This is a genomic window from Saliphagus infecundisoli, from assembly GCF_020177375.1.
In the GTDB taxonomy this organism is placed as follows: domain Archaea; phylum Halobacteriota; class Halobacteria; order Halobacteriales; family Natrialbaceae; genus Saliphagus; species Saliphagus infecundisoli.
Genome location: NZ_JAIWHV010000011.1, coordinates 1 through 98,976, shown reverse-complemented (window position 1 = coordinate 98,976; position 98,976 = coordinate 1). Strand labels below are relative to the sequence as shown.

The 98,976-nt window shown below is 67.9% G+C and carries 99 protein-coding genes, 1 tRNA gene and 1 pseudogene; 49 read left to right on the top strand and 52 right to left on the bottom strand.

Annotated features, from left to right (window positions below; all coding sequences use genetic code 11):
• Nucleotides 1-173: 173 nt before the first annotated feature.
• A pseudogene (locus LCF40_RS13860) lies at nucleotides 174-314 on the top strand (transposase); the annotation flags it as partial.
• Nucleotides 311-1,546 carry an RNA-guided endonuclease InsQ/TnpB family protein gene (locus LCF40_RS13855; RefSeq protein WP_224828881.1) on the top strand — a complete coding sequence of 412 codons (1,236 nt, stop codon included), beginning with the start codon at nucleotides 311-313 and terminating at the stop codon, nucleotides 1,544-1,546. The pseudogene LCF40_RS13860 and the gene LCF40_RS13855, both read left to right, overlap by 4 nt.
• A gap of 126 nt (nucleotides 1,547-1,672) precedes the next feature.
• Here the strand turns inward: LCF40_RS13855 and LCF40_RS13850 are convergent, their stop codons facing one another.
• Entirely contained in the window at nucleotides 1,673-2,104 is a 432-nt protein-coding gene (locus LCF40_RS13850) for a universal stress protein (protein ID WP_224828880.1), read from the bottom strand.
• A 550-nt stretch (nucleotides 2,105-2,654) separates the two neighbouring features.
• The gene (locus tag LCF40_RS13845) at nucleotides 2,655-3,719 is read right to left on the bottom strand and encodes a lamin tail domain-containing protein (protein ID WP_224828879.1); all 1,065 of its coding nucleotides are present in this window, start codon (nucleotides 3,717-3,719) and stop codon (nucleotides 2,655-2,657) included.
• 512 nt (nucleotides 3,720-4,231) lie between these two features.
• Between LCF40_RS13845 and LCF40_RS13840 the strand changes: the two genes are divergently transcribed.
• The 15 genes from LCF40_RS13840 (at nucleotide 4,232) to LCF40_RS13770 (ending at nucleotide 17,118) form a co-directional block, all read left to right on the top strand.
• Nucleotides 4,232-5,332: a pyridoxal phosphate-dependent aminotransferase gene (locus LCF40_RS13840; protein ID WP_224828878.1), complete on the top strand. Its 1,101-nt coding sequence runs from the start codon at nucleotides 4,232-4,234 to the stop codon at nucleotides 5,330-5,332.
• A 72-nt stretch (nucleotides 5,333-5,404) separates the two neighbouring features.
• Nucleotides 5,405-6,790, top strand: coding sequence for a tRNA pseudouridine(13) synthase TruD (truD, locus tag LCF40_RS13835; RefSeq protein ID WP_224828877.1), 1,386 nt, complete (start codon nucleotides 5,405-5,407; stop codon nucleotides 6,788-6,790).
• Nucleotides 6,791-6,833: 43 nt separating this feature from the next.
• Complete coding sequence (locus LCF40_RS13830; protein ID WP_224828876.1) at nucleotides 6,834-7,550, top strand: DUF2103 domain-containing protein; 717 nt, start codon at nucleotides 6,834-6,836, stop codon at nucleotides 7,548-7,550.
• 49 nt (nucleotides 7,551-7,599) lie between these two features.
• The gene (locus LCF40_RS13825) at nucleotides 7,600-7,863 is read left to right on the top strand and encodes a 50S ribosomal protein L37ae (protein WP_114577499.1); all 264 of its coding nucleotides are present in this window, start codon (nucleotides 7,600-7,602) and stop codon (nucleotides 7,861-7,863) included.
• On the top strand, nucleotides 7,863-7,997 hold the full coding sequence (locus tag LCF40_RS13820) for a DNA-directed RNA polymerase subunit P (RefSeq protein WP_114577500.1): 135 nt from the start codon (nucleotides 7,863-7,865) through the stop codon (nucleotides 7,995-7,997). Before LCF40_RS13825 ends, LCF40_RS13820 begins: the two co-directional genes overlap by 1 nt.
• A gap of 3 nt (nucleotides 7,998-8,000) precedes the next feature.
• Nucleotides 8,001-8,297: a KEOPS complex subunit Pcc1 gene (locus LCF40_RS13815; protein WP_224828875.1), complete on the top strand. Its 297-nt coding sequence runs from the start codon at nucleotides 8,001-8,003 to the stop codon at nucleotides 8,295-8,297.
• Nucleotides 8,298-8,372: 75 nt separating this feature from the next.
• Nucleotides 8,373-8,759 (top strand): prefoldin subunit beta, encoded by a 387-nt coding sequence (locus LCF40_RS13810; protein WP_224828874.1) that lies wholly within the window; start codon nucleotides 8,373-8,375, stop codon nucleotides 8,757-8,759.
• A gap of 1 nt (nucleotide 8,760) precedes the next feature.
• Nucleotides 8,761-9,018 carry a DUF3194 domain-containing protein gene (locus LCF40_RS13805; RefSeq protein ID WP_114577503.1) on the top strand — a complete coding sequence of 86 codons (258 nt, stop codon included), beginning with the start codon at nucleotides 8,761-8,763 and terminating at the stop codon, nucleotides 9,016-9,018.
• A gap of 567 nt (nucleotides 9,019-9,585) precedes the next feature.
• The gene (locus LCF40_RS13800; RefSeq protein WP_224828873.1) at nucleotides 9,586-9,834 is read left to right on the top strand and encodes a hypothetical protein; all 249 of its coding nucleotides are present in this window, start codon (nucleotides 9,586-9,588) and stop codon (nucleotides 9,832-9,834) included.
• A 46-nt stretch (nucleotides 9,835-9,880) separates the two neighbouring features.
• Complete coding sequence (locus LCF40_RS13795; protein WP_224828872.1) at nucleotides 9,881-10,789, top strand: HEAT repeat domain-containing protein; 909 nt, start codon at nucleotides 9,881-9,883, stop codon at nucleotides 10,787-10,789.
• Between the two features lie 126 nt (nucleotides 10,790-10,915).
• The gene (locus tag LCF40_RS13790) at nucleotides 10,916-12,838 is read left to right on the top strand and encodes an ABC transporter substrate-binding protein (protein ID WP_224828871.1); all 1,923 of its coding nucleotides are present in this window, start codon (nucleotides 10,916-10,918) and stop codon (nucleotides 12,836-12,838) included.
• 24 nt (nucleotides 12,839-12,862) lie between these two features.
• A complete protein-coding gene (locus tag LCF40_RS13785; RefSeq protein WP_114577507.1) occupies nucleotides 12,863-13,870 on the top strand; it encodes an ABC transporter permease in 1,008 nt (335 codons plus the stop codon).
• The gene (locus LCF40_RS13780) at nucleotides 13,857-14,954 is read left to right on the top strand and encodes an ABC transporter permease (protein WP_114577508.1); all 1,098 of its coding nucleotides are present in this window, start codon (nucleotides 13,857-13,859) and stop codon (nucleotides 14,952-14,954) included. The genes LCF40_RS13785 and LCF40_RS13780 overlap by 14 nt, the downstream gene beginning before the upstream one ends.
• The gene (locus tag LCF40_RS13775; protein WP_224828870.1) at nucleotides 14,955-16,028 is read left to right on the top strand and encodes an ABC transporter ATP-binding protein; all 1,074 of its coding nucleotides are present in this window, start codon (nucleotides 14,955-14,957) and stop codon (nucleotides 16,026-16,028) included.
• Nucleotides 16,021-17,118, top strand: coding sequence for an ABC transporter ATP-binding protein (locus LCF40_RS13770; protein WP_224828869.1), 1,098 nt, complete (start codon nucleotides 16,021-16,023; stop codon nucleotides 17,116-17,118). The genes LCF40_RS13775 and LCF40_RS13770 overlap by 8 nt, the downstream gene beginning before the upstream one ends.
• A 773-nt stretch (nucleotides 17,119-17,891) precedes the next feature.
• Here LCF40_RS13770 and LCF40_RS13765 read toward each other — a convergent pair.
• Both LCF40_RS13765 and gfo6 read right to left on the bottom strand, forming a co-directional pair.
• Nucleotides 17,892-18,986 (bottom strand): Gfo/Idh/MocA family protein, encoded by a 1,095-nt coding sequence (locus tag LCF40_RS13765; RefSeq protein WP_224828868.1) that lies wholly within the window; start codon nucleotides 18,984-18,986, stop codon nucleotides 17,892-17,894.
• Nucleotides 18,987-19,041: 55 nt separating this feature from the next.
• The gene (gene gfo6 / locus LCF40_RS13760; protein WP_224828867.1) at nucleotides 19,042-20,109 is read right to left on the bottom strand and encodes a D-xylose 1-dehydrogenase Gfo6; all 1,068 of its coding nucleotides are present in this window, start codon (nucleotides 20,107-20,109) and stop codon (nucleotides 19,042-19,044) included.
• Between the two features lie 197 nt (nucleotides 20,110-20,306).
• On the opposite strand from gfo6, the gene nadA reads away from it, so the two are divergent.
• Genes nadA through LCF40_RS13740 form a run of 4 tightly spaced genes read left to right on the top strand, consistent with a single transcriptional unit; the run spans nucleotide 20,307 to nucleotide 24,805 of the window.
• Nucleotides 20,307-21,440, top strand: a complete 1,134-nt coding sequence (gene nadA, locus LCF40_RS13755) for a quinolinate synthase NadA (protein WP_224828866.1) — start codon at nucleotides 20,307-20,309, stop codon at nucleotides 21,438-21,440.
• A gap of 1 nt (nucleotide 21,441) precedes the next feature.
• Nucleotides 21,442-22,974: an L-aspartate oxidase gene (locus LCF40_RS13750; RefSeq protein WP_224828865.1), complete on the top strand. Its 1,533-nt coding sequence runs from the start codon at nucleotides 21,442-21,444 to the stop codon at nucleotides 22,972-22,974.
• Complete coding sequence (gene nadC / locus LCF40_RS13745) at nucleotides 22,971-23,816, top strand: carboxylating nicotinate-nucleotide diphosphorylase (RefSeq protein WP_224828864.1); 846 nt, start codon at nucleotides 22,971-22,973, stop codon at nucleotides 23,814-23,816. The genes LCF40_RS13750 and nadC overlap by 4 nt, the downstream gene beginning before the upstream one ends.
• Nucleotides 23,817-23,845: 29 nt before the next feature.
• Complete coding sequence (locus LCF40_RS13740) at nucleotides 23,846-24,805, top strand: hypothetical protein (protein ID WP_224828863.1); 960 nt, start codon at nucleotides 23,846-23,848, stop codon at nucleotides 24,803-24,805.
• Here LCF40_RS13740 and LCF40_RS13735 read toward each other — a convergent pair.
• Both LCF40_RS13735 and LCF40_RS13730 read right to left on the bottom strand, forming a co-directional pair.
• Nucleotides 24,799-26,463 (bottom strand): gamma-glutamyltransferase family protein, encoded by a 1,665-nt coding sequence (locus LCF40_RS13735; RefSeq protein WP_224828862.1) that lies wholly within the window; start codon nucleotides 26,461-26,463, stop codon nucleotides 24,799-24,801. The genes LCF40_RS13740 and LCF40_RS13735 overlap by 7 nt on opposite strands.
• A 51-nt stretch (nucleotides 26,464-26,514) precedes the next feature.
• Nucleotides 26,515-27,879 (bottom strand): DUF8130 domain-containing protein, encoded by a 1,365-nt coding sequence (locus LCF40_RS13730; RefSeq protein ID WP_224828861.1) that lies wholly within the window; start codon nucleotides 27,877-27,879, stop codon nucleotides 26,515-26,517.
• Nucleotides 27,880-27,990: 111 nt separating this feature from the next.
• On the opposite strand from LCF40_RS13730, the gene dinB reads away from it, so the two are divergent.
• Nucleotides 27,991-29,286, top strand: a complete 1,296-nt coding sequence (gene dinB, locus LCF40_RS13725) for a DNA polymerase IV (protein ID WP_224828860.1) — start codon at nucleotides 27,991-27,993, stop codon at nucleotides 29,284-29,286.
• On the opposite strand, the gene LCF40_RS13720 is transcribed toward dinB, so the two are convergent.
• Together LCF40_RS13720 and LCF40_RS13715 are read right to left on the bottom strand one after the other, a co-directional pair.
• On the bottom strand, nucleotides 29,283-29,894 hold the full coding sequence (locus tag LCF40_RS13720; protein ID WP_114577519.1) for a uracil-DNA glycosylase family protein: 612 nt from the start codon (nucleotides 29,892-29,894) through the stop codon (nucleotides 29,283-29,285). The two genes, dinB and LCF40_RS13720, sit on opposite strands and share 4 nt — an antisense overlap.
• A gap of 63 nt (nucleotides 29,895-29,957) precedes the next feature.
• Nucleotides 29,958-30,383, bottom strand: coding sequence for a CopG family ribbon-helix-helix protein (locus LCF40_RS13715; protein ID WP_224828859.1), 426 nt, complete (start codon nucleotides 30,381-30,383; stop codon nucleotides 29,958-29,960).
• A gap of 124 nt (nucleotides 30,384-30,507) precedes the next feature.
• Here LCF40_RS13715 and LCF40_RS13710 point away from each other — a divergent pair, with 124 nt between their 5' ends.
• Together LCF40_RS13710 and LCF40_RS13705 are read left to right on the top strand one after the other, a co-directional pair.
• A complete protein-coding gene (locus tag LCF40_RS13710; RefSeq protein ID WP_114577521.1) occupies nucleotides 30,508-30,804 on the top strand; it encodes a PadR family transcriptional regulator in 297 nt (98 codons plus the stop codon).
• 54 nt (nucleotides 30,805-30,858) lie between these two features.
• On the top strand, nucleotides 30,859-31,347 hold the full coding sequence (locus LCF40_RS13705) for a metal-dependent hydrolase (RefSeq protein WP_224828858.1): 489 nt from the start codon (nucleotides 30,859-30,861) through the stop codon (nucleotides 31,345-31,347).
• Here LCF40_RS13705 and LCF40_RS13700 read toward each other — a convergent pair.
• Nucleotides 31,344-32,183 (bottom strand): COX15/CtaA family protein, encoded by an 840-nt coding sequence (locus LCF40_RS13700; RefSeq protein WP_224828857.1) that lies wholly within the window; start codon nucleotides 32,181-32,183, stop codon nucleotides 31,344-31,346. The genes LCF40_RS13705 and LCF40_RS13700 overlap by 4 nt on opposite strands.
• 97 nt (nucleotides 32,184-32,280) lie before the next feature.
• Between LCF40_RS13700 and LCF40_RS13695 the strand changes: the two genes are divergently transcribed.
• Nucleotides 32,281-33,381, top strand: a complete 1,101-nt coding sequence (locus LCF40_RS13695) for a M24 family metallopeptidase (protein WP_224828856.1) — start codon at nucleotides 32,281-32,283, stop codon at nucleotides 33,379-33,381.
• Here LCF40_RS13695 and LCF40_RS13690 read toward each other — a convergent pair.
• The 5 genes from LCF40_RS13690 to LCF40_RS13670 form a co-directional block, all read right to left on the bottom strand.
• Nucleotides 33,378-33,884: a winged helix-turn-helix transcriptional regulator gene (locus tag LCF40_RS13690; RefSeq protein WP_114577524.1), complete on the bottom strand. Its 507-nt coding sequence runs from the start codon at nucleotides 33,882-33,884 to the stop codon at nucleotides 33,378-33,380. The genes LCF40_RS13695 and LCF40_RS13690 overlap by 4 nt on opposite strands.
• A 653-nt stretch (nucleotides 33,885-34,537) precedes the next feature.
• Nucleotides 34,538-34,687, bottom strand: coding sequence for a PQQ-binding-like beta-propeller repeat protein (locus LCF40_RS23950; RefSeq protein ID WP_224828855.1), 150 nt, complete (start codon nucleotides 34,685-34,687; stop codon nucleotides 34,538-34,540).
• Nucleotides 34,688-34,840: 153 nt separating this feature from the next.
• The gene (locus tag LCF40_RS13680; protein WP_224828854.1) at nucleotides 34,841-36,073 is read right to left on the bottom strand and encodes a Tm-1-like ATP-binding domain-containing protein; all 1,233 of its coding nucleotides are present in this window, start codon (nucleotides 36,071-36,073) and stop codon (nucleotides 34,841-34,843) included.
• Nucleotides 36,073-36,906, bottom strand: a complete 834-nt coding sequence (locus LCF40_RS13675; RefSeq protein ID WP_114577532.1) for a phosphoenolpyruvate hydrolase family protein — start codon at nucleotides 36,904-36,906, stop codon at nucleotides 36,073-36,075. The genes LCF40_RS13680 and LCF40_RS13675 overlap by 1 nt, the downstream gene beginning before the upstream one ends.
• Nucleotides 36,907-36,956: 50 nt before the next feature.
• Nucleotides 36,957-37,358 carry a cupin domain-containing protein gene (locus LCF40_RS13670; RefSeq protein ID WP_224828853.1) on the bottom strand — a complete coding sequence of 134 codons (402 nt, stop codon included), beginning with the start codon at nucleotides 37,356-37,358 and terminating at the stop codon, nucleotides 36,957-36,959.
• Nucleotides 37,359-37,547: 189 nt separating this feature from the next.
• Here LCF40_RS13670 and LCF40_RS13665 point away from each other — a divergent pair, with 189 nt between their 5' ends.
• Nucleotides 37,548-38,312, top strand: a complete 765-nt coding sequence (locus tag LCF40_RS13665; protein WP_224828852.1) for an IclR family transcriptional regulator — start codon at nucleotides 37,548-37,550, stop codon at nucleotides 38,310-38,312.
• A gap of 58 nt (nucleotides 38,313-38,370) precedes the next feature.
• Here LCF40_RS13665 and LCF40_RS13660 read toward each other — a convergent pair whose 3' ends face one another.
• The 9 genes from LCF40_RS13660 to LCF40_RS13620 form a co-directional block, all read right to left on the bottom strand.
• On the bottom strand, nucleotides 38,371-41,343 hold the full coding sequence (locus LCF40_RS13660; protein ID WP_224828851.1) for an FAD-binding and (Fe-S)-binding domain-containing protein: 2,973 nt from the start codon (nucleotides 41,341-41,343) through the stop codon (nucleotides 38,371-38,373).
• A gap of 113 nt (nucleotides 41,344-41,456) precedes the next feature.
• On the bottom strand, nucleotides 41,457-42,761 hold the full coding sequence (gene aceB / locus LCF40_RS13655) for a malate synthase AceB (protein ID WP_224828850.1): 1,305 nt from the start codon (nucleotides 42,759-42,761) through the stop codon (nucleotides 41,457-41,459).
• A gap of 1,475 nt (nucleotides 42,762-44,236) precedes the next feature.
• The gene (locus tag LCF40_RS13650) at nucleotides 44,237-45,319 is read right to left on the bottom strand and encodes a glutamate--cysteine ligase (protein ID WP_224828849.1); all 1,083 of its coding nucleotides are present in this window, start codon (nucleotides 45,317-45,319) and stop codon (nucleotides 44,237-44,239) included.
• Between the two features lie 46 nt (nucleotides 45,320-45,365).
• Nucleotides 45,366-46,001 carry a fibrillarin-like rRNA/tRNA 2'-O-methyltransferase gene (locus tag LCF40_RS13645; protein WP_224828848.1) on the bottom strand — a complete coding sequence of 212 codons (636 nt, stop codon included), beginning with the start codon at nucleotides 45,999-46,001 and terminating at the stop codon, nucleotides 45,366-45,368.
• Nucleotides 45,994-46,848, bottom strand: a complete 855-nt coding sequence (locus LCF40_RS13640; RefSeq protein WP_224828847.1) for an NOP5/NOP56 family protein — start codon at nucleotides 46,846-46,848, stop codon at nucleotides 45,994-45,996. The genes LCF40_RS13645 and LCF40_RS13640 overlap by 8 nt, the downstream gene beginning before the upstream one ends.
• Nucleotides 46,849-46,887: 39 nt before the next feature.
• Nucleotides 46,888-48,009, bottom strand: coding sequence for a DUF63 family protein (locus LCF40_RS13635; RefSeq protein ID WP_224828846.1), 1,122 nt, complete (start codon nucleotides 48,007-48,009; stop codon nucleotides 46,888-46,890).
• 72 nt (nucleotides 48,010-48,081) lie between these two features.
• Nucleotides 48,082-48,891: an inositol monophosphatase family protein gene (locus LCF40_RS13630; RefSeq protein WP_114577540.1), complete on the bottom strand. Its 810-nt coding sequence runs from the start codon at nucleotides 48,889-48,891 to the stop codon at nucleotides 48,082-48,084.
• Nucleotides 48,892-49,056: 165 nt separating this feature from the next.
• Nucleotides 49,057-49,139, bottom strand: a tRNA-Leu gene (locus LCF40_RS13625).
• 67 nt (nucleotides 49,140-49,206) lie between these two features.
• Nucleotides 49,207-49,701: a DUF309 domain-containing protein gene (locus LCF40_RS13620; RefSeq protein ID WP_114577541.1), complete on the bottom strand. Its 495-nt coding sequence runs from the start codon at nucleotides 49,699-49,701 to the stop codon at nucleotides 49,207-49,209.
• 107 nt (nucleotides 49,702-49,808) lie between these two features.
• On the opposite strand from LCF40_RS13620, the gene LCF40_RS13615 reads away from it, so the two are divergent.
• The 5 genes from LCF40_RS13615 (at nucleotide 49,809) to LCF40_RS13595 (ending at nucleotide 53,419) form a co-directional block, all read left to right on the top strand.
• Entirely contained in the window at nucleotides 49,809-50,624 is an 816-nt protein-coding gene (locus tag LCF40_RS13615; protein WP_224828845.1) for a M14 family metallopeptidase, read from the top strand.
• Between the two features lie 56 nt (nucleotides 50,625-50,680).
• Nucleotides 50,681-50,812, top strand: a complete 132-nt coding sequence (locus LCF40_RS13610) for a transporter (RefSeq protein ID WP_224828844.1) — start codon at nucleotides 50,681-50,683, stop codon at nucleotides 50,810-50,812.
• A gap of 71 nt (nucleotides 50,813-50,883) precedes the next feature.
• Nucleotides 50,884-51,900 carry a tyrosine--tRNA ligase gene (locus LCF40_RS13605; protein ID WP_224828843.1) on the top strand — a complete coding sequence of 339 codons (1,017 nt, stop codon included), beginning with the start codon at nucleotides 50,884-50,886 and terminating at the stop codon, nucleotides 51,898-51,900.
• Nucleotides 51,901-52,455, top strand: coding sequence for a DUF6663 family protein (locus tag LCF40_RS13600; RefSeq protein WP_114577545.1), 555 nt, complete (start codon nucleotides 51,901-51,903; stop codon nucleotides 52,453-52,455).
• 25 nt (nucleotides 52,456-52,480) lie between these two features.
• On the top strand, nucleotides 52,481-53,419 hold the full coding sequence (locus tag LCF40_RS13595) for a biotin--[acetyl-CoA-carboxylase] ligase (RefSeq protein WP_224828842.1): 939 nt from the start codon (nucleotides 52,481-52,483) through the stop codon (nucleotides 53,417-53,419).
• Here the strand turns inward: LCF40_RS13595 and LCF40_RS13590 are convergent, their stop codons facing one another.
• The 4 genes from LCF40_RS13590 to LCF40_RS13575 all read right to left on the bottom strand — a co-directional run bounded on the left by LCF40_RS13590 (nucleotide 53,420) and on the right by LCF40_RS13575 (nucleotide 56,458).
• Complete coding sequence (locus LCF40_RS13590) at nucleotides 53,420-53,899, bottom strand: universal stress protein (RefSeq protein ID WP_114577547.1); 480 nt, start codon at nucleotides 53,897-53,899, stop codon at nucleotides 53,420-53,422. It lies immediately after the preceding gene.
• Nucleotides 53,900-53,978: 79 nt separating this feature from the next.
• Nucleotides 53,979-55,001, bottom strand: a complete 1,023-nt coding sequence (locus LCF40_RS13585) for an amidohydrolase family protein (RefSeq protein WP_224828841.1) — start codon at nucleotides 54,999-55,001, stop codon at nucleotides 53,979-53,981.
• A 46-nt stretch (nucleotides 55,002-55,047) separates the two neighbouring features.
• Nucleotides 55,048-56,274: an HD domain-containing protein gene (locus LCF40_RS13580; protein ID WP_224828840.1), complete on the bottom strand. Its 1,227-nt coding sequence runs from the start codon at nucleotides 56,272-56,274 to the stop codon at nucleotides 55,048-55,050.
• Nucleotides 56,275-56,296: 22 nt separating this feature from the next.
• Nucleotides 56,297-56,458: a hypothetical protein gene (locus LCF40_RS13575; RefSeq protein WP_224828839.1), complete on the bottom strand. Its 162-nt coding sequence runs from the start codon at nucleotides 56,456-56,458 to the stop codon at nucleotides 56,297-56,299.
• Nucleotides 56,459-56,639: 181 nt separating this feature from the next.
• Between LCF40_RS13575 and LCF40_RS13570 the strand changes: the two genes are divergently transcribed.
• Together LCF40_RS13570 and LCF40_RS13565 are read left to right on the top strand one after the other, a co-directional pair.
• Nucleotides 56,640-57,800: a glycosyltransferase family 2 protein gene (locus LCF40_RS13570; RefSeq protein ID WP_263623705.1), complete on the top strand. Its 1,161-nt coding sequence runs from the start codon at nucleotides 56,640-56,642 to the stop codon at nucleotides 57,798-57,800.
• A complete protein-coding gene (locus LCF40_RS13565) occupies nucleotides 57,793-58,926 on the top strand; it encodes a glycosyltransferase family 4 protein (protein WP_224828837.1) in 1,134 nt (377 codons plus the stop codon). Before LCF40_RS13570 ends, LCF40_RS13565 begins: the two co-directional genes overlap by 8 nt.
• 40 nt (nucleotides 58,927-58,966) lie before the next feature.
• On the opposite strand, the gene LCF40_RS13560 is transcribed toward LCF40_RS13565, so the two are convergent.
• The 3 genes from LCF40_RS13560 to LCF40_RS13550 form a co-directional block, all read right to left on the bottom strand.
• Nucleotides 58,967-59,314, bottom strand: coding sequence for a winged helix-turn-helix transcriptional regulator (locus LCF40_RS13560; protein ID WP_224828836.1), 348 nt, complete (start codon nucleotides 59,312-59,314; stop codon nucleotides 58,967-58,969).
• 238 nt (nucleotides 59,315-59,552) lie between these two features.
• Complete coding sequence (gene otsB / locus LCF40_RS13555; protein ID WP_114577552.1) at nucleotides 59,553-60,374, bottom strand: trehalose-phosphatase; 822 nt, start codon at nucleotides 60,372-60,374, stop codon at nucleotides 59,553-59,555.
• On the bottom strand, nucleotides 60,374-61,972 hold the full coding sequence (locus LCF40_RS13550; protein WP_224828835.1) for an alpha,alpha-trehalose-phosphate synthase (UDP-forming): 1,599 nt from the start codon (nucleotides 61,970-61,972) through the stop codon (nucleotides 60,374-60,376). The genes otsB and LCF40_RS13550 overlap by 1 nt, the downstream gene beginning before the upstream one ends.
• A gap of 145 nt (nucleotides 61,973-62,117) precedes the next feature.
• Between LCF40_RS13550 and LCF40_RS13545 the strand changes: the two genes are divergently transcribed.
• From LCF40_RS13545 to LCF40_RS13535, 3 genes are all read left to right on the top strand, one after another.
• Complete coding sequence (locus LCF40_RS13545) at nucleotides 62,118-63,236, top strand: M24 family metallopeptidase (RefSeq protein ID WP_224828834.1); 1,119 nt, start codon at nucleotides 62,118-62,120, stop codon at nucleotides 63,234-63,236.
• A 91-nt stretch (nucleotides 63,237-63,327) separates the two neighbouring features.
• Nucleotides 63,328-63,972 carry a proteasome subunit alpha gene (locus LCF40_RS13540; protein WP_224828833.1) on the top strand — a complete coding sequence of 215 codons (645 nt, stop codon included), beginning with the start codon at nucleotides 63,328-63,330 and terminating at the stop codon, nucleotides 63,970-63,972.
• 1 nt (nucleotide 63,973) lies between these two features.
• Nucleotides 63,974-64,678: an archaeal proteasome endopeptidase complex subunit alpha gene (locus LCF40_RS13535; protein ID WP_224828832.1), complete on the top strand. Its 705-nt coding sequence runs from the start codon at nucleotides 63,974-63,976 to the stop codon at nucleotides 64,676-64,678.
• Here LCF40_RS13535 and LCF40_RS13530 read toward each other — a convergent pair.
• The 5 genes from LCF40_RS13530 to LCF40_RS13510 form a co-directional block, all read right to left on the bottom strand.
• Entirely contained in the window at nucleotides 64,675-65,628 is a 954-nt protein-coding gene (locus tag LCF40_RS13530; RefSeq protein ID WP_224828831.1) for a DUF7351 domain-containing protein, read from the bottom strand. The genes LCF40_RS13535 and LCF40_RS13530 overlap by 4 nt on opposite strands.
• 88 nt (nucleotides 65,629-65,716) lie before the next feature.
• Complete coding sequence (locus LCF40_RS13525; RefSeq protein ID WP_224828830.1) at nucleotides 65,717-66,673, bottom strand: DUF3267 domain-containing protein; 957 nt, start codon at nucleotides 66,671-66,673, stop codon at nucleotides 65,717-65,719.
• Nucleotides 66,670-66,993 carry a hypothetical protein gene (locus tag LCF40_RS13520; RefSeq protein ID WP_224828829.1) on the bottom strand — a complete coding sequence of 108 codons (324 nt, stop codon included), beginning with the start codon at nucleotides 66,991-66,993 and terminating at the stop codon, nucleotides 66,670-66,672. Before LCF40_RS13520 ends, LCF40_RS13525 begins: the two co-directional genes overlap by 4 nt.
• A gap of 82 nt (nucleotides 66,994-67,075) precedes the next feature.
• Entirely contained in the window at nucleotides 67,076-67,255 is a 180-nt protein-coding gene (locus LCF40_RS13515; protein WP_114577560.1) for a hypothetical protein, read from the bottom strand.
• A gap of 83 nt (nucleotides 67,256-67,338) precedes the next feature.
• Entirely contained in the window at nucleotides 67,339-68,475 is a 1,137-nt protein-coding gene (locus tag LCF40_RS13510; RefSeq protein WP_224828828.1) for a DUF7350 domain-containing protein, read from the bottom strand.
• An 88-nt stretch (nucleotides 68,476-68,563) separates the two neighbouring features.
• On the opposite strand from LCF40_RS13510, the gene LCF40_RS13505 reads away from it, so the two are divergent.
• The 4 genes from LCF40_RS13505 (at nucleotide 68,564) to glmS (ending at nucleotide 72,686) form a co-directional block, all read left to right on the top strand.
• Entirely contained in the window at nucleotides 68,564-69,280 is a 717-nt protein-coding gene (locus LCF40_RS13505) for an SCO family protein (RefSeq protein WP_224828827.1), read from the top strand.
• Between the two features lie 5 nt (nucleotides 69,281-69,285).
• Nucleotides 69,286-69,816 (top strand): TlpA family protein disulfide reductase, encoded by a 531-nt coding sequence (locus LCF40_RS13500; RefSeq protein WP_224828826.1) that lies wholly within the window; start codon nucleotides 69,286-69,288, stop codon nucleotides 69,814-69,816.
• Nucleotides 69,817-69,819: 3 nt separating this feature from the next.
• A complete protein-coding gene (locus LCF40_RS13495; protein WP_224828825.1) occupies nucleotides 69,820-70,497 on the top strand; it encodes a cytochrome c biogenesis CcdA family protein in 678 nt (225 codons plus the stop codon).
• Between the two features lie 380 nt (nucleotides 70,498-70,877).
• Complete coding sequence (gene glmS / locus LCF40_RS13490) at nucleotides 70,878-72,686, top strand: glutamine--fructose-6-phosphate transaminase (isomerizing) (RefSeq protein WP_224828824.1); 1,809 nt, start codon at nucleotides 70,878-70,880, stop codon at nucleotides 72,684-72,686.
• Nucleotides 72,687-72,723: 37 nt separating this feature from the next.
• Here the strand turns inward: glmS and glmU are convergent, their stop codons facing one another.
• A complete protein-coding gene (gene glmU, locus LCF40_RS13485; RefSeq protein WP_224828823.1) occupies nucleotides 72,724-73,908 on the bottom strand; it encodes a bifunctional sugar-1-phosphate nucleotidylyltransferase/acetyltransferase in 1,185 nt (394 codons plus the stop codon).
• A gap of 289 nt (nucleotides 73,909-74,197) precedes the next feature.
• Between glmU and LCF40_RS13480 the strand changes: the two genes are divergently transcribed.
• Nucleotides 74,198-74,407, top strand: a complete 210-nt coding sequence (locus tag LCF40_RS13480; RefSeq protein ID WP_114577566.1) for a DUF7563 family protein — start codon at nucleotides 74,198-74,200, stop codon at nucleotides 74,405-74,407.
• Nucleotides 74,408-74,414: 7 nt separating this feature from the next.
• Here the strand turns inward: LCF40_RS13480 and glmM are convergent, their stop codons facing one another.
• Entirely contained in the window at nucleotides 74,415-75,749 is a 1,335-nt protein-coding gene (glmM, locus tag LCF40_RS13475) for a phosphoglucosamine mutase (protein WP_114577567.1), read from the bottom strand.
• Nucleotides 75,750-75,897: 148 nt separating this feature from the next.
• On the opposite strand from glmM, the gene LCF40_RS13470 reads away from it, so the two are divergent.
• Together LCF40_RS13470 and LCF40_RS13465 are read left to right on the top strand one after the other, a co-directional pair.
• Nucleotides 75,898-76,197 carry a PadR family transcriptional regulator gene (locus LCF40_RS13470; RefSeq protein ID WP_114577568.1) on the top strand — a complete coding sequence of 100 codons (300 nt, stop codon included), beginning with the start codon at nucleotides 75,898-75,900 and terminating at the stop codon, nucleotides 76,195-76,197.
• A gap of 252 nt (nucleotides 76,198-76,449) precedes the next feature.
• A complete protein-coding gene (locus LCF40_RS13465; RefSeq protein ID WP_224828822.1) occupies nucleotides 76,450-77,322 on the top strand; it encodes a hypothetical protein in 873 nt (290 codons plus the stop codon).
• A 48-nt stretch (nucleotides 77,323-77,370) separates the two neighbouring features.
• Here the strand turns inward: LCF40_RS13465 and LCF40_RS13460 are convergent, their stop codons facing one another.
• The 6 genes from LCF40_RS13460 to LCF40_RS13435 all read right to left on the bottom strand — a co-directional run bounded on the left by LCF40_RS13460 (nucleotide 77,371) and on the right by LCF40_RS13435 (nucleotide 85,183).
• Nucleotides 77,371-78,378 carry a lipid II:glycine glycyltransferase FemX gene (locus LCF40_RS13460; protein ID WP_224828821.1) on the bottom strand — a complete coding sequence of 336 codons (1,008 nt, stop codon included), beginning with the start codon at nucleotides 78,376-78,378 and terminating at the stop codon, nucleotides 77,371-77,373.
• A complete protein-coding gene (locus tag LCF40_RS13455; RefSeq protein ID WP_224828820.1) occupies nucleotides 78,378-79,991 on the bottom strand; it encodes an alkaline phosphatase family protein in 1,614 nt (537 codons plus the stop codon). The genes LCF40_RS13460 and LCF40_RS13455 overlap by 1 nt, the downstream gene beginning before the upstream one ends.
• A gap of 242 nt (nucleotides 79,992-80,233) precedes the next feature.
• Nucleotides 80,234-81,718 (bottom strand): polysaccharide deacetylase family protein, encoded by a 1,485-nt coding sequence (locus tag LCF40_RS13450; protein ID WP_224828819.1) that lies wholly within the window; start codon nucleotides 81,716-81,718, stop codon nucleotides 80,234-80,236.
• A gap of 429 nt (nucleotides 81,719-82,147) precedes the next feature.
• Nucleotides 82,148-83,851 (bottom strand): helicase HerA domain-containing protein, encoded by a 1,704-nt coding sequence (locus LCF40_RS13445; RefSeq protein ID WP_114577572.1) that lies wholly within the window; start codon nucleotides 83,849-83,851, stop codon nucleotides 82,148-82,150.
• A 73-nt stretch (nucleotides 83,852-83,924) separates the two neighbouring features.
• Complete coding sequence (locus LCF40_RS13440; RefSeq protein ID WP_224828818.1) at nucleotides 83,925-84,671, bottom strand: HNH endonuclease; 747 nt, start codon at nucleotides 84,669-84,671, stop codon at nucleotides 83,925-83,927.
• 302 nt (nucleotides 84,672-84,973) lie between these two features.
• A complete protein-coding gene (locus LCF40_RS13435) occupies nucleotides 84,974-85,183 on the bottom strand; it encodes a hypothetical protein (protein ID WP_224828817.1) in 210 nt (69 codons plus the stop codon).
• Between the two features lie 108 nt (nucleotides 85,184-85,291).
• On the opposite strand from LCF40_RS13435, the gene LCF40_RS13430 reads away from it, so the two are divergent.
• A complete protein-coding gene (locus LCF40_RS13430) occupies nucleotides 85,292-85,615 on the top strand; it encodes a hypothetical protein (RefSeq protein ID WP_224828816.1) in 324 nt (107 codons plus the stop codon).
• Here the strand turns inward: LCF40_RS13430 and LCF40_RS13425 are convergent.
• The 3 genes from LCF40_RS13425 to LCF40_RS13415 all read right to left on the bottom strand — a co-directional run bounded on the left by LCF40_RS13425 (nucleotide 85,612) and on the right by LCF40_RS13415 (nucleotide 89,251).
• A complete protein-coding gene (locus LCF40_RS13425) occupies nucleotides 85,612-87,498 on the bottom strand; it encodes a DEAD/DEAH box helicase (protein WP_224828815.1) in 1,887 nt (628 codons plus the stop codon). The two genes, LCF40_RS13430 and LCF40_RS13425, sit on opposite strands and share 4 nt — an antisense overlap.
• Nucleotides 87,499-87,546: 48 nt before the next feature.
• Nucleotides 87,547-88,002 carry a hypothetical protein gene (locus LCF40_RS13420; protein WP_224828814.1) on the bottom strand — a complete coding sequence of 152 codons (456 nt, stop codon included), beginning with the start codon at nucleotides 88,000-88,002 and terminating at the stop codon, nucleotides 87,547-87,549.
• Nucleotides 88,003-88,105: 103 nt separating this feature from the next.
• Nucleotides 88,106-89,251, bottom strand: a complete 1,146-nt coding sequence (locus LCF40_RS13415) for a zinc-dependent alcohol dehydrogenase (protein ID WP_224828813.1) — start codon at nucleotides 89,249-89,251, stop codon at nucleotides 88,106-88,108.
• A 272-nt stretch (nucleotides 89,252-89,523) separates the two neighbouring features.
• On the opposite strand from LCF40_RS13415, the gene LCF40_RS13410 reads away from it, so the two are divergent.
• Both LCF40_RS13410 and deoC read left to right on the top strand, forming a co-directional pair.
• The gene (locus LCF40_RS13410) at nucleotides 89,524-89,694 is read left to right on the top strand and encodes a hypothetical protein (RefSeq protein ID WP_198667913.1); all 171 of its coding nucleotides are present in this window, start codon (nucleotides 89,524-89,526) and stop codon (nucleotides 89,692-89,694) included.
• A gap of 45 nt (nucleotides 89,695-89,739) precedes the next feature.
• The gene (deoC, locus tag LCF40_RS13405) at nucleotides 89,740-90,375 is read left to right on the top strand and encodes a deoxyribose-phosphate aldolase (RefSeq protein ID WP_224828812.1); all 636 of its coding nucleotides are present in this window, start codon (nucleotides 89,740-89,742) and stop codon (nucleotides 90,373-90,375) included.
• Between the two features lie 4 nt (nucleotides 90,376-90,379).
• Here the strand turns inward: deoC and LCF40_RS13400 are convergent, their stop codons facing one another.
• A complete protein-coding gene (locus LCF40_RS13400; RefSeq protein ID WP_224828811.1) occupies nucleotides 90,380-91,558 on the bottom strand; it encodes an NAD-binding protein in 1,179 nt (392 codons plus the stop codon).
• Nucleotides 91,559-91,659: 101 nt separating this feature from the next.
• Between LCF40_RS13400 and LCF40_RS13395 the strand changes: the two genes are divergently transcribed.
• From LCF40_RS13395 to LCF40_RS13390, 3 genes are all read left to right on the top strand, one after another.
• Entirely contained in the window at nucleotides 91,660-91,932 is a 273-nt protein-coding gene (locus LCF40_RS13395) for a ubiquitin-like small modifier protein 1 (RefSeq protein WP_224828810.1), read from the top strand.
• Between the two features lie 64 nt (nucleotides 91,933-91,996).
• Entirely contained in the window at nucleotides 91,997-92,125 is a 129-nt protein-coding gene (locus tag LCF40_RS23245) for a hypothetical protein (protein WP_255565241.1), read from the top strand.
• A 49-nt stretch (nucleotides 92,126-92,174) separates the two neighbouring features.
• A complete protein-coding gene (locus LCF40_RS13390) occupies nucleotides 92,175-92,867 on the top strand; it encodes a competence/damage-inducible protein A (RefSeq protein WP_224828809.1) in 693 nt (230 codons plus the stop codon).
• 3 nt (nucleotides 92,868-92,870) lie between these two features.
• On the opposite strand, the gene LCF40_RS13385 is transcribed toward LCF40_RS13390, so the two are convergent.
• The 5 genes from LCF40_RS13385 to LCF40_RS13365 form a co-directional block, all read right to left on the bottom strand.
• Complete coding sequence (locus LCF40_RS13385; protein ID WP_114577697.1) at nucleotides 92,871-93,815, bottom strand: mannonate dehydratase; 945 nt, start codon at nucleotides 93,813-93,815, stop codon at nucleotides 92,871-92,873.
• Between the two features lie 39 nt (nucleotides 93,816-93,854).
• Entirely contained in the window at nucleotides 93,855-94,634 is a 780-nt protein-coding gene (locus tag LCF40_RS13380; RefSeq protein ID WP_224828807.1) for a cohesin domain-containing protein, read from the bottom strand.
• The gene (locus LCF40_RS13375; protein WP_224828806.1) at nucleotides 94,634-95,809 is read right to left on the bottom strand and encodes a DUF7350 domain-containing protein; all 1,176 of its coding nucleotides are present in this window, start codon (nucleotides 95,807-95,809) and stop codon (nucleotides 94,634-94,636) included. Before LCF40_RS13375 ends, LCF40_RS13380 begins: the two co-directional genes overlap by 1 nt.
• A gap of 92 nt (nucleotides 95,810-95,901) precedes the next feature.
• Nucleotides 95,902-96,306 carry a hypothetical protein gene (locus LCF40_RS13370; RefSeq protein ID WP_224828805.1) on the bottom strand — a complete coding sequence of 135 codons (405 nt, stop codon included), beginning with the start codon at nucleotides 96,304-96,306 and terminating at the stop codon, nucleotides 95,902-95,904.
• Complete coding sequence (locus LCF40_RS13365) at nucleotides 96,303-98,690, bottom strand: penicillin acylase family protein (RefSeq protein WP_224828804.1); 2,388 nt, start codon at nucleotides 98,688-98,690, stop codon at nucleotides 96,303-96,305. The genes LCF40_RS13370 and LCF40_RS13365 overlap by 4 nt, the downstream gene beginning before the upstream one ends.
• Between the last annotated feature and the right edge of the window lie 286 nt (nucleotides 98,691-98,976).

The window sequence follows — 98,976 nt, the reverse complement described above, 5'->3', positions numbered from 1 at the left end:
GCGAGCACGCTCGCGCAACTTATCGGAGGGAAACGCTCTTTGAATCCGGTCAACAACTACGGAATCCGGTGGGGTGTAAGTCATACTCTCCACCGGGTTCCTCAAACTGGTAGCACCAGCGATATGTAATCATCAGATGGCGGTGGTTCGGGTCGTTAAACTAGAAGGGATGGCGGAAGTACAATCACCGATACGCCGAGCACGACGGCGAGAAAATCAAGTGGGAGCGCGGCTACTACGCCGGAACAGCAGGACACGTCTCAAGCGAAACGGTTCAAGACTACATCCAACGACACGAGGAGGGCAAACAGTGACCGAACTTACCGAGACGTTGGAACTCAAGCTTGTGGAGCCGAACGCTCACAAGCACCGGAAGCTCTGCGAGACAAAGCGGGCGTACCAAGACGCTCTCGAAACCGCGTTCAACGCGAATTGTACCACCCAGACCGAAGCGAATGACGTGGTGGTCAACTACGACCTGAGCGGATACGCGAAGAACGCGCTCAAGAAGTACGTCCCGCAACTCTGTGGCGGAAGCTACGACGCGAACGAGCTTCACGACGACCACCCTGTTCGGTTCACGAACGAAGGTCCGAAGCTCAACCACAAACCACAGAACGCCATCGAGTGGTACGTCAAAATCCCGCACCACGACGACTACAACCTGTGGCTCCCCGCCCAACCGAACCCCGAACAGCGAGAGTGGCTGGAAGCATTGCACGTGGAGGACGCGACGATGGGCGAGTGTCGGCTGTTCGACCGTGGTGGCGAGTGGTACTTGCACATCGTCGCAACTCGGGACGTGGAGGAACGATCCAGTTCGGCGGACGAAACGCCGATTGGGGTAGACATCGGGGAAGCCTCTTTGGTAACGGTGTGTCACCGTGACGAGCGCGGCTCCCCGGCTACACCCAACCTCTGGAACGACGAGGGCAAGCAAGTGCGACAACTCCGTGAGACGTACTTCACGGCGACTCGACGCCTTGAGAAACGCGGAAGCGAACGTATCGCTGAATCCTACGGCGACGAGTTGTGGCGACACGTCGAACACATCCTTCACACGGTCACGTCGGAGGTCGTCGCCTACGCCGGCCAATTCGAGAATCCCGTGCTGGTTCTGGAAGACTTGACTCACATCCGCGAGAACATGGACTACGGCGCGTTCATGAACCGGCGGCTTCACGGATGGGGCTTCGCAAAGATGCACGCCCAGATTCGGTACAAGGCCACCGAGAAAGGGATTCGCGTGGAGACAGTGAATCCTGCATACACCTCAAAGACGTGCCACTGTTGCGGAGAGCAGGGCTACCGACCCGACCAAGCGACGTTCAAGTGTTCCAACTCGGAGTGTTGGGTTTCGGAGTACCACGCGGACATCAACGCCGCGCTCAATATTGCAGACCGCTACCTCGGCGGAGAGAGCCATTCAAGAGAACACACGGATGGCGATGACTCGGCTGAGGAAGGGGGCCGTTTGACCGGCCCGCAAGACAGCCAAGCCGATGCTGAAGCCCAGCAATTGACGCTTGGAGCGTATGCGTCTTGAAACCTTAGGGCCGCGCTCGGCCTGAAATCCCATGGTGGGATTCCCGCGACTTTAGGCGCGGGAGGTGGTCAAAACGTTCTGAACGGGAGATGGTTTTCAATACGGTGGGGTTGGATCGGCGGAGACTCATTCACGAGCGACTAGTACTGAGGTCGTTACCGAGTCGAGAACGTCTTCCGTGGTACTCCCGAAGAGTTGTTCCGAGAGGGTTGATCCCTCGCTTTCTCCGATCACGATGAGGTCGATCCCGTTATCGGCGCTATACTGGTGTATTGCGTCGTCCGGAAATCCTTCGAGAACGGCACGCTCGGAGGTGACACCGGCCTCGTCGGCCCTCTCCTCGGCTTGGGTGAGCGCCGATTCGGCGTCCTCATCGAGCGTGTCAGTGAGGTCGTCCGCGATGTTACCGAGACCTGAGGCGGACATTTCCGTCCCGAGATCTACGACGTGTAGGAGATGCACCGTCGCACCCGTACTCGATGCGATCTCCATGCCGTGGTCCAGCGCCGTGGCGCTCGCATCGGATCCATCCGTCGGGATCAATAGGTCGTGGTACACGTCGGCTTGCTACTGGACGGACGACAAAAAGCGTGGCGCGGATAGGACGTGACTGATCAGCATCGGCAGAGTAGCGGATTCGGAATGCCTGCCGAGAGAAATCGTTCGTGCTGGCTTCGTGCTCTATCTCGCATTGCTCTACCGAGATCACGGAATGTGGAATAACTGATAGCGGTAGATACCACGCTCGGAGTAACGCAGTCGATACGACGGAGATGAGGAGCGGAGGGCCGTGTCAGTCGGACCTCGCCCGCGAGCCGGTCGTGGCGACCGACCCGTTCGGGGGATGGGACCGACGGGAAAAGTAGCTGCCCCAAGCTGAAAGGACGGTTGTAGCTTGGGAGGGCGACGGGCGCCGATCGCTCGTGGTACAACCCGCCGCGGCGCTCGATCGGTCGTGCGTAACGGAGTACGCCGTCGGTGTCGAGTTCCAGGTGACCGACTGACGACCGGCGGAAGGAACTGCTCGATCGCGTCGTGAACTTCCTCGCGACGGATCTCCCGTGTCCTCCGGGGGACGGACTCCCCTCCCGTACGGGTCGGATGCTCGCTACCGCAAGCACGCTTCGTCGTCGGTGTCGTCGTGCTCGTAGTCGTCGATTGCGTCCCCGTTCCGGTCTCGAAGCACCACGAGTCCAGTGCCGTCCATGACCGAGGTCTCGTCTCCGTCCCCGAAGCCAGCGTGATGGATGTAGACACGTGGATCCGTATCGAGCCACGTGTCCTCTCCCGCTCGGCTCCTGAGCTCGAGTATCTCTCCCTCCTCTAGCTCGAGTTTGGGGATCGTGTACTGTCTCGTTGCCTCTTCGTTCACGTACTCTACGGTGAAGTCAGTCACGTCGATGGCACACTCTCCCGTGTTCTCGATCCGGAGGTATTCGTAGCTGATGTACTTTCGTTCGACCTCCTCCGGGCACGTGTACTTGATCTCGAGGGCGCCCTCGGTCCTGCAGGCGTCCTGGTCATAGCGCTTCTCGTCGATGACGTCTCCGTCGTCGTTCCGAAGCGTCACGACCCCGGAGCCGTCCATCACGGAGGTATCCGTCGAGTTGCCGAAGCCCGCAGAACGGAGGTAGATGGGTGGAGACGACTCCAGTACGGAGTCCGGGCGGCCGTAGCTCCGAAGCACTATCCGCGCACCGGGCTCTACTTCGAGGTCGGAGAGTTCGTACTCGTTTCCGTTCCCGTAATCGATCGTGAATCCGCCGACTTCGATGGCACACTCGCCGTCGTTTACCAGTCGGACGTATTCGTGGCTGATGTAGTCCCGTTCGACCTCGTCGGGATAGATCTCGGAGATTATCAGGTCGCCTTCGCAGTCCTCGTTCCGGCCCGTCCCGTTTGAGCCGTCGTCTTTGTCCGACCCGTTCGATCCCTCGTCCTCATCCGTTCCGTTCGCCTCGTCGGTTCCGCTCGTTCCGTTCGAGCCCCCGTCCTGCTCGGTTCCGTTCGACTCGTCGTCATCGCTCATCCCGTTCGATTCGTCGTCCCGGTCCGTTCCGTTTGCTTCGTCGTCATCGCTCGTCCCGGTCGAGCCCGGCGAACCGTCCATGCCCGTCTCCAGACACCCGCCGAGAACACCAACGCCCGCTACCAGGAGTGTGCGTCGTTTCATGATACGTCGTTCGGATTCTCGGTTGATACGTCTTGGCGACGGTGAAGCTCATCTATGACCTACCCGAAGGGTTATACGAATTAGGCGAGAAAACCCACGACTTCAGTCGTGGGAGGAATCGCCGCACACTGTCCAACTGCCGAAACCGGAAGGGTTGAGTGCCCCACGCCCGTATATTTGTCCGTCGATGCGACGGTCCCTCGTCGCGTCTCGACAGTCCACAAACTGGCAGTTGACTCGGTGGTTGCCTCATCAAACAAGTAAGCCCGTGGAACGCAGACCGACGCAAAACAACCACGTAACTCCGAGTCCCGTGCGCGATAGGAGTAACGGGGGCGTGGCACTCCCACCGGTTCGTCGGACCGGAAAGCCGAAGAGACCAACGAACCGCCCGTTGGCGGGCGTGGGAAGCTCACGATTTCAGTCGTGGGAGCATGTCACCCGATGGAAGTCCCCTCGGACGGGTCGCTTCCGACGAAAGACCCACGGACCCTCCGGACCCACTCCACCGCATGGAGTACGAGACCCCGCTTTTCTTCCACGTCATGCGCTACGCGGTCCGGGCCGACCGGGACGTGATCGACATGGTCAGCGGCAACCCCGACTGGGAGCCCCCCGAGGCGCTCCGGGAGGGCCTGCGGGAGTACGCCGACCTCGAGAGCAGCGAGTTCCAGTATCCTCCGAGCGACGGCCTCCTCGAGCTCCGCGAGGAGATCGCCGCTCGACGGGGCGTCGACCGCGACCAGGTGGTCGTCACCAACGGCGCCGGCGAGGCGAACTACCTCGCGATGGCTCGAGCCCTCGAGCGCGATCGGGGCTCGGAGGTGCTCCTGACGGACCCGGTCTACCCCTACTATCCGGGGAAGACGACGCTGCTCGGCGGGAGCCAGCGATTCGTCGCCGCAGGGGAGGACGGGCAACTCGACCCGGAGAGGGTTCGGGAGGCCGCAAGCACCGACACCAGCTGTCTCGTCGTCAACACGCCGAACAACCCCACTGGAGCGGTCTACCCCGAGGAGACGATGCGGGAACTCGTCGCCGTCGCCGAGGAGTACGACGCGATCCTCCTCAGCGACGAGGTCTACGACCACTACGACCTCTCGGGGACGTTTGCGAGCGCGCTCGGCGTCGAGTCCGAGAACCGGATCGTCACCGACTCCGTCTCGAAGACGCTCGCGATCACGGGGTTTCGCGTCGGCTACGCCGTCTTTCCTCACGACCTGGCCGAGGAGGCCAAGAGCCGCCACATGCTGATCAACGTCGCCGGCAGCCGACCGGCCCAGTACGCCGTCCTCGACGCTCTCCGCGAGACCGATCCCGCCTACCACGAGGCCAACCGGGAACTGCTCGCCGAACGTGTCGAGACCTTTACCGGGGCCCTCGAGGCGGCGGGCGCGGAGTACACCCGTCCCGACGGAGCGTTCTATGTGATGGCCCGATTCGAGGGGTATCCCGGCACCCTCGAGAACGTCGAGGCACTGATCGACGATATCGGCGTCGCGGGGATGCCAGGGGAGGCCTTTGGCGATTCCCGTTCGGACTGGCTCCGGTTCGCGCTGGTCACGCCCCGCGTCGAGGAGGCCGCAGAGCGCCTCGCCGAACGGTTCGGCTGAGGCGTGAGCGGCCGGCGTAGCGGACGGGAGCGGACCGGGAGGCCTTTGGCGCGGCTTCCCCCATCTCCCCCAATGCGTCCGGCACACCCCACCGAGGAGGCCGTCGGCATCGAGGGTTACGCCAGCGAGACCGACGGCGTCGGCGGTCGACTGCGGGGCCGCGACGACCGGTTCCGGGTCCGTGAGCTCGAGGCGTTCCCGACCGAGCCCCTGGATGCGAGCACGGACGCCTACCCCCACCTCGTCTTCCGAGCGACGCTGTCGAACTGGGACACCAACGACTTCGCCAAACGACTCTCCGATGCCCTCGAGATGAGCCGCGAACGGGTCTCGTGGGCGGGAACGAAGGACAAGTACGCCCGGACGACCCAGCTGTTCTCGATCGACGCCCCCGATCTCGCGCCCGCGGACCTCCCGGAGATCGACGGCGCGGGGATCGAGCCCGTCGGCCGGGCGGGGCGGGGACTCGAGTTCGGTGACCTCGCGGGCAACGCCTTCGGGATCGTCGTCGACGACCCCGAGCGCCCCGAGAACGCGCCGGGGATCTCCGAGGAGCTGGCGGCGTTCGCCGGCGACGGTGGACCCGATAGCCGGGACGGCGAGGACGAGGCTGCGGAGGGCGACGGGCAGGCGATCGGCATCCCCAATTTCTTCGGCCAGCAACGGTTCGGCAGCCGTCGACCGGTGACCCACGCCGTCGGCCTTGAGATCGTTCGGGGCGACTGGGAGGGCGCGGTGATGGCCTACCTCGGCGGCCCCACGGTGGACGAACCCGAGCAGACCCAGGAGGCACGGCGGTTCGTCGAGGACACCCGCGACTGGCAGAACGCCCTCGAGGAGTTCCCGCGGGGACTGGGCTACGAGCGGTCGATGCTCCACGAACTCGCCGGCCACGGCGAGGAGCCGGATCCCGACGTGTTCCGGGCCGCCATCGAGAAACTTCCCTCGAACCTCCAGCGGCTGTTCGTCCACGCCGCCCAGTCCTACGCGTTCAACCGGATCTGTAGCGAGCGGCTCCGGCGCGAGTTGCCGTTCGACCGGCCGGTCGAGGGCGATGTCGTCTGCTTTCTCGACGGCGACCTCTCGGGGGAGCTCGCGGTACCGGACCCGGACCGGAGCCAGCGGGTCACCGATCGACGTGTGGAGTCGGTCGCGCGCCACTGTGCGCGCGGGCGGGCGTTCGTCACCGCGCCGCTGGTTGGAACCGACACCGAACTCGCCGACGGCGAACAGGGCGAGATCGAACGCGAAGTCTTGGACGAACTCGACCTCGCGCCCGGCGACTTCGATCTCCCCGGCGAGTTCCACTCGACTGGAACCCGGAGGGCGATCCTCGTCCGGACCGAGATCGAAGTCGAGCACGACCCTCTCGAGTTCTCGTTTGCGCTCCCGAAGGGCGCGTACGCGACCGTGGTGGCCCGAGAGTACATGAAGGTCGACCCGGTCGACATGGGCTAGACGAGAACGCGCCCGTTTTAGGGCGCCGGCCGAAACCTCGGCCATGGAGTGTCGGCAGTGTGGCTCCCCCATAGAGAAGCCCGGCGACTTCTGTCTGGTCTGCCGGGAGGCCAACACGGGAACGGTGGTCCTCGAGGCGGGCCGCGAGCGGGCGACGATCACGATGCTCGACGGCGAGGAGGTCGTCGGCGAGACGACGGTGACGACGACGCCCGAGGAGGGAGAGTTGGAGCCGGTCGAACGTCGGAACTTCGCGGGGCTCCTCGGCGACGAGATCCGGCGCAAGCGCCCCGAGGAGGTGTACGCCGCGGGCGACCGGGAGGTGGTCCGGGCGGTGAGAGACGACGTCCACCACACGTTCCTGCGAGTCGACGACGAGGACCCCGTCGGGGCGGTCCTCGCGGGCCGGGGCGACCGGGCGCCGGACGTCGTCGAGACTCCGCCTCTGGAGAAGATCGGCGGGAGCCACTCGACGCTCATCGGGGGTCGAACCGGGATGGCGGCGATCCGGGCGGTCGCCGATCACCCCCACGTCAAGAAGGTGATCCCCGGACCGATCGACGCGGGCGGCTCGGGCTCACAGTCGGGCCTGCGCGCGAAGGTGACCCGCGCCGACGATGGCGGCAACATCCGGATGCTCCTGCGCGACGGCTCGAGCGTCCAGGAGAACCGGATCGTGACGACTGCCCGCGACCGGGACACCGGCGAGCGGATCCGGGAGGATCTCAACGGCGTCCTGGACGAGGAGGGGTTTCGGTGACGGACCGGACTCAACAGGTTTATTGGCCCGCTGACGATAGGGATAGCATATGGCTCAAGGAACCCGAATCGTCGGCAGCGCGGGCCGGTTTGGCGCACGCTACGGCCGCGTCTCCCGCCGGCGGGTCGCCGAGATCGAAGCGGACATGGAATCGGCCACCGTCGACGACGACGACGTCACCCGCGTCGGCACCGGCATCTGGAAGAACGAGGAGACGGGCGAGCTCTTTACGGGAGGCGCCTACCGGCCGGAAACCCCCGCAGGCCGGACCGTTCGCCGGTCGATCCGGGCCGCCCTCGGCGAGGACGAGTAATGGCCTACAAGTGCTCGCGCTGTAAACGCGACGTCGAACTCGACGAGTACGGCGGCGTCCGCTGTCCGTACTGTGGCCACCGCGTCCTGCTCAAGGAGCGCAGCCGCGACGTCAAGGAAGTCGCCGTCGAGTAGCCGGTGGGGTCTTCGCCCGTACACGAGGCCGTTCTCTCGTTCGACTACGACTCGCCGGGCAGCGCGCGGATCGTCGCCGAGAGCGTCGCCCGCGAGGTCGGCGAGATCGACGACGATCGGTCGTGGACCGAACTCGACCGCGAGGAGAGGCGAGTTACGATCGAGATCGGCGCCCGCGACGCGGTCGCGCTCCGAGCGGCACTCAACACCTGGTTCTCGCTGATCGACGTCGCCGAACAGGTCGAGGGGATCGCCTCGCGAGACGGTCCTTCGGTCAAGGGTGCGCGTCGCGACGAGTGACGGGCCCACCCCCAACGGGGTTTCGATCGATGGACAAAGCTTGGCTTTATCAGGCCGGATCACGACCGTCGAGATATGCAGGGTAATCTGCCGCCGGAAGCACAGGAGAAAATCGACGAACTGCAGGGCCTCCAGGAGACGGCCCAGACCGTCGCCGTCCAGAAACAGGAAGCCGAGTCGACGATGACCGACGCCGAGAACGCCCTCGACGAACTGGAGGGCATCGACGAGGACACCACGATGTACCGCCAGGTCGGCGAACTGTTCGTCGAGACCGAGTACGACGACGCCGAGGAAGAACTCTCCGAGAAAGTCGACAGCCTCGAGGTCCGCCTCGAGACCCTCGAAAAACAGGAGGAGCGCGTCCAACAGCAGTTCGAGGAGCTCCAGGGCGAACTCGAGGACCTACTGGGCGGTGGCGGCGCCATGGGCGGTCCCGGCGGTCCCGCAGGCGGCGCGTAGGATGGCCGAGGGGGGACCCACGGACGAGGAGGTCGTCCGGACCGCGGCCGAAGCCGCCGAGGGCGTCGTCTTCGCCCGCTACAAACAGTCGGCGGTCCGTGATCTGGACGTCACCGTCAGCTTCGAAAACGACGTTCTCGACGTCGACGTCTACCTGAACCCGCCCGCCGACGCCGACCCGGACCCCGACCGGGTCGCCGACGACGCCGCACTGGCCGCACGGTCGGCCGTCGACGACCTCTTCGCTTCGAGCGGGTAACCGCTCTCGCGTGACGTTTTCGCTGGCCCTTTTGCTCGCCCCCAGTCGCCCCTTTCGAGAGCGTCCCGTATCCTTCCTGAGGGGATATTATACGATATACAGTTATCTCATATCGACTATGGTTCGAAACCCCGAGATCGTGAGGCGGACCCATATAAGCGAATTAGCGGCCGTGATACCAGCTATCGGAGGGGCCGGACGATGGCTTCCTCAATCAGATTATCGGCCGTCTCGTCACTTGGATAGGATACTTCACGAGAGATACAGAACGAGCGCCGACTTCCCGGTCGACGAGGAATCGAGAAACCCGAAAATAGTAAAACAAATTATTGGATCGATATACTGTCGAACGTATGGTACTATCGGCCCGGACAGGGTCGGAACCGACCCCGTGCCGATCGGGGATCGGGTCCCGGGACCGTCACGGCGCCCGGGATGGCGGACGCCAGGTCGTCGCCGGTCGCGTTCGCTCGCGAAGCGGTCCCCGTCCCGATGGATATTAAACGGTCGGCCGGGGAATGGGGCCATGCATCGGAGTCCGGCCGCCCGCGGTCCCCGTCCCGGGCGATGAGTGCGAGCGAGCGGTTCTGGGACCTGGTCTGTGACCATCGGCCACACCTGGCCTTTCTCCTTTCGTTGCTGGTCGGGCTCGGAGCCATTACCGTCCTGGGCTTCTGGCTGGCCGACCCCGGCTCCCCGGAGTACGTCATCGCGGTCGTCAACATGGGAATCGTCCTCGTCGCCTTCGTCCCGATCGGCTACTGTATCCGGCGGTGTCTCCGGCGCGAGCAATACGCCGAGGACTCCAGCGAGTGAGCCGGCGGCCGGGAACTATTTAACGCTCACGCGGCCCATACCGAGCATGGATCAGACGCGTGAGGTGCCGACCCACCTCGTCGATACCGCCAGATCCGATCCCGACGCGATCGACGGAAAGGACGTCGAGACCCTCCTTGCGGACGACCGGGAGGAGATGCGCAACACGGGCCTGAAGGTGTTGGTCGGGCTGGCCATCGACGATCCCGACCGGGTCGTCCCGTTCGCCGACGACGTCGTCGACTGCCTCGACGAGTCCTACGGGCTCGCGCGCAGCCACGCCGCGCTCGTCTGCTGGCTCCTCGCCGAGGAACGCCCCGACCTCGTCGAGCTGGCGATCCCGAAACTCGTCGCCAACCTCCGGGACATCGCCCCGCTCTATCGGTTCCGGGCGGCACGGGCCGTCGCGGCGCTGGGCCGGCAGCGACCGGCGTCGTTCGTCGACCACGCCGACGGGCTGGTCGCGGCCATCGTCGAGGGACCGAACCTCCCCGAACCCGGCGAGCCGACACCACCGGACGCCGAGGAGACGATCGACCTCCCCGAACCCGATCTCGCGCGCTCGGCCGCGACGAAGGAGGTCGCCGCGAACGTCCTCGTGGCGGTCGCCGGCGAGGCCCCGGCGGTCGTCGCCGACCGCTTTCCCGATCTGGTCCCCGAACTCGAACACGACGACCAGGTCGAGCACGTCCGGGGCGGGATCGTGGACGCCATCGGACGCGTCGCCAGAGCCGACCCGGCAGCCGCAGAGTCCGCGATCGACCCCCTGATCGACCTGCTTGAGGACGACTCCCGGCTGGTCCGGAGCCGGGCGATCCGGGCGCTCGGCTACGCCGAGGCCGCCGGGGCGGTCGAGCCGCTCCGGGAGGTCGCCGAGAGCGATCCCGACCCGGACGTTCGGGATCTCGCGAGCGAGACGGCCGACTGGCTCGAGGAGAACGTCCTCGCGTCGTAGCCGCCACAGCGACGGAACCCGCCGGTTGGTCGGGAATCTCCGCCGTCGGAGGGCGTTTCTTGCCGAGTCCATCACGTGAAACAACTAAGTAATGTTTATGTATGTCGGGCAGAACAGGATAGGTGTATGGCTGATAAGCGTCAGCAAGACGGATACGACGGGGTAGTCTCGCGACGACGGTTCGTCGCGCTCACGGGCGCGTCGGGTGCCGCCGCGCTCGCAGGGTGTATGGGCGACGACGGCGGGAACGGCAATGGTAACGGGAACGGAAACGGGAACGGGAACGGTAATGGCAACGGCAATGGGAACGGAAACGGCAACGGCAATGGGAACGGAAACGGCAACGGCAATGGGAACGAAAGCGAGGGCAACGAGAGCGAGGGCAACGAGAGCGAGGGCGACGCTCCCGCACAGGTCGACCAGTGGTTCGTCACGGGCAACTGGAGCGACCCGACGAACGTCCAGTTCAACCCCTACAACCCGGCGAACCTGGGCGGCCAGCTCGAGAACGCGCTCTGGGAGGAGTTCGCGAACTACAACATCGCGACCGGCGAGTGGATCGCCCACGCCGCGACCGACTGGGAGATCGGCGAGGAGGAAGTCACCGTAGAGCTCCGGGACGACCTCGTCTGGAGCGACGGCGAGTCCGTCACCGCCGAGGACGTCGTCGTCGGGATGCGCCTCGCGGAGTACCAGGACGGCGAGATCTGGGACTTCGCGGAGTCGGTCGAGGCCGACGGCGAGACGACCGTCGTCATCACCCTCTCGGGGCCCGCAAACCAGGAGATCATGCAATGGGTGCTGTTGACCCAGTGGGTCAACGCCCCCTCCCAGGTGTACGGCGAGTACCTCCAGCGGATCGATGACGGGGAGGACTCGGAGGAGGTCATGGGCGAACTGGCCTCCATGGCCGACCGTCAGCCGGTCACCTGTGGCCCGTTCCAGTTCTCCGACGAGGACTCGACCGAGCAGTACATGGCCGCGCCGGCGTTCGACGACCACCCCGACGCCGACTTCATCAACTTCAACGGCTACCGGATGGAACAGCGAAGCAGCAACGACGCCTACTACCAGGCGCTCGCGGGCGGGGAGTTCGACGGCCTCCTCAGCCTGTTCGTTCCCGTCCAGGTCATCGAAGGGCAGTTCGGCGACGACTTAGACGAGATCCAGATCCCCGGCACGTTCGGCGCCGGGATCGTCTTCAACCACGACCACGAGGTCTTCGGCCAGCGCGAGGTCCGCCAGGCGATGGCGTTTGCGACCGACTGGGAGCTCGCGGCCCAGAACGCAGACCCCGAATCGAAGCAGGTCCCGGAGGTTCCCTGCGGGATCACGACCGCGGCCATCGAGGACTACCTCGGCGACGAACTCGACAGCTACGAGTCCTACGACCAGAACCAGGAGCAGGCGGCGTCGCTGCTCGAGGACGCCGGCTACGAGCAAAACGGCGACGGGATGTGGGTCGACGGCGACGGGAACACGATCTCGGCCGAGCTCAACTACCCCGCCGGCTGGAGCGACTTCGTCGCGGCCGCCGAGACGGTCGCCTCCCAGCTGAACGAGTTCGGGTTCGACCTCGAACTCGTCGGCGACGAGCGGGGGACCCTAGAGGAGAACCTGGGAGAGAGCAACTTCGAGCTCGCGAACTTCGAGTGGAACGAGGGCGCCGCCGAGTTCAACCATCCCTACTACTCGCTGCGACACAACCTGCTCAACCGCCAGCTGAGCGCCGACAGCTCGTTTTTCAACTACCCCGAGAGCACCGAGGTGCCCGCCAGAGACGGCGACGGGACGATCGAGGTCGACTTCCAACAGCGGCTGAACGACCTCGCCTCCGAGCCCGACGAGGAGGCGGCCCTGGAGATCATCCGGGAGCTGGCCTGGGTCGTCAACCAGGACCTCCCGATCATGCCGATCCAGAGCAAGTTCGAGCAGTCGTTCCTCCGGAACAGCGGCTGGGAGTACCCCGACCCCGGCTCCGACGAGGTCCAGATCCTCTGGCCGCTGTACTGGCTCCCCAAACAGGACAAGCTCCACGCGACCGAGTAACGCGGCCGTACTCTCATCACTCGTATGAACTGGTTCATAAAGCGGATCGGACAGGGACTGTTTACCGTCTTCGCCGTAGCGACGCTCACCTTCGTGTTGGTCCGGACGATGCCCGGCAGCCCCTCACAGCGCCTGGCCTCCCAGATCAGGGAACAACAGCCCAACATGAGCACCCAGGAGATCAACGCGATGGTCGCCCAGCGGATCGGCGTCGACCCCGACCGCCCGCTCCACGAGGCGTACATCGAGTACATGGTGAACCTCGCCCAGGGGAACCTGGGGGAGTCGATCAACTATCAGGAGCCGGTGTTCGACATCATCGCGCGGGCGCTGCCCTGGACGGCGTTCGTGATGACGATCAGCCTGCTTTTCGTCTTCGTCATGGGGCTCGGTCTCGGGGCCGTCATGGCCTACCGGGAGGGCTCACGGTTCGACGTGGGCTCGAGCCTGATCGCCATCTTCCTCAGCTCGGTCCCCTACTACGTCGCGGCGGTCATCCTGATCTACGTACTGGCCATCGAACTCTCGGCGTTCCCGCTTTCCGGGCGGTATCCGAGCGACGTCGAACCGGGGTTCACGCTCGCGTTCGTCGGCGGGGCGCTCTACCACGCCGTCCTGCCGGCGGCGTCGTTCGTCATCACCTCGTGGGGCGGGTTTGCCCTGGGGATGCGGGGCAACAGCATCCAGGTGTTGGGTCAGGACTACATCCGGGTTGCGAAGCTTCGGGGGCTGACCGACCGGCGGATCGCGCTGCGGTACGTCGGCCGGAACGCCGTCCTCCCGATGTGGACGAGCTTCCTCATCACGATCGGGTTCATGTTCGGCTCGTCGATCATCTTGGAGGAGATCTTCTCCTATCGGGGGATCGGCTACTACATGTTCGACTCGATCGACAACCGCGACTACCCGGTGATGATGGGGACGTTCCTCGTCATCACGATCTGTGTGATCGTCGCGGTGTTGATCGCCGACATGACCTACGGGAAGATCGACCCGCGTGTCGAGGCCGGAGGTGACAATGAAGCGTACTGACGACGACCGCGCGACCGACGGCGGGACGAAGCCGGCGGCCGACGGCGGCACCGGCGACGTCTTCGCCTTCGAGGCGACCGAGGACGTCACGACCGTCCAGCGCTACCGCGAGTTCCTCCACGAGGCGGTCTACCTGCCCGCGCGGGAGGCCTGGCGCGACTGGCGGATGAAAGTCGGGCTCTTTCTCATCGCCGGCTATCTGGCGATGGGGCTGATCGCCTGGATCTCGGGTTCGAGCTTCGGGATCTGGGAGGGCGTCACGATCATCGAACAGCCGACCTCCAACCAGTTCGGCGGCTTCGAGTACAACAATCAGCCCCCCTTCCAGAGCATGGAGTACCCGCTCGGGACCGACTCGACAGGCCGGGACATCCTGGGAGGGATCGTCCACGCGACCCCGGACATGCTGAAGATGACGTTCGCCGGCGGCGTCTACGTCGTCGTCGTCGCCACCGTCGTCGGCACCGTCGCCGGCTACAAGGGCGGACGGGTCGATTCCGTTCTCACGACGATATCGGACGTCGTCATGACGATTCCCGGCCTGCCGCTGGTGATCGTCGTCGCGACGATGATCGATCCGCGAAACCCCTGGATCATCGGCCCGCTGCTGGTCGTCGGCTGGTGGGCCGGCCTCGCCCGGACGATCCGGGCCCAGGTGCTCTCGATCCGGGAACACTCCTACGTCGAGGCCTCCCGGACGATGGGGATCACCACACCGCGGATCATCCAGAAGGACATTCTGCCGAACCTGATGCCGTACATCATGGTCAACTTCGTGATGTCGGCACGCCAGGTGATCTTCAACGGCGTCGGGCTCTACTTCCTGGGCATCCTGGCCCACGGGAGCTACTCCGACAACTGGGGCGTGATGATGCAGTTCGCCTACACCCACGCGAGCGCGCTGCTCGTCCCCGAACGAGCCTATCAGCTCCTGATCCCGATGGCGGTGATCGTGGGGCTTTCGTTCGGACTCATCCTGTTCTCCCAGGGGACCGACCGACTGTTCAACCCCCGCGTCAGACACCGGGGATCGGGCGAGACCGAAGAGGAGGGCGACGACCAAGTGACGACGACGATCACATAAATGAGCACGCACGAACCAACGCGAACGAACGACGCGAGGACCCACGAGGTCGCCGACCCGATCCTCGAGATCAGAGACGCCGAGGTCGTCTTCGAGATGGACCGGGGCGTCTCGCGGGTGCTCGACAACGTCTCGATCGACATCGAACGCGGCGAGGTACTCGGCATCGTCGGCGAGTCGGGCTCGGGGAAGTCGATGCTCGCCTCCGCGATGCTCGACGCCGTCGTCGATCCGGGCATCCTGTCGGGGGAGATCACGTTCCATCCCCCAGACGGCGAGCCCGTTGACGTCCTCGCCCAGGACCAGGAAGGAATCAGGGAGCTTCGCTGGGAGGACATCTCGATGGTGTTCCAGGGCGCGATGAGCTCCTTTAACCCGACGATGAAGGTCGGAGGCCATTTCGAGGAGACCCTGAAAGCCCACGAGTACGACGTCGAGGCGGGGATGGAGCGGGCCAGGGAGCTCCTGGCCGACCTCTACCTTGAGCCCGATCGGGTACTCGACTCCTTTGCCCACGAACTCTCGGGTGGCATGCAACAGCGCGCGCTGATCGCGCTCTCGCTGGTCCTCGAGCCCGACGTGCTCGTCATGGACGAGCCGACCGCGGCGCTCGACCTCCTGATGCAGCGCTCGATCTTGGCCCTGTTGGAGGAGCTCAAGGCGAAGTACGACCTCACGCTCGTCTTCATCACCCACGACCTGCCCCTGATCGCCGAACTCGCCGACCGGCTGGCGGTGATGTACGCCTTCGAGTTGGTCGAGGTCGCCGACAGCGATTCGATCCTCTCGCGGGCGGTCCACCCTTACACCCGCTCGCTGCTGAACGCGACGCCGAACCTCGACGCGCCGCTGTCGGAGATGCGCCCGATCGAGGGCTCGGCGCCGGACCCGGTGAACGTCCCGGAGGGCTGTTCGTACCATCCCCGGTGTCCGCTCGCCGACGAGGAGTGTGTGAGCCAGGACCCCGGATTCAGGCCAACCCATACCGAGGATCACCTGGCGGCTTGCTTCCACTGGGAGGAGGCAAGCGAGGCGATCCCGTTCAACATCGAACGCGAGGTGAACGATGAGTAGCACGGAGCCGCTGATCTCCCTGAAGGACGTCGAGGTCCACTTCAAGGAGTCGGGGGGAACCTTCGACTTCTTCAGCGAGCCCGAGACCGTCCACGCGGTCGACGGCGTCAGCCTCGACATCGAGGAAAACGACGTGGTCTGTCTCGTCGGCGAGTCGGGCTGTGGGAAGACCACGCTGGGCAAGACCGCGATCGGGCTCCAGCGCCCGACCGGCGGCAGCGTCTCCTATCGGGGCCAGGACATCTGGCAGGCCAAGGACAAGAAGGGCGACGTGGAGGTTCCCTACGGCGACATCCGCCGGGCGCTCCAGATCATCCACCAGGACCCCGGAAGCTCGCTCAACCCCAACCGCCGGGTGATGAAGACCCTTGAGGCGCCCCTGCGGCGCTGGCAGAAAGACATGAGCGCCGGCGACCGTCGTGCACAGGTGCTCCAGATGCTCGAACGGGTCGGGATGACGCCCGCCGAGGACTACGCGAGCCGATACCCACACCAGCTGTCGGGCGGCGAGAAACAGCGCGTCGCGCTCGTGCGCGCGCTGCTCATGGACCCCGACGTCATCCTCGCCGACGAGGCCATCTCGGCGCTGGACGTCTCCCTGCGCGTCGAGATGATGGACCTGATGCTCGAACTCCAGGACCAGTTCGACACCTCCTTCGTCGCCGTCAGCCACGACCTCTCGAACGCGAGATACTTCGCCGCCCACGGCGGCGGTCGGATCGGGGTGATGTACCTCGGCCGGCTGGTCGAGATCGGCCCCGCCGAGGAGATCATCAACAATCCGAAACACCCCTACACGAAGGTGCTCCGGTGGGCGACGCCGAACTTGAAAGAGGAGGCCAGCGGCGAGCCGCCGGTGCGCGCGATCGACATCCCCGATCCGAAGAACCCGCCCGCAGGCTGTCGGTTCCACACCCGGTGTCCGGAGGCCCGGGAGGCTTGTCGGGGCGAGACGCCCGAGTCCTACCAGGTGGACGCCGACCACGAGGTCGCCTGTTTCCGCGAACTCGACGACCACGAGTACTGGTCGAGCCCGGAACTGGCCGGCGAGGGCCCCGGGAACGAGGGCGAACAGTCGTCGGCGGACTGATCGCGGATCGCCGTTTTCGGGCTCACCCGTTTCTCCGCCTCACGCGGAACGTTCTCCATGTCGGTTGCCGACCAGTTCCGTGGGCGTCCTCGTACTCGAGTAGCAGCCGCCTAATTATCGACCGATGACAGTACGGGCCCGACCAGTGGCCAGCGACGGGAGTAGCGGCGTTTCGGCGCTCGGCGCCGGGCTTTCGGTAGCACAGAAGCCCCGCTAGCTCGCCGGGGCCTGCGTCGGCGACGTGAGCCGGGCGGTAGCCGACGGCCGTTTCCCTCCCTCGGTTCCGTCCCCTAGTCTCCGCTCGACCGAACCTCTTCTACAGGTTATGTCTCGATAGGTGAAAACAGATAATCAACGATAGCGGGACGTCTCCCTCTCCCTGTTCTCGATCGAAAAAGTAGAAAGATATACAGGTAATAAATAGATTACAACCGTCGATTCGGGCGTTCGGATCGTGGAACGTCGACAGTGGAGTTACGACCGTAGGGATGTAATCCGAACCACCCGGGCCGGCTCGAAACGGTCCGTCCGGAGCTATTGAAAATATAATATAATCTCTATGTATAGAAAATATTCCTAAACGCGAAAGCATAGAGAAAGTGTGGGGATCAGCGAGAGTCCTAAAGGGGCGATATTCGGTGATAGAACCCAGCAACGGCGATAATAAGGGGGAACTCAGCTGACCGCTCAATATATAAATACCGATAATAGTAAACTTCGTAGAATAATGGAGATATTATGTTATTGGAATTATATAATTCTACGGAGAGGTCTCAGTCCTGGGTCCGCGGCGAGAGTTCCCCGGATTCGACGAGCGCCTCGAGAGGGTTGTCCTCGACCTCGACGGGGAGGTCGATCCGGGCGCGCCGGCGGACGGATTCGTAGCCCCCGAAGATCACCTCGGCGGTCTGGAGCCCGATCTCGCCGCGGAGTTCGGAGGGGTCGCCGGTCTCCAGAGAGCGGACGACCGCGGCGATCGAGCGGTCCTGGAACACCGAGCCGAACCGTTCTTCCTCGGTCGGTGCGGCGTGCATCGTCTCGCCGCCGACGTTTACGGACTCGCGTTCGCCGTCGCGTTCAACCTCGAGCATCGGCCCGTCCGGGGCGTCGATCCGGATCGTTCCGCCGGTGCCCCGAAGGGCGAGGGCGGCGTCCACGAAGTCCGATCCCTCGCCGGTGGACATGACGCCGTAGACGCCGTTCTCGTAGCGCCACTGGGCCCAGATCTGGTTCTCCTGGTGGGCGCCAAAGCGGACGTCCTCGGTGCGATAGTCGAGTTGGGCGATAACCCACTCGGCGGGCCGGTCGTCGTTGAACATCCCCGCGAGATCGATCGTGTGGGCGCCGGTGTCGTAGAAGTCGCCCCAGCCGATCTCGACGCGCTCCAGGTCCCCGATCGCGCCGTCGTCGAGCAGCCGTTTGGCCTCGGTGAACGGCCGTCCGAACCGGCGCTGGCGGTTGAAGGTGAGCCCGACGCCCTCGCGGTCGCAGACCTCGACCATCCGGCGTGCGTTCTCCAAGGTGTCGGCCATCGGCTTCTCGCAGTGGATCGCCCGGACGGCGCCGCTCTCCGCACAGCCGACGACGATGTCGGCGTGGATCGCCGGCGGGACGCAGACCGAGACGATCTCCGGCTCGACGGCCGCGAGCATCGCCTCGTAGTCCTCGAAGACGTTCCCCTCGCTGATCCCGAACTCGTCGGCGAACGCCTCGGCGTTCTCGGGGACGACGTCGGCACAGGCGGCGACCCGGCAGTCCTCGTGGTTGCGGTAGGCCTCGGCGTGGCGATAACCCATGGCGAATCCCGAGACGGTTGGATTCGCGGGGTCCGGCCCGGTTCCGACGATCGCGACCGTATGCTGGCTCATGCGGCCGGCGGTTTCGGCTCCCGCGAGAAAGCGGTGTCGTTCCCGGCGGCAGGGGTTACAGCGAAACCCGTTCGCCCCGCTCGGCGGCGTCGTAGGCCGCCTTGATCGCCCGGAGGTCTGCAAGCCCGTCGCGGCCGTCGGGTTCGGGGTCGGTTCCCGTCAACACGCAGTAGCCGAAGTAGTCGAACTCCTCGCGGACTTCATCTACGGGTTCGCCCGCGTGTTCCATCCGCATCTCACCGCTTTCGACTATCATCTCGTGGGGAACTACTCCGCCGAACGCCGAGGCGATCCGGACCCTCCCATCGGTGCCGACGAGCTCGAGCTGGCTGCTGGCGTGGGCGTTGAAACTCGCCGTACAGGAGGCCGTCGTGCCGGTCGGGAACTCGAGCTGGAAGGCGACGTGTTCGTCGACGGCCTCGAAGGCGGGGTCGGTCGAGATCGTCGAGGCGTAGACGGAGTCGGGATCGCAGTCCAGCAGATACCGGACGGTGTTCAGCGGGTAGACCCCGAGGTCGACGAGTGCGCCCCCGCCAGCGAGGTCGGGATCGAGCCGCCAGGTGTCGGGCGAGGCATGATCCAGCAGGGGGTTCGAGAAACCGCCATGGACCTGGACGACGTCGCCGACGACGCCGTCCGCGAGGAGATCACGGGTGCGCCTGACCGTCGGCTCGCACTGGAGCCGGTAGGCGGTCATCAGGGTAACCCCCGCGTCGTCGCAGGCGGAGACGACCTCGCGGGCCTCGGCGACGGAGGTCTCAAGGGGCTTCTCGCAGATGACGTGTTTCCCGGCCTCGGCGGCGGCGACCGCGTACTCGCCGTGGAGGGCGTTGGGCGCGGCGACGTAGACCGCGTCGTATGCCTCGCGTTTCTCGCCTGCGAGGAAGGCATCGTAGCCGACGACGTGGTCGATTCCGTACTCCCCGGCGACCTCGGCGGTAGAGCCCGGCGAGCCGGTCACGAGGACCGTCGTCTCGCAGTACGTCCCATCCTGGATCCCGGGGAGGGCCCGCTCGCGGGCGAAGCCGCCGATCCCGACGACCGCCATCCGGACCCGACCCTCGGGCGATTCGCGCTCCCAGTCCCGGTCGGTGAAGTCGCTGAAGTACTCTTCCAGGGCCATACCCGTCGTACGGAGGGCAGTCACAAGAATCCGACCGTCGCATACGCGGGGTTCGGGAATATCATGTCTTCAGTTCGACTCTGTCGGAATATCGGACAACCAAAACACGACCACAAAATCGAATAGCTACCGATACTGGGCTTTGAAGGAAAATAGTTTTCAACCAGGGCGTGTGAGTGGTGGTCACTGATCGTAACATGGTCGAGATGGAAACCGCCGAGATCGAGACCGACCTGAGCCTGTTCAAGTACGATAACTTAGAGCAGTTGCCGCCCCGGTACCGGGGACTGGACGGGGCCCAACGCGGGCCCCGGATCGAGGCCGCCCTCTCGGAACTCGGCGACAGCGTCGTCGTGTTGGGCCACAACTACCAGCGCCGGGAGATCGTCGAACACGCCGACTTCGTGGGGGACTCGTACGGACTCTCCAAGCGGGCCGCCGAGGCGGACGCCGACTACGTGATCTTCGGCGGGGTGACGTTCATGGCCGAGAGCGCCGACATCATCACCGACGACGAACAAACGGTGATCCTGCCCTCGATGGAGGCCTCCTGCCCGATGGCGGGGATGGCCGAGGCCCTCCAGGTCGATGCCGCCTGGGCCGAGATCACCGGGGCCGCACCCGACGCCGAAATCATCCCGATAACGTACATGAACTCGTACGCGGACCTGAAGGCGTTCTGTGCGGCCCAGGGCGGGCTCGTCTGTACCTCCTCGAACGCCCACCGCGCCTTCGAGTGGGCCCTGGATCGGGGCGACAAGATCCTCTTTCTCCCGGACAAGCACCTCGGGGAGAACACCGCCCATCGGCTGGGGATGGAGGCGTCGATCGCCGAGTGGGACCCCTGGGACCCCGAGGGGAAAGACGCCGCGGAGGTCGCAAAGAGGGATATCGTCCTCTGGGAGGGCTACTGCCAGGTCCACGAACGGTTCCGCGAGAGCCACATAGAGCAGGTCCGCGAGGAGTACGAAGGGGCCAGCGTCATCGTCCACCCCGAGTGCCGCCGCGAGGTCGTCGAGGCGGCCGACCGGGCGGGTTCGACCGCCGAGATCCGCGAGACGATCGAGGAGGCCGAGCCGGGCGAGACGTGGGCGATCGGAACCGAGATCCACCTGACTAATCACTTGCGGCGGTGGTATCCCGAGGTGAACGTCGTCCCCCTCTGTGGCGACGCCTGCATGGACTGCAACGCGATGCGCCAGATCGACCCCAACTACCTCACCTGGGTCTTAGAGGAACTCGTAGCGGGCCGCGAGCGAAACGTCATCGAGGTCGCCCCCGAGGAAAAGGAGCTCGCGGGAGTCGCCCTCGAACGGATGCTGGAGGTCTGAGATGGGCGACGAACTTCGGGACGTGGTCGTCGTCGGCAGCGGGATCGCGGGCTGTGCGGCCGCGCTCGCGGCCGCCCGCGAGGGGAGGGAGGTTCTGGTGGTCACGAAAGCCGAACGGCCGGAAGGCGCGAGCACCGACTGGGCCCAGGGCGGGATCTCGACGACCCGTGGCGATCCGGACTCGCTCAAGCAAGATATTCTGGTCGCGAGCGATGGGACCGCCGACCCGGCGGCGGTCAACACGCTCGTCGAGAACGCCGACGATGCGGTCCACGAGGTCCTCGTCGAGATCCTGGGAATCGAGTTCGATTCCACTGGAACCGGGTTCGACTACGCCCGCGAGGCCGCCCACTCTGAGGAACGCATCCTCCACGTCGACGCCTCGACGGGAACCCACATCCTCCGGCCGTTTCTGAACCATCTCGACGGGATGGAGGGAGTGGAGATCCGCCAGGACACCGCGGTCCTCGAGCTCGTGACCCACGAGGGCCAGGTACAGGGTGTCCTCACCGACGAGGCGCCGACGGGTCATTCGATCTACGCGGGGGCGACGGTGCTCGCGACCGGCGGGATCGGCTCACTCTACCCCCGGTCGACCAACCCCGCGGGCGCGACAGGGGACGGAATCGCCATGGCCGCACTCGCCGGAGCGGACGTCGCGGACATGGAGTACGTCCAGTTTCACCCGACGGCCTATGATGGCGAAAACACGTTCCTGCTCTCGGAGGCGTTGCGCGGCGAGGGCGCACTGTTGCGAAACGCCGACGGCGATCGATTCATGCCTGCCTACCACGCGGACGCCGAACTCGCCCCCCGGGACGTCGTCGCCCGCGCGGTCGCCCGCGAGCGCGAGGAAACGGGGGAGGTCGTCCTCGACGTTTTGCCCGTGGAGTTCGCCGAGGAGTTCCCGGACCTCGAGACGATGTGTCGCGAACGGGGGGTCGCGGGCGAGGAGATCCCGGTCGCGCCCTGCGAGCACTTCCTGTGTGGCGGAATCGCGGTCGACGACCACGGACGGGCGAGCCTCGACGGCCTCTACGCCGTCGGCGAGTGTTCCCGGACGGGCGTCCACGGCGCCAACCGGCTCGCGAGCACGAGCCTGCTCGAGGGCCTCGTGTGGGGGCTGCGGGCTGGTGAGGACGCGGCGAGCGAGGCGGGATCGGGCTCGAAGCGAAGCGACCCCGCCCTCGAGGCGCCGGAGCTCTTGGACCGGGATCCCGACCTTCCCGAGCGCTTCGCCGAGGAGAAAGCCCGCCGGCTGCGCCGGACGATGGACGACCACCTCGGGCTTGTGCGCGAGCCAGCGGAGATCCACCGGGCGGCCGCCGTCCTGCGCAGGCTGAAAGGCGAGGTGGACGCCTACGTCCGTACGCGGACCGCCCGCGAGCTCTACGAGCTCCGCCACGCCTGCGTCACGGCGCTGCTGGTCGCGCGGGCGGCCGGCGAGAACCCCGAGTCGCGGGGCTGTCACTACCTCGCTGGGGACGAACGGGGGGTCGAGAGCCCGGGCCAGGAGGCCGGGAACCGGCCGTGATCACCGACTCGGACATCGAGAGGTGGTTGACCGAGGACGTCGGCCACCACGACGTCACGAACCAGATCCCCGGCGAGACGGTCGGAACGCTGTACGCCACGGAGCCGGCCACGGTGGCGGGCCTTGAGGCGGCGACTGCAGTCTTCGACTACCTCGACTGTGAGGTCGAGCGGGCCGTCGGCCCCGGAGACCGGATTGAGGCGGGCGACCCGCTCCTCTCGGTCTCCGGACCGGCCCGCGAGATGCTTCGAGGCGAGCGGGTCGCGGTAAACCTCGCGGGCCACGCCTCGGGGGTTGCGACGCGGACCGCGCGGGCCGTCGAAGCCGCCCGCGAGGAGAGCTGGGAGGTGCGGATCGCCGCGACCCGGAAAACGACGCCCGGTCTTCGGGGACTCGAGAAGCGAGCAGTCGTCGCCGGCGGGGGCGACACCCACCGGCTCGATCTCTCGCACATGGTGATGGTAAAGGACAACCACGTCGCCGAGATGGGTCTCGAGGGCGCCATCGACCGCTTCCGCGAGCGGGTCTCGTTCGTGACGAACGTCGAGGTCGAAGTCGAGACGGCCGCCGACGCGCCGCGTGCGGCGGCGGCCGGCGCCGATATCGTCTTGCTCGACAACATGGCGCCCGCGGAGGTCACGGAGGCGGTCTCCCGGCTGGCCGACTCCGCGGTCCTCGCGGAGGCCAGCGGGGGAATCACCGTCGAGGACGTGCCGGCGTACGCCGCAACCGGGGTCGACGTGATCTCGATGGGGAGTCTCACCCACTCGGCGCCGTCGACCGACCTCTCGTTTTCGACCGGCGAGGACGGGCATGCAGGCGACTGTCCGCACAACCGTTAATATCCCGTTCGCTGTAGATCCGGGGTACCATGTCACAGGACGACCCCGACCCGAACACGGACCGGAACGCCTCGAGGAGCGATCCCGCTCCCGGCGACTCCGTTCGATCCGAGGAGGACTTCGCCTACGACAGCTGGCCGATCGCCGACCAGGGCGAGACGACGACCGGCTCCGGCCACTACCTCGGCACCTTCGGCGCCGCTGGCGGTACGGGTGCCGGCGGGACGGGCGTGTTGGTCTACGACGAGGAACGCGAAACCGTCTTCGAGGCCGACGTCGACGAGGAAGAGCGCCGTCTCATCCCCCGCGAGGACACCGAACGCGACGTCGACGACTCGGGGGGCCTCGGCGGGGTCATCGAGGACCTCGGCGACAGCCTGGGTCTGGACTCGCTTTCGGAGTTCGCCGAGGAACGCCTCCAGGACGACGACCGCGAGGGGGGCGCCCGCGAGATCTCGACGGGGGCGGGCGAGACCGTCGTCGATCCCGAGACCGCGACCTTTACCCAAAGCAACGTCAGCGCCGAGGCCGACCACGACCTCGAGTTCTCGGGGGCCTACACTTACCGCAAGGCGGCAGGCGACGCCGAGGGCGACCGGGACGACCAGGTGTTCGACGTCGAGCGGGACTTCGTCGTGAGCTTCGACGTCCGGGACCCGCCGGAGGAGGCCGCTGTCGAGGTCGAAGAACGGGTCCTGCGGGCCCGGACACCCGAGGAGGACCGACGGGGCGGGGACGCCGAGCCGATCCAGACCGGGCGGACGAGCTTTACGATCGAGTTCGACGCCGCGAGCGATCGCCACGCCGAGAGCGTCGTCGAGGAACGCTGCCGAGAGTGGCATGACGAGCACCCCGAACCGATCGACGACGGTACCACCGCGGGCGTCGGCGCCGGAACCGATGCCAGCACTGACACGGGACGAGGAACCGATACCGGAACCGACGTGGGGACCGACGCCGACGTCGATCCCGACTCCCGCCGTCAGTAACCGACAGCCGCCCCGTCCTTGCGGGGTTCGGTCGCGCCCGCGAGCCCGTCGGGCCGACCGACGAACTGGGCACCGCCGAACATCACCGGGGGAAGCACGCGGACGTCGTGGCCCTTCCGAGCGAGCTTCGTCGCCCCCGGAAGCCGTTCTTCGATTCCCAACGTACCGTCCTCGCGGTAGCGCCACCGGGGCGCGTCGAGGGCTTCCTGGGGGGTCATCCCGTAGTCGACGAGGTTCGAGACGACCTGGACGTGGCCCTGGGGCTGCATGTAGCCGCCCATCACGCCGAAGGCGGCCCACCCCTGCTCGGGGAACTCCCCGATCGCGGGAATCAGGGTGTGGAACGGCCGCTTTCCTGGCTCTAAGCTGTTGGGGTGGTCCGGATCCAGCGAGAAGGAGGCGCCGCGGTTCTGGAGGGCGATCCCGGTGTCGCCCGCGACCAGGCCGCTGCCGAAGCCCGCAAAGCGGGAGTTGATGTACGAGACGAGGTTTCCCTCCTCGTCGGCGACCGTCAGGAGCACGGTGTCGCTATCCTCCGCGTTCGAACCCGGGACGCCGACGGCGGGATCCTGGATCGGCGAGGGACCGATCTCGCCCGCCCGCTCGTGGGCGTACGATTTCGACCCGAGCGGCGGGATCTGCTCGTACGCGGGATCCGTAATGTAGCGGTGGCCGTCGACGAAGGCGAGCTTCGTCGCCTCGGCGAAGGCGTGGACCCGCTCGGGGGAGTCGTAGTCGTGCTCGCCCGCACCGATCTCCTCGGCGATGTTCAGGGCTTCGAGTGCGATCAGTCCCTGGTTGTTCGGCGGCAGCTCGTAGATCTCACTGCCGTTGTACGTCGTCGAGACGGGATCGACGAACTCGGGTTCGAAGGAGGCGAGGTCGTCGTGCCTCATGAACCCGCCCTTTTCCCGAATCTCCGAGACGATCTCGTCGGCGATCTCTCCCTCGTAGACGGCGTCTGCGCCCTCCCGGGCGATCGTGGCGAGCGAGTCACCGAGTTCGGGGAGTCGGACCCGCTGACCGACGTCGGGTGCCTCGTCGTCGAAGAGGTAGGCCGCGCGTGCGTGGTCGTCGGTGAACAGGCGGTCGGCGCCCGCCCAGTGGGAGGCGATCACCTCTGAGACCGGATACCCCTCGGTCGCGTAGTGGATCGCCGGCTCGAGGACGTCGCCGAGCGTGAGTCGTCCCAACTCCTCGACGGTCGCCTCCCAGCCGCGGGCGGTCCCGGGGACCGTCACCGCGTGGGGGCCGAGGAACGGCATCTCGATCCCCTCGCCGTTTTCTCCCTCGTCGGTCGCGTACCCCCGGGAGGCGGGGTAGTAGGAGGACCGTACCTCGGGGTCGGCCTCCCGCAAGGCCCCTTTGACGGCCTCGATGGTGGCCTCCTCGGGCGCCCCGCCACAGGAGCGCATCGCGCCGATGTCGCCGTCGGCGGTCCGGTAGAGCGCGAAGACGTCGCCGCCGAGGCCCGTCGATGTGGGCTCGACGACGTTCAGCGCCGCGGCGGTCGCGACCGCGGCGTCGAAGGCGTTGCCGCCATCCCGGAGCGTCGAGAGACCCGCCTGGGCCGCCAGCGGCTGGCTCGTCGCGACCATCCCGCGGTCGGCGCGGACGGTCGAGCGCCGGGAGTCGAACCGGTCGAGGTCAGGGTTCATGCGGGCCCGTTCGGCGACCACCGTCTAAAGGGCGGGCTTCCCGGCAGGGGCTCACTTGGAGTCCACCGTCACGACCCCCTCCGTCGAGTCGAAGTGAACCCGCCGATCCGGGGAGACGGTGAGGCTCGCGCGGGCCAGGTCGAAATCCCCGTCCGGGCGCTCGACGACCAGCACCGACAGGCGGGGGCCGTAGTCGTCGGTCCGGATGTACGGTTGGGTGTAGTAGCCGTGGAGGTGGACACCCCCCTCGTTTTCCTCGACGCGCTTCCAGCGGTGGCGGACCGACCCGGAGCCGAAGCCCGATTCGGCCACCACGACTACCTGTTCGTCGAAATCGACGGCTTGGACCCGCTCTCGGTCCTCCGGGTCCATCGCTCCGAGGTCGAATCGCTCCTCGAATCCCTCCCTGCTCTCGATCAGGTCGAGGGCGTACTGGTCGCCCTCGTCGTCCTCGATCGAGAGCGCGAACGTCTCGAGACGGGCGCCGTCGAGGGCCTCGAACTCGAGGGTGGGCTCCGCGGGCATCTCCTCGCCCAGATAGTGCTCGTTCCAGTCGTCGTCCTCGGCGGGGTCGTCGGGGGGTTCGGGCTCCTCGATCTCATAGGACGGGTCGTCGATCCGAGGATCACTGTCGTCGCCGTTTCCCGTGTCGTCGGGGTCGTCCGTTCGGTTGTTTTCGCGATCGCCATCGCCGATCGTGAGGACGAGTTCGCTCTCGAGGCTCTCGCGGTCCTCGGAGTCGTCCCGAGGTCCGATCCCGACGGTGATCGACGTCTCGTAGGATCCCGGCTCGAGACCGGGAGTATCCTCGTGGATCTCGAAGGCTCGGGTGATCGACTCCCCGGCGCCGATTTCCTCGCCAACCCCGATGTCCTCGACATCCTCGACGCGTTTCCCGTCCGTTCCGACGTATTCGCTCTCCTCGTAGGCATCGTTCCAGAGCGTGATCGACTCGCCGCCGTCCTCGGACTCGGCCCAGAGAACTCCAAAGGGCCAGGGTGCACCCGAAGAGACTGCAAGCGTCCCCTCGGTCTCGTTCGTGAGCGTCGCCTTGAGCGCCGCCGGCGAGCCGGGTTCGACGTGGGGATCGACGAGTTCGACCCGGAGGGTGGCGAACTCGCCGACGGTCTCGACGGGGTCGTCCTCGAGCGCGACGGCGTAGCCGCTCCCGTCGGCGTCCCCGTCCGGGTCGTCGCCCTCCGTCCCGTCGCTGTCGTTTCCCTCGGGTGAGTCCTCGCTCTCCCTGGTCCGGGTTCCATCGGTTCGGTCGCCCGGATCGCCCGTTCGGTTCCCGTCGCTCCGGTTTCCATCGTCGTCCGCGGGGTCGCGCCCGGGCCCCGGACCGTTACCCAGACAGCCGGCGACCGTCGGGCCCAGTCCGCTCCCGACCGCCGCCACGAACGTTCGACGCTTCATATCCGTATATCGGTCGGCGATCACAAAGGTATTCGCGAGACTGAAAGAGCGATTTTACCCACCCGAGGACGCAACGTTGACGGGGACCTGGACCGTCGGTGAACACGGACGATGAACGACGGCTCCCGGCTCCCCGGCGTCGGCGGCGAGGGCGAGGAGGAAGAGCGGATCGTCCTCCACGTCGACGCCGACTGCTTCTATGCGGCCTGCGAGCGCCTCCGGGAGCCGGAACTCGAAGGCGAGCCCCTCGTCGTCGGAATGGGCTACGAGGAGGGAGAGACCATCGGTGCGGTCGCGACCGCGAGCTACGAGGCTCGTGAACACGGCGTCGAGAGCGCCCAGGCGATCTCGACCGCCCTGGAGCGGCTCCCGCGGCGCGACGAGTCGGACGCCGACGCGGGCGAAGGAAGCGAGGACGAGATCTCGGGCTACTACCGCCCCGTGGACATGGAACACTACGAGGAGGTCGCGGGCGAGGTCCGGGAGATCCTCCACGACTGTGCCGACGTCGTCCGGGAGGTAAGCGTCGACGAGGCCTACCTCGACGTCACCGACCGGACTGGCTGGGAGGTCGCCGAGGGCTTCGCCCGCCACGTCAAGGAGCGGGTCAGGCGGGACGTCGGCGTCACGGTCAGTGTCGGCGCGGCCCCCTCGATGAGCGCGGCGAAGATCGCCAGCGACTACGACAAACCCGACGGGCTCACGGTCGTTCCCCCCGGCGCAGTCGAGGAGTTCCTCGCGCCGCTCGAGGTCGACCTCCTCCACGGCGTCGGCCCCGTCACCGCCCGCGAACTCCGCGAGCGGGGGATCGAGACCGCGGGCGACGTCGCGAGGGCCGATCCCGACTCCCTGGTCTCGGCCTTCGGCGAGCGCGGCCGGGAACTCTACGACCGTGCCCGCGGCGAGGACGACCGCCCGGTCGAGCCTCGAGGACGACCAAAGAGCCTCTCGCGGGAGTCGGCCTTTGCCGAGGCGGTCGTCGAGGCCGCACCCAAACGCGAGCGGATCCGGACGCTCGCGGCGGCGGTCGCCGACCGCGCCAGCAGGAAGGACGCTCTGTATCGAACGATCGGCGTGAAGGCGGTGACGCCGCCGTACGACGTCCACACCCGCGAGACATCTCTGCCGGGGCCTGTGGACGATCCGCCGCTCGTCGAGCGCACCGCGCTCTCGCTGTTCTCCGAGTTCGAGGACGACCCCGTCCGGAAGGTTGGCGTCAGAGTCGCGAACCTCGAGTTCGCCGGGGGCGACCAGACGAGCCTCGAGGGGTTCGCCGGCGAAGATCCGACGGAGATCGAGACCGGGGACGGCGGGCAGCCACCGGCGGCCGACGACGCTTCGGGCGCGGATTCGACCGCACGCCGGCGACGGCGGGAGGGTCAGACCTCCTTCGGCGACTTCGATTAGCCGACGAGCGTCGCGACGCCTTTCGTCTGGCGGTAGTCCGAAGCCAGTATGGCGGCGATCGCTCCCCGGATCGCCTCGGCGTCGTCGTCGGTCCACTCGGTCGGCTCGCGGATCGGAACCACGAGAAAGCCCCGGCCCCGGAGGTCGGTCGCGTGGAGGGCGACCATATCGAGCTCCCGGCCGAACCGGTGGCGCTGGGTCGTGTACTCCCGGAGGACGTGATCGGTCGCGCGCTCTCCCACGGGAAGCAGGATGTGGGCGTTGATCGCGCGCAACTCCGCGTCGAAGTACCGTTCCAGATCGGCGTACGCCCGCTCGGTCGGCTCCCCCTTCGCGACGCACATATGGAGGTAGCTACAGAAGGCGTTCTCGAGGACCGGCTTCTCGGGAGGTCCGCTCGCGAAGCCGGTCTCGAAGAGGAGGGTGCTGATTGCTCGCCCGGCCTCGGTCTCTGTGAAAGGGATTCCGCTCGTCTCCCCGCCGTGGGGTCCGGGGTGGTCGCCGATCAGGTGGAAGTCGGCGTTGGCGTCGCCGTAGCCGAAGACCGCCTCCTCGCAGGGCGGGCGCATTCCGAAGGGGTTGCTCGTCCGGTCGGTGACGTTCTCCACACCCCGGGTAGGCTAGGGGGGAGAATAACGGCCTCGATTTCCGTTCTCGATCCCGGTCCGGGATCACGGACTGTCCTCGCTCGCCTCGCCCTCGAGTCCGCCGTCGCCCCGCAGGAGGACTACCGATACGCGGCCGACGGCGTCGAAGTCCTTCAGCCGGTAGACGAGTTTCCGGATTCGGTCGGCCGCCCCCTCACAGAAGACGGTCTCGAGACACCACTCGCCGTGGTGGACGTGGGAGGTGGTGTCGATCTCGGCCTGGAACTCGTGTTGGACGTCGTGGAGGTCCTCGATGATCCGGTCGTGGGCGTAGTCGAAGATCAGCGCCGCGACGACGGTGCCACTGGCCTGCTCTAAGCGGTGGTGGGACTCGACGTACTCCTGGATCGCCTCCCGAAGCGCCCGCGAGCGCGAGTCGAGCCCCTCGGCCTGCCAGGTGTGGTCGAACTCCGCGAGCATTTCCTCGGGGACGTTCAGGCTCGTGCGCATGCGCCCGCTTCGAGGGCGAGCGGGAAAGCTCTCGCGCCCGCTCGGCCCCTCGCGGTGGCGGTTGCCTGTGGACGGTAGGACGATCATAACCACGGCCGACCCCGGGATAGGTTCCTGCAGGGAGATGGACGACCTGACCGCGTTCCAGCGCGACCTGCTCTACGTCATCGCCGGCGCCGACCGCCCCTCGGGGCAGTCGGTCCGCGAACGGATCCAGGGCTACTACGACACCGAGATCAATCACGGCCGGCTCTACCCGAACCTCGACACCTTGGTCGAGGTCGGCCTGGTCGAGAAGGGGGAACTCGACCGACGGACGAACTACTACGCGATCACCGCCGAGGGCGAGGCGGCGATCCGGGAGCGCCGGGGCTGGGAGTCGATCTACGTCGAGGAACCGCTTTCGCCCGCGGCTCCATAGACCACATACGGCCGTGAGGGGATTTATCACGCGGGCGTCCGTCCAGCTCGGTAGATGTATCGCGCCGGCCACTACGGCGCCGCACTGCTGGTCTACGCGCCCCTCAGCGCCGCCGTCGCCCTTGCGGGCTACGAGGCGCTCGCGGTCGTCGGGGGGGCGGTCGCCGTCGCCCTCTCGACGACCCCCGACTACGACCACCGCGTCCCGCTGATCGCCCACCGGGGGCCGACCCACACTCTCCTCTTCGCGCTCGTCGTCGGCGCCGTCCTCGCCGCGGTCGCCGCCGTGGCCGCCACCGAGGAGGCCCCAGTCGAGGCCCCGATCCTTGCGACGTTCGCCTTCACGGTCGGGACGCTCTCGATCGGCTCGCACCTCCTCGCGGACTGGCTGACGCCGATGGGGATCCGCCCCTTCTGGCCGGTCTCGAGCCGGCGGTACTCGCTTTCGGTGACGACCGCCGCGAACCCGGTCTCGAACTCCCTGTTGCTCGCGGCCGGGGTCGGAACGGCGTTTCTCGCAGCCGCGAGCGTTTCGACCGTCTAATCGCGCCGGCCGAGGGCGACGCCCGCGGCGAGGGTCGCGAACAGCGCCACGCTGGCGAACAGGTAGAGGGCGTCGAGGGCGGGCGCGAACGTCATCACGGCACGGCGCCCGAGCACCAGAACGGCGACCGCGAGGGCGGGCGCGGCGAGGACCACCGCCCGCGCGGGCCGACCGTCGTACCGGCGGCGGCCGACGATCGCGCCCACGATCACCGCGGTCAGCAGGGCGAGGACGGCGGCGTACTGGGCGGTCTGGATCACGGCGGTGTACGAGCCGATGAACAGCGGGCTCAGCGCGACGTGGACGGGCACGGCCGCGGCGCCGATCGCCATCGCGGCGGTAACGTGGCCCGCCGACAGCGAGGGCGCCCAGACGAGGGCGACCGCCACGGCGAATAGCGCGAAGATGGTGACGGCGGTCCAGAAGTGAAGCGAGAGGATCGTCATCTCGTAGGTCAGGACGGTTTCGCGACCGAGGAGGACCTGGACCGGGGTCAAGAGGAGTCCGAGGGTGACCGCGTAGCGCACCCGCGGGTCGTCGACCGCGCCCCACCAGGCGGCGAGGGCGGTGCCGACGATGAAGAAGCCGGCGACCATCGCGACGACGCGGTGGATCCACTCGAAGAAACTCGGGAAGTTCGCCGGGAACAGGTTCAGCAGGCCACCGTCACACAGCGGCCAGTTCGCCTGGCAGGCCAGCCCGGAGCCGGTGGCCTTCGCCGCGACGCCCAGCAGGATCGTCGCGGTCACGAGGACGACCGTCGCGGCGAGCAGGTGCGGGAAGCCGACCCGGGCGAGCGGGCCGGGGAGACCGGAGGTGCGGCTGTCGTACGACACGGATAGGAGGAGGTTGGGATCGGCCCTACTTAGGCTGCCCGTCTCCCCGGCGAGGGCCGTCCGTCGGATTCAAGGCCGCGCCCGACGACGCCCGTCCATGGAGAAAGTAGACCGCCTCGAGGCCGTCCTCGACGGCGAGGATCTCTCTTCGATCTGGTTCGCTCGCCCGAACGCCTTCGCCTGGCTGACCGGCGGCTCGAACGTCGTCGATCGCGAAACGGACGCCGGGGTCGCGGCCGTCGGCTACGACGGCGACCTCCGGGTGCTCACGGACACCATCGAGGCCGACCGGATCGCCGCCGAGGAGCTGCCGGACCTGCCCGACGACACGCCCGTCGAGACGTTCCCCTGGTACGCCTCCTCGCTGCCCGAGGCAATCGCCGAGCGGGTCGAGGGACCCGCGGCCGCAGACGTCGCGGTTCCAGATGCCGAGGTCGAACACGTCGATCCCGTCGACCTCCGCCAGCCCCTGACCGAGACCGACGTCGAACGCTACCGCGCCCTCGGCCGGGACACCGCGGCGGCCATCGAGTCGGTCGCCCATGGACTCGCGCCCGACGACACCGAACACGAGGCGGCGACATCGCTGCGGGCCGCCCTCGGCGCACGCGGCATCGAGTCGCCGGTCGCCCTCGTCGGCGGCGCAGACCGGGCGACCCGGTATCGCCACTACACGCCCACGGAGAGCGAACTCGGCGACTACGCCCTCCTCTCGGTGACCGCCCAGCGCGAAGGACTCCACGCGAGCTGTACCCGAACGGTGGCGTTCGATCCCCCTTCCTGGCTCGATGACCGCCACACGATCGCCGCGAGGATCGAGACGACGGCGCTGGCGGCGACCCGCGAGATCGCCGGCTCCGGCACCGCGGGCGACGTCTTCGAGGCGATTCAGGACGCCTACGCGACGCTGGGCTACGAGGGCGAGTGGGAACTCCACCACCAGGGCGGCGCCGCCGGCTTCGCCGGCCGGGAGTGGATCGCGACGCCGGACCACCCCGCAGACGTCCACGCGCCGATGGCCTACGCCTGGAACCCGACGGTCCAGGGGGCCAAAAGCGAGGGGACCGTCCTCGTCGGCGACGGCTTCGAGGCGCTGACTCCCGCCGGCGAGGAGTGGCCGACGAAGGCGGTGGATGCGGTCGGCGAGGTCGTCGGTAGCGAGGTCGAACTCGAGCGGCCGGCGATCCTGGAACGCTAGCGCCCGCCCGCGGGGAACTCCTCGTCGTCGCTCCCCCCGTGGCCGTCGCGCTCGTCGTCGCTCCCCGAGGCGTCCTCGACGTCGATCGTCACCGGATCGACGGCGGGTTCGTCGGAGGCTCCGAAGAGGGCATCCAGGCCCTCCTGGAACTCCCCGAGGAGCCGGCCGGCGAGCTCTGTCGGCTGGATCGCGGTGTAGCCATACCGGCCCTTCTCGCCCTCGAGCTCCCGGCGGTCGAGAACGCCCTCCTCTCGAAGATCCGCTATCGTCCGCCGGACCGTCTCCGGGTAGAGCCCGGTTCCGCGTGCGACTTCCTCGCTCGTGGCCCCCGGATCGCGGAGCACGTGGACGTAGACCTTTCCGCGGGTCTCGGTGTCGAGCAGCCGCCCGAGCAGGTCGGTCAGCCGGCGGTCGAACTCGCCCTCCGAGGCTTCGGGCTCGTCGACGATCCGGACCTCGACGTCCTCCCCGTCGTCGGGATCCCGGTCGGCATCGGGTGTCATCGGTGGCCATCGGCCGGCCGCGCGGATAAATCTTGCTCGCCGCTCGTCCCGTTCGGATCCCGGGCCGGGACCGACGGAGCGTCCCGGTCCCCCGATCGCCACCACGAGGAAAAAACATAAGAAAGTAGTTGTTTTCTCACACTTGATTCGGAGAGTGAGTACGGGAAACGACGTGTGACGGCCGGATCGAACCTGATCCGTTCGTCGCCGACCACCGTTCGCGGGCGATCGATCCGGCGGCGGAGAGAGCGAAATCGGAAGGATCGTCTTCGTCGTTCCGGACGCGGTTTCTTCAGAAACGGCTCTAACTATGGAAAACGCCATTTATATAGAGGTCATCCGCTGTAGGATCGGCTACGTTCGGTGCGGCCGACGTTCGTCGGATCACCTCTCTAAGCGTCTCGGATCCTGCATGCTACGGGCTGCCGGTCACGCCCGTCTCCGTCGATCGCCCGCAAAACGGCCGAAACAATCGAAAAACATAGTTATCTGTGATTATGTCATATATCGGATGGGGATTGAACGGCGAGACGGCGCCGGAGACCCGACTCGCCTCCCGCTCGCCGCCGGGATGCGCGTCCCCGATTTCGGGCGGCAACGCCGGCCGACGGTCGGCCGAACCGATCCGATCGGGCCTGGTCCACGCGGGGAGACTATTCCACGGCGTACATCCGGCCGTCGGTCCCGCCGAAGTAGAGCGTTCCGTCCGCGAGTGCGGGACTGGAGCCGACGCCGCGGCCGGTGGCGATCGCTTTCAAATAACTACGCCTGAATCCGTCCGGTAGCTCTGATCTATCCGTCATGGTTGATTGGGCAACTCGTGAATACGTGGGACGATACACAAGTTAAAACATTTGGCTATACATCTGACTTATCAGTTCAATAATGTCCGGTCGTCGCAGTCATCGGACGGCACGGGCGCGGGCGATGACTCGCCCTCGAGAGCCGGACGCGGTTCAGGACTCTCCCTGCACGAGTTCGTGGAGGCGTTCGGCGATCGTTCGGGCGAACGCCTCGTCGTTGATTGCGTGGTCCGTCTCGATCACCTCGACGTGGTCGTCTACGTTCTCGCGCAGGGCATCGAACAGCGCCGCGTCGGCCTTGGGGTCGTGGAACTCCTCTCCCTCGACGTCGAGCATGGAGACGCCGCCAAGCGGCAGTGCCAGCACCGTCGGTCCCCGGGCCGCGTCGAGCTTCTCGGCGATGATCCGGCCGAGTTCGGCGTTCTCCTCGGGCGTCGTCCGCATCAGCGTCACCTGCGGGTTGTGGACGTGAAAGCGTCGCCCCTCGAACTCCTCCGGGACGGAATCGCGCGGGCCGAAGTTGACCATGTCGAGGGCGCCCACCGAGACCACCTGCGGGATGCCCGCCTCGGCGGCCGCATCGAGACGATCCGGCCCCGCGGCGAGGACGCCCCCGACGTGCTGGTCGGCCCACTCCGTCGTCGTCACGTCGAGGACGGCATCGATCACCCCCTCCTCGATCAGGTCCTCCATCGCCCGTCCCCCGGTCCCCGTCGCGTGAAACACGATCGTCTCGTACCCCCGATCCTCGAGCCACGCGCGTGCCGTCTGGACGCAGGGGGTCGTGACGCCGAACATCGTGATCCCGATAGTGGGTTTGTCGGGGACCTCCACGTCCGGCTCGTTCGTGACCATCCCGGCCACGGCGAGGGCGGCGTTCGAGATCACCGTCCGGGAGAGCTGGTTGAGCCCCTCGATATCGGCAACCGAGTACGTCATCGTGACGTCGCGGGTCCCGACGTACGGTTCGATATCGCCGGAGGCGACGGTCGAGACCATCAGCTTCGGGACGCCGACGGGCAGGGCGCGCATCGCGGTCGTCGCGACCGAGGTGTTTCCGGAGCCGCCCAGACCGAATATTCCGTCGAGGACGCCCTCCTCGTGGAGGCGCGTCGCAACGCTCGCGGCGCCCTCGCCCATCGCTTCCATTGCGTCGCCCCGATCGCCCGCCTCCCGGAGCGCCTCCAGCGTCGTTCCCCCTGCCTCGGCCACCGCCGTCGCCGACGTGTCGGGGTCGATCTCCGGCTCGCCCAGGACGCCGACATCGACGAGGTGGACGGCGACGCCCTGGGATTCGAGGACGTCCCGGCCGAACCCGATCTCCTCGCCTTTCGTGTCGAGGGTCCCGATTATGACGACGGTCGGCTCCTCGTTGGAAGGGGCCATCAGAACTCGATCTCCTTGAACTCCCGTGCCTGCTCGCGGATCGCCTCCTCCGTGGGGAGGCGTTCGATGCTCGAGGCGCCGAAGAAGCCGACGACGCCCTCCGTGTGCTCGAGGACGTAGGCGGCGTCGTCGGGCCAGGCGATCGGGCCGCCGTGACAGATCACCATGACGTCCTCGTTTGCCTCCGTGGCCGCGTCGTGGTGGGCCTGGACGCGTTCCGTGGCCGTCTCCAGATCGAGGGCGGTCTCGGCGCCGATGTCCCCCGAGGTCGTCAGCCCCATGTGGGAGACGACGACGTCGGCGCCGGCCTCGGCCATCGCGCGGGCCTGTGCCTCGTCGAAGACGTAGGGGCAGGTCAACATCCCCTGGTCGCTGGCCTCCCGGATCATCTCGATCTCGCGGTCGTAGCCCATCCCGGTCTCCTCTAAGTTCTGCCGGAAACTGCTGTCCTCGTCGATCAGCCCCACCGTCGGGAAGTTCTGGACGCCCGAGAAGCCCCGCCGGCGGAGGTCCTCGATGAAGACGTCCATCTCCCGGAACGGGTCGGTCCCGTTGACGCCCGCGAGCACCGGCGTGTCCTCGACGACGGGGATCACCTCGTTGCCCATCTCGACGACGATCTCGTTCGCGTCGCCGTAGGGAAGGAGTCCCGCGAGCGACCCGCGGCCGTTCATCCGATAGCGCCCGGAGTTGTAGATGATGAGCAGATCGACGCCGCCCTGCTCGGCGAACTTCGCGGAGATCCCGGTTCCCGCACCAGCGCCGACGATCGGCTCGCCGCTCTCGACGACGGACTCCAGTCGATCGAGGGACTCGTCCCGTGTGAACTTCATGTACGACTCGTCAATCGTCGGTCCGGCTAATCAATATTGGGGTCCCTGAGTTACTGCTCCTCGGGCGGAACCACGGTACACTCCGCGAGGTGACGGAGTTCGGCCTCGGGGCCCGGCGGCCCGTATATCGCCAGGAAGCGGAGCGGCTCCCAGGAGGTGTTCATCGTGCTGTGTTCGACGCCCGCGGGGATGTACAGCATCTCCCCCGCGGTGACCTCCCGCTCCTCGTCGGCGATCGTCTGGACGCCCCCGCCGCTGAGGACGTAGAGCACCTCCTCGCTGTCAGGATGGGTGTGGCGCTCGTGGCCCTTGCCCGGCTCGAGGACGACGACCCCCGCACTGAACGTCTCCGCGCCCGTCGTCTCCGGCGTACTCAGCCACTTGATCGTCCCCCAGTCGAGCTCGAGCGTCTCGATCGCCTCCGGCCGTACGAACCGTTGCTGGTCGCCCATGACGTCCGAGGAGTCAGCGGTATCGTTCATAAATGTTTGGGAAGTGTTCCCATCGTCCTCCGGCAGGGACGACCGTACGCCGGCCGACCAGCGATGGGGCCGTGGCGGAGGGGCGGACGGACTCTTCAACGATCCGGGCGTTCTCCATCGATGAATACCTTGATGATCGATCGACACGTTGGTCCCTGTATGAACGACGGCGCACGCCACCCGGTCAAGGCCCTCGAAACCACCATGGAGATCGTCGAGACTCTCACCGAACTCCGCTCGGCACCCCTCCGTGAGATCGCCGCCGTGTTGGAGATGAACAAGAGCACGGTCCACAACCACCTCAGTACCCTCCGCGAACACGAGTACGTGGTCAAGGAAGGGGAGTCCTACAGGTTGAGCCTCAGATTTCTCACCGTCGGCGGGATCCTCCGAAACGAGATCGACCTCTACGAGGCCGCAAAGCCGAAGGTCGACGACCTGGCCGACGAGACGGGCGAACTCGTCACGCTCGCGACCCACGAGCGGGGGCTGGGCGTCGTCCTCTATCGCGCCAAGGGCGGCAACTCGGTGGAACTCAACACCCACATCGGGACGCAGTTGCCCCTCCACAACTCCGCGCTCGGGAAGGCGATCCTCGGCCACCTCCCCGACGAACGGATCGAGGCGATCATCGACCACCGCGGGCTCCCGCCCGGAACCCCGAATACGATCACCGACGAGGGGCGGATGCACGAGGAACTCGAGCGGATCGCCGAACAGGGGTGGGCCTACGACGACGAGGAACGGTGGCGGGGACTCCGGTGTGTGGCCGCCCCGATCCGGACCGAGGACGGCGCCGTCGAGGGCGCGGTGAGCCTCTCGACCCCCAAAAGTCGGCTGGCGAACGACGACGCCAGAGCGGAGTACGTAGACGCCGTCAAGAACACCGCGAACCTCGTCGAGTTGAGCATCACCTACTCGTAGGTCCTCCTCGAATCACGGGCCCGGTTCGGCCCACGCCGGACACGAGGCGAGAGGCGACCTACCGGACGACGACCCGGTCGAGCATCTCGATCGGGTGTGGCGGAATTTCTCCAGAGCCGTCGCCGATCTGGCTCCGACAGGAGCCCCCGGGCGCGACGACCTGCTCACCGTCGCTCGCCCGGATCTTCTCGAACAGCAGTTCGCCGATGGCCTTCGAGAGGTCGTAGTGTTCGGCCTCGTAGCCGAAGGAGCCGGCCATTCCACAGCATCCGGAATCGAGCGGGTCGACCGCGTAGCCCGCCCGGCGGAGCACGCCGACCGCGTGGTGGTCTTTCCCCGCGGCGTGTTGGTGGCAGTGGCCGTGGTAGGTGAGGGAGGTCGTCGGATCGGTCGTCTCGATGCCCTCGACCAGCCGGTGGACGTCGAGGTACTCACAGACGCCGTACGAGTGGCCGGCGACGGGATTGACGGCCGAATCGCCGACGAGGTCCGTGTACTCGTCCTGGAAGAGCACTGCGTCGCTCGGCTCGACCGAGACGATCTCCCACCCGTCGTCGATGTATTCGGTGAACACGTCCACGTTGGTGTGTGCGCGCTCCTTCGCGATGTCGAGCAGGCCCACGGAGTAGGCCGCGCGCCCGCTCGGGGCGACCTCCGAGGGAACGCGGACGTGGACGCCCGCCGCCTCGAGGACCCGGATCGCCGCCTTTCCCGGCTCCGGGTAGTTGTAGTTCGTGTACGTGTCCGGAAAGAGGAGCACCTTTCGCTCGGCCTCCTCGGCGGAGACCCTCGGCCGTCTATCCGCCGCCCACTCCCGGAGCGACTCGTCGGCGAAACGCGGGAGCGAGCGGTCGGCCGCGATCCCGAAGGCCGACTCGAGCACCCGCCGCGAACCCGGGATCGCGGTCGCCCGGTTCGACAGCGGCGCCGCCAGCGATCCGAGCCACGAGAGCCGGTCGATCCGGCCGAAGAGCTTCGTGCGCAGGCTCGAACCCTCCCGCTCGTGGTACTGGTGTTTGACCTCCGTCTTCAGCTTCGCCATGTCCACGCCGGTCGGACAGTCCGACTTGCAGCCCTTGCAGCCGACACAGAGGTCGAGGACCTCCGTCTGGAACCGTTCGGTGTAGAGCTCGTCCTCGGAGAGGTCGCCGCTGATCGCCGCGCGGAGCATGTTCGCACGCCCCCGGGTCGTCGTCATCTCGTCGCCGGTCGCCCGGTAGGTCGGACACATCACGTCCGTCTCGGTCTGGCGACAGGTCCCACAGCCGTTACAGAGTTCGACGAGGTGGGCAAACCCCCCTTCGTCCGAGAAGTCGAGTTCCGTCTGGGACTCCAGCGAGGAATACCCCTCCCCGTACCGGAGGTGCTCGCGCATGTCCGTCGGGTTCGAATCGCGGTAGACCACCTTCCCCGGGTTCATCCGCCAGTCGGGGTCGAACGCGGTCTTGAGCTCCCGGAACGCCTCCCAGAGCGTCTTGCCGTACATCTTCGGGTTAAACTCCGTCCGGGCCAGTCCGTCGCCGTGTTCGCCCGAGAACGCGCCGTGGTGTTCGACGACGAGGTCGGTCACGTCGTCGGCGATCGATCGCATCGTCTCGATTCCCTCCCCCTCTTTCAGCGAAAGGATTGGACGGATGTGGAGCGTGCCTGATCCTGCGTGAGCGAAGTAGGCCGCCGAGGTGTCGTGGGCCGCGAGGATCTCCTCGAATCGCCGGGTGTAGTCGGCGAGCTCTCCCGGGGGAACCGTCGCGTCCTCGATGAACGGATACGGCTTGGGGTCGCCCTCGAGGCTCATCAGGAGCGGGATCGCCGCCTTCCGGAGCTTCCAGAGGTCCGCCTGTGCGTCGTCGGTGTACGCCTCGATGGCGTCGAAGGCAGTACCTGAGGCGAGAAAGCGCTCGTTCGTCCGCGAAATCGCCGCCTCGAAGTCGGCGACCAGTTCGGAGTCGAACTCGACCATCAGGGCGGCGGCGGTCCCCTCGGGGATCGGCTCCTCGTAGGTCGCGTACTGCTCGGAGTCGCGGGCGAGGCGAAACACCTCGTCGTCCATCAACTCGACCGCGCTCACGTCGTACTCGAGGGCCACGGGAACCGCCTCGAGGGCGTCGATCAGGTCGTCGAAGCAGTAGAGCGCGAGCGCGGTCTCGGCGGGCTTGGTGACCAGGGAGAGTTCGGCCTCGACGACGATGCCGAGCGTCGATTCGGCGCCGACGAACAGTTTCGAGAGATTGATCGCCCGCTCGCCGTCGTCGTTCCGATAGATGACCTTCTGGAGGTTGTACCCCGAGACGTTCCGTTTGAGGTCGGGATACCGGCTCTCGATCTCCGTTTCGTTGTCCTCGACGAGGCGTCGAACCGTCCGGTAGAGTTCCGCCTCGCGTGAATCGCCCTCGACGATCCGATCCCACTCCGGGCTATCGAGGACGACCTCGCGAGTTTCGATCCGACTGCCGTCGGCGAGGACCACATCCAACCGTTCGGTGTACTCGTCGGTGATCCCGTATCGCACCGAGTGGGCGCCCGTCGAGTTGTTGCCGATCCCGCCGCCGACGGTCGCCCGGTTTGAGGAGGCGGGATCGGGAGCGAACTTCAACCCGTGTGGAGCCAGCCGGGCATCCAGATCGTCCTGGACGACCCCCGGCTGGACGACGGCGCGACGGTCCTCCGGCCGGATCTCGACGACGCCGTCCATGTGCGTCGAGAGGTCGAGGACGACACAGCCCGGGCCGACCGCCTGGCCGCCGAGCGAGGAGCCGGCGCCGCGGGCGATGATCGGGACGTCGTGGTCGGCGGCGACCCGGACGGCCGACTGGACGTCGGCGACGTCCCTCGGCTCGACCGCGCCCGCCGGGCGTGCCCGGTAGATGCTTCCGTCGGTGGCGTACAGGACCCGGGCGTACTCGTCGAACCTGACGGCGCCATCGACCGCGGCCCGCAGGTCCGCCGCGAGTGCAGCGTACTCCGCGGCGTCGTCTCCCAGCGGTCCCTCCTGCCGTGTCTCCCGCGAGTTCGCCGGTGTCTCGTAGGCCATTTGTCCTTCCTTCATCTCAAACCGGGATATAGTTTGTGAGTCAATGCCTGACGGTAGCCGTCGGCGCGACTCTCGCCTCCCCCGAACCGGCCGGCTGCTGCTGACGCCCGCGCTCAGACGTCGAGGTCCAGCGCCCGCTCGACGACTTCCGGTCCGTACCGCTCCTTGAGTTCGTCGTGCTGGTCGGGCCGGTGTTCGTGGACGTCCCGGAACAGTGCGATGGGCGTCCCCGCGGCCTGGTAGGTCGCCTCGTCCCACATCCGGTCGGTGCTGATCTCGACTTCGATCCCGTCGACGACCAACGTGGCCGACTGGGTCATGGCGATGGCGCCCCTGCCGGCCTCCTTTGCGGCCTCGAACTCCGCCATCGAATCGACGATGTCGTCCATGCTCGGGACGTACGAGACCATCTCGACCAGCCGTTCCCGTAACTGCTCCTCGTCGAGTTCGTGGATTTCACCACCGTCCTCGAGACGGTACATCCCCTCGTCGAGCTCCTCGAGGCCCAGTTCGGTGCCGTCGTAGGCCTGCCCTCCCTCGACGTCGTCCAGTTCGACCTCGGACCCGCCGACGTCGAGGAGCCAGCGTTCGGTTTCCGGCGGCAACGGCCCTTCGTTGGCCTCGACGACCTGGCCCGGCGTGAGCGACCAGATCCCGATCATGCCTTTCGCCCGGTTTTCCTCCATCCGGGCGTGGTAGCCCTCTACGTTGCGGATGTCGTCGTATGGACCATCGACGGCGATCAATCCCGCGGCGCTCGCCCCCCGCGAGGTGTTGTGGCGGAGTTCGGGCCACGCCGGCAGCTCGCCGGTCGGCGTCATCGCGCGCATGTCCTTGGTGTAGTCGACCTCGCCGTCGACGAGCATGAAGAGCCGCTCTAAGTTGTTCGAGGGGTTGCCCATCTCCTCGCGGAGGTCTCCGAGGGCCAACTCGGCGGCCCCGCTCTCGACGATGACCGACATCGAGAGGCTCCCCTCCTCGAGCCCGTGTTCGGATTCGATGATCGTGAAGAACTCGTCGGCTTTCTTCCAGTCGTCTATATCGCCGACCTCGGGGATGACGAACCCGTCGACGTGTTCGACGGCCCCCGCCTCCGGGTCCGCGATCCGGAGCATCTGCTGGAACCCCTCGTACCGGGTCGAGGGATCGTCCCTGTGCCAGACAATGCGCGGGTGGATCTCGCCGGGGAACTCCTCTCCGTGTTCGGAGACGACCTCGACGATATTCTCGACTCCCTCCTCGCGCATCGAGGGCGCCGTCGCGTCCTCGTTGTCCGGAATCCAGGCGTCGGGTGCCTGCATTCCTCGAAGCTGTGACGCGCTCCGTAACATCTTCGCCGAATCGTCTCCCTCGACGGCCGTCGGCGAGGTGAAAAACGTTCGGACGAACTCCCGTTGGTACTGACGTCTACTGCTCATCCTGTGTCGGATACACAACTCGATCGAGCCATTATAACTCTTTTCGTGCCCTTGACGTTCCGTTCCGGCGTGTCTCGCGGCGCTCCAATGGGCTTTCATTTCCCGTTAGAAAACACATGGCCGGCCCGAGCACGGGAACCGGAGCAGGGATCGGCTTCGAAACTCCCGAAACCCTCCCCACTCGGCGGGCAAAACGGAGAGTGAGGGTCCCAGTAGCGATCCGCGGGCGGCCCCATGTTCTCTAATAGAGAATTGACTCGATCGTTCCCGGAGACGGTCCCACCGCAAACCCGTTCCGCTCAGGAGCGCGTGTCCGGGGCCGCATCGACCACTCCTTTTCAACGATCCTGGATTTACTGACCTATGTTTGTAATCCCTACTGGCTGTGTCCCAGTCGGTCCCGAGTGGTCTCGAGAGACGAGAGGAGCGTAAACGGAACGTGTCCGGTAGAGCGGCTATCGGTGGCTTCCAGAATTCTCTATCAGAGAATCCTTCGATCCGATCGTTTTGAGACGGTTGCCACGCGCGCTGGTGAGACAGTCTCCGGATCCGGTACATCGATCTACCATTCCTATCGAATTAAAACGTTGATCGAATAAAATATAAATCTGAATCGATTGGTCGTCTATCGGACCGTCAACGGATCTCAGAACCCGATTATATAATCGATATATTGGCTATTGGGGAACTACAGGAGTGTTTCGAGCTTGTAGAACGGTTCCCTGTTATCAACAAAGAAATCCAATAGGTTTATTTATTAGTCAGTATATTTTTATAAATAGGATGCGGCCATGCCATCCAAAACGAGGGTTATAGGACTCGCAGGCGAGAATACCACGCCGTTGAGTGATTAGCGCAATGGATGAATACGCATCACAGGCTCCAGCTCAAAGCGCTTCTCACCACGAGTGGATTTCCCGATTAAACAAGCCTCCGAGCGTCGCTGAGAACTAGATCGCCACGTTCCTTCTGAATATTCAAGTGTTGCAGTGACCACTCTACGGCGTGGATGAATCGCCGTCTTCATCTGTTCAAACGCCCGAATCGGAAGGGTTAGGTGCCTCACGGGCGTATATTTATCCGTCGCCGTGACGGAGAACCGTCGCGTCTCGACACCCCGAAAACTGGCAGTTGACTCGGTGTTTGCCTCATCAAAAAGTAAGCCCTCGGGAACGCAGACCGACGAAACATACCCAAGTACCTCCGAGTCCCGTGTGGGATAGGAGTAACGGCGACGTGGCACCGCCATGAGTTCGTCGGACTCGAAACCAGAAGGTCCCAACGAACCGCCCTTTTCGTGGGCGTGGGAGGCCCGCGTCTTCAGGCGCGGGAGGATGTCACGTCCGATTCTACTATCCCCATCGAATGCACTTCGGCTGGATCGGACGGTCGACGTACGGTAGTAGGTGCATTCCGACCCGGGACGGAGTGTGCTCGACGCTCGCCCGTCCGTGACGCTCCCGATACCTCGGGTTCTACTCGCCGGTCTCGAGGTCCAGCGACGCACAGAGCACGTCGTCACTTTCCTCGCGGAGTCGGCGCTGACGAGTCGCGCCGCTCTCGCGGTCGTGGACCTCTCGAATGCCGGAGATTCCAAGCCGATCGCACTCCCGCTCGACGACCTCGCCCAGCGAGACGGTCCCTGACAGGTCGCGGTCGATGAAGGTCGCGTCGTGGCCGTGGCGGATCGCGCGCCACTTGTTCTCGTCGAGGAGTTCGCGGCGATGGTTCCTCGAGGGGACGCCGTCGTCGTAGTCGTCGGCTAACGCCTCGACGAGCGCGTGGGTGTACTCGACGAACGCGAGGACGACGTCGGGGTCGGCCTGGCCGTCGGGCGCCCGGATCTCGACGGTGCCGTGGCCGGTGTGGGGTCGGACGTCGTACCAGAGTTCCCCCCGGTCCTCGATCGCGTCGCTCTCGACCATCAGGCGCTCGAAGGCGTCGAACGCCTCGAAGTCCTCGAAGTGGGTCGGCATCCCCGTATTGGGCAGCGCCTCGAAGATCTTCGCGCGGGCGGACTCGAGCCCGGTGTCGAACCCACACCAATAGGGCGAGTTCACCGACAGCGCGAGCATGATCGGCATGTACCACCGCAACTCGTTTGCGATCCAGACCGCCTTGTCGGCGTCGTCGACTCCGACGTGGACGTGGATCCCAGCGGTCGTGTTTCTGTGCTGGGGGTACTGGATCCGATCGAGCTGGGAGCGATAGCGTGGTTTCTCGGCGTGCTCGAGCTCGCGCCAGTTCGCCAGCGGATGCAGTCCCGCTGCGGCGATCCCGAACCCCTGGGAGCCGGCGTGATCGACCAGGGCCTCCCGGATCGAGAGCAGGGCCTCGCGGGCGTCCTCGGGACGCTCGATGACTGGCGTCTGGGTCTCGATCACGAACTTGAACAGCTCGTGGTCGAGACGGTCCTCGAGAATCTCGGGGGGTTCGCTCTCGTAGACGAGTTCGTCGGTTCCGCTCGTGGGCCGGCCCCGCTCGTCGACGACGAAACACTCCTCTTCGATCCCGAGCGTGCCCATCCGCGTGAACGCCTCCGGCGACCCCCGTTCCATCGTCCGGAATCTCCCGCCGACGGTAAATAACGGTTTGGAGTCCGCGTCAGCGCGGGCTGGCGACCACGCCCAGATGGTCGTCGTGGTAGTCGTCGAGGCGACTCCGTTCGAGGACCTCGTACTCCTCTTCGAGTTCCTCGAGGACCTCCTCGAAGACGGCTTCGGGACCGCGGGTGACGTCCTCGCTTCTGGCCTTCACCGAAAGCAGGAGCCGGCCATCGTCGGCGAGGAATCGGCGGTTCAACCGGGCGACCCGGGCCTGGCCGCGGGTGGCGACGTCCTGGACGACGGCGTCGAGTCCAGCCTCGACGACGTGGGCGTACGTCTCGGGCTTGCGGGCGTCCTTGAGAAGCGGGAACAGCCGCGGCCGGGAATCGGCGACTGAGAGGAGGTCGCGTGCGGGCCGGGCCGCGAACTCGACGGCGTAGGTCGGCCCCGCGAAGTCGGCGACGTGACTCACTGTAGTGCCGCTTGCAGCACCCAGGTACAACACTCGATCGCCGCCCGAGAGCCCGACGTCCATCCCGAGTTCGATCATCGCGCCGAGCTTCGACCGATCGGGGTCCCAGGCGCGCCACTCGCCGTCGGTGGGCTCGCCGTAGACGGCCTCACCGCGGGTCGCGAGCCGTTTGCGCCCGTCGATCTCCCGGCGTTCGACGCCCTCGGGGAGGGTCTCACTCATGGCCGTCCCCCTCGGGTCCGTCCCCGGCGCGCGCCTGGATCGTCTCGATGCGCTCGGCGAGGTCGGCCTCGAGTTCCGGCCGTCGGTCGCCCGAGTAGTGATCGATCCGCGCGGCGATCGAGAGCTTGCCGGCGAGGGCCCGCGCTGCGGAACCGCGATCCTCGGGACGCGTCCCCCGGACGGCGTCGTGGGTGTAGATGACGCCGTGTTTCGGCGAGGTGGCCTGTCCCCGGAGGTGGGCGAACAGCGCGTCCTCGGCGCCGAGCACCTGGACCGTGCCACTGGGTTTCTTCGCCAGCGTTTCGAGTCCGCCCGCCAGCGAACAGAGCCGCGCGGCGAGGACGGGTCCCGCGAGCGCCGCGAGATTGGGGGTAACGGAGGCCGCCAGCCGCTCGACGTCGTCCTCGAGACGGTCGGCCTCGTCGGCCAGATCGACGACCCGATCGGCGAGCGACCGGACCGCAGGATCGGCGGGACCGGACTCGCCCGCGACGACCGTGCGGGCGTACTCGACGCCGGTCCCGCCCTCGTCGACCGAACTGCCCCACTCCGCGAGGCGTTCGGCGAGTTCGTTCGAGAGCCGGCGGCAGTCGTCCATCGCCCGAACCATGTGGATTAGCCGGCGGTCGTCGGCGGCCTCGCGCTCGGCGACGGCGGCTCGGGTCGCCGCGAGCGTCGCCCCGTGGAGCGCGTCGTAGTACTCTTCCGTATCGGCCGCGAACCCCGTCTCGACGGCCGCGACCGGCCAGTCGCGGGGCTCGTCGGCACGCCCGTCGGTGATGGCCGCGCGGGCGCCCTCGAGATCCCCGGGCTCGACGTCCCGGAACCAGCCCTCGGACTCCTTCATGGACCTCCTTGCCGGCCGAGGCGGATTAACCCCCGCGGTCTACACGCCGAAGGTCGCCCGGAGCATGTCCCGGGTGCCGGGGCCGAGGCCGACGGCGACGACGGTCACCATCAGGAGGTAGGCGAGACGCGGACTCTCCTCGAAGAACCGGGCGTCGAACACCCGGACGATGAGGACGGCCGCGGCGATCTTGACGAGCAGGAACGGCCAGGCCTGGCCGGTGACGGCGACGACGTCGGCGGGGAGCAGCCGGCCGGTGTAGTCGACGATCGCCGCGTTGATCGGGTGTTTCGGGACGAGGTTCGCGGGCAGGCCGAGCGCGGTCGCCCAGTCGAGGCCGACGACGTTCGCGACGCCGTCGACCGCGTGGGCCCAGATGACGACGATCCCCATGTAGCGGGTCCCGAAGTTGGTCTCGGGCGCGTAGGTCTCTATGGACCACCACGTGATCGCGGTGACGGCGCTCGCCCCGACGAGGACGACCAGCGGGATCAGCGGGTGGAACGTCGAGTAGGGTTCGGTCGCCGCGACGTAGCTCAGGTAGGCGATCGTCCCGACCAGGAGCGTCGTCCCGATCCCCGCAAGCGGGTACTCGTAGCCCTCGACGTACCCCTTCCGGTCGGCGATGACTGCGATCGCCGCCGCCGCGAGCGCGACGAAAAAGACCGTGAAGTAGATCAGCGGGCTGATCAAGAATCCGGAGTAGGGCATCGGGATCGCCAGCTCCCCCGTTCGGGCGAACGCCGTCGCGTTCGCGTCCTCGACGACCCGGAGTGCCCCCCCGAACAGCATGAACGGGAAGAGGGCGAAAAAGCCCGCCCGGTAGCGATCGACGTCGTAGCGCCTGATCAGAAAGAGGATACCGACGAGCAGGAGCAACAGCGTCGGTACGTAACCCGCGTACGAGACGACGGTGTACCCCGGAGAGGCCGTCGGCCCGGTCGTCTCGGGGCCACACTCAACTGCCGCGCCGCCGTTCCAGGCGACACACGACCAGCTGTGGGCGTCGGCGACGACCGGACCCCAGTAGTACTGCCAGACGAAATCGACGTAGACCCGCTGGGGGAAGGCGACGATCCCGACGACCAGGGCCGTCGCCGCCGCGATGACGACCGCGACCCAGAGACGCACCGGGCCGACGCGATCGACGAACTCGTTCATGCCCGATACCCCGTCGTACGACCGTTTTATGGTTCCGATCCTGTGGCGCTGGCGGCGGATCGCGAGTCGGTCCTACCGCACCTCGTCGGTCGCGCGAGCCGCCGCGAGCGCCTCTCCGTGGATCCCCTCGGCGCCATTGGTCGCGACGAGCCCCCTGCTGTCGTGGCGCCAGGGCTCGCCCGCGAGATCCGTGACCCGTCCCCCCGCTTCCCGGATCATGTGGACGCCGGCGACGGTGTCCCAGGGGTGGGCGTAGACGTTCGAGATCGTTCCCTCCAGCGCCCCCGAGGCGACCATCGCGAGCGTCGCCTGCCCGCAGCCAAAGCGGCGCATGTCGTCGAAGCGCTCGACGATCTCCCGGCAGGCAACGGCGTACTCCTCGCGACGATCCCGTTCCCACCAGAACGTCGGCGACAGCGTGGCGAGTTCGGGATCGTCGACGGCCGAGACGGACATCGCCTCGCCGTTTCGGGTGGCACCCTCCGGACCCGACAGATATCGGTCTTCGAGCGCGGGAAAGACCGAGGCGCCCGCGATCGGTTCGCCGTCGCGGACGACGCCGATCGCGGTCCCGAAGACGGGGATCCCCCGGACGTAGTTGTTCGTGCCGTCGATGGGATCGACGATCCAGGCGGGGCCCGACTCGGGGACCTCCTTCGGGGTGCCCTCCTCCTCGCCGACGACCGTCTCCCCCGGATACTCGGCCTCGATCGCCTCGACGACGGCGGTCTGGGCGTCCCGGTCTGCCTGGGTGACCGCGTCGGTCTTCCCGTCCTTGTAGTCGATCGCGAGTTCGGCCCGGTAGGACTCGAGGGCGATCTCGCTCCCGATCTCGGCCGCCCGGCGGGCGACCTCGATCCGTGGTTCGCGCGTGTCGCTCATGTCGGCGACAAATGGGACCAACCGTCAAAGCCCTGTGGTTGTCTCGGCAGGCGTGGGCTGTCGATACGGTCGGTAGCCGTCGCTTTCCGGGTTCGATCAGTAGTTTGCGAGGGCAAGAGGTGCGCTCTCTTGCCGCATCGCGGCGCGTCGGCGCGCCTCGTGCGATGCGAGGGGAGGGAATCGAACCCACGAACTCCTACGAGAGCGGATCTTGAGTCCGCCGCCGTTGGCCGCTTGGCTACCCTCGCACGCGGCCGTCCGTTGGGTCGAATCACGGTTAAGTGCCCCGGTTTCCACTCTCTCGCGATTCGATCTCTACTCGAGACCCGCCGCGTACTCGTAGTCGGCCTCCCGGGCGGCCGGATGGTCGCCGTCGAGTTCGATCCGCCAGCCCTCGAGGGTCGCCGGCTCGGCCAGCGCCTCCGAGAGCGTGGCCCGGACGTCGGTTACGTCCACACCGTAGTAGTCGTCGGGTACGCCCTGGAGGTACTGGAGGGCGGTCTCGAACAGCGAGCGCATCCCGGTATCGTCGCCGAAGTCGAAGTGCTTGTAGGCGCCCGCGGCGACCTGGACCATCCCGTGGAGGAAGGCACTTTCCGTGGTGCCCCGGCCGTAGTTGTACCACTCGGCCTCGAAGCAGTCGTGGGACTCGTGGAACGCGCCGTCGTTGTAGAGGGCGACGCCGCGGACGACCGAAAGCCGGAGCGTGCCGTGTTCCCACCCGTTTGACGGGCCCCTGCCGGCGTCCCAGCCGGCGGGATTACCCGATGTCGGCGGCCCGACGGACTCCTCGCGGGTGTGGTCGTTCACGGACGGACCTTCGGACTCCACCTACGTAACCGGCACGCCGGGAACCGAGGGTGACGGGAAGTCGCCGAATCGAACCGCCTTTCAACCGGCTCGACCTACGTCCGGCGATGAAAGTCGCCAAACTCGGGTCGGGCCACCCCGAGATCGCGGTCGTCGCCGGGGTTCACGGCGACGAGCCCTGTGGCGTCCGGGCGATCGAACGCCTGCTCGACGACGACCCCGACGTCAGCCGGCCGGTGAAGCTGATCGTCGCCAACGAGGAGGCCCTCGAACGACGGGTCCGCTTTCTTGACGAGGACCTGAACCGGGCCTTTCCCGGCGACCCCGACGCCGACACCCACGAGGGTCGCCTCGCCGCGGAACTCGCGGCCGAACTCGAGAACTGTCTGACGTTCTCGATGCACTCGACCCAGAGCCACGCCGAGCCGTTCGCCATCGTCAACGGGCTGGGCGACCGTGCGAGGGAGATCTGCCCCCGGCTTCCGATCACCGCGATCGTGGATTCGGGCCCGTTCGCCGCGGGTCGGCTCTTTACCGCCGTCGAGACGATCGAGGTCGAGTGTGGTCTCCAGGGAAGCGAGACCGCGGCGGAGAACGCGGACCGACTGACCCGGGCGTTCCTGACCGCCGTCGGCGCCCTGCCGGGGGACACCGTCCGGCGGGACGTTCCGGTCTTCCGGCTCGTCGATCGGCTCTCGAAGGGGCACGCGGAGAACTACGAGGTCTTCGTCGAGAACTTCACCCGGGTCGACGCCGGCGAGGCGTTCGCGGCCGCCGACGGCGAGGCCCGAACCGCCGAGGAGCCGTTCTACCCGGTGCTGGTCTCTCCGTACGGCTACAGCGACGTCTTCGGCTACGCCGCCCGGAGGGTCGAGGTCGATCTCGCGGAGGGGACGGCGGAGTCGGCGACGGTTCGTGACTGACCGCCGGCTGGCGATGCTTGCAACAGGATTACCCCTCCGGGCGCCAACCATCGATCATGGTACGCATCTCGACCGTCGTGTTGCTGGCCGGCGTCCTATTCCTGTTCCTCCCGGAGCCGATCACATCGCTCCTCGGGGCCGCCGTCATCCTGACGGGGCTCGTCCTGCGGGTGCTTACGGACGCGTGACCGCGCCGGTGCGACCGGCGTGGTAACGCGATTCGCAAACGCCTAAATCCTTCCCCCGGCACCGTACCTACATGACCACCGACACGGCCGGCTCCGAGGGTTCCTCGGGAGCCGACCCCGCCGAGTTGATCACGAGAAACGTCGCCGAGGCCGTCACGAGTGAGGAGGTCGAGGCGCTCGCGGCCGACCCCGCGGGCAAGCGCGCCTACGTCGGCTACGAGCCCTCCGGCGTGCTCCACGTCGGCCACCTGCTGACCGCGAACAAGCTCATCGACCTCCAGCGGGCGGGAATGGAAGTCGTCGTCCTGCTCGCGGACGTCCACGCCTACCTCAACGGCAAGGGAAGCTTCGAGGAGATCCGCGAGACCGCAGAACGGATGAAAGCACAGTTTCTGGCCTATGGCCTCGACGAGGAAAACACCGAGTTCGTCTACGGCTCGTCCTACCAACTCGAGGAGGACTACGGCCTCGACCTCCATGCCCTCGAGCTCGAGACCTCGCTGAATCGCGCCCAGCGCGCGATGGCCGAGCTCCAGGGCGGCGAAACCCCGAGAGTGAGCCACGTCGTCTACCCGCTGATGCAAGCCCTGGACATCGAGTACCTCGACCTCGACCTCGCGGTCGGCGGCATCGACCAGCGCAAGGTTCACATGCTCGCCCGCGAGACGCTGCCCGAACTGGGCTACGAGGCCCGGCCCTGTCTGCACACCCCGATCGTCGCCGACCTCACCACGGGGGAGGGAAAGATGTCCTCGAGCGCGGGGGTGACGATCTCGATGGCCGACTCGACCGAGGAGTTAGCGGAGAAGGTCAACTCGGCCTTTTGCCCGCCGACGCGCGACCCGGAGGGCGACCTCGAGAACCCGGTCCTCGAACTGTTCGAGTACCACGTCTTCCCCCGGTTCGCGGAAGTCGTCGTGGAGCGCCCCGAGGAGTACGGTGGCGACCTCGAGTACGGGAGCTACGAGGACCTCGCGGCTGATTTGGAAAGCGGCGAACTCCATCCCGCCGACGCGAAGGGCGCGCTCGCGGCCTCCCTCGACGAACTGATCGAACCCGGCCGGGCGAAGCTCCGGGAGCTCGAGTAGATGGCGGCGACCGAAGGCCGGTTTCGCGTTCTCCCGGGCCGCGACGACGACGAGTGGCTGCTCTTAGACGTCGAGTCGGCGGACCCGACGTACGTCCCCCGAGAGAGCGCGCCCGACCTCGCGTCGGGTAATCGGATCGAGGCGACGCTGGACTGGTCGGGCGACGAGCCCGCGATCGCCGACTGGACGGTCCTCACCGACACTCGGTTTCGCTTTCTCCGCACACGCGAGCCGATCTTCGAGGCCGCCGAGACCTGCTTCGAGGCCGCCCGCTCGGCGGGCGACGCGATGAACGCCAGAGTGACCCAGGACACCGACGGTCGGGCCAACGGCGTCGTCTACACCTTCGCCGACCAGTCCGGCCAGCGCGATCTCTTTGCCGAGTTCCGCGACGGCGAGAAACCCATCGAGCCGCTCGTCGCGCGGGCAGCCGAGGACGAGGAGCCGCCGTTTTCGGTCTGGGTCATCGATCCCGAGGAGCCGTTCGTCGTCGTCTTCATCGTCCTCGACCCCGAGGGCCTCCTAGCGGAGACGATGGCGGAGACGTACCTCTGAAGTGGGCCCCCCTCGTTCCCCCGCCATGAACGACACGCGACGGGCGATCCTCGACGCGCTCGCTGCGGGACCGGTCTCGGGACCGGAACTCTCCGAGCGCCTGGCGGTCTCCCGGGCGGCGATCTGGAAGCACGTCGAGGCCCTCCGGGAGGCAGGGTTCGAGGTCGAGAGCGGGTCGGAGGGGTACGTCCTCGAGTCGGTCCCCGAGTACAACGGACCGGCCCTCGAGTACGGCCTCGACGCCCCGTTCGCGGTGGAGTACCACGATTCGCTCCCGAGCACGAACGCCCGCGCCCGCGAGCTCGCGGCGGAAGGGGCGACCGACGCGGTCGTCGTCGCGGACGAACAGACCGGCGGCCGGGGGCGCCTCGACCGGGGGTGGTCCTCGCCGCCGGGCGGGATCTGGCTCTCCATGCTCTCGCGGCCCTCGATCGCACCCGCGCGGGCCCCCCTCTACACGCTCGCGGGCGCGGTCGCGACCGCACGAGCCGTCCGCTCTGCGGGCGTCGATGCCCGGATCAAGTGGCCCAACGACGTAGTCCTCACGGGAGACGAGTCGACCGACTACCGCAAGCTCGCGGGCGTACTCACGGAGATGGAAGGCGAGGCCGACCGGATCGGGTGGCTGATCGTCGGCGTCGGACTCAACGCGAACGTCGATTCCGGCGAACTGTCCGAGGGAGCGACGACGCTTCGGGAACTGGTCGGCGACGTCGATCGACGGGCCGTCGTCCACGAACTCCTCTCGGAGTTCGACGCGCTCCGGGGGGATCTCGAGGGCGTCGTCCCCGCGTGGCGCGAACTGACGGCGACGATCGGGAGGTGCGTCCGGGTCGACGCGCCGGGGGGCGCGGTCGTCGGCCGGGCGGTCGACGTCACCGACTCCGGAGGGTTGGTGATCGAGACGGGCGAACGGAGAGAGACGGTCGCGGCGGGCGACTGCGAGCACCTCCGGCCCGTCTGATCACTCGACGGCGGCCTCGACGCCCGCGGCGGCTTCCTCGTAGCTCTCGTCGCCGACGCGGACGGTGAGGACGGGCACGGGCGACGACCGAACCACGCGTTCGGCGACGCTGCCGAGCAGGAGCCGGTCGATTCCGCCCCGGCCGTGGGTTCCCATTACGACGAGATCGCAGCGATCGGGGGCCGCCTGCTCGACGATCACCCGACTCGGCGATCCCTCGACGACGCTGGTCTCGGCTTCGACCCCGCGCGCTTCGGCCATCTCCTCGACGCGATCGACCGCGGACTGGCCCTCCTCCCGGAGGGCGTCGCTGATCCCGTCCCAGGCGGTCTCCATCGGGAGCCCGCCGTAGCTCGCCGCGTTGACGACGTAGATCGCTTTGACCGTCGCTCCGTGGGTCGCGGCGAGCTCGAGGGCGTACTCGACGGCGCGCTCGCCCTCCCTCGAGCCGTCCGTTGGAACCAGGATCCGATCGTACATGCGCTATCGTGTGACATACGACCGGAACCGTAATAATTGTATCGTGTGTTCGCATGGTCCCGCCGGCCACGCCCGCCGGTCACGCCGGGGGCGCGTGGACCGCCCGGACGTCGTCGACGCCCGCACGCCTGACGATCGCCCGGATCGGGTCTCGAGCGCCCGCGAGGTTGTCCGAGTCGCCGTCGACGACCATCACGATGGCCCGTTCGCCCGCCTCGATCGGGCCGTAGTCGAGTCCGGCGATCTCGGCCCCGTTGACGGTCGCCATCCGGAGGATCTCGCGGGCGGGGAGTTCCGAACACTTCGCCGTGAACTCCATCTCCCGGAACATCGAGGGGGAGTTGAGCATCACGTTGTCGGTCCCGAGCGCGAGGGTCGTTCTGGAAGCGAGTTCCTCGAAGGGCGCGAGCCCGACGCCGGTGACGAGGTTCGAGCGCGGACAGCAGACGACCGGAACCGACTCGCGCTCGATCCGTTCGAGATGTTCGTGCTCGGGGTGGACGACGTGGACCAGATAGGCGGGATCGAGGTCGAGCGCGGGCGTCAGGTCGCTGGGATCGCCCTCGCCAGCGTGGATCGCAAACGGTTTGTCGGCCTCGCGGGCCGCGGCCCGCTCGCGGTCGAAGTCGGCGTCGTTGGCGCCGCTGGCGCCGAATCCGTCGCCTGCCTCCATCGCCTCGATCGACTCCCGGGCGTAGGCGATGGCCTCGATGTCGATCCCCTCAGCCGCCTCCCGGAGGACCGATACCCCTTCGACGCCGCCCTCCCGGAAATCCATGAACGCAGCCGTCCCGCCCTCGCGCATGAATCGCAGCGACCGGCGGATCGAGGCGACCAGTTCCTCGCGAGAGGCCGCCCGCAGAAGGCGGTGTTTGAGCCCGTCGGGCGGGGCGACGAGTTCTTCCAGGGTGAGGCCGCCGCCGGCTTCCTTCGCGATCGAGTCCCCGACGTGGGTGTGGGCGTTGACGAACGCGGGCGAGACGATGTCGGTCGATTCCACCGACTCCTCCTCGAGCTGCTCGATCCGGCCGTTTTCGATCACGAGCCGGCCCTCGATCGCCTCGAGGTCGCGGCCCCGGAGGATCGTTCCGGAGAGTTCCATGCCGGGCGTTTCACGTCCGCCCCCTTGACTGGCTCGCCTTCGGGCCCTACTCGGCGAACTGATCCAGGGTCGCGTACAGCCCGTCGCGGGTCTCGCTCACCAGTGGCCCGTCGATCTCCAAGCCCAGAGTCCGGACCGCGGCGTGGCCGACGCGCTCGCGGACCTCGGGGGGCGAGTAGACCCCGAGGCGCCACTGGGAGTACTGGGCCGCCCGGAGCGCGTCCACGAGGGCGGACTGGCGCCCGAGCCGGCGGATCTCGCCGTTGACCACGACGCGGGACGTCGATTCGGTCATCGAGGGCCGGTCGGGAACGTCGACGATCACCTCGTCGGGGGAGACGCCGGCCTCCCCGGCGATCTCTCCTTCGAACTCCCGGATCGAGTCGTGATCGGCCTCGATGATCCCGCCGGGAACGTCGTCGATCTCGGCCCAGACGGCCCGCTTGTAGAGCTCGCGGTGGTCGAGCCGGCGCGCGAACGTCTCGGTCTCGTCGGTGCGGCGAAGCGAGACGATCAGGTCGTGGTCGTCCATCCGGGCGACCCGCTCGGCCTCGACCGCCCCCGAGTCGATCAGCCCCTCGACCGCACACCGGAGCATGGCCTTCGCGATCCGGGCGGCGCTGTGGTTGTACACCGTCGGGTTCATCAGCGCGCGGGCGACCAGCAGGCTCTCGGCAGTCTGGACGTTGCCCTCGCCGAGGACGAGCTCGCCATCGACGAAGGTCAGTTCGCGGACGAGCCGGCCGTGGTCGATCGTGCCGTAGGGGACGCCGGTGTGATGGGCGTCCCGGACGAGGTAGTCCATCCGATCCACGTCGAGCTCCCCCGAGACGAGCTGGCCGAACCGCCCCTTGCCGGCGACGAGGCCGGCGACTGCCGCGGGATCGAGGCCGTGGTTCTCCAGGATCGCCGCGACCTCCCCCGAGGCGAGCAGGTCGCCGACGTCGTCGTGGTAGCGGCCGGTCTCGCGGTGGACGATCCCCTCGACGTTGTGGCTGAAGGGGCCGTGGCCGACGTCGTGGAGCAGGGCCGCGGCCTCGACGCGGGTCGCTTGCCGTCCGTCGATTCCGAGCTGCTCCAAGGCCTCGCAGGCGAGGTGGTAGACTCCCAGACTGTGCTCGAAGCGGGTGTGGTTCGCGGAGGGATAGACCAGCGACACCGTCCCCAACTGGGCGATCCCACGCAGGCGCTGGACCGTCGGGGTATCGAGCAGTTCGCGGGCGATCCCCTCGACGGCGATGTGGTCGTGGACGCTGTCCTTGATGACCTTCATTGCCGGGCGGTTGGGCCCGTTGCTACAAAAACCGTCGTCCGACTCGAGGGGGATCGACGACCGGCGACCGCTCCCGGCCGCTCGTCGCGCGGCCGTGGCGCCGGTCGTCGTCGCCGGCGGGCGAGCCGACCGCGGGCGTCCAGCGAGCGGCGCCGCGGCGGACGGCGACGTCGCGGGTGGCCAAAAGCGCAGTTCTCTTAAGAGTGGGCGGGCTGGTCGGGAGTAATGAAGGTTCCGTGGCGATCGGTCGGCTCCGAGGGGGCCGACCGTGGGGAGGGCGGTCGCGCCCGCCGTCGGCCACGCGGGATCGCCGCGAGAACGGGAGAGGAGACGTGGACGGAACCGAGTCGTCGCGCTCAACGCCGATGATCGAGACCGTCCTGATCGCGGTCCTCGGGGCCTCCTCGCTGCTGGCCGCCCACTCCTACGTCCTCTACCCGCTCGCTCTCTACGGATTCGTCGCCGCCGGCCGGGGATCGAACCCGGACCGAACCGGCGACCTCCCCACCGTTTCGCTCGTCGTCGCGGCCTACAACGAGGAGGAGGTGATCGCCGAGAAAATAGAGAACAGCCTGGAGCTCGACTACCCCGAGGACCGACTCGAGATCGTCGTCTTCTCGGACGCCTCGACCGACCGAACCGACGAGATCGTTCGCTCCTATGAGGACAGCGGGGTCTCCCTCCTGCGGATCGAGGGACGGGTCGGAAAAACCGAGTGCCAGAACCGCGCGGTCACCGCGACCGACGGCGAGGTGATCGTCTTCTCGGACGCCAACAGCATGTACGAACCCGACGCGATCCGGCACCTCGTCGCCGGCTTCGGCGAGGGCGTCGGCTGTGTCGCCGGCGAACTCCAGTACCGGGACGAAAGCGAGGTCGAAGGGGAGTCGATGTACTGGCGCTACGAGTCGTGGATCAAGGGCCTGGAGTCGGCGTTTCATTCGACGGTGACGGGCAACGGCTCGATCTACGCCGTCCGCCGGTCGGCGTACGTCCCCCTCCCCGCCGAGGCGATCAGCGACTTCGCCGAACCCTTGGCGATCGTGGGCGAAGGCGGGCGGATCGCGTACGAACCCGACGCGGTCGCCTGGGAGGACACCGGAACCTCGGTCGGGGAGGAACTCGGCCGACGAAGCCGGATCGTCACCCGGTCCTGGCACACCGTCGCGAGCTACGCCCACCTCTTGAACCCCCTCTCGTACCCGACGTTCGCGTTCCAGCTCTGGTCGCACAAGGTGCTGCGGTGGCTCACGCCGGTCTTTCTCGGTGCCATCCTCGTCTCGACGCTCGGGCTCGTCGCCGTCTCGCCGTCCCCGCTTTCCGTCGCCGTCCTCGGCGCCCAACTCGTCTGCTACGGGCTCGCGGCGGCCGGCGCCGCCCTCGACCGGGCGGGACGGGAGACCCCGACGGTCGTCCACGTCCCCTACTACTTCCTGGTCGCCAATTACGGGATGGCAAGGGGTCTCGCGAACTTCCTGCACGGGCGAAACATCGTGACCTGGGAGACGGTGAGCCGCGATGACTGAGATCGTCCACCTCACGTCGGTCCACCAGCCGTTCGATCCACGGATCTTCCACAAGCAACTCCGGAGCATCGCGGGAGCAGGCTACGAGGCGACGCTGATCGCCCACCACGAACGGTCGCTCGTCCGCGACGGGATCACCGTGCTCTCGGTCGGCGACCCCGACACCCGCGAGGAGCGCTGGCGGAACCTAGGCCGACTCTACCGGGCCGCCAGGGACCGCGAGGCCGCTCTCTATCACTGCCATGACCCCGAACTGCTCCCGATCGCCGTCGCCCTTTCGATGACGACGGACGCCGCGGTCGTCTACGACGTCCACGAGGACTACGCCGACGCGATCCGCGTCCGCGAGTGGATCCCACCATCCCTGAAGTCGCCCCTCGCCGAGACGTTCCCGGTGGTCCAGTCGCTGCTGACCGACCGCCTCGACCTCGTCGTCACCGCCGACGACGCCACCCGCGATCGGATCGCTGCCCGGAGTTCCTCGCCCGTGGTTTCGGTCAGGAACTTCCCGCGTGTCGGGGACAGCGAGATCGGCGCCCCGCCGGCCTCCAGGGAGGCCGAGTACGTCCTGACCTACGTCGGCGGTCTCGACCGCGAGCGTGGCCTGCTCGCGATGCTTCGAACCCTCGCGGACCTCCGGGAGCGGGGGATCGACGCCGAACTCTGGTTGCTCGGCCCGTTCCAGGACGACGCGATCGAGGCCCGTGCCCGAACGCTGATGGCCGACCGCGGGATCGAGACCCACGTCCGGCTCTTCGGCTACGTCGATTACGACCGGATCTTCTCCTACCTCGCCGCAGCCGACGTCGGCCTCCTGCTGGCCGACGAGGACCGGTTCGCCCGGAACGTGCCGACGAAGTTCTTCGAGTACCTCTACTGTCGGCTCCCGGTCGCTATGACCGACGTCCCCTCGCTCCGACCGTACCGGAGCGACGAGTACGCGACGGTCGTTCCCGAGGACGAAGAGCCGGCCGACGCCATCGCCGACCTGCTGGCCGACCCCGACCGACGGGCGGAGATGGGCGAGTCCGGTCGCCGAAAGGTCATTGCGGAGTACAGCTGGGAGGCCGAAAAAGAACGGCTGCTCGCCGCCTACCGGCGGATCCTCCGGGACACCGATGGGTAGACGTTTCGCTCATCGAGGACCACGCCGAGTTACTCGCCGCTCACTCCTCGTCGTCCTCGTCGCCCCGAACGAACCCCGCCTCGGCCTCCCGGGCCTCGACGGTCGCGCGGGCGTCGGGACCCTCGATCAGCTCCTCGAAGTCCTCGACCTCGCCGTACTTCTCTCGGTAGACGAGGGCGGCTTTCCCCTTGTGGGTGATTTCGTACAGTCCCGAGCGTTCGGCCGGGCCGACCTTCGAGACCAGCCCGTAATCCTCGAGCACCGGCAACCGGGTGTTGATGTTCTTCCGGCTCTTTCCGGTGTGGGCCGCCAGGTTCGTCGCGACGTTCCGTCCCCGGGACTCGAGCGCCTCGAGGACGAGGAAGTCGGTGGGTTGTCGGAGTCTCACGCGCGTTCACACTCGCTATTCGGTTTACATTTCCGACGGGAACTAAGCCTTTCGGCCGCTCTATCTGGGGGCTATTTCTATCGGAAATTATAAGGCGGCCGTGCCCGTCCGTTCGGACGGGTGGACGCGAGCCCGTACGGAGACCGACCCGTGCAACCGATCCCCCACCACGTCGTTGCCACGACGGCATCTCACCGCTCCGTCCAACCCACACCCCCCACCGTTTCACCACGTCCGTTCACCGCACGGACGTCGGCTCGTCGAGGAGGCTGGTCCCCGTCCCCGCGAGCCACGCGAGCAGTTCGGTGACCGCCGCGGGCGACTCCACCCGACAGGAGGCCGCCGAGTCTCCGCTGCCGACGTAGACGCCGACGTCCTCGGGTTCTAGCTCCCGGAACGCCGACTCGTCGGTGACGTCGTCGCCGAGGTAGACGACGGCGGTTCCCTCCGGCGCCGACCGCTCTAAGAGCCGCACGGCCTCGCCTTTCCCCCAGGAGACCGACGGCGAGAACTCGACGATCCGCTTGCCCCGCGAGGTCTCGAGACGGCCGCCCGCGAGCCGGTCGACGACGTCCTCGACGGTCGCGTACACCCGTTCGCGGGCCGGCTCGGGGACCGAGCGAACGTGGACGGTGCCCGTCAGGCGTTTGTTCTCGATCCGGTAGTTCGGGATCGGCCCGAGAGCGGCCTCGAGGGTTTCCGACACCCGACCGACCAGCGACGCGCGCTTGCGGGCGATCGGGTGGACGGCGAGTTCGCCCTCGCGGTAGAGTTCCAGTCCGTGGTTGCCGGCGTAGGTGATCGGCAGCGAGAGGCGCTGTCGGATGTCGGTCAGTGCCCGGCCGGTGACGACTGCAGTCGTCACCGCGGGGTCGGCGGCGAGGGCCTCGACGGCCGCACGATTCCCGTCCGCCATCGCCGCGGCGCCGGGCTCCTCGACGATCGGTGCGAGGGTCCCGTCGAAATCCAGACAGACGAGGAGGTGGGAAGCGCCGCGGATCCCCTCCCGGAGGCCGGCGATCGACTCCTCTACGCGTGCGGTCGGCTCCGGCGTCGCCATCACTCCGGGTCCGAGAGCGGGGAGTCGGAAAACGGTCCCGGTTCCGCCGCGGAGTCGGTTTCCGAGCCCGGTCCCGGGCGACCACCGTCGCGGTCGGCACCGTCGTTCCGACAGCGGGCGATCTCGTCGAACTGGCGGTCCATCCACCACTCGAGATCGTGATCGAAGACGTGCTCGCGCAGCCGGTCCATCCGGGCGGTTCGCTCGGCCTCGGGCGCGCTCAGGGCCTCGTCGATCGTCGCCGCGAACGAGTCGGTGGCCGCCGGGTCGATCGTGTAGACGTCCTCGCCCAACACCTCGGTCGCGCCCGCGCGTTCGCTCAGGACGAGCGCGCCGCCGTCGACGCTCGCGGCGACGTACTCCTGGGAGACGAGGTTCATCCCGTCGAGGAGGGGGCTGACGATCATCGCGTCGGCGTACCGATAGAGCGCACAGAGCTCCTCCTGGGAGAAGAACTCCTCGGTGTAGACGATCGGGCGCCAGTCGTCGGTGCCAAAGCGGTCGTTGATCCGGGCGACCTCGCTCCGGACCTGTTCCCCGAGGTCGCGGTAGGCGGGGATGTCGGTCCGGCTCGGTGTCCCCTTCTGGACGAACGTGAACTCCCCGCGCCAGCGGGGGTACTCCGCGAGCAGTTCCTCGATGGCCGCTAGCCGTTCGGGGATCCCTTTCGTGTAGTCGAGGCGATCGACGCCGACGGCGACCGTCGCCTCCGTCGGGAGGTCGTAGCGTTCTTTCAGACGCTCCCACTGCGAGCGATCGACCGCCCGGGAGCGCTCGTCGTAGCTCTCGGCGTCGACGCCCATCGGAGTGGCGACGACGCGGGTCTCGCCGTCCCCGTGGCCGACGATGGCGGTCTCGCGGTCGACGGCGGCGCCCGGGACGAACTCCTCGACGCAGTCGAGGAACGTCGCGACGTAGGACTCGACGTGAAAGCCCAGCAGGTCGTTGCCCAGCAGTCCCTCCAGCAGTTCGCGACCGTCGGGCACCGCCCGGAAGGCGCCGGCTCGAGGCCAGGGGATGTGCCAGAACTGGGCGACGGTCGTCTCGGGGGGGACGGCCTCGCTCACCATCGCGGGCGCGAGCCCGAGGTGGTAGTCCTGAAGCCAGACGACGGACTCCTCGTCTGCGTGGTCTACGATCGCGTCGGCGAACTCCCGGTTGACGTGGCGATACCAGTCGCGGTCCTCGGGGCGGTGGTCGATCAGGTCGACGAACTCGTGACAGATCGGCCAGAGCACCCGGTTGCTGAAGCCGTAGTAGTAGCCCTCGACGGCCGCCTCGGGGAGCCAGACCCGCTGGAGGGTGTAGGACTCCTCGCCGGGCGGGACCGCGACCCGTCCCTCGTCGTCGGCGACCTCTCGGTCTGCCTCGCCGTCGCCCCACGCGATCCACGTCCCGCCCGAACTCGAGACGACGGGATCGAGCCCCGCGGTCAGTCCGCCGGTGGGGGCGTCGACCTCGATTCCACCGTCCTCGCCGTACTCGTGGCGATAGGGCTGGCGGTTCGACGCCACGACGAGCCGTCCGGGTGCTCGCGGGGTCTCGCCGTCCTCCCGATCCTCGCTTTCCGACCGGGCCGTCGCCTCGTCAGGAGCCATTCGATCCACCCAACAGGTCCCCGACGGGTGCGTTGTCCCCCTGCATCGTCATGGCTCTCATACCGGTCCCAGGCCATTGAATCTACCCCCTCCGACGACGCCGCGGCCGGGGGATTGACCTTCCACGCGCGCCAACGTGAAGCGCATGTCCGATCCGTTCGAGCGCCGCCTCGCCGCCTGCCGGGAGCGCCTCGTGGCCGACGCCCTCGTACTCTCGCCGGGACCGAACCTGACCTACCTCACGGGGTTCGCCGAATCGCCATCCGAACGCCACCTGTTCCTGATCGTCCCTCGCGAGGGAGAGCCCGCCTTCGTCGCCCCCCGGATGTACGCCGCCGAGCTCGCCGAGACTCCGGTCGCCGACCGACGGCTCTACGGCGACGGCGAGGAACCGACCGCGCTGGTCGAGAGCGTCCTCGCCGACAGCGGGCTCGCCGGGGACCCCACTCGCCTGCTCGTGGAGGACCGGATGTGGGCGCGCTTTACGGAGGATCTCCGCTCGCTCCCGGGCATCCGAATCGATGGACTGGCGAGCGCGATCGTCGAACCGCTCCGGATCCGCAAGGACGAGGCCGAACTCGCGGCCCTGCGGCGGGCCGGGAGGGTCGCAGACCGGGTCGCCAGCGAGATCCGCGAGCGCGGGGAGGGGGTGGTGGGAACCACCGAACGCGACCTCGCTCGCGAGGTCGACCGCCTGCTCGTCGAGGAGGGCGGCCTCGAACCCGCCTTCGGGACGGTCGTCGCCGCCGGCGAGAACGGTTCCCGCCCTCACCACGGCCCCGGCGACCGCGAGATCCGGGCGGGCGAGCCCGTCGTCATGGACTTCGGCGCGTTCGTCGGCTGGGACGGTCCCGGCGGCCCCCAGTACCCGGGCGATCAGACCCGGACGGTCGCCTTCGGCGGGGAGCCGACTCCCGACTACCGGAAGGTCCACGAGGTCGTCGCCCGAGCCCAGGAGGCCGCCGTCGAGCGCGTCGAGCCGGGGGTCGCCGCGAGCGACGTCGATCGCGCCGCCCGCGACGTGATCGAGGAGGCGGGCTACGGCGACGCCTTCGTCCACCGGACGGGCCACGGCGTCGGCCTCGAAGTTCACGAACCGCCCTACATCGCGGCGGGCAACGATCGCCGGCTCGAGGAGGGGATGGTTTTTTCGGTCGAGCCGGGGATCTACCTCGAGGGCGAGTTCGGCGTCCGGATCGAGGACCTCGTGGTCGTCACGGATGAGGGCTGTGAGCGGCTGAACGACTCGCCCCGGGGCTGGTAGGGGAGGTTCGTGCGGCCGACGATTCGTACACCCCGACGACTCAAGGATATTTTAGCGATCGTTGATCCCGTTCCGGCCGCTCCCTTCTCCCATGCGATCGGAACTCGAGGAGTTCGGTGGAATCGACGACGGAACGGAACCGACGGGAATCGAGACCGGGACCACCATCGTCGCCGTCGCCGGGAGCGAGGGAGCGGTGCTCGCGGCCGACCGGCGGGCGAGCCTCGGCGGTCGGCTCGTGACCAACCGGTCGGTCCGGAAGATCGAACCCGTCGCCGAGCGCGCGGCGGTCGCCTTCTCCGGCACCGTCGGTGGCGCCCAGGCCTTCCTTCGGGGCCTGCGGGCCCACCGCCGGCGCTACGAGCAGCGCCACGGCGAGGCGAGCGTGGAAACGATCGCGACGGTGGCCGGCCGGCTGATCGCCGAGGGGGGATTCGGCGTCGGGCTCCTGCTGGCGGGCGTCGATCGGGGCGAAAGCGGCCCCACGCCGGCAGTCTACGAGATCGACCCCGCGGGCGGCGTCCTCGCCACGGAGTACGCCGCGAGCGGCAGCGGGACCCAACTCGCCTACGGCGCCCTCGAGGGAAGCGTCGATACCGGCGGGACGCCGGAAGCGATCGAGGAGACGGCCATCGGGGCGGTCCGGGCGGCGAGCGAGCGCGACGCCGTCAGCGGTGACGGGGTGACGGTCGCCCGGCTCTCCGGGGCGGGCGTCTCGATCGAGGAGGTGGCCTGAGATGGAGCCCGACCGGCAGGCCTACGACCGCGGCCAGACGATCTTCTCGCCGGACGGTCGGCTCTACCAGGTCGAGTACGCCCGGGAGGCCGTCTCGCGCGGGTCGCCGAGCGTCGGCGTCCGGACGGCCGAGGGACCCGTCCTGGCCGCCCGGCGGCCGCTCCGTTCGCCGCTGATCGAGCCCGAGTCGGTCGCAAAGATCCACGAGATCGACGACCACGCCGCCGTCGCGGCCGCGGGCCACGCCGCCGACGCTCGGCGGCTCGTGGAGGTCGGCCGCGAGGCGGCCACCGGCCACCGCATCCGGTACGACGAGCCGATCGGGACCGACGCGCTCGCGCGGGCGGTCGCCGACCACGTTCAGGAACACACACAAACCGGGGGCTCCCGTCCCTACGGTACTGCCCTGCTCGTCGCCGGCACCGACGGAGGACTGTTTGAGGTCGATCCCGGCGGGACGGTCGCGGGCTGGCGTGCCGGCGCGATCGGAGCCGACGCCGGGGAGGTCCGCTCTGTCCTCGCAGAGGGCCTCGAGGACGAACCCGGAACGCTCGACCGCGGGATCGAACTCGCGCTCGGGGCTCTCGCACGCGAGGACTCGCTCGAACCCGAGGAGGTGGCCGTCGCGACCCCCGACGCCGGGGAGCCCGCTACCTTCTCCCGGCTGTCGTCCGCGGAGATCGACCGGTTCACGCCGGCGAGCTAACTGCGGTCGGTCCGCTGGACCTCCCGGACAGCGAGGTCGCGGTCGACGTAGAGCGCGAGGCTGTCGCCGGCGAGATCGGCGACGACGCGGACACAGAGGGGTTCTTCGGAGAGTATCGATTCCGTCCACTCGCTCCCGACGTTCCAGATGGGACGATCCCCGACGTCGCGACCGTGGTCGTGGTAGAAGGCGACGACGGCGGGGTGGTCCATGACGGCGAGCGTGACGGGTGCCCGGAGACCGTGGCCACACTGGTCACACGAGAACGCGGCCTGAACCCGGTCGGCATCCGCGTGGTCCTCGACGCCCGCTCTCGCGGCCGATCCGTCCCGCACCTCGCCGGCGGGAACGACCTCGCGCTCGACGTGCCCGCCACACTCCGGACAGCGCCCGTCGGCGAAGGCGGCCAGGCGGTGACGGTGGTGGCGGTCGAACGCCTCGGGCACCTCCCCGCCGTCGGCCAGCCCGGCCGGCACCGCAAGCGAGAGGATCGGCTGGCTGCAGGCCTCACACCCGATCGCGAGGACGCCGTCGCTCGACTCTCCGGAGAGCCCCGCCTCGCCACAGCGGGGACAGGGCTCCCCGACCGGGACCGAGCGGTCGGATCGGGGGGCGTACGTCCCGGCCGCGAGCGCGCGGGCGACTTCCCGGCCCGCGTGGGTGAGTTCGTACCCCGCGCCGTGTCGGCCGTCCGCCGATTCGCCGGAGCCGTCCCCGGTCTCCACCTTTCGCAGGTAGAGTCCTACGAGGGCGTCGAGGTGATACGAAAAGCCCGCGGTTGTCTCCGCGTCGCTTTCGGCGAACAGCTCCGAGAACCGTGCCGGGGTCCGGCCCTCGGCCTCCCGCCGGCCCATCGCCTCAACGACCTCGATTCTGGCCTCGTTGGCGAGGGCGCCGAAGGCGTCGCTCGCCGGGAGGGAGTCGCCGGCCAACGCCTCGTTCGTCGACATCGCCGGCTCTTGGGCCCGAACGGCAAAGTAGATTGGTTCCCCGGCATCGTTTCCCGCCGCCCCCTGCAGAAGCGCTCGACGGCTCCCGTTATGACGAGCGTGCCCGATCGGGTGCCACCACGTCGGCCACGTCGGTCGGTTCGTCCGCGGGACGCCGCCTCCGGTAGCTCCGGGCGAACGCATAGCAGAGTCCGAGTGCGGCGCCGACGGCGAGGACGCCCGGGCCGACGGCGAACGAGATCTCATCGGGCGTGGAGACGAACGAGAACAGGAACGTGACCGTCCCGTCGGTCCCGACCGCGAGCGACTCGACGCCCAGTGCCGACAGCACGAGGGGCCCGCCGACCGCGAGGACCGCCAGCAGCCCGATCACGGCGACGGCGGCTCCCGAGAGCGCGTCCCAGACCAGCGCCGTCACCGATAACTCCCGGGGACGGTCGCGCTCGTCGCCGAGGATCCTGACGCCGGTCTCGTGGTCCTCCAGGCGGATGGACGCGGGGTACGAGAGCAGCGTCATCGTCATCCAGAGGTCGGCGACGGCGCCGGCGGCGTTGGCCGCGAGCGGCACGATCAGCCAGTCCCACTCGAGGAGGAGCATGACCGGGACCCCCACGCCGGTCAACACCACGAGCGGCGTCAGGAGGACGACGACGAACTGGTCGCGGCTGAATTCGTGGTCGGTCGTCGCGTAGGCGTAGGGTAGCACGAAGTGGGCGACGCCGACGCCGTATCTCGCCTCGCCGCCATAGTGGCGGATCGCCAGCCCGTGGAGCCACTCGTGGGGGACGACGAACGCGGTCCCCAGGACGGCGAGCACCAGCAGGTTCAGGGCGTCGGTCCACCAGTCGACGCCGGGCGCGAACCGAAACGTTGCGGCCTCGCCGGTGGCTCCCTGATAGAGAACGCTGAGGGCGGCGACCGCGACGAACAGCCCGAGCGTTCCCAGCGCGGCCATCTGGATGGCCAGCCCGCGGGTCAACTTGAGGTCCCCGATCACCGTCTCGGTGCGTTCCGTCCCGCGGTCGGTCGTCCCGTGGTCGCTCATGGGGATTCGAACTCGGTGACCTCCACGCCCCCGAACCCGTTGACGACGACGAACGCGACCGCGAGGACTGCGGCGACGGCGAGACACGACAGCGACAGCGTCCGCCGGTCGCCCGCCGAGAGGCCCAGGCGCCGGCCGGCCCAGGCGGTGTCGAACGCGCCCGAAAGCGCGAGCGCGAGCCCGATCGCGGCGATCCATCCTCCGCCGAGTACCGACACGCTGGTCACGAGCAGTCCGTAGCCGAAAACGGCCGCCCCGAGGAGAATCGCTGCGACGGAGACGTATCCGAACGATCGGTCGGTTCGTACTGTCGAATTCATGGTACCGATAACGTGAAGCGGATTGATAACTCTGGCGTGGCTACTGATAGACCGTTTCCCGGCGCGACTCCCGTAGGCGGTGTCAGTAGTAGTAGACCTCGAGTTCGCGCTCGCAGTTCCGACAGCTCGTCTCGGTTCCCCTGAGTCGGGGGCGGTCGCTCCCAGGCGGGGCGTTCGACCGCGGTCCGGGAATCGGGGCGACGACGGTCGTCTCGCAGTCGGGGCAGGCGACGCGGGCCCGTGGCTGGTTCGATCGCGACATGCCCCCGTCGTAGGGAGTGAGCCGGATTAGTTATCGAGCCCCTATCGGTGCCGGCGCGCTCCGACCCGACCGCCAGCCCGTCCTTACTCGCCGACGGTCACGGTAACGTCCTCGAACTCGAAGAACGCGGTCTCGTAGCCGTCGTGTCTGGCGACCTGCGGGATGGCCTCGACGGCGACCGTGATCTCCGTCCCCGCCTCGAGGGCGTCCGTCTCGACCCCGTGGTGGGGGCCCAGTTCGGGCGCGAGGGTCTCGGTCAACGCTGCCTCCTCGCCGCCGATCCGTGCCGACAGCGACATGAACGGGAGCACCACGTCGTTGTGGGGGGTCCGGGCGAACACGGCGAGGTAGGACTCCGCGTCGTAAACGGGATCGGTCTCTACGACCGAGAGCTCGGCGTCGCCGGTCCGTGCGCTCCCGAGGACGGTTCCCGGGAGCTCCCCGATCGGAACTCCCCGGGAGGTCGGCGGATGGCCGGGGTCGTCGCTCGTGCCGCCATCGCTGGCGGCGTGACTCCCGTTCTCGCCGTCATGATCGCCGTTCCTGCCCTCGCCGTCCATCCCCGAGTGATCCATCAGCTCCAGGGCGCCGCGCTCGCCCCTCCGGTCCTCGGGCACCTCCTCGAACTCGACCTCGTGGATCTGGGAGCGTTCGTACTCGAAGCCGAGCTCGAACGTCTCCTGTCGCTCGAACCGCCCCTCGAACTCGCCGACCGGGCGAGCCGTGGTCGGGCCGACTGAGAGCTCGAGCGTGTAGGCTCCCTCTTCGGGGAGGGCGACGTTGTCGCCGTAGTGAAAACCCATCCGTTGAGAGAGCATCGGCCAGGGGGAAAACGACCGGACGGACTCGCCGTCCCGGCGGAGGTCGCCGCCGACCTCGACGGGGAGGACGTGGTCGGTGCCGGGTGCCCAGACGGTACACATGAGGTGGATCGTGTCGTCGGTTCCGACGGTGACGCGGCTGGTTTCGCGGCCGGCGACGGTCCAGAACCGGTGGGGGACGGTGTACGACAGCGAGACGGCGTACTCCTCGCCGACGGCGCGCCCGTAGGTTCCCATCGTCTCCGTCGAGGCGGGGACGTAGACCGCGTCCGGCCGGTCCGAGACCAGCGGCGGGTCCCGCCAGGCCGACTCCTCCTCGAAGCCCAGCCCCTCGAGACAGCCCGCGAGAGCCAGTCCGCCGGCGGTCCCGGCACGCCGGAGGACGGCTCGTCGGTTCATCGTCGACGGTTGGGCGAGCGCGGAAAAACGCCTTCCGGTTCCCCCGTGAACCAACGCCCCTTTCTCCTCTCGGTCCCTGGCTCCGACCATGGAACGACGTGCGTATCTCCGTTCGCTCGGGGTCGCCGGAAGCGTCGGTGCCGTCGGCGCTGCGGGCTGTCTCGGGACGATTCGGGGCTCGGACGGGGGAGAACGGACCGTCCTCGATCCGCCCTCCGAGAGCCGCGGGGATCCTTCTCACCCGACCCACGGCGACGACTTCCCCGCCTTTTCGGTTCCCGATCCGCTCACCGGGGAGACGGTGACCGCCGAGGAGTTCGAGGGCAAGCGTTCGATCCTGATGACTTTCTTCTTTACCACCTGTCCGGACGGGGTCTGCCCGGCACTAATACAGCGGCTCCTCCAGGCCCAGATCGACGCCGCCGACAACGGATACGGCGACGAGATCGCCTTCCTCGCGTTGACCTTCGACCCCAACGTCGACACCGCCGACCGCCTCGAGAGCTACGCCGACGATTACGGCATCGATCTCGACGCGGGCAACTGGCACTTCCTCCGGCCCGAGAACAACGAGACGGCAATGGAGCTCGTCGACGAGGAGTTCGGGATGCCGATCGAGCGGGTCCCGGTCGAGGAGGCCGAGGGGAACCACTCGGGCCACGACGGTCACGAATACACGTTCACCCACTTCGCCCTGATCCTGCTCGGAAACGAGGACGGCGTCGTCGAACGCGCCTATCCGAGGGCGACCCAGGTCGGGACCGAGACGATCCTCGAGGACGTCGAGACGGTCGTCTCGGGGTGACTCGGATGCGCCGACGGGACCTCCTCGCCGGAATCGCGAGCGCGGGCGTGGTCGCCGGCGGCGCCGGTCTCGCCGTCTTCGGTCGTCCCTCTCTCGACGACGACACCGAACCCGAGGAGCCGGTCGAACTCGAGACCGTCGAGGCCGCGGGCAGCACCGACGGTACGGTGATGATCCCAAACCTCGACGCCGACCGGGTGCGCTTTCTGGACTTCTTTGCGACATGGTGTGCGCCCTGCAAGGAACAGATGCCGGCGATCGCCGAGGCGAGGGACCGAACGGAGGCCGACTTCGTCTCGGTGACCAACGAGCCGATCGGCCGGACGGTAAGCGAGGGCGAACTCCGGGAGTGGTGGGCCGACCACGACGGCGGGTGGACGGTCGCGCTCGACCCCACGGGCGAGTTGAGCGAACGCTACGAGGTCAGCGGCTACCCGACCGCGGTCGTCCTCGATAGGGAGGGCGTCGTCGACTGGTCTCACAGCGGGATCCTCTCGGCCGACGGGATCGTCAACCGGATCGAGGCGGCGGAGTAGCCGATGTCCGTCCTCGATCCGGGGCTCGCGACGACGCTCGCCTTCGCGTTTACCGCGGGGATCGCGACCTTCTTCTCGCCGTGTGCGTACCCGCTCCTGCCGGGGTACGTCGGCTTCTACGCCAGCCAGACGGGGGAGGAGGCGACCGTCGGGGGCGCCGTCGGGCGCGGGCTGATCGCGGGCGCGGGCGTCCTCGCGACGCTGGTCGTGCTGATCGGGGTCGCGTTCGCCGTCGGCAACGAGGCGTTCTCCCGGGTCACCCTCTTCGAGCCGGTCGTCGGCGGGCTGCTGGTCGTCCTCGGCGCGCTCGTCGTCGCGGGCCGGGCGCCGTCGCTCTCGCTTTCGCTCCCGAAACGGCGCTCGAGTGTCGTCGGATTCGGGATCTTCGGCGTCGGCTACGCGCTCGCGGCCGTCGGCTGTGTCGCGCCGGTGTTCTTGATGGTGGTCGCGCGGGCGCTTTCGTTGCCGACCGCCTCCACCGCGCTCGTTTTCGGGACCTACATCGCCGGAATCGTCCTCCTGATGGTCGCGGTGACGGTGGCGACCGGAACCGGGCTGATGGCGGGGGCCGGCCGGCTCGCCCACCACGGGCGGACGTTGGAGCGCCTGGCGGGCGGGCTGATGATCGTCGCCGGGGCCGGTCAGCTCTACCTCTCGATCGTCGTCCTCGACGCGGTGTAGAAACGATTGGATCGAATTATGAAACGTTTATCGGCCGGTTCGCCGCCGTACGATCCCGCTTCTCTCCCCGTCCCCGAACCGGATGGCGATCGGTAACTGGCGCGATCACCCCCAACTAAACCGATCGTCCGTACTCCCATATCGGGTGTAGGATCCGATAATTGGACGATCTACAACGACCCGAGTACGCGCGTCCGGGCCGCGAGCCCCCCGTTTCGACGCCGACCGGTTCCCGTTCCGTATCGAACTCCTAACCGTCGCGTTAGCCCGTCTATAGTAATGGGGTGAAGGTAGCAACTCCGGGGTACGTTCGTGTCGCCTCACTTCGCCCCCGTCGAGGGGATCGGCGACCGGCAACGGACACCACGGCTCCCCAGATCATGTGTGGAATCATCGGCCGCATCGGCAGCGGGAACGCGCTCGACCACCTGCTCACCGGACTCGAGAACCTGGAGTATCGCGGCTACGACTCCGCCGGCGTCGCCGTCCAGAACGGCGCCGGCATCGAGATACGGAAACGCTCCGGGCGCGTCTCGGAGTTAGAGGAGACCATCGACGCCCCCGAGGGACGCGTCGGCATCGGCCACACCCGGTGGTCGACCCACGGGCCGCCGACCGACGAGAACGCCCACCCCCACACCGACGCGACCGAGGACGTCGCCGTCGTCCACAACGGGATCGTCGAGAACCACGCCGACCTCCGGAACCGGCTGGCCGACCGGGGCCACGACTTCACGAGCGACACCGACACCGAGGTGATCCCCCACCTCGTCCAGGCGAACCTCGACGCGGGCTTCGACAACGAGGCGGCGTTCCGCCGGGCGGTCGAAGAGCTCGAGGGTAGCTACGCCGTCGCCGTGATGATCGCTGGCGACCACACAATCTACGCCGCCAGAAGCGGCTCACCGTTGGTCGTCGGCGTCGACGACGACGCGGGCGAGTACTACCTCGCCAGTGACGTCCCCGCCTTCCTCGAGTACACCGACCGGGTCGTCTATCTGGAGGACGGCGACGTCGCGATTATCGGTCCCGACGGCGCCGACTTCACCGACCTCGCGGGCGAGCCGGTCCCCCGGACGCCCGAGACCATCGATTGGGACCCCGAACAGGCCGGCAAGGGCGAGTACGACCACTTCATGCTGAAGGAGATCTACGAACAGCCGACCTCGCTGGCCCAGGCCGTCGAGGGCCGGATCGACGACGGGATCGACCTGGAGGAGTTTCCCCCGGGAGCGTTCGAGGGGATCGATCGGGTCCAGTTCGTCGCCTGTGGCACCTCCTACCACGCAGCGATGTACGGCGCCCTCTCGCTGACCCAGGCGGGCGTCGACGCCCGCGCGCTGCTCGCCAACGAGTACGGCGCGAGTTCGCCGCCGGTCGACGACCGGACGCTCGTCGTCGCGGTCACCCAGAGCGGCGAGACCGCAGACACTCTGAGCGCGCTGCGGCGGGCCGTCCGCAAGGGCGCCCGAACGGTGACGGTCACCAACGTCGTCGGCTCGACGGCCGCCCGCGAGGCCGACGACTCGCTGCTGATCCGCGCAGGACCCGAAATCGGCGTCGCTGCCACCAAGACGTTCTCCTCGCAGGCGGTCGCTCTCACCCTGCTCGCGGGTCGAATCGTCGAGGACGCCCTCGCGGGCGACGGGCTCTCCGATCTCGACTCCCTGCTCGCCGCCGCCGACCGCCTTCCGGGGGACATCGAGCGGCTCCTCACCGAAAGCGACGCCGCCGAGATCGCCCGCCGGTATCGCGACAGCCGGTCGTACTTCTTTTTGGGGCGTGGACAGGGTTATCCGGTCGCGCTCGAGGGCGCCCTGAAGTTCAAGGAGATAACCTACGAGCACGCCGAGGGCTTCGCCTCCGGGGAGCTCAAACACGGCCCGCTCGCGCTCGTCACCGAGGAGACGCCGGTCTTTACGGTGTTCACGGGAATCGAGGACGACCGGACGCTCGCGAACGCCGAGGAGGCCGCCACCCGCGGCGCGCCCGTGATCGCGATCTGTCCGGCCGACCACCCGGCGGCCGACGTCGCGGACGCCCACCTCGAGATCCCCGAAACCGACCCCCGGCTCGCAGGCCTGCTCGCGAACGTCCAACTCCAGCTCCTCTCCTATCACGCCGCCGAACTGCTCGACCGGCCGATCGACAAGCCACGGAACCTGGCGAAAAGCGTCACCGTCGAGTAGCGGCTCCGAAGAAGTCGTTTCGGGCGAGTACCCGTCCTTATCGGTCGCGGTCGACCGTCTCGCCCGGCCGCGTCGTCGCACCGGCGTTCAGCCGGAGCCCGGGCGAGAGACTCGAGTTGATCCCGGTCTTGACGCCGTCGCCGGCGACGACGCCGAACTTCCGGCGTTCCGTCGAGGTTCGCTCGCCCTTGACGGTGAACTTCACGTCGTCGTCGTCGTGGCGGAGGTTCGCGACTTTCGTGCCGGCGCCGAAGTTGACGTCCCGGCCGAGGACGCTGTCGCCGACGTAGGAGAGGTGGCCGATGGTCGCCCCCGGCGAGAGGACGCTGTTTTTGACCTCGACAGCGTGGCCGACCTTCGCGCCCTCGTCTACCAGTGTCGCGCCCCGAACGTAGGCGTTCGGCCCGACGGTCGCGCCCTCGCGGATCAGTGCGGGCCCCTCGATGACGACCCCCGAGCGGACGGTCGCGCCCTCCTCGACGACTACCCGTCCCTCGAGTTCGGCATCCGCGTGGACCTTGCCCTCGATCCGCCCGTCGAGTTCGCCGAGTTTCCACTCGTTTGCCTCGAGCAGCTCCCAGGGCCGGCCGACGCCGAGCCATCGCTCGACGGGGACCGCGCGGACCTCCCGCTCGGCGACGAGGCGCTCGACGACGTCGGTGATCTCGTACTCGCCGCGCTCGCTCATCTCGACGTCGTCGAACCACGCCGCGGCTTCGGCGGGGAAGTGGTAGGCGCCGACGTTGACCCGGTCGCTGGGCGGGTCGTCCGGCTTCTCGACGACGTCCGTCACGCGGTCGCCGTCGAGAGAGAAGACGCCGTACGGCCGGGGATCGGAGACGGTGTAGGCACCGAGCGAGGGCGTGTGAGAGAACAGCGAGCCGACGGCAGCCGTATCGTAGAGGTCGTCGCCGTTGAGGACCACGAAGTCGCCCTCGACGTACTCGAGGGCCTGCTCGACGGCGTGGGCGGTTCCGAGCTGTTCGTCCTGGACGGCGTACTCGACGGGCACCCCGCGATAGCTGTCGCCGAAGTACTCCCTGACGGTGTCGGCCTCGTAGCCGATCACGAAGACGAGTTCGTCGGCGCCGGCCTCGACGGCCGCGCTCGCGGTGTGGGCGACCAGCGGCCGGTCAGACACGGGCAGCATCGGTTTGGGGAGCGAGCCCGAAAGCGGGCGCATTCGGGTGCCTTCGCCTGCGGCGAGGATGACGGCGTGCATCGGTACTCCCGTTTGTCGGATGGGCCGTATAATTGTGCGGGATCGCCCGTCGAGGACCGCCGTTTTCCCGTTGAACTCGGGACGATTCGGGCGAAGGGTCGGGTAAACACGGTGTTTCCGACCCGTCAATTCAGTATTTCCGAGGGAAGTGGCGGTGAGGGCGGGGATTTCCGGCGGGCGTCTCCTCGGCCGGCAGTGGAGCCGGTCGGCCGTGAACGAAATCGCCGATTTCGGGGTCGATCGGTTATGCGACCGATAGTAAATAGCCGAACGCCGGTACACGATAGTGATGTCGTCGGATTCATCAGACGAGAAGTGGACGCCGATGGCCGCCACTGGGGAGACGGCGGCGCCCCGATGTATCAGTTGTGGAACCCAGGTCACTCCCCAGTTCGCCCGCGTCTTCGGCGACAACCGCGACGTGGTCCACGCCTGTCCCGACTGTTCGACGTACCGCGAGATGAAGACGGCCGACTTCATCCCCGAAGACCAGCGCTAATGCCGGTCTACGAGCCGGGTCCCGTCTCGGCGTCCCGGACGATCCCGCTTGCCTCGGACGCGAGTTCGTCGGCCCGCGTCTCGTCTCTTGCCTCGGCAGTCACCCGGATCAGCGACTCGGTGCCGCTGGCCCGCAACAGGAACCAGCCGTCGTCGGTCTCGACGCGGACGCCGTCCAGGGTCTCGGCGTCGGGATACTCCGAGAGCACCCGCTGTTCGATCCGCTCGACCACTGCAGCCTTCTCCTCGACCCGGATCGAGTCACGCCGGATCGGGTAGGTGTCGATCCCCGCGACCAGTTCCGAGAGCGGCCCCCGGTCGGCGACCAGTTCCGCGAGCCGACAGGCCGCCAGCGGGCCGTCGGGACACAGCGTCTGGTCGGGCCAGATCCAGGCGCCGCTGGGCTCGCCCCCGAAGACGACGCCGGGCTCGGTCGCCCGGTCGGCGACGTAGACGTCGCCCACCCTCGTCCGGATCAGCGAGGCGCCGACCGCCGCGACGGCGTCCTCGACCGCGAGGCTCGTATCGACGGGAACGGCGATCCGGTCGCCCTCGCCGGCGGCCTCGCGGGCGAACAGCGCGAGCAGGACGTCCTTGGGGACGAACGCGCCGGTTTCGTCGACGGCCATCATCCGATCCGCGTCTCCGTCGTGGGCGATTCCGAGGTCGGCGTCGGTCCTCTCGACCAGCGCCATGAGCGCGCCCAGCGTCTCGCGGTTCGGCTCGCTGGGACGGCCCGGAAAGCGGCCGTCGGGCTGGGCGTTCAGGGTTCGTACTCCGCAGCCCAGATCGTAGAGCACGTCCGCGGTCACCCCGCCGGCGCCGTTGCCGAGGTCGACGACGACATCGGGCTCGGAGCCGTCGGGGAGCGAGACCGCCGCCCGGAGGTCGGCGGCGTGGGCCTCGGTGGCGTCGCCCCGTTCGGAAAGCGTCCCGACCTCGTTCCAGGGTGCGAGGTCGTACTCCCCGCTCTCGACGCGCTCTTCGATCGCCTCCTGGTCGGCGGGCCCGAAGGCCTTCCCCGAGGGGAGCCAGAGCTTGATTCCATTGTCGGTCTGTGGGTTGTGCGAGGCCGTGATCACGACCCCCGCGTCGGCCTCGAGGCGGGCCACGCTCCGGGCGACGGTCGGCGTGGCCGCCATCCCGACGGCTACGACGTCGCTCCCACACTCCCGGAGGCCGGCGGTCAGCGCGTCTCCCAGGAAGCGCCCGCTCTCGCGGGCGTCCCGGCCGACGACGACGCGGTCGTACCCCTCGGTGGCGAGCGCCCGTCCGATCGAGAGCGCGAGCGTCGCCGTGACCTCCTCGCCGACGGTGCCGCGAACGCCGCTGGTTCCGAACATGGGTGGCGGTTCGACGGGACGGCCCTTTACACCTCCCGTTTCCTGGAAGTTATTACCAAAAGAGATAACTGTTGCAGTCGTTTATCGGGTGCCTATGTTTCCGAACGATACCGTTCGTATTTATATCTAACCTTCCTACGGAGCGACGATGACCGTTCACGACCTGACCGGGTTCCAGCGGGACCTGCTGTTCGTCATCGCTGGACTCGACGAGCCGAACGGCCAGGAGATCGGCGCCGAACTCGAGGGCTCCCAGGATCGGGAGGTGCTCCACGGGCGTCTCTACGGCAACCTCGACGCGCTGGTCGAGGAGGGACTGATCAGGAAGGGCGAACGCGACGGACGGACGAACCGCTACACGACGACGGAGGCGGGCGAGGCCGCGATCGCCGAACGCTACGAGTGGCAGGCCGAGTACGTCCGTCCCGCCTTGCTCGCCCGGTCGTAAGCTACGGGATCGGGAGGCTCTATCCCCGAGATCAGGGAGGAGGACGTCGCCGTCGAGACCGCGACGGCCCAGGGAGCCGAACGTCGATCCTTTCGATCCGTTCGCCGGCGTGTGGACCGTCGGTGCCCGTGCTCGCGGAGTATGATAGAGAGAAAGAGCGTGACACCGACCCGGCCGATCTCTCGAAACCACTCCCGTGACGACGAGTGACACCTGGGTAAAATCCATCACCGACTACCGTCTACGAGACGTATGGGAGTACCCGATTCGGGGGCATTCGTTCTGTCCGACTTTTCGACGGCTCAGTCGCGGCTTCTCCCCGGACACCGCTACGAGATCGACGATCGCTACGGAAAACCGGGTTCCGAACTCGGGTCCGACGAAACGTCGTTCGCTCTCGCGGAGCTTCCGTCTCGGCTTCGGTCGATCGGAGAATCGATCGTGAGGGGAAGTCGGGACAGTCATCCGTACGATCGACCGGCGTACGGAGCGGATTCGCTTCCGGACGAACTCGTTCGAATCATCGAGGAGTACGATTACGTCGAATGTATGTGGGAAGGAACGCCCGTCGTCATCGCTCTCGAAATCTTCGAAAACGACGTGACACGACCCCCGCTGCTCGAGTTCGAGTCGACGCTCGTCCGGAAACGAATCACCGACCACGAGTCCGCAGAGATCGTCTTTTCGTTGACGAACCGGTGCTCAGAACGGGTGGAGTTCGAATCCGATCCCCCGTGGCCGTTCGGCGTTCCTCACGCGATTCGCGAGCCCGATGACCGACGGAGGCGCGACAAATGGGATCACGAGGCCCTCACATACCCGTCGGACGTGAGCTTGCAGCTGTGGACCGACGAGTACGGGGAGTATTATCCCGTCTCGGAGGACGATTTCCCGTTCCAATACGGGGAGTGGGCGTATTTCAATCAGGATATCGACACTATTTCGGAAAACGAGACGGTTACGACCGACTATCGGTTGCCACTTACCGACGATATGCGCCCCGGAGAGTACCTGATCCCCGGCTACTTCGAATACGACGCGAGAGACGGTCGAAGCGAGGTCCTCCGGTACGATATTACGTTCGTATTAGAAGATGACTACGGGTCCGATAACCCGAACAGTTGATCAGTACAGGCCGATACCGATGGCTCCCGGAGCTACCGTGTAACGCCCTCACGAGACCGTCCGGTAGCCGTCCACGAGACGGTCGATACCGAAGGTGCCGGCCGTGACCTCGTAGGTGGTCTCGAGGCGGGGGTTGAACTTCGCCTTGTAGCGGTTGATGCTGGGGACGCCGGCGCCGACGAGGTCGTAGCGGTCGATCCCCGCCTCGAGCCCGTCCCGCATGACCTGCCAGTCGAGCAGGTCGTTGATCGGGAGATCGACGTCCGTATCGGGTTTGACGCCGCCCTGCCACCGGTAGCGGGTGTCCGCGGACTCGATCACCAAGATGCCGCCCGCGAACTCGCCGTCGATCCGGCAGACGTACGGCCGGAGTTCGCCGGCCGGGAGCGCGTCGTACAGCGAGCGCGCGAACTCGGTCGTGAGGTGGAACGGCCGGTCCTGGCCCCGGTAGCGTGCCCGGACCTGCTCGACGATCCGGCCGACGTCCTCGTGGTCGCCCTCTTCGATCCCGTACTCGCCGTCGGCGTTCCGGATGTTGTTCCGGGCGTCGCTGCTGAACCGGTCGAGTAACTCCTCGGGGCTGCCCTCGAGGTCGACGACGTAGGTGTGTCGGGGCCGGACGTCGAACCCGTTCCAGACGAACGGCCGGACGTCGGGGTACTCCGCCGCGGTGAACTTGCTGTAGACCGGCGAGATCTCCCCGTCGATCCAGTCGAGACAGCCCTCGAGAAAGCGCCGGTTACGCCGGTCCGCGGTCCGGCGTTTCAGCCCGCCGGTGTTCGCGAGCGCGGGGCCGAGATAGCAGGTCCAGGAGAACGGCGCCGGCGAGAACGCCGCCGCGAGCGGCCCCTTCCGGTACTCGAAAACCGGGAAGAGTCCGACGAGTTCCTGGCCCTTGAACCCCGCGAGGGCGTGGATGGCGGTTCCGGTTTCCTCAGCCTGGAGCCGGAGGGCTTCGCCGCGGTAGAAGGGGTTTGTCCCCTCCGCCCGGTCGACGTGGCGGTCCCAGGTCTCCGGATCGGCCGCTATGTCGAGGACGTCGATCTCGATGCCCATCAGAGGTAACCCAGTTCCGAGAGGCGTTCCTCGACGGTCGCGTCCGCGACCCGGACCGCCGGCGCCGGCTCGTAGTCGGGATACTGTCGATCGCCGCTGGAGTCGGCGATCGGCAGCCGCCGTCCGTCCATCGCCCTGTCGATCGGAACGTCGAACAGCGCACAGATCGTCGGCGCGACGTCGAGGATCGTCGCCCCCGCCAGGTCTGCGTCCCTGTCGATGCCGGGCCCGGTCGCGGCGATCACCCCCGTTTGCTTGTGGTTCCAGGACTCGACCGGCTCGGCGAACACCTCCCCGGAGAGGCCGGCGACCAGGGCGTTGTCGAACCCGCGGGGAACGGTCACGATGTCCGGTCCCCGGTCGATTTCGCTTCCCTCGAAGTACGCCTCGCGAGGGGCGACGTCCGAAAAGACCGGTTTCCCGTCGGGCCCGGAGAGCGCCGAGAGCGCCTCGACGAGATCCGCCCGGACCCGTTCGTACTCCTCGGGCGGAACGGTCCCGTCGGGCTCGCGGCCCGCGAGGTTGATCCGGACACCGAGTTCGCTCTTCGAGCGGACGTAGGCCCGCGAGGCCGGAAAGTCGACCTGTTCGCTCCCCGCCCGGACGGCGTCGTTCGGGATCCGGCGGCCGACGGCCTCCTTCAGCCCGACGCGATCGAGGGCCCCGGCGACCCGCTGGGTGGTGATCCCGACCGTTGCCGCGAGCGCGACCACCCGTTCGAAGGTACTCGGCTCGTGGTCGCCGGCGTCGGCGCCCGAGAGGAGGTCGTTTCGCCAGGCCCGCGACCAGGTGGGCATCCCCTCGCCGCCGCTCTCGGCGTCGACGTACCCCTCCCGGCGGAGGAACTCGTTGGCCCGGAACTCCGTTCCCCCGACGCGACCGATCCCGTGGTCGCTGACGACGAGGACGTTCGCGGGTTCGATCGCCTCGAGGGTCGCCTCGATCTCGCGGTCGACCGCCCGATAGACCGCCTCGACCGTCCGGCGGTCGGGTCGTTCGTGGAACACCGAGTCGGTCTGCTGGAACTGGAGGAAGCCGAAGTCGGGCGAAAAGCGGTCGGCGAGATACCGGAACGCCTCGCCACGACACTCGATGATTTCCTCGTAGCCCGCGATCGAGCCCGTCGGCTCCCCAGTGGCCTGCGGGTAGACGTGATACTCCCCGCAGGCGGCCTCGACGTCCGCTAAGATCCCCTCCGGGTGACACGCCGGGTTCTCGGGCGCGGTCATCCCCGGGATCAGGGCGCCGTCGAACGGCCGCGCGGGGTGGGTGACGGGGGCGTTGACGACGACGCTCCGGTGGCCGTGCTCGGAGAGCAGCTCCCAGATCGCCCGCTCGCGGACGTCGCCCGCGTTCACCACGTCCCAGTCGTATCCATCGAACGTCAGAAAGTCGAAGACGCCGTGTTTGCCGGGGTTCTTCCCCGTGTAGAGGGTGGGCCAGGCGCTCGCGGTCCAGGGCGGGATCTGGGACTCGAGGGGACCACGGACGGCCCCCTCGAACAGCGCCTCGAGCGTGGGCGTCACCCCGCGGTCGAACAGCGGCTTCAGTACCGGAAGACAGGCCGCGTCGAGGCCAACGACGAGGAGGAGCGGATCATCGGCGTGTTCCATACGCGCAGGTGGACGGTTTCGGGCTTTGTTATGCGATGGCTGTTTCCCCGAATCGACGTCCTCCATCCGCCCGAAGGCAGGCGGGTCTCCGCCACGAGAACCCGACCTGCGGGCGAGGCGGGTTCCGGCTCCGTAAGCGCCGCCTGCGAGGACCTCGGGCGCCCGGGGACGGACCGTCGTCGATGGACTCCCGTTCTGTCGCGTCGGGAAAAACTCCGGTGTCGGACGTCGATTCGCCGGCCTCAGAGGACGTAGTCGTCGGCGATCTCCCGGGGCGTGATGAGTTCGAGGTCGCCCGCCGAGACGAGCTCTGCGAGGTGTGCGGCGGTCTCCTCGAGGGCGGCCGCGTCGCCTTCGTCCATCTCGTAGAAGACGATCGTCGTGAGCCCGCCGTGGTCGGCCGCCCAGTCGAGTGCCCCGATCATCTCCTCGGCGTCGAGGTTTCGCTGGCCCTCGTGGCCGGAGATGCGTGTGAGATTATAGGGGTTGGTCGCCATCCCCTGGCATCTGTGGCGCCCTCCCCAGGCGATGTCGTAGTTCTCCGCGACGAGGTCGTACATCTCTTCCGTGTACCACCCGCCGGGGAATCCAAAGTACTGCGCGTCCTCGTATCCGTGTTCGTCGAACCACTCGAGGGGGTCGAGGATGTGCGATTCGACCTCGTCTCCCTCGACCCTGTTCAGGTGGCGACCTCGCGTGCCGACGGTGCCGAGCGACCAGCCGGCGTCGACGAGTTCGGACAGCTGATCCTCGGTCATCCGACTGCCGGTCACCTCCTCGTGGTCGCGGATTCTGGCGGTCGCGACGAACGTCGTGGCCGTCAGGCCGTGGTCTTCCATGATCGGGAACGCGTGCGTGTAATCGGACTCGTACCCGCCCTGGAACTGGATCATCACTCGCCCGTCCTCGATCCGGCCGGTGAAGTGGAGGTCGTCGACCCAGATCTCCCCCGCGTAGCCCTCGCCCGTCCAGTAGCCGATCTGGATCTCCGTGATCGCGCTCAGATCCGGCTCGCCGGAGATCTGGGTGTGTCCGAAGTCGTGTCTGATGAACGGCCGCCCCTCGTGGATGTACTGCTGGAACTGGAGGTAGTTTCCGTCCTCGTCGTACAGTTGGATGATCGGGCTCGCCGAACTGCTGGTCGAAAGCGCCAGCCCGGGAACGAGCTCCTCGACGTTGATCGGGTCGGACAGCTCCCGTCTGATCCTGACTCGATCCTCGGATTCGGACGCTGTCAGGCGGGCCGACTGGGAACCCGTGGATGCGCGGTCCGCGTCCGCCTCGAGCGTGCCGGCAACCACCTCCCAGGCGTCGAGATCCTCGAAGTCGTCGAAGGTGGCCCCCCTCTCCGGTTGTCCGGGTGCGGTCGTTTCTTCGGTTTCGTTGGTCTCGTTGCCGTCCTCTTCGGTTTGGTTGGTGTCGTTGGCTTCTTCGGCTTCCTCGGTCTCGTTTGCTTCCGCGGTCTCGTTCGTTTCTTCTTCCTCTGTTTCCTCGTCGAAGTCATCGGAGTCGTTCGTTTCGGTCTCTGCTTCGGTTTCGTTGTCACCGCCATCGGTGTCGTTCGCTTCGCCTGCAGAATCGCCCGTGTCGTCGCCGTCGGCGTCCCCGTCCTCGGTCTCCTCATCGAGGTCGGTTTCGCCGTCGATGGGAATACTGTCGCCCGTGCAGCCGGCGATCCCGATCGCGGCGGTCACCGTCGCGGTCGTGAGATACGTACGTCGTTTCATGGGTGCTGTATCGCCCCCGAATCCGGCGCTACACATTGTTATAGAGGGCTAACTCGGGGCCCAAGCGACCGCGTTCGGAGAGTCACGCGCCTCCGTGACACGGACTGCTGAACACCGGACCCGACGGACCCGTGATCCGTCCCGGGTTTCGCCGGACGCGGAGACGGCGACCGTCTCCGCCGCTCGTTTCGGATTTAAAGGCGAGACAGCCAGCGCTGGCGGTCGTCGAACGATGGGGCTCGAGCCGGTCGGACCCGACCGAGCGGACGGCCCACGCACGGTACGGCCGGAAGGTAGGGGACGATTTCGCCGGCGAAGGCATCGGATACGTCCGGTGTGGTCGGCCAGCGACCGTCTCCAACGCGACTGGCGCGGTGACCGGCTTTCACGCCCGTCCGTCGGTCTCGATCACGCTCACGTTCTCCCCGTTCACTCGGTCTCGACCGGCTCCGAGAGGCCTGCGAGTACGTCGTCGGCGACGTCGTACGTTCCCTCGCCGACCCGTTCGACCAGCCCCGCCGAGCGAAGCTCCGAGAGCAACCCCTGGACCGCGACCGTCGAGCGACCGACCCGGCCCGCGACCGCGTCCGTCTCGAGGGGCCCGTCCCGGATCAGGGCCGCAAGCGCCGTCCGTCCGGCTGGCTCCCCACACCGCGAGTTCGAATACGCCTGCTCCAGTCCCCCGGCGACGGCCGGCAGCGAGAGCAGTTCCTCTAACTCGTCGGCCTCGTTTGCGACGACGAACTCGCTCCCGTCGCCCTCGATGGGCTCGGACCGCCTGACACCCGCGGCGCCCTCGTCCCCCTTCGCGTGATTCGGGGTGTACCCGAACTCGACGTCGTTGCCATCCCCCTCGATGATCGACATGCCGCCGGCGGACTCGCGACCGGACTCCTCTCTCCCCGAGGACTCGCTCGCGGGCTCCCCGCGTTCGCCCTCGAGTTCCTCGACCCGGCGACGGAGGCGGTCGGTTTCGGCCTCAAGCTCGCCGATGCGCTCGTCTCGCTCCGCCAGGTCCTCGGCGAGGTCGTCGCGTTCGCGTTCGAGTTCGACGAGTTCCTCGTGGAGTTGGCGTAGCTCCTCGCCGCCGGTCGGGAGTTCGGCCTGGATCGTGTCCGGTCGTCCGAGGGCGTCGGCCATCCGCCGGGCCGCGTCGCCCACGTCCTTTGCGTCCTCGAGCTTTCCCTTCAGGCTCTCGATGCGTTGCTCGCGTTCGGAGAGTTCGGCTTCCAGCTCGGCGACCCGGTTTCTCTCGCGTTCCTTGCGCTCGGAGATCCGTTCCAAGTCGCCGACGAGGTTCTCCGAGACCGATTTGAGATCGGGGCGCTCGAAGTCCTCGAGCCCGGGGGTCGCGCCCGCGTCGAACGTCCGCTTGCGGCGAAACTGGATCCGGCGGACGTTCTCGTCGGTCCAGTCGGTCTGGACGAACGCCTGGCCGTCGCCGAGATCCGAGACGCGGTCGGCGTACTCGCTATCCATGATCCGGCCGACGACCTTGGTGTCGTTCTCCCAGGTCAGCCGGTGCCAGACGAGCCAGTTTGCCTGCGTGATGAAGTCCTTCTTGACGTCGGCGGGCCGCTGGCTGATCCCCATGATTCCCAGCCCGTGTTTTCGACCCCGCTTTCCGATCTTGATCAGCATCTTTCCCGTCTCGCCGACGCCTCCACCTTCGGGGATGTACTCGTGGACCTCCTCGACCACCAGCAGGAAGGGTTTTTTGAGCTTCTTCTCCTTGACGAACAGCTGTCGGGCGGTCTCGCGCAGGAGGTCGTTTGCGACCTCCTCGTCGAGATAGCCCGAGACGTCTAAGATGACCGGAACGTTCTCCTCTAAGGCGAGTTCGGCCATCTGCTCTGCGTGTTCGGGCCCGATCTGGATGTCACACTCCTCGTCGGCGCCCGCGTGGAGCATCTCGTACTCCTCTTTCAATCCATAATACTCCCCGTCGGTATCGACGATCAGCAGGGGAAAGCCCGACTCGAGCAGTTCCTCGGCGATCACCGACGCGGTGTTTGACTTCCCCGATCCCGACTTCCCGGTGACGAACCCCCGCCCAGTGAGCAACTGGACGACGGGGAGGGCGACGTCCGTACCGGAGGTGGTCTCGCCGACGACGATCTCGCGGTCGCTCACGCCGCCACCTCCCCGGGGCTCTGTCGGACGGTCATGTATCGTACGGACCGGGCGCGCGAACTTGAAGATTGGCCTACGCCTCGATGCGCTCCCGGCGCCTCGCTACCCGCCGCTCGTAGCGCTCGCGGTCGTCCGCGGGGAGGGCCTCCCAGCGGTCGGTGAGCCGCTGGGCCTCGGGGATCGGCTGCCAGGCGTCGGCCGCGAACGCCTCCCCGAGGGCGACTGCCAGGTCAGCGGGGGTCTCGCGTGCGAGACACGCCGCGAGCGCGACGGGTTCGTTGATCGACTCCGCCCCGCCTCCCTCGCCGTGGCGCTCCCGGAGCCGGTTTCGGAGCCAGAGCTCCCGGCCGGTGAGCGGGACCCGCTCGACGGCGACCCGGGGGTCGCCCGCCCACTGGGGGAACTGCTGGGCGTCGCGGGCGGCGCCCCCGAAGCTGTCGATCCGTCCCGGCTCCTCGACCGAGCAGAGCCCGTAGCAGGGTTCACAGAGGGGAACGAGGTTCTCGAGGGCCCACCGCTGTCGCTGGCCGCCGTCGGCCGTCATCGATGCCGGCATCTCTCCTGGCGTCGGAAGCGGGTGGACGTACGCGAGGTCGTCCTCCTCGGTGTGGGTCGTCCCGATCCCGGCCAGACACCGGCCGCACCGACCGCCGTAGAAGGCGAGGAGCGCCTCCCGCCGGGCGGCGAAGTCCGCCGGCGCGTCCTCGAGACGGTCGCCCTCGCGGTCGATCCCGAACTCGCCGTAGAGCTGAGAGCGGTCGTCGCGGAGGTAGGCGGTGTTGTACGGCGCGGTCGTGTGGCCTGCATGGGATGCGTACATTGGCTCTAGGTGCGGAGTCGGTTTCCGTCCGTCCGCGACGGACGTCGGTTGCGCACGCTACGGGTCGTCGTGGTCCGGCCGAACGCGTCCGCCGTCGCGGGAGCGGAGCGTTCGTTCGGATCGGGGCCTATATTCCACTCACACATCCATATTTATGGCCTATTGTATTAAATATTCTGGTTATATGGTCAGTTAATTCAATAACCCCGGTTCAAGTCCCGAGACGTGGACGATCTCACACTCGAGTGGCATGGTATGACTCACCTAAGAAACGATTATGTTAATCCCCCCGGATGTTCCCGTCAGGGCCACACAGTGGCCGTTCCACCGATGACCTCGCTTCCGACCCACCTCGCGTTCGCGGCGCCACGGAGCGCCGCGAGGGCGAATCCGACCCCGATGCCGGCTCCCTCCGGTATCGGGATCGGGTATGGCTCGGGCGGGGCCGTCGGCTTCGACTCCGTCCGCGCCGCGTAGGCCCGTTCTCCTGGCCGGACGGAGGTCCGTTTCACATCCCGTTGTCCCCCCGACGGCCAGTCCGGAGCCTGCGCGTATCCCTGCAGTGACTGGACTGGCGGGCACCGTGCCCGACCCGAGTTCGATCCTCGGCGGGGACCTCGATGAACCACCTACTGACGGCAACGCTCGCAGTGCGCGTCCCGGTCAACGCGACCGGCGACTTAGCGGAGGGTGCCGCGACGGTCCTCGCCCGCCTAGACGCGGTCGAGCGGGTCGAAGAGACGGATGTACGGGGTCTCCAGCCCGGCCTGAACGACACCGTCGTCGACCTCGAGGTCCGACTGGCGGTCGCCGACGACGACGCGGCGGCCGCGAGGCGGGAGATAGAGAGCGGCGTCGGCGTCGTCGGCGTCGAAACCGTAGTGTGCGAGGAGGAGCCGACCGAGGCCGAACCCCCGGCCCAACCGCCTCCGGGTGTCGGCTAATCGCGATCGATCGTCCGCTCGGTGACCGAGATCCCTTTCCGACCGAGATGCTGGAGCTGACGCCGCGCGAACTCCTCCTCGCGGGTGCCCCGGGTCGCGAGCACGTACACCGTCGCCCCGCCCGCGGGCCGCATCGTCCGGCCGGCGCGCTGGGTGCCCTGTCGGCGTGATCCCCCGAGACCGGAGGCGACGACCGCGACGTCGGCGGTCGGCAGGTCGATCCCCTCGTCGGCGATCCGGGAGACGACCAGCCGGTCGCGTTCCCCCCGGCGGAAGGCATCGAACAGCCGCCGGCGCTCGGCGTGGGGCGTCTCCCCGCTGACGAAGGGGACGTCGAGCGCCGCCGAGATCGCCTCGCCCTGGTCGAGGTAGTCGACGAAGACGAGCGCCTTCGCCCCGGGATGGGAAGCCAGCAGGTACCGGATCTCGTCGATCTTCCCCGGGTTTTCGCCCGCCAGTCGGTAGCGCTCGCGGCCCTCGGCGGCGGCGTAGGCGTTTTCGGCGTCCTCCTCCCAGGGGACGTACCGGATCTCGAGTTCCGGCTCGGCGACGAACCCGGCCGAAAAGAGCGCCTCCCAGTCGGTGCCGATCGGCGGCCCGACGAGGGTGAAGATCTCCGACCCTCGGTCGTCCTCGCGGATCGCGCTCGCCGTCAGTCCCAGCCGGTGGCGCGACTGGAGGCGCGCGCTCCGGCGATAGACGTCGCTTGGGACGTGGTGGACCTCGTCGAAGACGACGAGTCCCCACTCGCGGTCGTCGAACAGCGACCGGTGGCGGTCCATCCCCGCGATCTGGTAGGTCGCGATCGTCACCGGCCGAACCTCCTTTCGCCCGCCGTGGTACTGGCCGATCTGGTCGGGTTCCAGACTCGTCAATTCGACCAGGGAATCGGCCCACTGGCGGACCAGCTCCCGACTCGGGACCAGGATCAGGGTCTCGCCGCCGACGTGGCCCATCGCGCCCATCGCGGCGACGGTCTTCCCGCTTCCCGGCGGACCGACGAGGACGCCCTCGCCGGCCTCGGCGAACCGATCGACCCAGTCGCGCTGGTAGTCGCGCAAGGAGACCGAAAGCTCAATCTCCAGGGGATCGCCGCCCGCCAGATCGCGCTCGTCACGGACGGGATACCCCGCCTCGTAGAGGAGCCGCTTGATCGCCGCCTCCTCGCCCTCCCGGACCCAGTCTTCGGTCTCGGAGATCGGGGCGTGGATCTGCTCTTCGTCGAGTTTCTGGCGGGCGACGTTGCCCATGATCTCGGGGCTGGCGGCCTCGAGAATCGTATAGCCCTCCGGATGGCTCCGGAGGGTGAACTGCCTGGCGCGGTCCCACTGGCTCTCGACGAACGCCTCGAGCTCCGCCGATCGTTGCCCGAGTGCCTGGCGCATCGTCCGTCGGAGGGCCTCGATCTCCTCGTGGGGCGCCCGCCAGACGTCCTCGGCCCGGACGACGTACCGGTACCCCCGCTCGCCGTTGGTGTCCGCGAGATGGGCGAACGACGAGAGCTGTGCTCGGGTGAACTGGTCGGGGCGGTCTACGACGATCTCGCGGCGTTTGGGGAAGACGACGACCCGTTCGCGCGCCGTGAGGTCCTCGAGTTCGCTCGGATACCAGACCACCGGATCGGTCGACACCGACAGGCGTTCGAGTTCGCCCCGCTCGGCGAGGGAAGCGAGGCGGTCGCTGGCCTCGCTCTGGTCGATCCCGAGGGCGTTGGCGACCGCGGAGGCGGTGAGCACTGGCCGGCCCTCCCGGCCGGAGACCTCGTGGAACGTCGAGAGCGTGAACTCCCCGACGTCGCTCTCCCCTCGCTCCTCTCCGTCGTGGCGTTTGTCCGGCCGGCCGCCCCCCGATCCCCCGCCGGCCGCCGGCTCGTCGTCGGTCACGGAGGAGGTATCGGCGTCGCGGGTAAACCGGTTTCGTTCGGCGGGACGTCAGGAATCCACGGAACGATCGACGAGAAGGGAGGGGGAGCGAACCGCAAGAGCTCGTGTTTGCTCGAGCCCGGGCGCAACGACCGTGACGCCAACGTCGGTCTGGGCAGGAACGGTAATGCGCTCGGTCGTATCACCGACGACGACCTCGACGGGGCCGTGGTCGGCAGGTATGGAAACGACGCCGTCGCTGTCGGTGACTGCCTCGCCGACGGTCTCGCCGGTCCGCGGGTCGACGAGCGTGACGTCCTCACCTTCGACGGGTTCGCCCTCGTCGTCGGTTACGGTGACGTCGACCGGGCTTTTCGAGACACAGGCTCCCGCGATCCCCAGACTGAGAAGCAGTAGGCACACGAGCACCGCGATCAACACCACCCGTGCTCGCCGCCGCCGGGGCCGGACGAGCCGGGCGCGGACGACTACGCGGCGTAGTCCCCCTTCACTACTGTCCCTCATCGCTCCCCATACATATCGCGTATATTGAAAGTACGGGTAGTGGAAAAACGGCTCGGGGGTCCGTCATCGATGAGGGCCTGCCGTCGGGAGAGGCCACCCCCGTTTACGGCGTCATTACGACCTTGATGCAGTCGTCTTCCTTGTCGTTGAAGGTGTCGTAGAGGTCGGGACCGTCCGCCAGATCGGCCTCGTGGGTGATGATCGCGGAGGGGTCGATCTCGCCGCCCTCGATCCGCTTGAGGAGGGGGTCGAGATAGGCCTGGACGTGGGTTTGGCCGGTGTTCACGGTCAGGGCCTTGTTCATCAGCGGCCCCATGGGTGCGCCGTCCATCTCGTCGATGTAGACGCCGGGAATCGAGAGGGTCCCCCCCTTCCGACAGGATTTGACGGCCTCCTGGAGGACGTACGGGCGGTCGGGCTCGTCGTGGCTGCCGGCGCAGGTGTGGTGGGCCTCCGAGCCGACGGCGTCGATACAGCCGTCGGGCCCGCGGTCGTCAGTCGCGTCCATCAGCCGGTCGTAGACGTCCTCCTCCTCGTAGTCGATGACCTCCGTGTCGGCGTGGCCCTCGGCCATCTCGAGGCGCTCGTCGATCCGATCGACGGCGATCACGCGCTCGGCGCCGAGCATCCAGGCGCTCCGGATCGCGAACTGGCCCACGGGGCCACAGCCCCAGACCGCGACCGTGTCGCCGTCGTCGATCTCGGCGTTCTCGGCGGCCATGTACCCCGTCGGGAAGATGTCCGAGAGGAAGAGCACCTCCTGGTCCGAAAGCGAGTCGTTCTCGACTTTGATCGGGCCGACGTCGGCGTGGGGTACCCGGAGGTACTCGGCCTGTCCGCCGTCGTAGCCGCCCAGGGTGTGCGAGAAGCCGAAGAGGCCGGCGGGGGAGTGGCCCATCGCCTCCTTTGCCATCTCGGCGTTGGGGTTGGTCTCGTCGCACAGCGAGTAGAGGTCGTTCTCACAGAACCAGCAGTCGCCACAGCTGATCGTGAAGGGGACCACCACGCGGTCGCCTTCCCGGAGTTCGTCGACGTCGTCGCCCACTTCGACGATTTCGCCCATCGGCTCGTGGCCTAGGACGTCGCCTTCCTGCATGCCGGGCATGAAGTCGTTGTAGAGATGGAGGTCGGAGCCACAGATCGCCGTCGCCGTCACCTCGATGATCGCGTCGGTCGGTTCCTCGATCTCGGGTTTCGGGACGTCCTCGAGCCGGACGTCGCCCTCGCCGTGCCAGGTGAGTGCGTCCATTGGTTACGAATTCGCGTCCGCGGGTCGGTCGTCGGCGCTGTTCGGGACCGGGTGCGCTCGTCTCGGGGACCGGATCATCGTCTCACTGTCGGCCGTAGGGCGACCCGTCCGGTAAAGGCAGAGCCTGTGTGCGCACCCTGGCTTTCCGTCCCCGATCGAAACACTGAGCCGATCGCTCTCCGGGCCCGGGCGAACGGTCTCGCGTCCGATCGCCGGCCCCGTCGATCCCGATACCGGATGGGTTTTTGAGACGTCGGTGCGTACCCACAACCATGCTCAGCGGGGTACTGTCGCGGCTCCGCGCATGGCTTGCGGTCGAGGACCCCGAGGACCGAATCGAGGGTACCGGCGAGACGATCGCCTCGCCCCAGCACCGCCGGAACCGGGAGGCGAGGCGCGAACTCGAGAGCGGTGACCGCTACCCCGACCACGACCGGGAGTGAGCGGGGCACGCGGGTTTTTTGTCGCGGGGGCGAGTCGCCGTCGGTATGGACCGTGACGAACTCGCCCCCGCGATCGACCACACCGTCCTCGGGCCGGAGACGACGCCCGCCGACGTCGAGCGCGTCCTCGATGAAGCCGACGAGTACGGGATGAACGCCTGCATCCCGCCGTGTTACGTCGCCAGTGCGGCCGACTCGCACCCGGAGGTGACCGTCGCGACGGTCGTCGGCTTCCCCCACGGCAACAACGCCGCGGATATCAAGCGCCGCGAGGGCGTCGTCGCCTGGAAATCGGGCGCCGACGAACTCGACGTCGTGGCGAACGTCGGCCGGCTGAAAGCCGGCGAGGACGACGCCGTCTCCGAGGAGATCGCGGAACTCGTTGCCGCCGTCCCGGTGCCGGTGAAGGTGATCTGTGAGGCGCCCCTCCTCACAGAGGGAGAACTCCGGCGGGCTTGCGAGGCCGCCCGCGAGGCCGACGCCGCGATGGTCAAGACCGCGACGGGCTTCGCGGACGGGGGTGCGACCCTCGACGATGTCGAACTGATGAGCGAGTACCTCCCCGTCAAAGCCAGCGGCGGGATCGGCAGCTACGAGGAGGCGGTCGCGATGATCGAGGCCGGCGCCGAGCGGATCGGCGCCTCGAGCGGGGTCGAGATCGTCGAAGGCGCACCCGAGTAGCCGGCTACTCGCCGGCGAGGATCCGATCGAGGAGGTTCGAACTCCCCCCGTTCATCGCTGACCGGACGAGCAGGTGCCCGCCCAGCACGGCGGGGCTGATCACGGCGTCGGCGCCTGCGCGCTCGAGTTTCCCGGTGTTCTCGCGGTCGGTCGCGGCGGCGACGATCCGGATCTCGGGGGCGAGTTCGCGGGCCGTCAGTATCGCGAGGGCGTCCTCGGCGTCGTGGTTGGTCGCGACCAGCGCCGCGCGGGCGCGGTCGATTCCCGCCCGCTGGAGGGGCGCCTCGTCGCTGGGATTTCCCCTGACGACGGGGACGTCGCGTTCGCCCAGTTCGTCGGCGGTCTCCCCGTCCCGGACGACGACGGCGAAGGGGGTCTCCGCCCCCAGTTCGTCGATGATCGGTTCGGTCAGTTCCCCGTAGCCGAGCACGAGGACGTGGTCGTCGAGTTCCGCGAGCTCCGATTCTGTCATTTTTCCGAGTGTCTTGGTGAGTCTGGCCTGGATGGCGGGGCCGACCAACGCCCCGACGGCGATGCCGAAGCTGGCGACCCCGAGGACGACAACGGACATCGTAAACAGCACCGCCTCCTCGGTCTCGGGACCGATGTCGCCGTAGCCGACGGTGCTCGAGGTGATCAGCGTGAAGTAGAAGGCGTCGAGCAGCGTCGAGAGCCCGTCGAACTCCTCGCGGAGCGTGTAGGCGCCGACGGTGCCGTAGAGTTGGACGCCCGCGAGGGCGCCGCCGGCGGCAATCTGGGTCGTCGAGAGCGACAGCTGGCGGTCGAACCGCCGGCGGGTCAGAAGCAGCGTCGGAATCGAGAGCACCGAGAGCGCGATCAGCGGGACGGAGTAGGGACTGCCCTGGAGCAGTCCCTGGATCGCCGTCACCGGCAGGAGCACGAGCGTCGCCCACCAGCCCGCCCGGAGCCCCCGCCGGAGCGCCAGTGCGCTCGCGACCATCAGGAAGCCGGTCAGCGCGCCGGTGAAGCCGACCGCGGCCTGGACCGCCTCGGGAACGTGGGGCGCGATCGGGCCGAAGTCGGCGCCGGACTGCTCGATGTTGATGATCCCCGTCACGACCGAGAGGAGGGCGACGACCAGGGCGAGCCAGACGGCTACCCGGGTGGTGACGACCCACCGCCAGTTGTCGGGTATCCGCGCCGTCGCCCGCTCGCCGACCATACTCTCCGCTTGCGGTCGGGAGAGTTAACGCCGTTGGCTTTCGCCCACACCCCATTGCGCGGAGCGGTAGCTACTTGCCGCCCGCGGCGATACCGCCACCCATGCACGTCGAGTGGAAGCTGTTCGCCGATCTCGCCGAACACGCCGACGACCGTACGGTCGCCGTCGAGGTCGCTTCCGGGGCCACGGTCGGGGAGGCCTTAGAGGAACTGCTCTCCGATCGCCCCGCGCTGGCCGACCGCGTGCGCACGGACGGCGGACTCGCCGGCGACGTCTCCGTGCTCAAAAACGGGGCCGATCTGGGCGGCGACCTCGATGACGAACTCGAATCGGGGGACGAACTCGCCTTGCTCCCCCCGGTCAGCGGCGGCTGACGCCAAAATTAACTCGATTACGACTCCCAGTGTATTTATCCCCCTCGGGCTGGTTACCTGAGTTATGTCCGCCATCGAGGTCTCCGACTCCGCGGAACGCAAGCTCAACGAACTCGCGGCCGACACCGAAGTCGAGGACGTGCTCTGGAAGGCGCTGTACCTCTACGAGCGCAGCGCGGATCCCTCGGAGTAGCCCACCAGTTTTCGCGGACGACATATACCTCCGGTAGCTACGCCTCGGTATGCAGGTCGCACTCCTGACCGTCGGCGACGAGTTGCTCGCCGGCGACATCGCCGACACCAACGCCGCCTGGCTCGCCGCTCGACTCGCCGAACGCGGCGTCTCCGTCCGGGAGATTCTCACCCTCCCCGACACCGTCGAGGTCATCGCCCCCCGACTCGGTGATCTCGCCGAGCGTTCCGACGCGGTGATCGTCACCGGCGGCGTCGGCGGAACGCCCGACGACGTCACGATGGACGCGATCGCGGCGGCGTTCGACGCCCCGCTGACGACCCATCCGGAGGCCCGCGCGGGGGTCGAGCGCACGCTCTCGAAGTACGATGGCGACGTCGACGTCGATATCGAGGCGTGGTCTGCCCTCCCCGAGGGGAGCGAGGCGATCCCCAACGAGGTGGGGCTCTCGCCGGGCTGTCGGATCGAAAGCGTCTACGTCCTCCCGGGGATCCCCGAGGAGATGAAGGCCATGTTCGGCGAGATCGCCGACGCCTTCGACGGCGACCGGGTCGTCCGGACGATCCGCAGCGCCGAACCCGAGAGCGCGCTCGTCGCCGACCTCAACCGGGCGATCGAACGCTTCGACGTCAGCGTCGGGAGCTATCCCGAGGACGACGGCGAGGAGAAACGGATCACGGTCCGGGGCGACTCCGTGGAAGCCGTCGAGGCGGCGATCGCCTGGCTCGACGAGCGGGTCTGAGCCCTACCGGGTCCGCTCCATCAGCCCGCGCATGTAGCCGACGGCGTAGAGACGGCCCATGTCGGTGTAGCCGGCCATCGCCTCTGCGCGGTCCTCCTCGCCGGCCATCTTCGCGACGTGGTCGGGCCGGATCGGTCCCGAAAACCCCGCGTCGCGGTAGGCGTCGATCGTCGCCCGCATGTCCGTCGGCCCGTCGTCGTGCCAGGTCTCGACGAATTCGGAGGGCTCGCCCTCGACGTCCCGGAAATGAACGAAGTGGATCCGCTCCCCGAGACGGTCGATCGCCTCGGGAACGTCCTCGCCCATCGCCGAGAAGTTGCCCTGACAGAACGTGACGCCGTGGTTCGGGCTGTCCGATAGATCGAGGATTCGCTCGTAGCTCTCCAGGGAGGTCACGAGCCGGGGGACCCCACGCACGGGCGAGATCGGCGGGTCGTCGGGGTGGAGCGCGAGCTTTACCCCTGCCTCTTCGGCGACCGGGACCACCCGATCGAGGAAGTACTCGAGGTTCTCCCAGAGTTCCTCCTCGGTGACTCCCGCGGCAGGGTGGTCAGCCCCTCGCTGGTAGAGTTCGTGATCGTAGCCCGTCTGGAGCGAGCCGCCCCGGTCGGGAACCGAGTCGGAGGTCCGGACGACGCCGACGGGGTTTTCGGTCCAGACCCAGCTGTAGACGTCGATGCCGAGTCTGCCCATGTTCCGGATCAGCTCCTGGACGACCTCGATCTCGGCGTCACGTCCCTCGCGTCCGAGGACGGTGTTCGTCATCGGCGGGCGGTCCTCGACCACGTCGAGGGAGAGTCCGTGGTCGGAAAAGCGGGTCTTCGTCCGGAGCAGGTGGTCGTACTCCCACCAGGGCTCGTCGCGCTCTCCCCAGAAGCGGACGACGGCGGTCTCGACGCCGAGCTGTTTCGCGATCGTCCATCGCCGTCCTGGATGGGGAGGGAGCATCAACGACAGGTCCATGATCGGGGGTTCTCGCCCGCCCATTTATACTCCCGGATCCCGCTTCCTGAGGGCGATCGCGGCCAGACAGACCACCGACACGAACGCGATGGTACCGACGCCCGCGAGGAGCGCCAGCGACGGCTCATCGCCTCCCGTCTCTCCGGTGGCGTCCGCCGCGTCGTCGTCCTCGCCGTCGGCCTCTTCCCCGGAACTAGCGTCCCCGTCAGCGAGGGTGACCCCCTCTGGATCGGCGTCCTCGCCGTCCCCGCCGTCGGTCGGTTCCCCGCCGTCGACGACCACCACCGCGTCCCGAACCATCGTCGACTGGGGATTGCCGTCGACGAGTTCGACGCTGCTCCCGGTGACGGTGAGCGTCGCGTTCGTCGCCTCAGCGTCCTCGCGCACCTCGAGGGTCGCCGTCGCGATCGGCGCGGTCCCGGTTACCCCTTCGCCCGCGGGCTCGCGGCTCTGGTTCAGCCTGACCTCGCCTCGCTCCTCGTCCACCTCTCGATCGACGGCGACCTCTACCCCGTCGCCCTCGAGCCACGGGCCCGCCTCGAGATCCGTCACGGAGAGCACGTCGGGGTCGTAGTCGAGGGCGAAGGCAACGGTCCCGACCCCCTCGCCGCCGTAGCCGCCGTGGCTCGTCATGACGATCTCGACGGTCACCTCCTCGCCGGGATCGGCCTCGATCTCGGTCGGCTCGAACGCGAAGAGCGCGACGTTGTCGCCCGCGAGCGCACCCCCGCTGGCGAGGACGAGCGCCGCGGCGACGACGACCGCCAGGACGGCGCCGGCCGCGGCGGAGTCTCTCGGTCCCATCAGGCTCCCCCCACGGTCAGCTCGATCGGCTCCATCTCGAGGAAGGCCGTCTCGTACCCCTGATGGCGGGCCACCTGGGGGACGCCCTCGATGGCGACCGTGAGGGCGTCGCCCTCGGCGAGTTCCGCCACCCCGGCGCCGTAGTGATGGCCGTACTCACCGTCGATCGTCTGGACGAGATCCGCCTCTTCCACGGCCTCGTCCCCGCGCGCGACGGTCGCGGTCATGGCCATGTCGGCGAGGGGGACCCGGTTATAGGGCGTCCGCGGCGAGACCAGCAGGTACCGCTCCCCGTTCTCGGCGAACCGCGACCCGGGCTCGAGCAGGGCGGTCACGAGGACGGCGTCGTCGCGTTCCGGCGCCCCGAGGAGTCCGGGGTACTCCTCGGCGGGCGCCAGTGCGGAAACGGAGTGGGCCATGCCGCCCTCGTCGCCCTCGTGGCCGGAACGGTCGTCGTCCGCGTTCGAATCGTTCCCTTCGTCTCCGTCTCCGCCGCCGTGGCCCGTCGGCTCGAGGGCACCCCGCCGGCCCCACAGCTCCTCGTCCAGATACTCGACGTCGGCGACCGCCTCGCGGAACGCCTCGTCGTACGTGAACTCGAAGGTCGCCGTCTCGAAGGTCTCGAACCGGCCCGCCAGGGTGCCGGTCGTCCGGACGCCGAGGGGTGGGAGTTCGACCTCGACGGCGTAGGTTCCGTCGCCCTCCAGCGGGACGTTGTCACCGAAGTGGGCGCCCATCCCCTGGGAGATCATCGGCCAGGGCGAGACCGAACCGATCGACTCGCCGTCGTGCTCGAGCCGGAGCCGGGCGCCCGACGCCACGGGGAGGGCGGCCCCCGTCTCGGGCTCCCGGAGAGCGATCATCAGGTGGACCTCCGGGCCGCCCTGGGGCTCGACGAGAGTCGTCTCGCTCCCGTCGACGAGCCAGAACGGGTGGGCGTACGTCACCATCGGCGCGACGGCGTAGTCGCCGGCACGGGCCGGCTCGAGGCGCTCCATCGTCTCGCGGTGGCTCGGGACGTAGACGGCGTCGGGCGGGTCCTCGACGCGTGCGATCCTCGACGTCTCGCCGTCGGCGTCGTCGACCCCCGCCTCCTCTCTGAGCCGGGAGAGACAGCCTCCGCTCGCGCCGACGCCCACCGCGACCCCGACCCGGAGGACCGACCGTCGATCCATTCGTCTCGAGTTCGGGTCCCGATCCTCGTAGGGGTTTCGGGCCTCCGACCGGGTGTACCGTCGCCGTCGGCGGCGGGTGGGCTCGGGTGGTCTCAGACGACGCCCCGGACCAGCGCCCCCCATCCCGGCGCGAGCAGGCCGGCGGCGACGGCGACGTACGCCGGCGGCGACAGCGCGAGGAACTCGCCGGTGCCCATCGACGGGCTCGCGAGGACGGTGAGAGCGAGGGCGACGGCGCCGGTACAGATCCCGGCGGCGACCGCCCGGGGGAGCGTCCGGCTGACGAGGCCGACCGCCGCGCCGGCGGCGAACAGCCCGAGCCAGTGGACCCACGCCAGCCCGAGGCCGACGGCCGCGGCGGCGACGACCGCGACCGCCCGCCGTCTCGAGTCCCGTCGGACCGCGAGCAGGGGGGCGGGCGTCCACGGGAAGCCGGCGCCGTCCGTCCTCTCGGGGCCGTTGCGGTCCGTCCCCGAGGGAGTGTCCTCGACGCTCATTCCTCCCGCCCCCGGAACTCGAGGACTCGCCCGTCGTCGGGCGCCTCGAAGGTCATCGGTTTGTGCTCGCCGTCGGCCCACAGCCGGAGCTGATCCGCGTAGTGATCCGAGCCATAGGCCCCGCTCTGGCCGCCGGGGACGACCGACAGCGACTCCCCGCCTATCGACGACACCTGGCGCCAACTGCTGCCCGCGTCGGCGCCGTCGTGGACGTTGAAGACGGTCGCGTCCGTGCCGTCGGTCGGATACCGGGGACAGTTCAGCGCCGGCACCTGCCCGCCGAATGGGTGGTCGATCGTCGTCCGGTTGTAGTCGCCGTAGCTCTCCCAGCCCTCGGCCTCGATCTCGTCTACGGCCTCGGCCATCGCCTCGGCGATGACGGCCGCGCGGTCGCCGTCGAAGAACGGGTCGTCGTGGGGCAGGGTCACCAGCGGCCACTCCTGGGGCCACCACCCCTCGTCGAGGCCGAGTCGCTCGAAGTCGTCGCTCCAGGTCGCCGCCCGGAACGCCTCGTAGAACCGAGCGAAGACGAGTGCGGCCGTCGACTCCCGGTTCATCCGGTACTCCCAGTCGGAGAGCTCCTCGAGGTAGGGATCGAGGGAGCCGTCCATCCGGTCTCTGGCGTCGAGGGTCGCGGGCACGAGGGCCCGTGCCCGGAGGTCTACGGTGTCGTTCTGGAGGGCGACCATGAACTCGCGATCGACGGCGCCGCCGCCCGCGATCCGTTCGTCGAGTCGCTCGTAGATGCGGGCCCCGCGAAAGCCCGAGGCGTAGCCCTGGCCGACGGGGAACGCCGGGTCGTCGACCGGCCGCTGGTTGGCCGTAGCGACGTAGTCGGCGTCGCTGACGCCCGGCGTCTCCTCGACGGGGATGAAGCCGCCGGCCGACCAGTCGCTCTGTCCGAACGGCTCGAACCCGGCCCACTCGGCCTCGGCGGCCGAGCCGTCGAAGACGCGGTCGCCGCGAACGACCTCGCCGTCGATCCGGCGGATCGGGATCCGGCCGGCCACCTGGTAGTGAACCTCCTCGTCGTCGACGTACAGCGCGTTCTGCGTCGGGACGTCCATCTTCCGGAGCGCCTCGAGGTAGTCGTCGGCCCCCCGCGTCCGGGAGAACTCGTAGATGGCCGCGGACTCCTGGGTGCCGGTCATCCCGGTCCAGGCGACCCCGATCCGTCGGCTCTCGCCGTCTACCTCCCGGTCGACGAGGGCGCCGTGGACGGTCTTTCTGACCTCCACCTCGCGGTCCTCGCCGTCGGCGACGCCGACCGTCCGGGTTTCGGTCTCGAACTCGAGCCAGTCGTCCCCGTAGCGGTACTCCTCGCCGTCGGTCTCGTAGGTGTAGTGGTCGACGACGTCGGCGCCGGTGTTGGTAAACCCCCACGCGCCGTGGCGGTTCTCCCCGATGACGACGAAGGGAATGCCCGGGAGCGTGGCGCCGCGGACGTCGACGTCGGCGTTTGCGACCGTGATCCGCTGTTCGTACCACACCGGCGGCGCCATGAGCGTCAGGTGGGGGTCGTAGGCGAGCAGCGGCGATCCCGAACGGGTGTGCTCGCCGGCGACGGCCCAGTGGTTCGATCCCCACGCCGGTGGCGGTTCGTGCTCGGCCAGCGCGTCGACGAACGCGGGATCGACGCCGCGCAGCCGCCCCCTCGATTCCGCCTCCCGCCTCCCGTCGCCGCCGGTCGCCTCCCGGACGATCGGCGCGCCGTGGTCGAAGGGCTCCCCGTAGAGCCGGCGGTAGTCGGCGGAGTCGAGACGCTCCCGGAGGACGTCCCGGCGGAGCGCCTCGAAACTCCCCGTCAGCCCCCAGGCGATCTGGGTCCCGACGAGCAGGGTATCGATCGGCGTCCACTCGCCGGCCCCGTATCCGGCGAGTGCGAACTCGAGCGGGTCGGGACCGTCCTCGCGGGCGGCGTTGACGCCGTCGGTGTAGGCCTCGATGAGCGTCTCGGTCCGGCTCCCCGCGAGCGCCGTCTCGGAGGCCGCTGCTGCCCCACGGAAGTCCATCTGTGCGTGAAAGCGATCGGAGTCGACGGCCCGTTCGCCGACGGCGGCCGCCAGCCGACCGTCCATCCGGCGCCTGACGAGGTCCATCTCGAAGAACCGGTCCGCCGCCTGGACGTAGCCGACCGCGAAGTACGCCGCCGGTTCGGTGTCGGCGGCGACGTGGGGGACGCCCCACTCGTCGTAGGTCACGGTCGCCTCGCCGTGGGGACTGGCGACCGTCTCCGGCGTCTCGCCGCGGGTGCTCCGCCAGGCGCGGCCTGCGGGCGGGGCGAACGACGACAGCAGGTCGGCTGCGGGCGACAGCGCCGTGGCGCCGATGCCGCCGGCAACGAGGGCCCCGAGCAGCGCGCGACGGGTGGAGTTCGCTCGCATCGTTCGCCGATCGGAGCCGGGACGGAAATAACACCACGCCGCTCGCGAACTCCCGCTCGCGACGCCGGCTCCTCCCCTCGCCCCCGCGACGAGCCAGGTACTTCCGCCGGGGCTCGGTCGTCGTGACACCGGTCTTACCTATCGAAACACGGCCCGAGGCTGTGGCGTTTCGACTATTTAAAACCGGCGTGAGCCGGTAGTGACGGCCTGATGTCTGTGATTTCCACGTCATCAGATAGGCCGTCATCGGGTGAAACGGATGCCAACAACATCAATTCTGTCGAAA

Coding starts and splice junctions, on each gene's coding strand:
- LCF40_RS23950 (WP_224828855.1), bottom strand. CDS start 34,687: ATGACGGATAGATCAGAGCTACCGGACGGATTCAGGCGTAGTTATTTG.
- LCF40_RS13385 (WP_114577697.1), bottom strand. CDS start 93,815: ATGCTCCCTCCCCATCCAGGACGGCGATGGACGATCGCGAAACAGCTC.
- LCF40_RS13500 (WP_224828826.1), top strand. CDS start 69,286: ATGCGCCGACGGGACCTCCTCGCCGGAATCGCGAGCGCGGGCGTGGTC.
- nadA (WP_224828866.1), top strand. CDS start 20,307: ATGGTCGAGATGGAAACCGCCGAGATCGAGACCGACCTGAGCCTGTTC.
- LCF40_RS13535 (WP_224828832.1), top strand. CDS start 63,974: ATGGAGCCCGACCGGCAGGCCTACGACCGCGGCCAGACGATCTTCTCG.
- LCF40_RS13650 (WP_224828849.1), bottom strand. CDS start 45,319: ATGGAACGGGGGTCGCCGGAGGCGTTCACGCGGATGGGCACGCTCGGG.
- LCF40_RS13565 (WP_224828837.1), top strand. CDS start 57,793: ATGACTGAGATCGTCCACCTCACGTCGGTCCACCAGCCGTTCGATCCA.
- LCF40_RS13785 (WP_114577507.1), top strand. CDS start 12,863: ATGAACTGGTTCATAAAGCGGATCGGACAGGGACTGTTTACCGTCTTC.
- LCF40_RS13825 (WP_114577499.1), top strand. CDS start 7,600: ATGGCTCAAGGAACCCGAATCGTCGGCAGCGCGGGCCGGTTTGGCGCA.
- LCF40_RS13615 (WP_224828845.1), top strand. CDS start 49,809: ATGAAAGTCGCCAAACTCGGGTCGGGCCACCCCGAGATCGCGGTCGTC.
- LCF40_RS13540 (WP_224828833.1), top strand. CDS start 63,328: ATGCGATCGGAACTCGAGGAGTTCGGTGGAATCGACGACGGAACGGAA.
- LCF40_RS13505 (WP_224828827.1), top strand. CDS start 68,564: ATGGAACGACGTGCGTATCTCCGTTCGCTCGGGGTCGCCGGAAGCGTC.
- LCF40_RS13675 (WP_114577532.1), bottom strand. CDS start 36,906: ATGAAGTTCACACGGGACGAGTCCCTCGATCGACTGGAGTCCGTCGTC.
- LCF40_RS13605 (WP_224828843.1), top strand. CDS start 50,884: ATGACCACCGACACGGCCGGCTCCGAGGGTTCCTCGGGAGCCGACCCC.
- aceB (WP_224828850.1), bottom strand. CDS start 42,761: ATGAGCAGTAGACGTCAGTACCAACGGGAGTTCGTCCGAACGTTTTTC.
- LCF40_RS13800 (WP_224828873.1), top strand. CDS start 9,586: ATGAGTGCGAGCGAGCGGTTCTGGGACCTGGTCTGTGACCATCGGCCA.
- LCF40_RS13515 (WP_114577560.1), bottom strand. CDS start 67,255: ATGTCGCGATCGAACCAGCCACGGGCCCGCGTCGCCTGCCCCGACTGC.
- LCF40_RS13770 (WP_224828869.1), top strand. CDS start 16,021: ATGAGTAGCACGGAGCCGCTGATCTCCCTGAAGGACGTCGAGGTCCAC.
- LCF40_RS13480 (WP_114577566.1), top strand. CDS start 74,198: ATGTCGTCGGATTCATCAGACGAGAAGTGGACGCCGATGGCCGCCACT.
- LCF40_RS13395 (WP_224828810.1), top strand. CDS start 91,660: ATGCACGTCGAGTGGAAGCTGTTCGCCGATCTCGCCGAACACGCCGAC.
- LCF40_RS13610 (WP_224828844.1), top strand. CDS start 50,681: ATGGTACGCATCTCGACCGTCGTGTTGCTGGCCGGCGTCCTATTCCTG.
- LCF40_RS13705 (WP_224828858.1), top strand. CDS start 30,859: ATGTATCGCGCCGGCCACTACGGCGCCGCACTGCTGGTCTACGCGCCC.
- LCF40_RS13805 (WP_114577503.1), top strand. CDS start 8,761: ATGGCCGAGGGGGGACCCACGGACGAGGAGGTCGTCCGGACCGCGGCC.
- truD (WP_224828877.1), top strand. CDS start 5,405: ATGCGTCCGGCACACCCCACCGAGGAGGCCGTCGGCATCGAGGGTTAC.
- LCF40_RS13635 (WP_224828846.1), bottom strand. CDS start 48,009: ATGAACGAGTTCGTCGATCGCGTCGGCCCGGTGCGTCTCTGGGTCGCG.
- LCF40_RS13630 (WP_114577540.1), bottom strand. CDS start 48,891: ATGAGCGACACGCGCGAACCACGGATCGAGGTCGCCCGCCGGGCGGCC.
- LCF40_RS13830 (WP_224828876.1), top strand. CDS start 6,834: ATGGAGTGTCGGCAGTGTGGCTCCCCCATAGAGAAGCCCGGCGACTTC.
- LCF40_RS13450 (WP_224828819.1), bottom strand. CDS start 81,718: ATGAAACGACGTACGTATCTCACGACCGCGACGGTGACCGCCGCGATC.
- LCF40_RS13765 (WP_224828868.1), bottom strand. CDS start 18,986: ATGAGCCAGCATACGGTCGCGATCGTCGGAACCGGGCCGGACCCCGCG.
- glmM (WP_114577567.1), bottom strand. CDS start 75,749: ATGTTCGGAACCAGCGGCGTTCGCGGCACCGTCGGCGAGGAGGTCACG.
- LCF40_RS13440 (WP_224828818.1), bottom strand. CDS start 84,671: ATGTACGCATCCCATGCAGGCCACACGACCGCGCCGTACAACACCGCC.
- LCF40_RS13570 (WP_263623705.1), top strand. CDS start 56,640: ATGATCGAGACCGTCCTGATCGCGGTCCTCGGGGCCTCCTCGCTGCTG.
- LCF40_RS13510 (WP_224828828.1), bottom strand. CDS start 68,475: ATGAACCGACGAGCCGTCCTCCGGCGTGCCGGGACCGCCGGCGGACTG.
- LCF40_RS13430 (WP_224828816.1), top strand. CDS start 85,292: ATGAACCACCTACTGACGGCAACGCTCGCAGTGCGCGTCCCGGTCAAC.
- LCF40_RS13840 (WP_224828878.1), top strand. CDS start 4,232: ATGGAGTACGAGACCCCGCTTTTCTTCCACGTCATGCGCTACGCGGTC.
- LCF40_RS13780 (WP_114577508.1), top strand. CDS start 13,857: ATGAAGCGTACTGACGACGACCGCGCGACCGACGGCGGGACGAAGCCG.
- LCF40_RS13380 (WP_224828807.1), bottom strand. CDS start 94,634: ATGGGACCGAGAGACTCCGCCGCGGCCGGCGCCGTCCTGGCGGTCGTC.
- LCF40_RS13710 (WP_114577521.1), top strand. CDS start 30,508: ATGGACGACCTGACCGCGTTCCAGCGCGACCTGCTCTACGTCATCGCC.
- glmS (WP_224828824.1), top strand. CDS start 70,878: ATGTGTGGAATCATCGGCCGCATCGGCAGCGGGAACGCGCTCGACCAC.
- deoC (WP_224828812.1), top strand. CDS start 89,740: ATGGACCGTGACGAACTCGCCCCCGCGATCGACCACACCGTCCTCGGG.
- LCF40_RS13740 (WP_224828863.1), top strand. CDS start 23,846: ATGTCACAGGACGACCCCGACCCGAACACGGACCGGAACGCCTCGAGG.
- LCF40_RS13640 (WP_224828847.1), bottom strand. CDS start 46,848: ATGAAGGAGTCCGAGGGCTGGTTCCGGGACGTCGAGCCCGGGGATCTC.
- LCF40_RS13495 (WP_224828825.1), top strand. CDS start 69,820: ATGTCCGTCCTCGATCCGGGGCTCGCGACGACGCTCGCCTTCGCGTTT.
- LCF40_RS13735 (WP_224828862.1), bottom strand. CDS start 26,463: ATGAACCCTGACCTCGACCGGTTCGACTCCCGGCGCTCGACCGTCCGC.
- LCF40_RS13820 (WP_114577500.1), top strand. CDS start 7,863: ATGGCCTACAAGTGCTCGCGCTGTAAACGCGACGTCGAACTCGACGAG.
- LCF40_RS13415 (WP_224828813.1), bottom strand. CDS start 89,251: ATGGACGCACTCACCTGGCACGGCGAGGGCGACGTCCGGCTCGAGGAC.
- LCF40_RS13580 (WP_224828840.1), bottom strand. CDS start 56,274: ATGAAGGTCATCAAGGACAGCGTCCACGACCACATCGCCGTCGAGGGG.
- LCF40_RS13530 (WP_224828831.1), bottom strand. CDS start 65,628: ATGTCGACGAACGAGGCGTTGGCCGGCGACTCCCTCCCGGCGAGCGAC.
- LCF40_RS13365 (WP_224828804.1), bottom strand. CDS start 98,690: ATGCGAGCGAACTCCACCCGTCGCGCGCTGCTCGGGGCCCTCGTTGCC.
- glmU (WP_224828823.1), bottom strand. CDS start 73,908: ATGCACGCCGTCATCCTCGCCGCAGGCGAAGGCACCCGAATGCGCCCG.
- LCF40_RS13460 (WP_224828821.1), bottom strand. CDS start 78,378: ATGGGCATCGAGATCGACGTCCTCGACATAGCGGCCGATCCGGAGACC.
- LCF40_RS13680 (WP_224828854.1), bottom strand. CDS start 36,073: ATGGCCCCTTCCAACGAGGAGCCGACCGTCGTCATAATCGGGACCCTC.
- LCF40_RS13390 (WP_224828809.1), top strand. CDS start 92,175: ATGCAGGTCGCACTCCTGACCGTCGGCGACGAGTTGCTCGCCGGCGAC.
- LCF40_RS13775 (WP_224828870.1), top strand. CDS start 14,955: ATGAGCACGCACGAACCAACGCGAACGAACGACGCGAGGACCCACGAG.
- LCF40_RS13370 (WP_224828805.1), bottom strand. CDS start 96,306: ATGAGCGTCGAGGACACTCCCTCGGGGACGGACCGCAACGGCCCCGAG.
- LCF40_RS13845 (WP_224828879.1), bottom strand. CDS start 3,719: ATGAAACGACGCACACTCCTGGTAGCGGGCGTTGGTGTTCTCGGCGGG.
- LCF40_RS13645 (WP_224828848.1), bottom strand. CDS start 46,001: ATGAGTGAGACCCTCCCCGAGGGCGTCGAACGCCGGGAGATCGACGGG.
- LCF40_RS13400 (WP_224828811.1), bottom strand. CDS start 91,558: ATGGTCGGCGAGCGGGCGACGGCGCGGATACCCGACAACTGGCGGTGG.
- LCF40_RS13730 (WP_224828861.1), bottom strand. CDS start 27,879: ATGAAGCGTCGAACGTTCGTGGCGGCGGTCGGGAGCGGACTGGGCCCG.
- LCF40_RS13795 (WP_224828872.1), top strand. CDS start 9,881: ATGGATCAGACGCGTGAGGTGCCGACCCACCTCGTCGATACCGCCAGA.
- LCF40_RS13525 (WP_224828830.1), bottom strand. CDS start 66,673: ATGAGCGACCACGGGACGACCGACCGCGGGACGGAACGCACCGAGACG.
- LCF40_RS13585 (WP_224828841.1), bottom strand. CDS start 55,001: ATGGAACTCTCCGGAACGATCCTCCGGGGCCGCGACCTCGAGGCGATC.
- LCF40_RS13550 (WP_224828835.1), bottom strand. CDS start 61,972: ATGGCTCCTGACGAGGCGACGGCCCGGTCGGAAAGCGAGGATCGGGAG.
- LCF40_RS13410 (WP_198667913.1), top strand. CDS start 89,524: ATGCTCAGCGGGGTACTGTCGCGGCTCCGCGCATGGCTTGCGGTCGAG.
- LCF40_RS13810 (WP_224828874.1), top strand. CDS start 8,373: ATGCAGGGTAATCTGCCGCCGGAAGCACAGGAGAAAATCGACGAACTG.
- LCF40_RS13545 (WP_224828834.1), top strand. CDS start 62,118: ATGTCCGATCCGTTCGAGCGCCGCCTCGCCGCCTGCCGGGAGCGCCTC.
- LCF40_RS13695 (WP_224828856.1), top strand. CDS start 32,281: ATGGAGAAAGTAGACCGCCTCGAGGCCGTCCTCGACGGCGAGGATCTC.
- LCF40_RS23245 (WP_255565241.1), top strand. CDS start 91,997: ATGTCCGCCATCGAGGTCTCCGACTCCGCGGAACGCAAGCTCAACGAA.
- LCF40_RS13470 (WP_114577568.1), top strand. CDS start 75,898: ATGACCGTTCACGACCTGACCGGGTTCCAGCGGGACCTGCTGTTCGTC.
- otsB (WP_114577552.1), bottom strand. CDS start 60,374: ATGGCGACGCCGGAGCCGACCGCACGCGTAGAGGAGTCGATCGCCGGC.
- LCF40_RS13790 (WP_224828871.1), top strand. CDS start 10,916: ATGGCTGATAAGCGTCAGCAAGACGGATACGACGGGGTAGTCTCGCGA.
- LCF40_RS13465 (WP_224828822.1), top strand. CDS start 76,450: ATGGGAGTACCCGATTCGGGGGCATTCGTTCTGTCCGACTTTTCGACG.
- LCF40_RS13690 (WP_114577524.1), bottom strand. CDS start 33,884: ATGACACCCGATGCCGACCGGGATCCCGACGACGGGGAGGACGTCGAG.
- LCF40_RS13715 (WP_224828859.1), bottom strand. CDS start 30,383: ATGCGCACGAGCCTGAACGTCCCCGAGGAAATGCTCGCGGAGTTCGAC.
- LCF40_RS13595 (WP_224828842.1), top strand. CDS start 52,481: ATGAACGACACGCGACGGGCGATCCTCGACGCGCTCGCTGCGGGACCG.
- LCF40_RS13750 (WP_224828865.1), top strand. CDS start 21,442: ATGGGCGACGAACTTCGGGACGTGGTCGTCGTCGGCAGCGGGATCGCG.
- LCF40_RS13520 (WP_224828829.1), bottom strand. CDS start 66,993: ATGAATTCGACAGTACGAACCGACCGATCGTTCGGATACGTCTCCGTC.
- LCF40_RS13660 (WP_224828851.1), bottom strand. CDS start 41,343: ATGGCCTACGAGACACCGGCGAACTCGCGGGAGACACGGCAGGAGGGA.
- dinB (WP_224828860.1), top strand. CDS start 27,991: ATGAACGACGGCTCCCGGCTCCCCGGCGTCGGCGGCGAGGGCGAGGAG.
- gfo6 (WP_224828867.1), bottom strand. CDS start 20,109: ATGGCCCTGGAAGAGTACTTCAGCGACTTCACCGACCGGGACTGGGAG.
- LCF40_RS13420 (WP_224828814.1), bottom strand. CDS start 88,002: ATGAGGGACAGTAGTGAAGGGGGACTACGCCGCGTAGTCGTCCGCGCC.
- LCF40_RS13665 (WP_224828852.1), top strand. CDS start 37,548: ATGAACGACGGCGCACGCCACCCGGTCAAGGCCCTCGAAACCACCATG.
- LCF40_RS13455 (WP_224828820.1), bottom strand. CDS start 79,991: ATGGAACACGCCGATGATCCGCTCCTCCTCGTCGTTGGCCTCGACGCG.
- LCF40_RS13670 (WP_224828853.1), bottom strand. CDS start 37,358: ATGGGCGACCAGCAACGGTTCGTACGGCCGGAGGCGATCGAGACGCTC.
- LCF40_RS13375 (WP_224828806.1), bottom strand. CDS start 95,809: ATGGATCGACGGTCGGTCCTCCGGGTCGGGGTCGCGGTGGGCGTCGGC.
- LCF40_RS13600 (WP_114577545.1), top strand. CDS start 51,901: ATGGCGGCGACCGAAGGCCGGTTTCGCGTTCTCCCGGGCCGCGACGAC.
- LCF40_RS13590 (WP_114577547.1), bottom strand. CDS start 53,899: ATGTACGATCGGATCCTGGTTCCAACGGACGGCTCGAGGGAGGGCGAG.